General features: G+C 60.8%; 112 protein-coding genes, 1 other RNA gene and 1 riboswitch (1 of these 114 only partly in view). Of the genes, 68 read left to right on the top strand and 45 right to left on the bottom strand.

What is annotated here, in order from left to right; all coding sequences use genetic code 11:
• The 3 genes from HX855_RS20450 to tldD all read left to right on the top strand — a co-directional run.
• Positions 1-2,789, top strand: the 3' portion of a protein-coding gene (locus tag HX855_RS20450) for a YhdP family protein (RefSeq protein ID WP_177084255.1). The gene continues 1,027 nt to the left of window position 1, outside the view; only the last 2,789 of its 3,816 coding nucleotides appear in the window; its start codon lies beyond the left edge, outside the window; it ends in the stop codon at positions 2,787-2,789.
• A 63-nt stretch (positions 2,790-2,852) separates the two neighbouring features.
• The gene (locus HX855_RS20445; RefSeq protein WP_177084254.1) at positions 2,853-3,701 is read left to right on the top strand and encodes a carbon-nitrogen hydrolase family protein; all 849 of its coding nucleotides are present in this window, start codon (positions 2,853-2,855) and stop codon (positions 3,699-3,701) included.
• A gap of 16 nt (positions 3,702-3,717) precedes the next feature.
• Entirely contained in the window at positions 3,718-5,160 is a 1,443-nt protein-coding gene (gene tldD / locus HX855_RS20440) for a metalloprotease TldD (RefSeq protein WP_010170608.1), read from the top strand.
• A 45-nt stretch (positions 5,161-5,205) separates the two neighbouring features.
• Here tldD and yjgA read toward each other — a convergent pair whose 3' ends face one another.
• Positions 5,206-5,727, bottom strand: coding sequence for a ribosome biogenesis factor YjgA (gene yjgA, locus HX855_RS20435; RefSeq protein ID WP_003216092.1), 522 nt, complete (start codon positions 5,725-5,727; stop codon positions 5,206-5,208).
• 108 nt (positions 5,728-5,835) lie between these two features.
• Here yjgA and pmbA point away from each other — a divergent pair, with 108 nt between their 5' ends.
• From pmbA to HX855_RS20405, 6 genes are all read left to right on the top strand, one after another.
• Complete coding sequence (gene pmbA, locus HX855_RS20430; protein ID WP_177084253.1) at positions 5,836-7,182, top strand: metalloprotease PmbA; 1,347 nt, start codon at positions 5,836-5,838, stop codon at positions 7,180-7,182.
• A gap of 150 nt (positions 7,183-7,332) precedes the next feature.
• Complete coding sequence (locus HX855_RS20425) at positions 7,333-7,728, top strand: FagA protein (RefSeq protein WP_177084251.1); 396 nt, start codon at positions 7,333-7,335, stop codon at positions 7,726-7,728.
• Complete coding sequence (locus tag HX855_RS20420; protein ID WP_177084250.1) at positions 7,721-9,097, top strand: lyase family protein; 1,377 nt, start codon at positions 7,721-7,723, stop codon at positions 9,095-9,097. Before HX855_RS20425 ends, HX855_RS20420 begins: the two co-directional genes overlap by 8 nt.
• 27 nt (positions 9,098-9,124) lie before the next feature.
• Entirely contained in the window at positions 9,125-9,568 is a 444-nt protein-coding gene (locus HX855_RS20415; protein WP_003216099.1) for a hypothetical protein, read from the top strand.
• Position 9,569: 1 nt separating this feature from the next.
• Positions 9,570-10,181 (top strand): superoxide dismutase, encoded by a 612-nt coding sequence (locus HX855_RS20410; RefSeq protein WP_177084248.1) that lies wholly within the window; start codon positions 9,570-9,572, stop codon positions 10,179-10,181.
• Positions 10,182-10,212: 31 nt separating this feature from the next.
• Positions 10,213-11,106 (top strand): ZIP family metal transporter, encoded by an 894-nt coding sequence (locus tag HX855_RS20405; RefSeq protein ID WP_177084246.1) that lies wholly within the window; start codon positions 10,213-10,215, stop codon positions 11,104-11,106.
• 39 nt (positions 11,107-11,145) lie between these two features.
• Here HX855_RS20405 and HX855_RS20400 read toward each other — a convergent pair whose 3' ends face one another.
• The 10 genes from HX855_RS20400 to HX855_RS20355 form a co-directional block, all read right to left on the bottom strand.
• Complete coding sequence (locus HX855_RS20400) at positions 11,146-11,418, bottom strand: HPr family phosphocarrier protein (RefSeq protein ID WP_177084244.1); 273 nt, start codon at positions 11,416-11,418, stop codon at positions 11,146-11,148.
• A 16-nt stretch (positions 11,419-11,434) separates the two neighbouring features.
• Positions 11,435-12,292, bottom strand: a complete 858-nt coding sequence (rapZ, locus tag HX855_RS20395; protein WP_088422734.1) for an RNase adapter RapZ — start codon at positions 12,290-12,292, stop codon at positions 11,435-11,437.
• Positions 12,293-12,294: 2 nt separating this feature from the next.
• Positions 12,295-12,759, bottom strand: coding sequence for a PTS IIA-like nitrogen regulatory protein PtsN (ptsN, locus tag HX855_RS20390; RefSeq protein WP_177084242.1), 465 nt, complete (start codon positions 12,757-12,759; stop codon positions 12,295-12,297).
• A gap of 12 nt (positions 12,760-12,771) precedes the next feature.
• Complete coding sequence (hpf, locus tag HX855_RS20385; protein ID WP_017138237.1) at positions 12,772-13,077, bottom strand: ribosome hibernation-promoting factor, HPF/YfiA family; 306 nt, start codon at positions 13,075-13,077, stop codon at positions 12,772-12,774.
• Positions 13,078-13,152: 75 nt separating this feature from the next.
• Positions 13,153-14,646, bottom strand: a complete 1,494-nt coding sequence (locus HX855_RS20380) for an RNA polymerase factor sigma-54 (protein ID WP_177084240.1) — start codon at positions 14,644-14,646, stop codon at positions 13,153-13,155.
• Between the two features lie 184 nt (positions 14,647-14,830).
• A complete protein-coding gene (gene lptB / locus HX855_RS20375; RefSeq protein ID WP_003216119.1) occupies positions 14,831-15,556 on the bottom strand; it encodes an LPS export ABC transporter ATP-binding protein in 726 nt (241 codons plus the stop codon).
• A complete protein-coding gene (lptA, locus tag HX855_RS20370) occupies positions 15,556-16,128 on the bottom strand; it encodes a lipopolysaccharide transport periplasmic protein LptA (protein WP_010170582.1) in 573 nt (190 codons plus the stop codon). Before lptA ends, lptB begins: the two co-directional genes overlap by 1 nt.
• Positions 16,115-16,687 carry an LPS export ABC transporter periplasmic protein LptC gene (lptC, locus tag HX855_RS20365; RefSeq protein ID WP_177084238.1) on the bottom strand — a complete coding sequence of 191 codons (573 nt, stop codon included), beginning with the start codon at positions 16,685-16,687 and terminating at the stop codon, positions 16,115-16,117. Before lptC ends, lptA begins: the two co-directional genes overlap by 14 nt.
• An 8-nt stretch (positions 16,688-16,695) precedes the next feature.
• Complete coding sequence (locus HX855_RS20360; RefSeq protein ID WP_087692862.1) at positions 16,696-17,220, bottom strand: HAD family hydrolase; 525 nt, start codon at positions 17,218-17,220, stop codon at positions 16,696-16,698.
• Positions 17,221-18,195, bottom strand: coding sequence for a KpsF/GutQ family sugar-phosphate isomerase (locus tag HX855_RS20355; RefSeq protein ID WP_177084236.1), 975 nt, complete (start codon positions 18,193-18,195; stop codon positions 17,221-17,223).
• Between the two features lie 46 nt (positions 18,196-18,241).
• Between HX855_RS20355 and HX855_RS20350 the strand changes: the two genes are divergently transcribed.
• The 11 genes from HX855_RS20350 to hisC all read left to right on the top strand — a co-directional run bounded on the left by HX855_RS20350 (position 18,242) and on the right by hisC (position 26,810).
• Entirely contained in the window at positions 18,242-18,463 is a 222-nt protein-coding gene (locus HX855_RS20350; protein ID WP_177084235.1) for a hypothetical protein, read from the top strand.
• A 24-nt stretch (positions 18,464-18,487) separates the two neighbouring features.
• Positions 18,488-19,297, top strand: coding sequence for an ATP-binding cassette domain-containing protein (locus HX855_RS20345; protein WP_003216128.1), 810 nt, complete (start codon positions 18,488-18,490; stop codon positions 19,295-19,297).
• Positions 19,297-20,094, top strand: a complete 798-nt coding sequence (gene mlaE, locus HX855_RS20340) for a lipid asymmetry maintenance ABC transporter permease subunit MlaE (RefSeq protein WP_177084234.1) — start codon at positions 19,297-19,299, stop codon at positions 20,092-20,094. Before HX855_RS20345 ends, mlaE begins: the two co-directional genes overlap by 1 nt.
• The gene (gene mlaD, locus HX855_RS20335) at positions 20,094-20,561 is read left to right on the top strand and encodes an outer membrane lipid asymmetry maintenance protein MlaD (protein ID WP_177084233.1); all 468 of its coding nucleotides are present in this window, start codon (positions 20,094-20,096) and stop codon (positions 20,559-20,561) included. The genes mlaE and mlaD overlap by 1 nt, the downstream gene beginning before the upstream one ends.
• An 11-nt stretch (positions 20,562-20,572) precedes the next feature.
• Positions 20,573-21,226: a phospholipid-binding protein MlaC gene (locus HX855_RS20330; RefSeq protein ID WP_177084232.1), complete on the top strand. Its 654-nt coding sequence runs from the start codon at positions 20,573-20,575 to the stop codon at positions 21,224-21,226.
• Positions 21,223-21,528 (top strand): lipid asymmetry maintenance protein MlaB, encoded by a 306-nt coding sequence (locus HX855_RS20325; RefSeq protein ID WP_177084231.1) that lies wholly within the window; start codon positions 21,223-21,225, stop codon positions 21,526-21,528. Before HX855_RS20330 ends, HX855_RS20325 begins: the two co-directional genes overlap by 4 nt.
• 114 nt (positions 21,529-21,642) lie before the next feature.
• The gene (locus HX855_RS20320) at positions 21,643-21,882 is read left to right on the top strand and encodes a BolA family protein (protein WP_017477722.1); all 240 of its coding nucleotides are present in this window, start codon (positions 21,643-21,645) and stop codon (positions 21,880-21,882) included.
• 23 nt (positions 21,883-21,905) lie between these two features.
• Positions 21,906-23,171 (top strand): UDP-N-acetylglucosamine 1-carboxyvinyltransferase, encoded by a 1,266-nt coding sequence (gene murA, locus HX855_RS20315; protein ID WP_177084230.1) that lies wholly within the window; start codon positions 21,906-21,908, stop codon positions 23,169-23,171.
• 240 nt (positions 23,172-23,411) lie between these two features.
• Positions 23,412-24,047: an ATP phosphoribosyltransferase gene (gene hisG, locus HX855_RS20310; protein WP_003188599.1), complete on the top strand. Its 636-nt coding sequence runs from the start codon at positions 23,412-23,414 to the stop codon at positions 24,045-24,047.
• A gap of 378 nt (positions 24,048-24,425) precedes the next feature.
• Positions 24,426-25,754, top strand: coding sequence for a histidinol dehydrogenase (gene hisD, locus HX855_RS20305; RefSeq protein ID WP_177084229.1), 1,329 nt, complete (start codon positions 24,426-24,428; stop codon positions 25,752-25,754).
• A 3-nt stretch (positions 25,755-25,757) separates the two neighbouring features.
• Positions 25,758-26,810: a histidinol-phosphate transaminase gene (gene hisC, locus HX855_RS20300; protein ID WP_177084227.1), complete on the top strand. Its 1,053-nt coding sequence runs from the start codon at positions 25,758-25,760 to the stop codon at positions 26,808-26,810.
• Between the two features lie 138 nt (positions 26,811-26,948).
• On the opposite strand, the gene HX855_RS20295 is transcribed toward hisC, so the two are convergent.
• Positions 26,949-28,223: a uracil-xanthine permease family protein gene (locus tag HX855_RS20295; protein ID WP_177084225.1), complete on the bottom strand. Its 1,275-nt coding sequence runs from the start codon at positions 28,221-28,223 to the stop codon at positions 26,949-26,951.
• A 2-nt stretch (positions 28,224-28,225) separates the two neighbouring features.
• A complete protein-coding gene (upp, locus tag HX855_RS20290) occupies positions 28,226-28,864 on the bottom strand; it encodes a uracil phosphoribosyltransferase (protein WP_177084223.1) in 639 nt (212 codons plus the stop codon).
• Positions 28,865-29,029: 165 nt separating this feature from the next.
• Between upp and HX855_RS20285 the strand changes: the two genes are divergently transcribed.
• The 4 genes from HX855_RS20285 (at position 29,030) to HX855_RS20270 (ending at position 31,075) form a co-directional block, all read left to right on the top strand.
• Positions 29,030-29,587 carry a hypoxanthine-guanine phosphoribosyltransferase gene (locus HX855_RS20285; protein WP_177084221.1) on the top strand — a complete coding sequence of 186 codons (558 nt, stop codon included), beginning with the start codon at positions 29,030-29,032 and terminating at the stop codon, positions 29,585-29,587.
• Between the two features lie 3 nt (positions 29,588-29,590).
• Positions 29,591-30,058 (top strand): WbuC family cupin fold metalloprotein, encoded by a 468-nt coding sequence (locus tag HX855_RS20280; RefSeq protein WP_177084219.1) that lies wholly within the window; start codon positions 29,591-29,593, stop codon positions 30,056-30,058.
• A gap of 35 nt (positions 30,059-30,093) precedes the next feature.
• Positions 30,094-30,579: a hypothetical protein gene (locus tag HX855_RS20275; protein WP_177084217.1), complete on the top strand. Its 486-nt coding sequence runs from the start codon at positions 30,094-30,096 to the stop codon at positions 30,577-30,579.
• Between the two features lie 208 nt (positions 30,580-30,787).
• A complete protein-coding gene (locus tag HX855_RS20270) occupies positions 30,788-31,075 on the top strand; it encodes a PA4642 family protein (protein WP_177084215.1) in 288 nt (95 codons plus the stop codon).
• A gap of 103 nt (positions 31,076-31,178) precedes the next feature.
• On the opposite strand, the gene mqo is transcribed toward HX855_RS20270, so the two are convergent.
• The gene (mqo, locus tag HX855_RS20265; protein WP_177084213.1) at positions 31,179-32,714 is read right to left on the bottom strand and encodes a malate dehydrogenase (quinone); all 1,536 of its coding nucleotides are present in this window, start codon (positions 32,712-32,714) and stop codon (positions 31,179-31,181) included.
• Positions 32,715-33,111: 397 nt separating this feature from the next.
• Between mqo and HX855_RS20260 the strand changes: the two genes are divergently transcribed.
• Complete coding sequence (locus HX855_RS20260) at positions 33,112-33,432, top strand: hypothetical protein (RefSeq protein WP_177084211.1); 321 nt, start codon at positions 33,112-33,114, stop codon at positions 33,430-33,432.
• An 8-nt stretch (positions 33,433-33,440) separates the two neighbouring features.
• Here HX855_RS20260 and HX855_RS20255 read toward each other — a convergent pair whose 3' ends face one another.
• Complete coding sequence (locus HX855_RS20255; RefSeq protein WP_177084209.1) at positions 33,441-33,674, bottom strand: hypothetical protein; 234 nt, start codon at positions 33,672-33,674, stop codon at positions 33,441-33,443.
• A gap of 184 nt (positions 33,675-33,858) precedes the next feature.
• Here HX855_RS20255 and HX855_RS20250 point away from each other — a divergent pair, with 184 nt between their 5' ends.
• Positions 33,859-34,443, top strand: coding sequence for a YajG family lipoprotein (locus tag HX855_RS20250; RefSeq protein WP_177084207.1), 585 nt, complete (start codon positions 33,859-33,861; stop codon positions 34,441-34,443).
• Positions 34,444-34,586: 143 nt separating this feature from the next.
• Here the strand turns inward: HX855_RS20250 and HX855_RS20245 are convergent, their stop codons facing one another.
• A complete protein-coding gene (locus tag HX855_RS20245) occupies positions 34,587-34,796 on the bottom strand; it encodes a hypothetical protein (RefSeq protein ID WP_177084205.1) in 210 nt (69 codons plus the stop codon).
• 181 nt (positions 34,797-34,977) lie between these two features.
• On the opposite strand from HX855_RS20245, the gene HX855_RS20240 reads away from it, so the two are divergent.
• Positions 34,978-35,235, top strand: a complete 258-nt coding sequence (locus tag HX855_RS20240) for a hypothetical protein (RefSeq protein WP_177084203.1) — start codon at positions 34,978-34,980, stop codon at positions 35,233-35,235.
• Between the two features lie 135 nt (positions 35,236-35,370).
• On the opposite strand, the gene HX855_RS20235 is transcribed toward HX855_RS20240, so the two are convergent.
• Positions 35,371-36,534 carry a 1-acyl-sn-glycerol-3-phosphate acyltransferase gene (locus tag HX855_RS20235; RefSeq protein ID WP_177084201.1) on the bottom strand — a complete coding sequence of 388 codons (1,164 nt, stop codon included), beginning with the start codon at positions 36,532-36,534 and terminating at the stop codon, positions 35,371-35,373.
• Positions 36,535-36,678: 144 nt separating this feature from the next.
• Between HX855_RS20235 and HX855_RS20230 the strand changes: the two genes are divergently transcribed.
• The 4 genes from HX855_RS20230 to HX855_RS20215 all read left to right on the top strand — a co-directional run bounded on the left by HX855_RS20230 (position 36,679) and on the right by HX855_RS20215 (position 38,773).
• The gene (locus HX855_RS20230) at positions 36,679-36,858 is read left to right on the top strand and encodes a CPXCG motif-containing cysteine-rich protein (protein WP_177084199.1); all 180 of its coding nucleotides are present in this window, start codon (positions 36,679-36,681) and stop codon (positions 36,856-36,858) included.
• A gap of 10 nt (positions 36,859-36,868) precedes the next feature.
• Complete coding sequence (locus tag HX855_RS20225) at positions 36,869-37,129, top strand: putative signal transducing protein (protein WP_177084197.1); 261 nt, start codon at positions 36,869-36,871, stop codon at positions 37,127-37,129.
• 36 nt (positions 37,130-37,165) lie between these two features.
• Complete coding sequence (locus tag HX855_RS20220; RefSeq protein WP_177084194.1) at positions 37,166-37,786, top strand: SOS response-associated peptidase; 621 nt, start codon at positions 37,166-37,168, stop codon at positions 37,784-37,786.
• A 168-nt stretch (positions 37,787-37,954) separates the two neighbouring features.
• Positions 37,955-38,773: a M48 family metallopeptidase gene (locus tag HX855_RS20215; protein WP_177084192.1), complete on the top strand. Its 819-nt coding sequence runs from the start codon at positions 37,955-37,957 to the stop codon at positions 38,771-38,773.
• Positions 38,774-38,948: 175 nt separating this feature from the next.
• Here the strand turns inward: HX855_RS20215 and HX855_RS20210 are convergent, their stop codons facing one another.
• From HX855_RS20210 to HX855_RS20200, 3 genes are all read right to left on the bottom strand, one after another.
• Positions 38,949-39,533 carry a TMEM165/GDT1 family protein gene (locus HX855_RS20210; protein ID WP_003216166.1) on the bottom strand — a complete coding sequence of 195 codons (585 nt, stop codon included), beginning with the start codon at positions 39,531-39,533 and terminating at the stop codon, positions 38,949-38,951.
• A gap of 88 nt (positions 39,534-39,621) precedes the next feature.
• Positions 39,622-39,741: riboswitch (yybP-ykoY riboswitch) on the bottom strand.
• Positions 39,742-39,792: 51 nt separating this feature from the next.
• A complete protein-coding gene (locus HX855_RS20205; RefSeq protein ID WP_177084190.1) occupies positions 39,793-40,791 on the bottom strand; it encodes a class I SAM-dependent methyltransferase in 999 nt (332 codons plus the stop codon).
• A 30-nt stretch (positions 40,792-40,821) separates the two neighbouring features.
• The gene (locus HX855_RS20200) at positions 40,822-41,787 is read right to left on the bottom strand and encodes a 2-hydroxyacid dehydrogenase (protein WP_177084417.1); all 966 of its coding nucleotides are present in this window, start codon (positions 41,785-41,787) and stop codon (positions 40,822-40,824) included.
• Positions 41,788-41,871: 84 nt separating this feature from the next.
• On the opposite strand from HX855_RS20200, the gene HX855_RS20195 reads away from it, so the two are divergent.
• Complete coding sequence (locus HX855_RS20195) at positions 41,872-42,504, top strand: LysE family translocator (protein WP_010170532.1); 633 nt, start codon at positions 41,872-41,874, stop codon at positions 42,502-42,504.
• 425 nt (positions 42,505-42,929) lie between these two features.
• Here the strand turns inward: HX855_RS20195 and HX855_RS20190 are convergent, their stop codons facing one another.
• From HX855_RS20190 to HX855_RS20180, 3 genes are all read right to left on the bottom strand, one after another.
• Complete coding sequence (locus tag HX855_RS20190) at positions 42,930-43,649, bottom strand: hypothetical protein (RefSeq protein ID WP_177084188.1); 720 nt, start codon at positions 43,647-43,649, stop codon at positions 42,930-42,932.
• 132 nt (positions 43,650-43,781) lie between these two features.
• Positions 43,782-44,183, bottom strand: a complete 402-nt coding sequence (locus HX855_RS20185) for a lysozyme inhibitor LprI family protein (protein WP_177084186.1) — start codon at positions 44,181-44,183, stop codon at positions 43,782-43,784.
• 14 nt (positions 44,184-44,197) lie between these two features.
• The gene (locus tag HX855_RS20180) at positions 44,198-46,780 is read right to left on the bottom strand and encodes a pesticin C-terminus-like muramidase (protein ID WP_177084185.1); all 2,583 of its coding nucleotides are present in this window, start codon (positions 46,778-46,780) and stop codon (positions 44,198-44,200) included.
• Between the two features lie 292 nt (positions 46,781-47,072).
• Here HX855_RS20180 and HX855_RS20175 point away from each other — a divergent pair, with 292 nt between their 5' ends.
• The 4 genes from HX855_RS20175 (at position 47,073) to HX855_RS20160 (ending at position 55,396) form a co-directional block, all read left to right on the top strand.
• Complete coding sequence (locus tag HX855_RS20175) at positions 47,073-48,755, top strand: fatty acid--CoA ligase (RefSeq protein WP_177084184.1); 1,683 nt, start codon at positions 47,073-47,075, stop codon at positions 48,753-48,755.
• A gap of 330 nt (positions 48,756-49,085) precedes the next feature.
• Complete coding sequence (locus HX855_RS20170; RefSeq protein ID WP_177084183.1) at positions 49,086-50,948, top strand: DUF1302 domain-containing protein; 1,863 nt, start codon at positions 49,086-49,088, stop codon at positions 50,946-50,948.
• Between the two features lie 43 nt (positions 50,949-50,991).
• Positions 50,992-52,356, top strand: coding sequence for a DUF1329 domain-containing protein (locus HX855_RS20165; protein ID WP_177084182.1), 1,365 nt, complete (start codon positions 50,992-50,994; stop codon positions 52,354-52,356).
• Between the two features lie 310 nt (positions 52,357-52,666).
• Entirely contained in the window at positions 52,667-55,396 is a 2,730-nt protein-coding gene (locus HX855_RS20160; RefSeq protein ID WP_177084181.1) for a LuxR C-terminal-related transcriptional regulator, read from the top strand.
• Between the two features lie 6 nt (positions 55,397-55,402).
• Here HX855_RS20160 and HX855_RS20155 read toward each other — a convergent pair whose 3' ends face one another.
• Genes HX855_RS20155 through HX855_RS20135 form a run of 5 tightly spaced genes read right to left on the bottom strand, consistent with a single transcriptional unit; the run spans position 55,403 to position 59,216 of the window.
• Entirely contained in the window at positions 55,403-55,747 is a 345-nt protein-coding gene (locus tag HX855_RS20155) for a hypothetical protein (RefSeq protein ID WP_177084180.1), read from the bottom strand.
• A gap of 23 nt (positions 55,748-55,770) precedes the next feature.
• A complete protein-coding gene (locus HX855_RS20150) occupies positions 55,771-56,325 on the bottom strand; it encodes a PqiC family protein (RefSeq protein ID WP_177084179.1) in 555 nt (184 codons plus the stop codon).
• Positions 56,326-56,342: 17 nt separating this feature from the next.
• On the bottom strand, positions 56,343-57,998 hold the full coding sequence (locus tag HX855_RS20145) for an intermembrane transport protein PqiB (RefSeq protein WP_177084178.1): 1,656 nt from the start codon (positions 57,996-57,998) through the stop codon (positions 56,343-56,345).
• Positions 57,979-58,623 carry a paraquat-inducible protein A gene (locus HX855_RS20140; RefSeq protein ID WP_177084176.1) on the bottom strand — a complete coding sequence of 215 codons (645 nt, stop codon included), beginning with the start codon at positions 58,621-58,623 and terminating at the stop codon, positions 57,979-57,981. The genes HX855_RS20145 and HX855_RS20140 overlap by 20 nt, the downstream gene beginning before the upstream one ends.
• Positions 58,620-59,216 (bottom strand): paraquat-inducible protein A, encoded by a 597-nt coding sequence (locus HX855_RS20135; protein WP_177084174.1) that lies wholly within the window; start codon positions 59,214-59,216, stop codon positions 58,620-58,622. Before HX855_RS20135 ends, HX855_RS20140 begins: the two co-directional genes overlap by 4 nt.
• Before the next feature lie 164 nt (positions 59,217-59,380).
• On the opposite strand from HX855_RS20135, the gene HX855_RS20130 reads away from it, so the two are divergent.
• Positions 59,381-60,025, top strand: coding sequence for an MBL fold metallo-hydrolase (locus tag HX855_RS20130; RefSeq protein ID WP_177084172.1), 645 nt, complete (start codon positions 59,381-59,383; stop codon positions 60,023-60,025).
• Positions 60,026-60,242: 217 nt separating this feature from the next.
• Positions 60,243-61,019, top strand: coding sequence for an OmpA family protein (locus HX855_RS20125; protein WP_177084169.1), 777 nt, complete (start codon positions 60,243-60,245; stop codon positions 61,017-61,019).
• 68 nt (positions 61,020-61,087) lie between these two features.
• On the opposite strand, the gene HX855_RS20120 is transcribed toward HX855_RS20125, so the two are convergent.
• From HX855_RS20120 to HX855_RS20105, 4 genes are all read right to left on the bottom strand, one after another.
• On the bottom strand, positions 61,088-61,669 hold the full coding sequence (locus tag HX855_RS20120; RefSeq protein ID WP_177084155.1) for a BON domain-containing protein: 582 nt from the start codon (positions 61,667-61,669) through the stop codon (positions 61,088-61,090).
• Positions 61,666-62,259: a phosphoheptose isomerase gene (locus HX855_RS20115; RefSeq protein ID WP_046819003.1), complete on the bottom strand. Its 594-nt coding sequence runs from the start codon at positions 62,257-62,259 to the stop codon at positions 61,666-61,668. Before HX855_RS20115 ends, HX855_RS20120 begins: the two co-directional genes overlap by 4 nt.
• Before the next feature lie 92 nt (positions 62,260-62,351).
• Complete coding sequence (locus tag HX855_RS20110) at positions 62,352-62,723, bottom strand: YraN family protein (protein WP_177084154.1); 372 nt, start codon at positions 62,721-62,723, stop codon at positions 62,352-62,354.
• A complete protein-coding gene (locus tag HX855_RS20105; RefSeq protein ID WP_177084153.1) occupies positions 62,723-64,534 on the bottom strand; it encodes a penicillin-binding protein activator in 1,812 nt (603 codons plus the stop codon). Before HX855_RS20105 ends, HX855_RS20110 begins: the two co-directional genes overlap by 1 nt.
• 176 nt (positions 64,535-64,710) lie before the next feature.
• On the opposite strand from HX855_RS20105, the gene rsmI reads away from it, so the two are divergent.
• From rsmI to lpxC, 18 genes are all read left to right on the top strand, one after another.
• On the top strand, positions 64,711-65,616 hold the full coding sequence (rsmI, locus tag HX855_RS20100; protein WP_177084152.1) for a 16S rRNA (cytidine(1402)-2'-O)-methyltransferase: 906 nt from the start codon (positions 64,711-64,713) through the stop codon (positions 65,614-65,616).
• A gap of 95 nt (positions 65,617-65,711) precedes the next feature.
• Positions 65,712-66,065: RNase P RNA component class A (rnpB, locus tag HX855_RS20095), an RNA gene on the top strand.
• A gap of 355 nt (positions 66,066-66,420) precedes the next feature.
• Positions 66,421-66,876, top strand: coding sequence for a division/cell wall cluster transcriptional repressor MraZ (gene mraZ / locus HX855_RS20090; protein WP_003171868.1), 456 nt, complete (start codon positions 66,421-66,423; stop codon positions 66,874-66,876).
• Positions 66,873-67,820, top strand: a complete 948-nt coding sequence (rsmH, locus tag HX855_RS20085; RefSeq protein ID WP_375140088.1) for a 16S rRNA (cytosine(1402)-N(4))-methyltransferase RsmH — start codon at positions 66,873-66,875, stop codon at positions 67,818-67,820. Before mraZ ends, rsmH begins: the two co-directional genes overlap by 4 nt.
• On the top strand, positions 67,817-68,110 hold the full coding sequence (ftsL, locus tag HX855_RS20080; RefSeq protein WP_016974244.1) for a cell division protein FtsL: 294 nt from the start codon (positions 67,817-67,819) through the stop codon (positions 68,108-68,110). The genes rsmH and ftsL overlap by 4 nt, the downstream gene beginning before the upstream one ends.
• Positions 68,110-69,852, top strand: a complete 1,743-nt coding sequence (locus tag HX855_RS20075) for a penicillin-binding protein 2 (protein ID WP_177084413.1) — start codon at positions 68,110-68,112, stop codon at positions 69,850-69,852. Before ftsL ends, HX855_RS20075 begins: the two co-directional genes overlap by 1 nt.
• Positions 69,852-71,315 (top strand): UDP-N-acetylmuramoyl-L-alanyl-D-glutamate--2,6-diaminopimelate ligase, encoded by a 1,464-nt coding sequence (locus HX855_RS20070; RefSeq protein ID WP_177084150.1) that lies wholly within the window; start codon positions 69,852-69,854, stop codon positions 71,313-71,315. Before HX855_RS20075 ends, HX855_RS20070 begins: the two co-directional genes overlap by 1 nt.
• Complete coding sequence (murF, locus tag HX855_RS20065) at positions 71,308-72,678, top strand: UDP-N-acetylmuramoyl-tripeptide--D-alanyl-D-alanine ligase (RefSeq protein WP_177084148.1); 1,371 nt, start codon at positions 71,308-71,310, stop codon at positions 72,676-72,678. Before HX855_RS20070 ends, murF begins: the two co-directional genes overlap by 8 nt.
• Positions 72,678-73,760, top strand: a complete 1,083-nt coding sequence (gene mraY / locus HX855_RS20060) for a phospho-N-acetylmuramoyl-pentapeptide-transferase (protein ID WP_094951289.1) — start codon at positions 72,678-72,680, stop codon at positions 73,758-73,760. Before murF ends, mraY begins: the two co-directional genes overlap by 1 nt.
• Before the next feature lie 6 nt (positions 73,761-73,766).
• A complete protein-coding gene (gene murD / locus HX855_RS20055; protein ID WP_177084146.1) occupies positions 73,767-75,113 on the top strand; it encodes a UDP-N-acetylmuramoyl-L-alanine--D-glutamate ligase in 1,347 nt (448 codons plus the stop codon).
• Positions 75,110-76,333, top strand: coding sequence for a putative lipid II flippase FtsW (gene ftsW / locus HX855_RS20050; protein WP_177084144.1), 1,224 nt, complete (start codon positions 75,110-75,112; stop codon positions 76,331-76,333). The genes murD and ftsW overlap by 4 nt, the downstream gene beginning before the upstream one ends.
• Positions 76,323-77,393 carry an undecaprenyldiphospho-muramoylpentapeptide beta-N-acetylglucosaminyltransferase gene (gene murG / locus HX855_RS20045; protein ID WP_177084142.1) on the top strand — a complete coding sequence of 357 codons (1,071 nt, stop codon included), beginning with the start codon at positions 76,323-76,325 and terminating at the stop codon, positions 77,391-77,393. Before ftsW ends, murG begins: the two co-directional genes overlap by 11 nt.
• On the top strand, positions 77,386-78,831 hold the full coding sequence (murC, locus tag HX855_RS20040; RefSeq protein WP_003216219.1) for a UDP-N-acetylmuramate--L-alanine ligase: 1,446 nt from the start codon (positions 77,386-77,388) through the stop codon (positions 78,829-78,831). The genes murG and murC overlap by 8 nt, the downstream gene beginning before the upstream one ends.
• Entirely contained in the window at positions 78,828-79,784 is a 957-nt protein-coding gene (locus HX855_RS20035) for a D-alanine--D-alanine ligase (RefSeq protein WP_177084141.1), read from the top strand. The genes murC and HX855_RS20035 overlap by 4 nt, the downstream gene beginning before the upstream one ends.
• Before the next feature lie 4 nt (positions 79,785-79,788).
• Complete coding sequence (locus HX855_RS20030) at positions 79,789-80,655, top strand: cell division protein FtsQ/DivIB (protein WP_177084139.1); 867 nt, start codon at positions 79,789-79,791, stop codon at positions 80,653-80,655.
• 15 nt (positions 80,656-80,670) lie between these two features.
• Positions 80,671-81,933, top strand: a complete 1,263-nt coding sequence (gene ftsA, locus HX855_RS20025) for a cell division protein FtsA (RefSeq protein ID WP_088423798.1) — start codon at positions 80,671-80,673, stop codon at positions 81,931-81,933.
• 65 nt (positions 81,934-81,998) lie between these two features.
• Positions 81,999-83,195: a cell division protein FtsZ gene (ftsZ, locus tag HX855_RS20020; protein WP_003216225.1), complete on the top strand. Its 1,197-nt coding sequence runs from the start codon at positions 81,999-82,001 to the stop codon at positions 83,193-83,195.
• A gap of 112 nt (positions 83,196-83,307) precedes the next feature.
• Entirely contained in the window at positions 83,308-84,219 is a 912-nt protein-coding gene (gene lpxC / locus HX855_RS20015) for a UDP-3-O-acyl-N-acetylglucosamine deacetylase (protein WP_003216227.1), read from the top strand.
• A gap of 98 nt (positions 84,220-84,317) precedes the next feature.
• On the opposite strand, the gene HX855_RS20010 is transcribed toward lpxC, so the two are convergent.
• The 3 genes from HX855_RS20010 to HX855_RS20000 form a co-directional block, all read right to left on the bottom strand.
• Positions 84,318-85,817, bottom strand: a complete 1,500-nt coding sequence (locus HX855_RS20010; protein ID WP_177084137.1) for a diguanylate cyclase — start codon at positions 85,815-85,817, stop codon at positions 84,318-84,320.
• Positions 85,818-85,868: 51 nt separating this feature from the next.
• On the bottom strand, positions 85,869-87,362 hold the full coding sequence (locus HX855_RS20005; RefSeq protein WP_177084135.1) for a sensor domain-containing diguanylate cyclase: 1,494 nt from the start codon (positions 87,360-87,362) through the stop codon (positions 85,869-85,871).
• An 86-nt stretch (positions 87,363-87,448) separates the two neighbouring features.
• Positions 87,449-88,771, bottom strand: a complete 1,323-nt coding sequence (locus tag HX855_RS20000) for an OprD family porin (RefSeq protein ID WP_177084133.1) — start codon at positions 88,769-88,771, stop codon at positions 87,449-87,451.
• A gap of 349 nt (positions 88,772-89,120) precedes the next feature.
• Between HX855_RS20000 and HX855_RS19995 the strand changes: the two genes are divergently transcribed.
• The 4 genes from HX855_RS19995 to HX855_RS19980 all read left to right on the top strand — a co-directional run bounded on the left by HX855_RS19995 (position 89,121) and on the right by HX855_RS19980 (position 92,510).
• Entirely contained in the window at positions 89,121-90,095 is a 975-nt protein-coding gene (locus HX855_RS19995; RefSeq protein WP_177084131.1) for a D-glycerate dehydrogenase, read from the top strand.
• 174 nt (positions 90,096-90,269) lie between these two features.
• Positions 90,270-91,172 carry a chemotaxis protein CheV gene (locus HX855_RS19990; protein ID WP_177084129.1) on the top strand — a complete coding sequence of 301 codons (903 nt, stop codon included), beginning with the start codon at positions 90,270-90,272 and terminating at the stop codon, positions 91,170-91,172.
• Between the two features lie 3 nt (positions 91,173-91,175).
• Positions 91,176-91,658, top strand: coding sequence for an N-acetyltransferase (locus tag HX855_RS19985; protein ID WP_177084127.1), 483 nt, complete (start codon positions 91,176-91,178; stop codon positions 91,656-91,658).
• Positions 91,659-91,766: 108 nt separating this feature from the next.
• Positions 91,767-92,510 carry a YkgJ family cysteine cluster protein gene (locus tag HX855_RS19980; protein ID WP_177084125.1) on the top strand — a complete coding sequence of 248 codons (744 nt, stop codon included), beginning with the start codon at positions 91,767-91,769 and terminating at the stop codon, positions 92,508-92,510.
• A 27-nt stretch (positions 92,511-92,537) separates the two neighbouring features.
• Here HX855_RS19980 and HX855_RS19975 read toward each other — a convergent pair whose 3' ends face one another.
• Together HX855_RS19975 and HX855_RS19970 are read right to left on the bottom strand one after the other, a co-directional pair.
• Positions 92,538-93,329, bottom strand: a complete 792-nt coding sequence (locus HX855_RS19975) for a transporter substrate-binding domain-containing protein (RefSeq protein WP_309139794.1) — start codon at positions 93,327-93,329, stop codon at positions 92,538-92,540.
• 168 nt (positions 93,330-93,497) lie between these two features.
• Positions 93,498-93,740: a hypothetical protein gene (locus tag HX855_RS19970; RefSeq protein WP_177084123.1), complete on the bottom strand. Its 243-nt coding sequence runs from the start codon at positions 93,738-93,740 to the stop codon at positions 93,498-93,500.
• Positions 93,741-93,954: 214 nt separating this feature from the next.
• On the opposite strand from HX855_RS19970, the gene HX855_RS19965 reads away from it, so the two are divergent.
• Genes HX855_RS19965 through HX855_RS19950 form a run of 4 tightly spaced genes read left to right on the top strand, consistent with a single transcriptional unit; the run spans position 93,955 to position 100,276 of the window.
• On the top strand, positions 93,955-95,121 hold the full coding sequence (locus HX855_RS19965; RefSeq protein WP_177084121.1) for an efflux RND transporter periplasmic adaptor subunit: 1,167 nt from the start codon (positions 93,955-93,957) through the stop codon (positions 95,119-95,121).
• Positions 95,118-98,213, top strand: coding sequence for a multidrug efflux RND transporter permease subunit (locus HX855_RS19960; protein WP_177084119.1), 3,096 nt, complete (start codon positions 95,118-95,120; stop codon positions 98,211-98,213). The genes HX855_RS19965 and HX855_RS19960 overlap by 4 nt, the downstream gene beginning before the upstream one ends.
• A 31-nt stretch (positions 98,214-98,244) precedes the next feature.
• Positions 98,245-98,922, top strand: a complete 678-nt coding sequence (locus HX855_RS19955) for a heavy metal response regulator transcription factor (RefSeq protein WP_088424198.1) — start codon at positions 98,245-98,247, stop codon at positions 98,920-98,922.
• Entirely contained in the window at positions 98,912-100,276 is a 1,365-nt protein-coding gene (locus HX855_RS19950) for a heavy metal sensor histidine kinase (protein WP_177084117.1), read from the top strand. The genes HX855_RS19955 and HX855_RS19950 overlap by 11 nt, the downstream gene beginning before the upstream one ends.
• Positions 100,277-100,315: 39 nt before the next feature.
• Here the strand turns inward: HX855_RS19950 and HX855_RS19945 are convergent, their stop codons facing one another.
• Positions 100,316-101,284 (bottom strand): LysR family transcriptional regulator, encoded by a 969-nt coding sequence (locus tag HX855_RS19945; protein WP_177084115.1) that lies wholly within the window; start codon positions 101,282-101,284, stop codon positions 100,316-100,318.
• Positions 101,285-101,464: 180 nt separating this feature from the next.
• Here HX855_RS19945 and HX855_RS19940 point away from each other — a divergent pair, with 180 nt between their 5' ends.
• The 4 genes from HX855_RS19940 to HX855_RS19925 are packed head-to-tail and all read left to right on the top strand — an operon-like array spanning position 101,465 to position 106,231.
• Positions 101,465-102,976, top strand: a complete 1,512-nt coding sequence (locus HX855_RS19940; protein WP_177084113.1) for an efflux transporter outer membrane subunit — start codon at positions 101,465-101,467, stop codon at positions 102,974-102,976.
• Between the two features lie 10 nt (positions 102,977-102,986).
• On the top strand, positions 102,987-105,170 hold the full coding sequence (locus tag HX855_RS19935; RefSeq protein ID WP_177084111.1) for an FUSC family protein: 2,184 nt from the start codon (positions 102,987-102,989) through the stop codon (positions 105,168-105,170).
• Positions 105,160-105,360, top strand: a complete 201-nt coding sequence (locus HX855_RS19930; RefSeq protein ID WP_177084109.1) for a DUF1656 domain-containing protein — start codon at positions 105,160-105,162, stop codon at positions 105,358-105,360. The genes HX855_RS19935 and HX855_RS19930 overlap by 11 nt, the downstream gene beginning before the upstream one ends.
• Before the next feature lie 10 nt (positions 105,361-105,370).
• Complete coding sequence (locus HX855_RS19925) at positions 105,371-106,231, top strand: HlyD family secretion protein (protein ID WP_177084107.1); 861 nt, start codon at positions 105,371-105,373, stop codon at positions 106,229-106,231.
• Positions 106,232-106,271: 40 nt separating this feature from the next.
• On the opposite strand, the gene HX855_RS19920 is transcribed toward HX855_RS19925, so the two are convergent.
• The 7 genes from HX855_RS19920 to HX855_RS19890 all read right to left on the bottom strand — a co-directional run bounded on the left by HX855_RS19920 (position 106,272) and on the right by HX855_RS19890 (position 113,323).
• The gene (locus tag HX855_RS19920) at positions 106,272-106,664 is read right to left on the bottom strand and encodes a DUF4440 domain-containing protein (RefSeq protein ID WP_177084105.1); all 393 of its coding nucleotides are present in this window, start codon (positions 106,662-106,664) and stop codon (positions 106,272-106,274) included.
• Positions 106,661-107,473, bottom strand: a complete 813-nt coding sequence (locus tag HX855_RS19915) for an SDR family oxidoreductase (RefSeq protein ID WP_177084103.1) — start codon at positions 107,471-107,473, stop codon at positions 106,661-106,663. Before HX855_RS19915 ends, HX855_RS19920 begins: the two co-directional genes overlap by 4 nt.
• 20 nt (positions 107,474-107,493) lie before the next feature.
• Positions 107,494-107,958, bottom strand: a complete 465-nt coding sequence (locus HX855_RS19910) for a multidrug transporter (RefSeq protein WP_177084101.1) — start codon at positions 107,956-107,958, stop codon at positions 107,494-107,496.
• Positions 107,959-108,229: 271 nt separating this feature from the next.
• Positions 108,230-109,681, bottom strand: a complete 1,452-nt coding sequence (locus tag HX855_RS19905; protein WP_177044403.1) for a mannose-1-phosphate guanylyltransferase/mannose-6-phosphate isomerase — start codon at positions 109,679-109,681, stop codon at positions 108,230-108,232.
• A gap of 216 nt (positions 109,682-109,897) precedes the next feature.
• Entirely contained in the window at positions 109,898-110,545 is a 648-nt protein-coding gene (locus HX855_RS19900; RefSeq protein ID WP_177084099.1) for an alginate O-acetyltransferase AlgF, read from the bottom strand.
• Positions 110,546-110,561: 16 nt separating this feature from the next.
• Positions 110,562-111,746 carry an alginate O-acetyltransferase gene (locus HX855_RS19895; protein WP_177084097.1) on the bottom strand — a complete coding sequence of 395 codons (1,185 nt, stop codon included), beginning with the start codon at positions 111,744-111,746 and terminating at the stop codon, positions 110,562-110,564.
• An 11-nt stretch (positions 111,747-111,757) separates the two neighbouring features.
• The gene (locus HX855_RS19890; protein ID WP_177084095.1) at positions 111,758-113,323 is read right to left on the bottom strand and encodes an MBOAT family protein; all 1,566 of its coding nucleotides are present in this window, start codon (positions 113,321-113,323) and stop codon (positions 111,758-111,760) included.
• Between the last annotated feature and the right edge of the window lie 95 nt (positions 113,324-113,418).

Here is a 113,418-nt window from a genome sequence, read left to right as displayed (position 1 = left end):
ACCTGCAGGCGGATCGCCTCGACCTGACGCCGATTACGCCGTTGCTGCATGCCCTGGTTCCGTTGCCGGAAGCCCTGGCCACCACCCTGGATCATCTGAAGGCCACCGGCACGCTGCGTAATGTCTTGCTGGATTACCGTCCCCAAGACACCACTGACCAGCGCGTGAGCTTCGCAGCCAACCTCGACCGCATCGGTTTTGACGCCTACTTCGGTGCCCCGGCGGCCCGCAATGTCAGCGGCAGCATCAGCGGTGACCTGGGCAAAGGCGAGTTGCGCATGGACAGCAAGGACTTCTCCTTGCACCTGTTTCCGATTTTCGCCAAGCCCTGGCAGTACATCCAGGCCAACGCCCGCCTGACGTGGAAGCTGGATAAAGAAGGCTTCACCCTGATTGCGCCGTACATCAAGGTGCTGGGGGAAGAGGGCAAGGTGGCGGCCGACTTCCTGATTCGCCTGCACTTCGACCATAGCCAGGAAGACTACATGGACCTGCGGGTCGGTATGGTCGATGGCGATGGCCGTTTCACCCCCAAATACCTGCCGGCCGTTTTGAGCCCGGCCCTCGACGAATGGCTGCGCACTGCCATTCTCAAAGGCGCGGTGGACCAGGGTTTCTTCCAGTACCAAGGGTCGCTGAACCACGACGCACTGCCTGCCTCGCGCAATATCAGCCTGTTCTTCAAGGTCCATGACGCGGAACTGGCGTTTCAACCGGGCTGGCCGCATGTGAGCAAGGTCAAGGGTGAAGTGTTTGTCGAAGAGAGTGGCGTGCGCATCCTGGCCAGCAAAGGCCAGTTGCTCGACACCAAGGTCAATGACATCTACGTCAACATTCCCCATGCCCCCGAAGGCAAGGACAGTCACTTGCTGCTGACTGGCAACTTTGCCGGCGGTCTGGGTGATGGCCTGAAGATCCTTCAGGAAGCGCCGATCGGCACTGCCTCGACCTTCGCCGGCTGGAAAGGCGAGGGCGACCTGCAAGGCAAGCTGGACCTGGATATTCCCCTGGCCAAGGGTGCCGATCCCAAGATCGTGGTCGACTTCAAGACCGACAAGGCGCGCCTGCAGCTGGCTGAGCCGACGCTGGACCTGAGCCAGCTCAAGGGAGACTTCCGCTTCGACAGCGCCAAGGGCCTGAGTGGCCAGAACATCAGCGCCCAGGCGTTCGACCGTCCTGTCACGGCGCAGATTTTCGCCGATGGCAAGCAAGGCAACCTCAATACCCGCGTCACGGCGAAAGGGCAGGTCACCGTCAAGCGGCTGACTGACTGGCTTAAGGTCAGCCAGCCGTTGCCGGTGTCTGGCGATATCCCCTACCAATTGCAGCTCAACCTCGACGGCGCCGACAGCCAGTTGATGGTCAGTTCCAGCCTCAAGGGCGTGGCGGTGGACCTGCCGGCACCGTTCGGCATGCCGGCCAGCCAGGGCCGCGACAGCGTGTTCCGCATGACGCTGCAAGGCAATGAACGCCGCTACTGGTTCGATTATGGTGAGTTGGGCAGTTTCACCTTCGCGGCCCCGTCGGACAATTTTGCCGATGGCCGTGGTGAGTTGTTCCTGGGTGATGGCGATGCCGTGTTGCCGGCCAGCAAGGGCTTGCGTATCCGCGGCGTGTTGTCGGAACTGGATATCGACCCGTGGAAAAAACTCGTGGACCGCTACGCGGGCAATGACCCGGGTGGCAGTGCCAAGCAGCTGTTGAGCGAGGCCGACTTCAAGGTTGGCAAACTGACCGGCTTCGGCACCCAGTTTGATCAGGTCAACCTGCAACTGGATCGCAAACCCGCCGCCTGGGGCTTGCAGTTTGACAGTCAGCAAGCCAAAGGCACTGTCGGGCTGCCGGACGCCAAGGGCGCGCCGATTGCGATCAATTTGCAGTACGTGAAGTTGCCTGCGGTGGATCCGACGGTGCAGGCGGATGAAAATGCGCCGGACCCGTTGGCTGATGTTGATCCCAAGGACATCCCGGCGCTGGATATCGCGATTGACCAGTTGTTCCAGGGCCCGGACCTGATAGGTGCCTGGTCGTTGAAAGTTCGGCCGACCACCAAAGGCATGGCATTCAACAGCCTCAATCTGGGCCTCAAGGGCATGTTGCTCCAGGGCGCCGGCGGTTGGGAGGGCGTGCCGGGTTCCAGCAGCAGTTGGTACAAGGGGCGTCTGGATGGCAAGAACATTGCGGACGTGCTCAAGGGCTGGGGTTTTGCGCCGAGCGTGACTAGTGAAGAGTTTCACGTGGACGTGGACGGCCGCTGGCCGGGTTCGCCGGCCTGGGTGGGCCCAAAACGCTTCTCCGGCAGCCTGGACGCCAGCTTCCGCAAAGGCCAATTCGTCGAAGTGGACGGCGGCGCCCAGGCCCTGCGGGTGTTTGGCTTGCTGAACTTCAACTCCATCGGCCGCCGGCTGCGCCTGGACTTCTCGGACCTGCTCGGCAAAGGCTTGAGCTATGACCGGGTCAAGGGGCTGCTGGCGGCCAGCAATGGCGTGTTTGTGACCCGCGAGCCGATCACCATGACGGGCCCGTCGAGCAACCTCGAGCTCAATGGCACCCTGGATCTGGTGGCTGATCGTGTCGATGCCAAGTTGCTGGTGACACTGCCGGTGACCAACAACTTGCCGATTGCCGCGCTGATTGTCGGCGCGCCGGCCATTGGCGGTGCGTTGTTCCTGATCGACAAGCTCATTGGTGACCGTGTTTCGCGTTTCGCCAGCGTGCAGTACAAGGTCGAAGGCCCGTGGAAAGACCCGAAAATCACCTTCGACAAGCCATTTGAAAAACCAAACTGAGTGCCCGCGGAGTAGCATGGCACTATCCCTTTTTGGTGCGTGCCTTTTCTGGAGTGTGGGCCCATGTCCTTTGCGGTAATTCAAATGGTCAGCCAAAGCGACGTGCTGGCCAACCTGGCCCAGGCCCGGCGCCTGCTGGAGCAAGCAGCGGCGGGCGGTGCCAGGCTCGCCGTACTCCCGGAAAACTTCGCCGCCATGGGCCGTCGCGATGTGGCCGATATCGGTCGCGCCGAGGCCTTGGGCGAAGGTCCGATCCTGCCATGGTTGAAACAGACCGCCCGCGACCTCACCTTATGGATAGTGGCCGGCACTTTACCGTTGCCTCCCAAGGATCAACCGAACGCCAAGTCCAATGCCTGCTCGTTGTTGATCGATGATCAGGGCGAAGTCGTCGCCCGCTACGACAAGCTGCACCTGTTCGATGTGGACGTGGCGGATGCCCGGGGCCGTTATCGCGAATCCGATGACTATGCTCATGGTAGCCAGGTGGTGGTGGCGGATACGCCGGTGGGGCGCCTCGGGCTGACGGTGTGCTACGACTTGCGCTTCCCGGAGCTGTACAGCGAATTGCGCGCTGCGGGTGCTGAATTGATCACCGCGCCCTCGGCCTTTACGGCGGTGACGGGCGCCGCGCACTGGGACGTGCTGATTCGTGCCCGGGCCATCGAGACCCAGTGTTACCTGCTGGCGGCCGCCCAGGGTGGCGTGCATCCGGGCCCCCGGGAAACCTTCGGGCATGCCGCAATTATCGACCCGTGGGGGCGAGCGCTGGCACAACAGGATCAAGGCGAGGCGGTGTTGCTGGCCGAACGCGATAGCAGTGAACAGGCGTCGATACGGACGCGCATGCCGGTGGCGGGCCACCGGCGCTTTTTCTCGCAGGGCGCACAGCGACCTGCTTCAGAACGATGAATTTAAGGCCAAACCTATGAGCGAGTTGTTGTCCTCAGTCAGTGAACACCTCCTGGCGCCCGGTGGCGTGACCATCGAAAGCTTGCAAACGGTCCTCGGCGATCTGGCCGGGCCAGGCATCGACGCTGCCGACCTGTACTTTCAGGGGCAGATTTCCGAGTCCTGGGCCCTGGAAGACGGGATCGTCAAGGAAGGCAGTTTCAACCTCGACCAAGGCGTGGGCGTGCGTGCGCAGTCCGGTGAAAAAACCGGCTTTGCCTACAGCAATGCCATCACCCTTGAAGCCCTGGGCCTGGCGGCTCGCGCTGCCCGCTCGATCTCCCGTGCCGGCCAAAACGGCACGGTGCAAGCGTTCAGCACCCAGGACGTGGCCCAGTTGTACGCCCCGGATAACCCGCTGGAAGTCATCAGCCGCGCCGAAAAGGTTGAGTTGCTCAAGCGTGTCGACGCGGCCACCCGTGCCCTGGACCCGCGTATCCAGCAAGTCACCGTGAGCATGGCCGGGGTGTGGGAGCGCATTCTCGTGGCCTCCACCGATGGCGGCCTGGCGGCGGATGTGCGGCCACTGGTGCGTTTCAATGTCAGCGTGATCGTCGAGCAGAACGGCCGCCGCGAGCGCGGTGGCCATGGCGGCGGCGGGCGGACCGACTACCGTTATTTCCTCACTGAAGACCGTGCCATGGGGTATGCCCGTGAGGCGCTGCGCCAGGCTCTGGTCAACCTGGAAGCCATTCCGGCACCGGCCGGTACGTTGCCGGTGGTGCTGGGTTCGGGCTGGTCCGGCGTGCTGCTGCATGAAGCGGTGGGCCACGGCCTGGAAGGCGACTTCAACCGCAAGGGCAGTTCCGCCTACAGCGGACGCATGGGCGAGATGGTTGCGTCCAAGCTCTGCACCATCGTCGATGACGGTACCCTGGCCGGGCGTCGCGGCTCGTTGAGCGTCGATGACGAAGGCACGCCGACCGAGTGCACCACCCTGATCGAAAACGGTGTGCTCAAGGGCTACATGCAAGACAAACTTAACGCCCGCCTGATGGGCGTGGCCCGCACCGGTAACGGTCGTCGCGAATCCTACGCGCACCTGCCGATGCCGCGCATGACCAACACCTACATGCTCGGTGGCGAAAGCGACCCGGCTGAAATCATCGCCTCGGTGAAGCGCGGTATCTACTGCGCCAACCTCGGTGGTGGGCAGGTGGACATCACCAGCGGCAAGTTCGTGTTCTCCACCAGTGAGGCGTACTTGATCGAAGACGGCAAGATCACTGCGCCGGTCAAGGGTGCAACGTTGATTGGCAACGGCCCGGAAGCCATGAGCAAGGTATCGATGGTCGGTAACGACCTGTCGCTGGACAGCGGTGTAGGGACGTGTGGGAAAGACGGGCAGTCGGTGCCGGTGGGTGTCGGCCAGCCAACCTTGAAAATTGATGCGATCACCGTGGGTGGCACGGGGTCGTAAGAACGGGAGCTTCGGGTGGCGAAGGCCGCCACCCGGGGAAGAGGGTCAGCGCAGGCCGCGTTGACTATCGTCCAGCTCACGGATGTATTTGAAGATTTTTCGGCTGGAGGCCGGTGGCTTGCTTTGCGCCAGTTCGTGCTGGGCCTGACGGATCAGGGAGCGCAATTGTTGGCGATCGGCATCCGGGTATTCGATGACGAACTTCTCCAGTACCGCGTCGTCGCCTGCGATCAGGCGATCACGCCAGCGTTCCAGGTTGTGGAAGCGCTCGTTGTACTGGCGAGTGGAGGCATCGAGTTGATCGAGCAACGTCAGAATGGCGTCCGTGTCCTGGTCGCGCATCAGTTTGCCGATAAACATAAGGTGCCGTTTACGCGCGATATTCGCGGTGTGCTTGGGCGCATCGTTCAGAGCCCGGCGCAGGGCGTCGGTCAATGGCAGTTTTGCACACAAGTCAGGCTTGAGTGTTGTAAGGCGCTCGCCGAGGTCAACCAGAGCATGCAGCTCGCGTTTGACCTGAGATTTGCTTTTCTCCCCATCGAGGGAGTCGTCGTAAGAATCAACCATGGTGGCAGTCCGCAAAGAAACGCCGCCATGATAACCAGTCGGGGGCCGCTTGTCCGGCCCGGTCGCTAGAAGGCCTTAACCGAAAGCAGAATTTGAGTGGAGAAAACCATGAGTGCAGCCCAAAGCGTCGGTCCGCAAGCGTTACCGGCACTGCAGGAACAAGTCGAGCAGATCATTGCCGAGGCCAAGCGCCAGGGGGCCAGTGCCTGTGAAGTGGCGGTGTCCCTGGAGCAGGGGTTGTCGACTTCGGTGCGCCAGCGTGAAGTGGAAACCGTCGAATTCAACCGCGACCAGGGGTTTGGTATCACCTTGTACGTGGGCCAGCGCAAAGGCTCGGCCAGCACCTCCGCCAGCGGCCCGGAAGCGATTCGCGAAACCGTCGCCGCGGCGCTGGCGATTGCCAAGCACACCTCTGAAGATGAAAGCTCGGGCCTGGCCGATGCAGCCTTGATGGCTCGGGACTTGAAAGATTTTGACCTGTTTCATGCCTGGGACATTACCCCGGAGCAGGCCATTGAGCAGGCGCTGACCTGTGAAGCGGCGGCGTTTGACGCTGACAGCCGGATCAAGAACGCCGATGGCACGACCTTGAGCACCCATCAGGGTTGCCGCGTGTATGGCAACAGCCACGGCTTTATCGGTGGGTATGCCTCCACGCGTCACAGCCTGAGCTGCGTGATGATTGCCGAAGCCAACGGCCAGATGCAGCGTGATTACTGGTACGACGTGAACCGCCAGGGCGATTTGCTGATGGACCCTGTGCTCATCGGCCAGCGTGCCGCGCAACGGGCCGCCAGCCGCCTGGGCGCGCGCCCGGTGCCGACGTGCGAAGTGCCGGTGCTGTTTTCGGCGGAACTGGCCGGGGGGTTGTTCGGCAGCTTCCTCGGGGCGATTTCCGGCGGCAACCTGTATCGCAAGTCGTCGTTCCTGGAAGGGGCGATCGGCCAGAAGCTGTTTCCGGAGTGGCTGACCATCGATGAGCGTCCGCACCTGATGCGTGCCATGGGCAGTTCGTCGTTTGACGGTGATGGCCTGGCCACCTATGCCAAGCCGTTCGTCGAGAACGGTGAGTTGGTGTCCTACGTGCTGGGCACTTACGCTGGCCGCAAGCTCGGCCTGCCCAGCACCGCCAACTCCGGTGGCGTGCACAACCTGTTCGTGACCCACGGTGATGAAGACCAGGCGGCGCTGCTGCGGCGCATGGGGCGGGGCTTGTTGGTCACCGAGTTGATGGGCCATGGCCTGAACATGGTCACGGGCGACTACTCCCGTGGCGCGGCGGGTTTCTGGGTCGAGAACGGCGAGATCCAGTTCGCTGTGCAGGAAGTGACCATCGCCGGCAACATGCGCGACATGTTCAAGCAGATTGTCGCGGTGGGTAATGACCTGGAGCTGCGCAGCAACATCCGCACCGGTTCGGTGTTGATCGAGAAGATGACCGTCGCCGGCAGCTAACCCGCCAACAGTCGCTATAAAAAAGGCGCGCCACCCAATGGGGTGGCGCGCCTTTTTTTGTGCCTGGAATTCCGAGTGATTCACTCAGGCTCTTGTTTTGATTCTCAATATCATTTAATAATAAATATCATTACCGAATGAGCGTGGATCATGAGTTCTGTCCTGCATGAGGATCCTTACCTGGAAAGCTGGCGTTGGATGAGTCGTCAGATTCGTTGCGGCCTTGATCCCGACGAGCCTCGCCTGATCGAACATTACCTGGCCGAAGGCCGGTACCTCGCCTGTTGCACCGCGACCCATCCGTGGACCATTGGCGAAACCTCATTCCGCCTGCTGCTCGACACCGCCTCCGACATCGCCTTGCCCTGGCATTGGCGGTCCATGTGCCTGGGGCAGGCCTGGCGCCCATTGCGCGACCTGGAAAAACTGTCCCACTGTGCCTGCCGCCTCAAGCGCTGGCAGACCTTTGCCTGGCAATTGGCGACCTGCGAATTGCTTCCATCGATTTCTCACTCTGACCTGGTGCAAGGATCTTCCGATGAGTAACACCCGTATCGAACGCGATAGCATGGGCGAACTGCAAGTACCTGCCGAGGCTTTGTATGGTGCGCAAACCCAGCGAGCGGTGAACAACTTTCCCATCAGCCATCAACGTATGCCGGCGCAATTCATCCGCGCCCTGATCCTGGCCAAGGCAGCCGCCGCCAAGGCCAACGTTGAACTGAAACAACTGAGCGTATCCCAGGGCAAGGCCATCGTCGATGCCGCCCAAGGCTTGCTGGAAGGCGATTTCATGCAGCACTTCCCGGTGGATATCTTTCAGACCGGTTCCGGCACCAGCTCCAACATGAACGCCAACGAAGTGATTGCGACCCTCGCCAGCCGCTTGCTGGGCGAGCCGGTGAACCCCAACGATCACGTCAACTGCGGCCAGAGCAGTAACGACATCATCCCGACCACCATTCACGTTAGCGCGGCACTGGTGCTGCACGAACAAACCCTGCCGGCGTTGCTGCACCTGGTGCAAGTGATCGAGCACAAGGCCGAGGACGTGCACCGCTTCGTCAAGACCGGCCGCACGCACCTGATGGACGCCATGCCGGTGCGCATGAGCCAGGTGCTCAATGGTTGGGCCCAGCAGCTCAAGGCCAACATCGGCCACCTGCAAGACTTGCTGCCGAGCTTGCAGGCGCTGGCCCAGGGCGGCACCGCCGTCGGTACCGGGATCAATGCCCATCCGGAGTTTGCGGCGCGCTTCAGTCAGCAACTCAGCAGCCTGACCCAGGTCCAGTTCACGCCCGGCAAGAACCTGTTTGCGCTGATCGGCTCACAGGACACGGCCGTCGCGGTCTCCGGGCAGCTCAAGACCACCGCGGTGTCCTTGATGAAAATCGCCAACGACCTGCGCTGGATGAACTCCGGCCCGTTGGCCGGTCTCGGTGAAATCGAACTGGAGGGCCTGCAACCGGGCTCCTCGATCATGCCGGGCAAGGTCAACCCGGTGATCCCGGAAGCCACGGCGATGGTGGCGGCACAAGTCATCGGTAACGACTCGGTGATCACCATCGCCGGCCAGTCCGGCAATTTCGAACTCAACGTGATGCTGCCGATCATCGCCCAGAACCTGCTCAGCAGCCTGGAGTTATTGGCCAACTCCAGCCGCTTGCTGGCAGACAAGGCCATCGCCAGCTTCAAGGTCAACGACGCCAAGCTCAAGGAGGCGCTGTCGCGCAACCCGATCCTGGTGACCGCCCTCAACCCGATCATCGGTTACCAAAAGGCCGCCGAAATCGCCAAGAAAGCCTATCAGCAGGGCCGCCCGGTGATTGATGTGGCGCTCGAACACACCGACTTGCCCCGCAGCCAACTGGAAATCCTGCTGGATCCGGAAAAGCTCACGGCCGGCGGCGTGTAATCACCGACCCTGCTTTGGAGGCTCACCATGGAGCACTGGAAACGTACGATCGAACGGGCCAATCGCTGCTTTATGGCGGGCGAGCTGGTAGACGCCCGCGAGGCCTACTTGCAAGCCCTGGCCCTGGCTCAAGTGTTGTTTGAGCGCTGGGCGGATGCCGACGAAGCGGTGGCGGCTTGCGTCATCTCCCATCACAACCTGGCGGACCTGCACCTGCGGCTGAACCAGCCGGAAGAAAGCGCGGAATACCTCTGCGCCATTCATCAGCGTCTGTTGCAGACCATGCAGGACACCCGCCTGAACCCGCTATTGCGGGAGGCGGCCCTGCGCCAGAGCAGCAAGACCTACGTCGAGCTGTTGAATTTCATCAGCGATCACGGCGAGTACCCACGTACCCACCGTCTGCTGGGCAGCAACGTGGCGCCATCGGATGCGTCGACCCGCAACAGCCCTTTTTATGGAGCTCATTGATATGTCCTACACCTTGCCGGCCTTGCCTTACGCCTACGATGCCCTTGAACCGCATATCGACGCGCAAACCATGGAGATCCACTACACCAAGCACCACCAGACCTACATCAATAACCTCAACGCCGCCGTTGAGGGCACCGAGTTTGCCGTCTGGCCGGTAGAGAAACTGGTGTCCAGCGTGCAGCAACTGCCGGAAAAGCTCCGGGCGGCGGTGATCAACCAGGGCGGCGGTCATGCCAACCACTCGTTGTTCTGGGCCGTCATGTCGCCCAAGGGCGGCGGCAAGCCCGACGGCGCACTGGGCAAAGCCATCGATGAGCAATTGGGTGGTTTCGACGCCTTCAAAGAGGCTTTCACCAAGGCTGCCCTGACCCGTTTCGGCAGTGGCTGGGCGTGGCTGAGCGTGACCCCGCAAAAGACCCTGGTGGTAGAAAGCAGCGGCAACCAGGACAGCCCGCTGATGAACGGCAATACGCCGATCCTCGGCCTGGACGTCTGGGAACACGCTTACTACCTGCTGTACCAGAACCGTCGTCCGGAATACATCAATGCGTTCTACAGCGTTATCCATTGGCCGGAAGTTGCCGGGCGCTACCAGGCTGCGTTGGGCTGACACTCCTCTATAACAAGATCTAAGGCCGACTATGGGCACTGAAACACTGGCGATCAGCAGCGTGCGAATGTTTCGTTATGCGTTTGGCTCCCTGCTGCTATTGGCAGGCACGGCATTGCTGGTGGCTCAAGGGCTGGCCTGGCTGGACCTGGAGCCCCGTATCCTGCGCGCGCTGCAAGGGGGTGCCATTTGCGCACTGGGTACGGCCTTGGGCGCCGTGCCGGTGCTGGTGATCCGCCGGATGCCATTGGCGGTGAGTGACACGCTGCTTGGCTTCGGTGCCGGGGTGATGCTGGCGGCGACGGCGTTTTCGCTGATCGTGCCAGGTATTGCGGCGGCCGAAAGCCTGGGGCTGACGCCTTGGGCTGCCAGCGGTTTGATCAGTTTCGGCATCATGCTGGGCGCATTCGGACTGTATCTGGTGGATCGCAAGGTCTCCGGCGCCAGTCCGGAAATGCTGGTGGGTAGTCTGGAGCATCCGGTAATACCGCCGCGTATCTGGCTGTTTGTGTTTGCCATCATTGCCCACAACATTCCCGAAGGCATGGCGGTGGGTGTGTCGGCGGGCGGCGGCATGCCGGATGCCGACAGCCTGGCCATGGGCATTGCCTTGCAGGATGTGCCGGAGGGATTGGTGATCGCGTTGGTACTGGCCGGGGCAGGGATATCGCGGGTCAAGGCGTTCCTGATTGGCGCGGCGTCAGGGCTGGTGGAACCGGTATTTGCGGTGCTGTGCGCCTGGTTGGTGAGCCTGGCGGAGATGTTGTTGCCGCTGGGGTTGGCGCTGGCGGCCGGGGCGATGCTGTTGGTGGTGACGCACGAAGTCATTCCCGAGTCGCGGCGCAATGGCCATGACAAGCTCGCCAGCCTGGGGCTGTGCGTCGGGTTTTGTTTGATGATGGTGATGGATACGGCGTTGGGATGAAGCCGCTTGCGGGCTTCACTCCGTCACAGGTGGGCGGGTTTACTCGCCTTCGTCAAAGTAGTTGTTGATCAATGCCGCCAGGGCATCCATCGCTTCCTGCTCTTGTTCGCCTTCCGTTTTCAAATGAATCTTCGTGCCCTTGCCCGCGGCCAGCATCATCATGGCCATGATGCTTTTGCCGTCGACCATGGATTCGGGGGTGCGTCCGGCGCGAATCTGGCAAGGGAACTGCCCGGCGACGCCGACGAACTTGGCCGAGGCCCGGGCGTGCAGGCCCAGCTTGTTGATGATTTCAATTTCCAGAGCAGGCATCGCGCAGGTGTTCCTTTCAGCTGAGGTCGCGGTGGCGAACCTGGACGTTCTTGAGGGTTTGTTGCAGCACCTTGCCCAGGCGTTCGGTCAGGTAGACGGAACGGTGATGGCCGCCGGTGCAGCCAATGGCGATAGTGACATAAGCCCGGTTGCTGGCCGCAAAACGCGGCAGCCATTTGAGCAGGTAGCTGGAGATGTCCTGGAACATTTCCTCCACATCCGGTTGCGCCGCCAGGTACTCGGCCACAGGCTGGTCCAGCCCGGACTGGTCACGCAGCTCGGGCTTCCAGTACGGGTTGGGCAGGCAGCGCACATCGAACACCAGGTCGGCATCTACCGGCATGCCGCGCTTGAAGCCGAAAGACTCGACCAGGAAGGCCGTGCCCGGCTCAGGCTGATTCAGCAGGCGCAACTTGATGGCATCGCGCAGTTGATACAGGTTCAGGCTGGTGGTGTTGATCTTGAGGTCGGCCAGGTCAATGATCGGCCCCAGCAGTTTGGTCTCGTCCTCGATGGCTTCGGCCAGCGAGCGATGGGGGCTGCTCAACGGGTGGCGGCGACGGGTTTCAGAGAACCGTTTGAGCAGGGTCTCTTCGTCGGCGTCGAGGTACAGCACATCACAATGGATGTGCTTGGCCCGCACTTCTTCGAGCAGTTCCGGGAAGCGGGTGAGATGGCTGGGCAGGTTGCGGGCGTCGATCGAGACAGCGACCAGCGGTTGCGCCAGCTCGGTGTGGATCAGTGCGCGTTCCGCCAGCTCCGGCAGCAGGCCGGCGGGCAGGTTGTCGATGCAATAGAAGCCGTTGTCCTCAAGAACATTGAGAGCCGTGCTTTTACCTGAGCCGGAGCGGCCGCTGACGATGATCAAACGCATGATTACTGCCCGTTTTGTTCATCCAGAACAACCTGATAGAGCGCCTCGTTGCTGGAGGCGCTGCGCAGTTTGTCGCGTACTTCTTTGCGGTCGAGCATGCTGGCGATCTGCCGAAGCAGTTCCAGATGCGCATCGGTGGCGGCTTGCGGGACCAGCAGTACAAACAGCAGGTCGACCGGCGCACCGTCGATGGCGTCGAAATCGATGGGGGCGTCCAGGTGCAGCAGGGCGCTGACTGGAGACTCACAGCCTTGCAGGCGGCAGTGAGGGATGGCGATGCCGTTGCCAAAGCCGGTCGAACCGAGCTTTTCACGGGCGATCAGTGCTTCGTACACAGCTTGCGTATCCAGCTCAGGCACTTCACGGCCGAACAGGTTGGCAATTTGTTCGAGGGCACGCTTTTTACTGCCGCCCGGCACGTTCACGAGGGAGCGGCCGGGGGTCAGGATGGTTTCAAGTCGAATCATGGGTGGGGAGTGTTAGCGGCCTGTGCCTTGAAGAAGGCTCTGCTGCTTTTCCTTATGCTTTTTAAGTTGGCGGTCAAGCTTGTCAGTCAAGGCATCGATCGATGCATACATGTCTTCATGCTCGGCATTGGCGACCACTTCGCCACCGGGTATCTGCAAGGTCGCTTCAATTTTCTGCTGAAGCTTGTCGACCTTCATGATGACCTGCACATTGGTGATCTTGTCGAAATGACCCTCAAGTCGTTTCAGCTTCTGCTCGACGTATTCGCGCAATGGAGGGGTGACTTCTACATGGTGTCCACTGATGTTGACTTGCATACAGCTTCTCCTTCGTTGCCAGTGCATAAAGCGGCAGGCCGGGGTGCCTGCCACTGGAACGCTATGGCCCGCCCGTCACATCAAACGTTTACGCTCGCTGGAAGGCGCGATCCCAAGGGACTCGCGGTACTTGGCGACGGTTCGACGGGCGACCTGAATGCCTTGTGCCTCCAGTAAACCAGCGATCTTGCTGTCACTCAACGGCTTTTTCTGATTTTCCGCGGCAACCAGTTTTTTGATGATCGCGCGGATCGCCGTGGACGAGCATTCGCCGCCTTCGGAGGTGCTGACGTGGCTGGAGAAAAAGTATTTCAGCTCATAAATACCCCGTGGGGTATGCATGAATTTTTGCGTGGTCACCCGGGAAATCGTTGATTCGTGCATGCCCACCGCCTCGGCGATGTCGTGCAGTACCAGTGGCTTCATCGCCTCATCGCCGTATTCCAGGAAGCCACGCTGGTGCTCGACGATCTGGGTGGCGACTTTCATCAGGGTTTCGTTGCGGCTTTGCAGGCTCTTGATGAACCAGCGGGCTTCCTGCAACTGGTTGCGCATGAAGGTGTTGTCGGCGCTGGTATCGGCGCGGCGCACAAAACCGGCGTATTGCGGATTGACCCGCAGGCGTGGCACCGACTCCTGGTTCAGTTCCACCAGCCAGCGCTCGTTGTCCTTGCGTACGATGACATCGGGCACCACGTATTCGGCTTCACTGGACTCGATCTGCGAGCCAGGGCGCGGGTTAAGGCTCTGCACCAGCTCGATGATCTGGCGCAGGTCATCTTCCTTGAGCTTCATGCGGCGCATCAGCTGGCTGTAGTCGCGGCTGCCCAGCAGGTCGATGTAGTCGGTGACCAGGCGCTGGGCTTCGGTCAGCCAGGGCGTCTTGGCCGGCAATTGGCGCAGTTGCAGCAGCAGGCATTCGCTGAGGCTGCGGGCGCCGATACCGGCGGGCTCGAACTGCTGAATGCGGTGCAGGACGGCTTCGATTTCGTCCAGTTCGATATCCAGCTCCGGGTCGAACGCCTCGAGGATCTCCTCAAGGGTCTCGTCCAGGTAGCCCTGATTGTTGATGCAGTCGATCAGGGTCACGGCGATCAGGCGATCGGTGTCGGACATCGGTGCCAGGTTCAGTTGCCAGAGCAAATGGCTCTGCAGGCTCTCGCCGGCGGACGTGCGGGTGGTGAAATCCCACTCGTCATCATCATTGCTCGGCAGGCTGCTGGCGCTGGTCTGGTACACGTCTTCCCAGGCGGTGTCGACGGGAAGCTCGTTGGGGATGCGTTCGTTCCATTCACCTTCCTCGAGGTTATCCACCGTGGGGGCGGTTTCCTGGTAGGAGGGTTCCTGTACGTCGGGGTTGGGTTTTTGCTCGATGTTGTCGGCCAGCGGGTCTGCATTATCGAAGTCGTCGCCTTCTTCCTGGCGTTCGAGCATCGGATTGGACTCCAGGGCCTCCTGGATTTCCTGTTGCAGGTCCAGGGTCGACAATTGGAGCAGGCGGATGGCCTGTTGCAGCTGCGGTGTCATCGTCAGCTGCTGGCCCATTCTCAGGACTAGCGATGGTTTCATGGCAGGGGCTTAACACCTTATTCGCCGGCGCAATGCGCCATCCACGACAGGGCGCGTGAGCGCCAAACATAAGCAAATTATATGCCTGATATCGGGGGCTTTGCCTAGAGCGCGGTAACAATAAAAATAATGAGGTTTTTATTGACTCCCGCGCTCCGTGGCGAATGGCCTGATACCACCGTGTTTACAGGCGGAACTCGTGACCCAGATACACTTCCTTGACCAGTTCGTTGGCCAGGATGGTTGCGGAGTCGCCTTCGGCAATCAACTGCCCATCGTTCACGATATAGGCGGTTTCGCAGATATCGAGGGTCTCACGGACGTTGTGGTCGGTGATCAATACACCGATGCCCTTGGCCTTGAGGTGATGGATGATCTGCTTGATGTCGCCCACCGAGATCGGGTCGACACCGGCGAAAGGTTCGTCCAGCAGGATGAACTTCGGCGCTGTGGCCAGGGCGCGGGCGATTTCCACACGACGACGCTCGCCGCCGGAAAGGCTCATGCCGAGGTTGTCGCGAATGTGGTTGATGTGGAATTCCTGAAGCAGGCTTTCCAGCTCTTTCTTGCGCCCGGCGCGGTCGAGTTCCTTGCGGGTCTCGAGGATCGCCATGATGTTGTCGGAGACCGACAGTTTGCGGAAGATCGACGCTTCCTGGGGGAGATAGCCGATGCCCGCCTGTGCACGACCGTGCATGGGTTGGTGGCTCACATCCAGGTCGTCGATCAGCACGCGGCCTTGATCGGCCTGTACCAGGCCGACAATCATATAGAAGCAGGTGGTCTTGCCGGCACCGTTGGGGCCGAGCAAGCCGACGATCTGGCCGCTGTCGATCGACAGGCTGACGTCGCGCACGACCTGACGGCTTTTATAGGCCTTGGCCAGATGCTGGGCTTTCAGGGTTGCCATTAATTCGCCTTCTTTGCGTCGGTTTTCGGCGTCGGCTGGGCGGCGTCGGCTTTCTGCTTCGGCTGGATAACCATATCGATGCGTGGCTTCGGCGTGCCGATTTTCGTGCCGGTGGCACGGCCGGCCTGGGCAATCTGCTTCACCGTGTCATAGACGATTTTTTCGCCGTCAGTGGTGTTGCCGTCATTGATGACCCTGGCTTGATCGATCAGCACGATACGGTTTTGCTGGGCGTGGTACTGGATCGTCTTGCCGTAGCCTTTGACCGGCGTAGGGTCGCCCACTTTTTGCAGTTGTTCGAAATACGCCAGGTTGCCGACCGAAGTCACCACGTCGATGTCGCCTGCCGGGGTACGAGTCAGGGTCACGGTGTTACCCGTCACTTTCATCGAGCCTTGAGTGATGATGACGTCGCCGGTGTAGGTCGCAATACCTTTCTTGTCATCCAGTTGTGCATCATCGGCCTGGATGTGGATCGGTTGCTGGCTATCGTTCGGCAGAGCCCAGGCGCTCACGCTTCCCAGTGCTGCGCCCAGGCCGAGCAAAATAGGGAGGGTTTTAACGAGCCTCATACTGTCCTCTTACGTTCGATAGCAGGTGTATCCTGCTTTCTTTCAAATACGCTTTCATTCCCTTGCCAGTCGATACACCGCCAGCGCCGTCGATTCTAACGTCTTGCTCGGTCTGCGCATATTGCTTCTGTGGGAATACGGTCATGCGACTGCTGGTAATGATGGTGTCGCGGTTCTTGGCGTCGGTGCGGGCTACGCGTACCGAGTCAATCAATTCCACTTGGGTGCCGTCCGGGTTGACCTCGCCACGCTCGCTGGTGACGTGCCACGGGAACTCGGCGCCGCGGTACAGGTTCATGTCCGGCTTGGTCAGCAACGTGACCTCGGATGCCTTCAAGTGCTCGACCTTGTCAGAGGTCATTTCATACTGAACCTTGCCATCGGGCAGGAACTGGATGCTGTGGGCGTTGATGGCGTAATAGTCGATAGCGCTCTCGTCAACCTGTGCAACAGGCTTGTCGAGGAAGCGCTCCGGGCTGATATTCCAGTAACCGACCGCCAGAAAAACGGCGGCGATGACGGCGAATATCAGGAAATTGCGAATCTTTTTACTCAGCATAAAACGCTCTATAGGTAGGCGGCGTGAGCCGCTTCAAGGCTGCCTTGGGCGCGCAGAATCAACTCGCAGAACTCGCGGGCGGCGCCTTCGCCGCCACGGGCCGTGGTGACGCCATGGGCGTGTTCGCGAACGAACGCCGCCGCATTGGCCACCGCCATGCCGAGGCCGACCCGGCGAATCACCGGCAGGTCGGGTAAATCGTCGCCGAGGTAAGCAACCTGCTCATAGCTTAGGTTGAGTTGGCCAAGAAGCTCGTCCAGAACCACCAGTTTATCCTCGCGGCCCTGATACAGGTGAGGAATCCCCAGGTTTTGTGCGCGGCGTTCCACAACAGGCGTCTTGCGACCGCTGATGATGCCGGTTTGCACGCCCGCGGCCATCAGCATCTTGATGCCCTGGCCGTCGAGGGTGTTGAAGGTCTTGAATTCGCTGCCGTCTTCCAGGAAGTACAGGCGGCCATCGGTCAGCACGCCGTCGACGTCAAAGATCGCCAGTTTGATGTGCTTGCCCCGTTGCAACAGGTCGGTGGTCATTTACATCACTCCTGCACGCAGCAAGTCGTGCATGTTCAGGGCGCCAACCGGGCGGTCGTCGCCGTCGACCACCACCAGCGCCAGAATTTTATGGTCTTCCATGATCTTCAGCGCTTCGGCCGCGAGCATGTCAGGGCGGGCGGTCTTGCCGTGGGGGGTCATGACTTCGTCGATGGTGGCGGTCTGGATATCGAGGTTACGGTCCAGGGTGCGGCGCAGGTCGCCGTCGGTGAATACCCCGGCCAGGCGCCCGTCGGATTCCAGGATCACGGTCATGCCCAGGCGCTTGAGGGTCATTTCCATCAAGGCATCCTTAAGCAAGGTGCCGCGCGGCACTTGTGGCAACTCGTCGCCGGCGTGCATCACGTTTTCCACTTTCAGCAGCAGGCGACGACCCAGGGCGCCACCCGGATGGGAAAATGCGAAATCCTCGGCGGTAAACCCGCGGGCTTCCAGCAATGCCACGGCCAACGCATCGCCCATGACCAGGGCGGCGGTGGTGGAGGAGGTCGGTGCCAGGTTCAGCGGGCAGGCCTCTTCGGCCACGTGCACGTTCAAATTCACTTCAGCAGCTTTGGCCAGCGTCGAGTCCGGGTTGCCGGTCACGCTGATCAACTGGATGCCCAGGCGCTTGATCAGCGGCAGCAGGGTCACGATTTCGTTGGTGGTGCCGGAGTTGGACAGTGCCAGGATGATGTCATCCCGGGTGATCATGCCCATGTCACCGTGGCTGGCTTCGGCCGGATGCACGAAGAACGCAGTGGTCCCGGTGCTTGCCAGGGTGGCGGCGATCTTATTGCCAATGTGTCCGGATTTGCCCATGCCGACCACGACAACGCGGCCCTTGCTGGCCAGAATCATCTCGCATGCGCGTACGAAATCCGCGTCGATATGAGCCAGCAAGCCTTCTACGGCTTCAAGCTCGAGGCGGATGGTACGTTGTGCGGATTGAATAAGGTCGCTGGATTGGCTCATGTCTGAAATCGTATAGCCTGACGAAAAGTCGGCGATTATAGCGGTAATGAACAATTCCCTCACGCAAGTTCGTCAGGCTTTATTCATTCCGTCTGTGGTTGAGATTGAACCTCAGCAAGGTTTTTTTAGCTGTCCTGTTTCTGAACAAGCTCTGTTCCGGCCTTGGGGGCGCTGCATCAGCAGTGATATAGTTCGCCGCCAGTTCGGTCCGCGCAGCCTTTATGTCTATTCGATGCAAGCATTTGTCGAAAACAAAGTGTCTGAGTGAAAGGCTGCATCCCAAGGAGTTTAGATGAGTGCCGATAACGCCTACGCGGTCGAGCTGAAGGGCCTTTCCTTCAAGCGCGGTACGCGCAGCATCTTCAATAATGTGGATATTCGCATTCCCCGCGGCAAAGTCACGGGCATCATGGGGCCTTCCGGTTGCGGCAAGACGACGCTGCTGCGCCTGATGGGCATGCAATTGCGCCCCTCCGCCGGTGAAGTCTGGGTCAATGGCCAGAACCTGCCGACCCTCTCGCGCAGCGACCTGTTCGATGCCCGCAAGCACATGGGCGTGCTGTTCCAGAGCGGCGCGCTGTTTACCGACCTCGACGTTTTCGAAAACGTGGCGTTCCCGCTTCGGGTGCACACACAGCTGTCCGATGAAATGATTCGTGACATTGTGTTGCTCAAATTGCAGGCCGTAGGGCTGCGCGGCGCCATCGACTTGATGCCTGATGAACTGTCCGGTGGCATGAAGCGTCGAGTGGCCCTGGCGCGCGCCATCGCCCTCGACCCGCAGATTCTCATGTACGACGAACCTTTCGTTGGCCAGGACCCGATTGCCATGGGCGTCCTGGTACGCCTGATCCGCTTGCTCAATGATGCGCTGGGTATCACCAGTATCGTGGTCTCCCACGACCTGGCCGAGACCGCGAGCATTGCCGACTACCTCTATGTGGTGGGCGATGGCCAGGTGCTGGGGCAGGGCACGCCTGAAGAGCTGATGAACGCAGATAACCCGCGCATTCGCCAATTCATGACCGGCGATCCTGATGGCCCGGTGCCTTTTCACTTTCCGGCAGCGGACTACCGCTCAGATCTTCTGGGGAAGCGCTGATGCGCAAGACATCTTTAATCGAAAAGGTTCGCCTTTTCGGTCGGTCCGGCATCGATGTGCTCGGTGTACTGGGCCGTTCGACGATTTTCCTGTTCCATGCCTTGCTTGGCCGCGGCGGTATTGGCGGCGGCTTTGGCCTGTTGATCAAGCAACTGCACTCCGTGGGCGTGATGTCCCTGGTGATCATCGTGGTTTCCGGGGTGTTCATCGGCATGGTGCTGGCGTTGCAGGGCTTCAATATCCTGTCCAGCTACGGCTCCGAACAGGCGGTGGGGCAGATGGTTGCCCTGACCCTGTTGCGTGAGCTGGGGCCTGTGGTGACGGCACTGCTGTTTGCCGGGCGTGCCGGTTCTGCGTTGACGGCCGAAATCGGCAACATGAAGGCCACCGAGCAGCTGTCCAGCCTGGAAATGATCGGTGTCGATCCGCTCAAGTACATTGTTGCCCCGCGCCTGTGGGCCGGCTTCATCTCCCTGCCACTGCTGGCGATGGTTTTCAGCGTGGTCGGGATCTGGGGCGGTTCGTGGGTGGCGGTTGACTGGCTGGGGGTCTACGACGGCTCCTACTGGGGCAACATGCAGAACAGCGTGACCTTCAGCGGCGACGTGCTAAACGGCATCATTAAAAGCATCGTTTTCGCCTTTGTAGTGACCTGGATCGCCGTATTCCAAGGCTACGACTGTGAGCCCACCTCAGAAGGGATCAGTCGCGCCACCACCAAGACCGTTGTGTACGCCTCACTGGCGGTACTGGGCCTTGACTTCATTTTGACCGCCTTGATGTTTGGAGATTTCTGATGCAAAACCGCACTGTGGAAATCGGTGTCGGCCTTTTCTTGCTGGCTGGCATCCTGGCTTTACTGTTGCTCGCCCTGCGAGTCAGCGGCCTATCGGCCAGCCCCACCGCCGATACTTATAAACTTTACGCCTACTTCGACAATATCGCCGGTTTGACTGTCAGAGCTAAAGTGACCATGGCGGGTGTAACCATCGGCAAGGTCACGGCGATCGATCTGGATCACGACAGCTTCACCGGCCGTGTGACGATGCAAGTGAACAAGAAGGTGGATAACCTGCCGACTGACTCCACCGCGTCTATCCTCACCGCTGGGTTGCTGGGCGAGAAATACATCGGCATCAGCGTGGGCGGGGAAACAGCCCTGCTCAAGGATGGTTCGACCATTCATGACACACAGTCGTCGTTGGTGCTGGAGGACTTGATCGGTAAATTCCTGCTCAATACCGTCAATAAAGACGCCAAATGAGGAATGTGTTCATGATCTCTACTTTGCGACGTGGCCTGTGGGTACTGCTCGCGGCACTGCCGTTGATGGCTAACGCCGCTACCGGCGGTTCCGCACATGACCTGGTGCAGGACACCACCACCAAGATGTTGGCTGACCTGAGTGCCAACAAGGAAAAGTACAAGCAGGACCCGAGCGACTTCTATGAGGCGTTGAACAGCATCGTCGGCCCGGTAGTTGATGCCGAAGGTATTTCCAAAAGCATCATGACGGTCAAGTACTCGCGCAAGGCAACGCCTGAGCAAATGACCCGCTTCCAGGAAAACTTCAAGCGCGGTCTGTTCCAGTTCTACGGTAACGCGCTGCTGGAGTACAACAACCAAGGGATTACCGTCGCCCCCGCAGGGGATGAGTCGGGTGACCGCACCAGCGTTAACATGAGCGTCAAGGGCAACAACGGCGCGGTGTACCCGGTGCAGTACACGCTGGAGAAGGTCAACGGCGAGTGGAAACTGCGTAACGTGATCATCAACGGCATCAACATCGGCAAGCTGTTCCGTGACCAGTTTGCAGATGCCATGCAGCGCAATGGCAACGACCTGGACAAGACCATCAATGGTTGGGCCGGTGAAGTGGCCAAGGCCAAGGAAGAAACCGACAAAGCTGCCGGGAAGCCCGCGCAATGACTGAGTCGGCCATTCGCCTTGGCGAGTCCGGTGAGCTGCTGCTCACCGGCGTGCTGGATTACAGCACCGGGCCAGCCCTGCGCAAGCAGGGCCAGGCGCTGATCAATGCCAGTACCGCGTCTGCGCTGGTGCTCGATTGCTCGGCGGTGGTGAAGTCCAGCAGCGTCGGCTTGTCGTTGCTGCTGTGTTTCATGCGTGATGCCCAGGCCGTCAAAAAGCCGGTAAGCATCCGTGCATTGCCCGAAGACATGCGTGAAATTGCTGAAGTTTCCGGTCTGACCGAGCTGTTGGCGCATCCTTAATACACATTATTAAAGAAGCCCCCCGTCAGAGTCCTGCTATGCGGGGTTCGCAGGCGCGGGGCTTTTTTGTATGATGTGCGACCCGCGCGCACTGGGCGCCGATAGAGGTTGAGCATGCAGGCCTTAGAAGTGAAGCGCTTTCTCGAAGAAAAGCTCCCCGAAACTCAAGTAGAAGTTGAGGGCGAAGGCTGTAACTTCCAGCTGAACGTGATTAGCGATGAACTGGCGGCATTGAGCCCGGTCAAGCGTCAGCAGCAGATCTATGCCCATTTGAACCCGTGGATCACCGATGGCAGCATCCATGCGGTCACTATGAAATTTTTCAGCCGCGCGGCCTGGGCCGAGCGCACCTGAGCCCCCAAGGCGTCGAGATTCTTATGGATAAATTGATTATTACCGGCGGTGCTCGTCTTGATGGCGAGATCCGTATTTCCGGGGCGAAGAACTCCGCCCTGCCGATCCTGGCCGCTACCTTGCTGTGCGATGGCCCGGTGACCGTGGCCAACCTGCCGCACCTGCACGACATCACCACCATGATCGAACTGTTCGGTCGCATGGGTATCGAGCCGGTGATCGACGAGAAACTCAGCGTCGAAATCGACCCGCGCACCATCAAGACCCTGATCGCGCCGTACGAACTGGTGAAAACCATGCGCGCCTCGATCCTGGTACTGGGCCCGATGGTTGCCCGCTTCGGCGAAGCCGAAGTCGCATTGCCTGGCGGTTGCGCCATCGGTTCGCGTCCGGTGGACCTGCACATCCGTGGCCTGGAAGCCATGGGCGCAACCATCGACGTCGAAGGCGGCTACATCAAGGCCAAGGCGCCGGAAGGCGGCCTGCGTGGCGCGAACTTCTTCTTCGATACCGTCAGCGTGACCGGTACCGAGAACATCATGATGGCTGCTGCCCTGGCCAACGGCCGCAGCGTGCTGCAGAACGCCGCGCGCGAGCCGGAAGTCGTCGACCTGGCGAACTTCCTGATCGCCATGGGTGCCAACATTACGGGCGCCGGCACCGACACCATCACCATTGAAGGTGTTAAGCGCCTGCACTCGGCCACCTACAAAGTGATGCCGGACCGCATCGAGACCGGTACCTACCTGGTGGCTGCTGCCGTTACCGGTGGCCGCGTCAAGGTCAAGGACACCGATCCGACGATCCTTGAATCCGTCCTGGAAAAACTCAAGGAAGCCGGCGCTGAAATCACCACCGGTGAAGACTGGATCGAGCTGAACATGCACGGCAAGCGGCCAAAAGCCGTCAACGTGCGTACCGCTCCGTACCCGGCGTTCCCGACCGACATGCAAGCGCAGTTCATTTCCCTGAACGCGATTGCCGAAGGCACCGGTGCGGTGATCGAGACCATCTTCGAAAACCGCTTCATGCACGTGTATGAACTGCACCGCATGGGCGCCAAGATCCAGGTCGAAGGCAATACTGCCATCGTGACCGGCATCGAGAAGCTCAAGGGCGCGCCAGTGATGGCCACCGACCTGCGTGCCTCGGCCAGCCTGGTGATCTCGGCGCTGTGCGCTGACGGCGACACCCTGATCGACCGCATCTACCACATCGACCGTGGCTACGAGTGCATCGAAGAGAAACTGCAGATGCTCGGCGCGAAAATCCGCCGCGTACCGGGCTAATACCCGTAACTGCAAACACCGTCACTGTGGCGAGGGAGCTTGCTCCCGCTGGGGCGCGCAGCGGCCCTGCTCCTTAAGGCCGGGACTGCTGCGCAGTCCAGCGGGAGCAAGCTCCCTCGCCACAGGATGGTGTTTGTTGTTAAATGGTTTGTTTCAAATCGAGGCTGTAATGGCCTCGATCTGTGTCTGGCGCCGCTTGCGACCGGACAGCAATAGCCTGATGAAGGACTGACGTTTCCCATGTTGACCATCGCACTGTCCAAGGGCCGCATCCTTGACGACACTTTGCCGCTTCTGGCTGAAGCGGGCATCGTGCCGACCGAGAATCCGGACAAGAGCCGCAAGCTGATCATTCCCACGACCCAGGACGACGTTCGCCTGCTGATCGTGCGTGCCACCGACGTGCCAACCTATGTTGAGCATGGCGCGGCCGACCTCGGCGTCGCGGGTAAAGACGTGTTGATGGAATACGGTGGCCAGGGCCTGTACGAGCCGCTGGACCTGCGTATTGCGCTGTGCAAACTGATGACCGCCGGCCGTGTCGGTGACGTCGAGCCCAAAGGCCGCCTGCGGGTGGCCACCAAGTTCGTCAACGTTGCCAAGCGCTACTACGCCGAGCAAGGTCGCCAGGTCGACATCATCAAGCTCTACGGCTCGATGGAGCTGGCACCGCTGATCGGCCTGGCCGACAAGATCATCGACGTGGTCGACACCGGCAACACCCTGCGCGCCAACGGCCTGGAACCCCAGGACTTTATCGCTGACATCAGCTCCCGGCTGATCGTCAACAAAGCGTCGATGAAAATGCAGCACGCCCGTATCCAGGCGTTGATCGACACCCTGCGCAAGGCAGTGGAGTCTCGACACCGCGGTTGACTCACCCGCGCGGCCCTAAGCCGCGCCCGTCTATCCGCCTCATAGCCAGAATTCTCAGGTGCCCAAGCGGAAACGACTGCTGGGAAGGTGCGCTGACGTTCAATAACGAATCGCGCCTTACCCCAAAAGGCAAGTTATGTTAGTAGAAGATTCTTTTTCAATAATTAGCGACGCGTAGCAGCCTGCCTTTTGAGGTAAGGCCCTGCGGGTTGGCACTGTGGTCGCGCCATGCTGCGTTGCGGGACTGGGTAAGGAAACAACCCTTGCCAGCGTCCCGCGCCTTGCCTGGCACAACCACAGTACCAACGCGCTTCGTTATTGAACGTCAGCGCACCTTCGGGCGCCTGAGTTTTTGCCAATTCTATTGAGGCCCTCGCTATGACCACGTCCACTGCAATTGCCCGACTCAACGCTGCCGACCCGGATTTCGCCCATCATCTGGATCATCTGCTGAGCTGGGAAAGCGTGTCCGACGACTCGGTCAATCAGCGGGTGCTCGACATCATCAAGGCCGTGCGCGAGCGCGGTGATGCGGCGCTGGTGGATTTCACCCGGCAGTTCGATGGCCTGGACGTCGCCTCCATGGCCGACCTGATCCTGCCCCGCGAACGCCTGGAACTGGCCCTGACCCGCATCACCGCGCCCCAGCGTGAAGCCCTGGAAGTGGCGGCCGCGCGGGTGCGCAGCTACCACGAGAAACAGAAACAGGACTCCTGGAGCTACACCGAGGCCGACGGCACCGTGCTGGGCCAGAAGGTCACGCCGCTGGACCGCGCCGGCCTGTACGTGCCGGGTGGTAAAGCCTCGTACCCGTCCTCGGTGTTGATGAACGCGATTCCGGCCAAGGTGGCCGGCGTGACCGAAGTGGTCATGGTGGTGCCTACGCCGCGTGGCGAAATCAACGAGTTGGTGCTGGCCGCCGCCTGTATTGCCGGCGTTGACCGCGTGTTCACCATCGGCGGTGCCCAAGCGGTAGCGGCCCTGGCCTACGGCACTGAAAGCGTGCCGAAGGTCGACAAGGTGGTGGGCCCGGGCAACATCTACGTGGCCACGGCCAAGCGCCACGTGTTTGGCCAGGTCGGCATCGACATGATCGCCGGTCCTTCGGAAATCCTCGTGGTGTGTGACGGCCAGACCGACCCGGACTGGATCGCCATGGACCTGTTCTCCCAGGCCGAGCACGACGAAGACGCCCAGGCGATCCTGGTCAGCCCGGACGCCGAATTCCTGGACAAGGTGGCCGCGAGCATCGCCAAGCTGCTGCCAACCATGGAGCGCGCCGAGATCATCGAGAAGTCGATCAATGGGCGTGGCGCCCTGATCCAGGTGCGCGACATGGAACACGCCATCGAAGTGGCCAACCGCATCGCCCCTGAACACCTGGAGTTGTCCGTGGCCGACCCACAAGCCTGGCTGCCGCTGATTCGTCACGCCGGCGCGATCTTCATGGGCCGCCACACCAGCGAAGCCCTGGGCGACTACTGCGCAGGTCCCAACCACGTGTTGCCGACGTCGGGCACGGCGCGGTTCTCCTCGCCGCTGGGTGTGTATGACTTCCAGAAGCGTTCGTCGATCATCTTCTGCTCGCCCCAGGGCGCGTCGGAGTTGGGCAAGACCGCTTCCGTGCTGGCCCGTGGCGAGTCGCTGACCGCCCACGCCCGCAGTGCCGAATACCGCATCGTTGACGACAAGCCGCAGGGGAACTGAAACATGAGCAAATTCTGGAGCCCGCTCGTCAAGGATCTCGTTCCTTACGTGCCCGGTGAGCAACCGAAGCTGACCAAGCTGGTGAAGCTCAATACCAATGAAAACCCCTACGGCCCGTCGCCCAAGGCGCTGGCCGCCATGCAAGCCGAGCTGAACGACAACCTGCGTTTGTACCCGGACCCCAACAGCGACCTGCTCAAGCAAGCAGTGGCGAAGTATTACGCAATCGACGCGGGCAAAGTGTTCCTCGGCAACGGTTCCGATGAAGTCCTGGCCCACATCTTCCACGGTTTGTTCCAGCACGACCTGCCGCTGTTGTTCCCGGACATCAGCTACAGCTTCTACCCGGTGTACTGCGGCCTGTACCGCATTGCGTTTGACGCCGTGCCGCTGGACGAGCAGTTCCAGATCCGCGTGTCGGACTACGCCAGGCCCAACGGCGGGATCATTTTCCCTAACCCGAACGCGCCGACCGGTTGCCTGATGGCGCTGGATGCCGTGGAGCAGATCCTCAAGGCCAGCCCGGACTCGGTGGTGGTGGTGGATGAGGCGTATATCGACTTCGGCGGTGAAACCGCCATCAGCCTGGTGGACCGTTATCCGAACCTGCTGGTGACCCAAACCCTGTCCAAGTCGCGCTCCCTGGCCGGTTTGCGGGTAGGCCTGGCCGTGGGCCATCCGGACCTGATCGAGGCGCTGGAGCGGGTCAAGAACAGCTTCAACTCCTACCCTGTGGACCGCCTGGCGATTGCCGGCGCGGCCGCTGCATTTGAAGACCGCGAGTACTTCCAGAAGACGTGCCAGCGGGTGATCGACAGCCGCGAAACGCTGGTGGCGCAGTTGCAGGCCAAAGGTTTTGAGGTGCTGCCGTCTGCAGCCAACTTCATCTTTGCCCGTCACCCACGGCACGACGCCGCCGGGCTGGCGGCCAAGGTGCGGGAGCAAGGGGTGATTGTGCGGCACTTCAGGCAGGAGCGGATTGCCCAGTTCCTGCGGATCAGCATCGGCACGCCTGAGCAGAACCAGGCGCTGATTGATGCGTTGGGTGAGCTGTAATCTTTATTGACTGAACCGGCGCCATCGCGGGCAAGCCCGGCTCCCACAGGGGACTGCATTCTTTCTGACAATGCATTCCAATGTGGGAGCCGGGCTTGTCCGCGATGAGGCCATCAGCAACACCAAAAAGCTAAAGCCTTACAGCAACGGCTCATCCGGCTTCTTGTGCTTCCAGCCGTCATTGCCCGGCAGCAGCAGATTCAATGCAATCGCTACCACCGCACACAGGGCGATGCCCTTCAGGCCAAAGTCATTCGGGCCGGTGCCGGTGCCCACCAGCACACCGCCAATCCCGAACACCAGGGTCACCGACACAATCACCAGATTGCGCGCTTCGCCGAGGTCGATCTTGTGACGGATCAGGGTGTTCATCCCCACCGCGGCAATCGAGCCGAACAGCAGGCACAGGATCCCGCCCATCACCGGGATTGGAATGCTCTGCAGCAGCGCGCCGAACTTGCCGATAAACGCCAGGCTGATGGCAAATACGGCCGCCCAGGTCATGATCTTCGGGTTGTAGTTCTTGGTCAGCATCACCGCGCCGGTCACTTCCGCGTAGGTCGTGTTGGGCGGGCCGCCGAACAGGCCGGCAGCGGTGGTGGCGATGCCATCGCCCAGCAGGGTGCGGTGCAGGCCGGGCTTCTTCAGGTAATCGCGGCCGGTCACGCTGCCCACTGCAATCACACCACCGATATGTTCAATCGCCGGGGCCAGCGCCACCGGGAGGATAAACAGGATCGCTTGCCAGTTGAATTCCGGCGCGGTGAAGTGGGGCAGGGCGAGCCACGGTGCGGCGGCGATCTTCGCGGTATCCACCACACCGAAGTAGAACGCCATTGCAAAACCCACCAGCACGCCGGAGATGATCGGCACCAGGCGGAAAATGCCTCTGCCGAACACCGCCACGATCAACGTGGTCAGGAGCGCCGGCATCGAGATCAGCATGGCCGTCTTGTAGGGGATCAGTTCGGCACCGTCGCCCCCTTTGCCCATGGCCATGTTGGCGGCAATCGGCGCCATGGCCAGGCCGATGGAAATAATCACCGGCCCGATCACCACCGGCGGCAGCAGCCGGTCGATAAAACCAGTGCCCTTGATCTTCACCGCAGCGCCGAGGAAGGTGTAAACGAAACCGGCCGCCATCACCCCACCCATGGTTGCCGCCAGGCCGAACTGCTGCTTGGCGAGAATGATCGGGGTGATAAACGCAAAGCTCGACGCCAGGAACACCGGCACTTGGCGCCCGGTGACCACTTGGAACAACAAGGTGCCCAAGCCTGCGGTAAACAGGGCGACGTTTGGATCGAGACCGGTGATCAGCGGCATCAACACCAGCGCGCCAAATGCTACGAAGAGCATCTGTGCGCCAGACAGGATCTGGCGCCAAAGCGGGTCGTTGAATTCATCCTGCATGGTCACGCGTCCTTCTGCTTGGTACCGAAGATCTTGTCGCCGGCATCGCCCAGGCCCGGGATGATGTAGCCGTGTTCATTCAGGCGCTCATCAATGGACGCGGTGTAGATCAGCACGTCCGGGTGGGCTTTCTCGACGGCGGCGATGCCTTCGGGAGCGGCCACCAGCACCATGGCGCGAATGTCCTTGCAGCCGGCTTTTTTCAGCAGGTCGATGGTGGCAACCATGGAGCTGCCGGTGGCGAGCATGGGGTCGATGATCATCGCCAGGCGCTCGTCGATTTCCGGTACCAGTTTTTCCAGGTAGGTGTGGGCCTGCAGTGTTTCTTCATTGCGGGCCACGCCCACGGCGCTGACTTTTGCGCCCGGGATCAGGCTGAGCACGCCTTCGAGCATGCCGATACCGGCGCGCAGGATCGGCACCACGGTAATCTTCTTGCCGGCGATTTTCTCGACCTGGACGGGACCGGCCCAACCCGGGATCTCGTAGCTTTCCAGGGGCAAATCTTTGGTGGCCTCGTAAGTGAGCAGCGCTCCGACTTCCTGAGCAAGCTCACGGAAATTCTTCGTGCTAATGTCGGCACGGCGCATAAGGCCGAGTTTGTGTCGGATCAGCGGGTGGCGGATCTCGCGAGTGGGCATGGGAAAGGCTCCGGCGGCGGGCAAAAAAACCGGCCTAGATTAATCTATCCGAGGGTGTTGTCCTATAGACATCTAGTACGTTAGTCCATTAAGGCTTGAACGTTGCGCCTCACATGCGTACCTTTGCCCGCTTTTCTTGCCACAGCACCCCCCTTGGAGAGCGCCATGTCCGCTGATCTCGAGCATATCCGTCAAATCATGCGCGAGGCTGACTGCCTGTACACCGAAGCGCAAGTCGAAGAGGCCATCGCCAAGGTCGGCGCGCACATCTCCCGCGAAATGGCCGACACCAACCCGGTGGTCTTTTGCGTGATGAACGGTGGCCTGATTTTCGCCGGCAAATTGCTCACTCATCTGCAGTTCCCGTTGGAAGCGTCCTACTTGCACGCCACCCGCTATCGCAATGAAACCAGCGGCGGCGACCTGTTCTGGAAAGCCAAGCCGGAAGTCTCGTTCATCGACCGCGACGTGCTGATCATCGATGACATTCTCGACGAAGGGCACACCCTGGGCGCGATCATCGACTTCTGCAAACACGCCGGCGCGCGCAACGTGCACACCGCCGTGCTGATCGACAAGGACCACGACCGCAAGGCCCGTCCGGACCTGAAAGCCGATTACGTCGGCCTGCCGTGCATCGACCGTTACATCTTCGGTTACGGCATGGACTACAAAGGCTACTGGCGCAACGCCAACGGGATTTACGCCGTTAAAGGAATGTAATCAATGGCCAGCTTTCTTGACCAAGCGTTGTTCACCGAACTGGCCGAGAAAGCGGCTGGCAGCCCTCGCGGCCGGCACCATCACAACTTCCACCAGATGGAAGAGCCTTGCCATCGTATGGCCGTTGGCATGCAGCCAAACACGTATGTACCGCCTCATCGCCACTTGAGCGCCGACAAGGCGGAAACCCTGTTGGTGCTCAAGGGCAGCCTGGGCTTGCTGATTTTCAGCGAGACCGGCGAGGTCCTGGCCAAGCGCGTGATGCAGGCCGGCGGTGAGTGCCCCGGCGTCGACTTGCCGCCAGGCGTGTTTCACGGCCTGGTGGTGCTGGAGCCCGATACCTTGATGTTCGAATGCAAGGCCGGGCCGTATCGGCCGGTGGGCGAGAACGAGTTGGCAGCGTGGGCGCCCCGTGAAGGGGATGCCGGCGTGGCTGAGTATCAGCGCTGGATGCTTGCCCAGTTCGATTGAGCTAAAGTGCTGGGCCATCTTCCACGGAGCGGCCCATGCGCTTTTTGATCCGCAGTTGCGCCGTACTGGCGCTGACCCTCAGTTTGCCCCTGGCGGCGGCTCCGGCGCCGTTGCACAGCCAATTCCTGCCCCCCGACGACCTGACCCTGCGAGCCGAAACACCGGACCAGCAGCAGCTGCTGCAAGTCACCGAGTATTCGGTGGTGGTGGGCAACCAGCGTCAATCCACCCAGCAACCGATCCCGGTGACGTCGCCGTTGATGATTCGCCTCAAGGGCAAATCCCTGAACAAGGGGGCAACCATCGCCCAGGTGATCCTCAACTTTGATGCCGAAAGCAAAAGCCTGAAAAAGCCGGTGTTCGACGATAAAAGCAAAACCCTCACGTTGTCGTACCCGGTGACCCAGTACCGCGTCATCGTCGATTTGCTGCGCAACGACACCGTCTATGTGCAGTTCCTCAGCTATGCCAATGGCCATATCTGGGCCGATCTGCACACCGGGGCGGTGCGCGCCAAATAATCAAGCTGACGCGGATTCGGCCCTGTCAATACAGTCAATGTGGGAGCTGGCTTGCCTACGATAGCGTTGGGTCAGTCAGCCTCTCTATCACTGACAAATCGTTATCGCAGGCAAGCCGGCTCCCACATTGGTCCGTGTAGCTTTCGAAGCCGCTGTGCCGCAGGTAAACTGCTTTTCCCGTGTAAATGTCTGCAGGCTGGAGTCGGTAATGCGTAAAGATAAGAAACAGCTGATTGGTGATGAAATCGGCGACGAGCAAATCAAGCTGTTCCTGGATTTCGAACCGGTAGACGCCACTTCGCCGTCCCTGCACAAACTGATCAAGGCCTACCGTGGCCTGCGCATCGACGACTTCGAGCGCTTCCTGGTTTTTTTCAAGGAAGCCGGCCTGGACCTCGACGGCAAGGACGAGCATGGCCTGACCTTCGTTGACGTGATCAAGGACCAGCGCAACGCCGCCGAGTACATCGCGTTGATCGAACAAGCCCGCGGCTGATTGTTGCGGACAAAAAAACGCCCCGTTCTCATCATGAGAGCGGGGCGTTTTTGTTTGTTACTGTAGGAGCGAGCTTGCTCGCGAAGAACCTGAGGATGGCGCGTTAAACCAGGCGCGCTGCATCATCGTTAACGTTTTTCGCGAGCGAGCTCGCTCCTGCATCAACCAGTTCCAGGCTGATGTTGTTCTGCGTATTGATCTTGTGATACAGATCCGCATCGGTCTCCAGGACCTTTTCCCGAGCCGGGAAGATTTCGTGCAACTTGGTCGCCCACTCACCGGCGGTTTTTTCCGGGAAGCAGCGTTCGATCAGTTCCAGCATGATCGATACTGTTACCGAAGCGCCCGGGGACGCGCCCAGCAGGGCCGCCAACGAACCATCCTTGGCCGCAACCAGTTCGGTACCGAATTGCAGCACGCCGCCTTTCTTCGGGTCTTTCTTGATGATCTGCACCCGTTGGCCGGCCACTTCCAGGCGCCAGTCTTCGGCCTTCGCTTCAGGGTAGAAGCGGCGCAAGGATTCCAGGCGTTGCTCCATGGACTGGCGCACTTCGCTGACCAGGTACTTGGTCAGGTCCATGTTGTCCCGGGCGACGGCCAGCATCGGGCCGATGTTGCCGGCACGAATCGACATCGGCAGGTCAAGGAACGAGCCATGCTTGAGGAACTTGGTGGTGAAACCGGCGTATGGCCCGAACAGCAGGGACTTCTTGCCGTCGACCACACGGGTGTCGAGGTGCGGCACCGACATCGGTGGCGAACCCACGGCCGCCTGGCTGTAGACCTTGGCCTGGTGGTGCTTGACCACTTCCGGGTTGTCGCAACGCAGCCACTGGCCGCTGACCGGGAAGCCGCCGAAGCCTTTGCTTTCTTCGATGCCCGACGCTTGCAGCAGCGGCAGGGCCGCGCCACCGGCGCCGAGGAAGACGAACTTGGCGTCCACGTCACGGGAGTTACCGCTGTTGACGTCCTTGATGCTCACGGTCCAGCCGGCGCCGTTGCGCTTGAGGCCGGTGACGCGCTTGCTGTACTTGACCTGGGCATCCGGTGCGCTGGTCAGGTGTGACAGCAACTGGTTGGTCAGGGCGCCGAAGTTGACGTCGGTACCGTTCATCACGCGGGTGGCCGCGATTTTTTCGTCCAGCGGGCGGCCGGGCATCATCAGCGGCATCCACTCGGCCATCTCGCTGCGGTCTTCGGTGTAGTGCATGTCCGAGAACGCGTGGTGCTGGCTGAGGGTTTCAAAGCGCTTCTTGAGGAACGACACGCCTTTTTCGCCCTGCACGAAGCTCAGGTGCGGCACAGGGCTGATAAAGGACTTGGATGAGCCAAAGGTGCCTTTCTTGGTCAAGTAAGCCCAGAACTGCTTCGACACCTCGAATTGGGTGTTGATGTGCACGGCTTTCTTGATGTCGATGGAGCCATCGCCCGCCTGCGGTGTGTAGTTCAGCTCACACAGCCCGGCGTGGCCGGTACCGGCGTTGTTCCACGGGTTGGAACTTTCCGCGGCACCCGAATCCATCAGCTCAACGACTTCCAGCGTGAGGCCGGGGTCGAGCTCTTTGAGCAGTACGGCGAGGGTGGCACTCATGATGCCCGCACCTACCAGTACTACGTCGACTGCTTCGTTATGCGCCATTTAACGCGTCTCCAAAATCTGCAGCACCAAATTGACGGCATGGCTGCCAGGAGTGACGGGGCGGTTCACGTGATGCCCCAGGTTACCCATGGCCAGGATCGCCATGTCCGATTCTTCGCAATTTATCGCAAGCGGACGCTGCCGGCCGGGCCTGATGTGCGTATGAACGCATTTAAGGGCACCTGTGGCAATTCGACTTATGGTCAAGTTCGTCCGGTCGTGCAACCAAATCCGTAGCGGACAGGCTTCAAGCTCCGGTTCTTGAGGAGTGCTCGGTCCTGTGTGGTGGGGCTGTTCCAGACGCTGATGGTGCTTGTACAAACGCCAAACTATTCATTTGCTCGCCACACTCTTGTGAAGTTGTGAAAACCCGTTTTTTTCACGCTCTTTTGAAGACGTGAACCTCAAAAAAGGGCTGCCCCAGCCTGGCACCTGGCCCGAAATCACTGCCGGCAAGCGGCATAACGGGCAAACAACTCAAGTGGCCGAGCGCATGGCAGCTCTGGCAGATTCGGGTAAAGACGATGGTTTGCAGGGAAAACAGCAAGCTCGCCAGCTTCACTCGATCTGTGTGGGCGGCTCTCTGTGGGCGGTGCGGGGAGCTAATACCAGGGCATTAGCGATGCTGCGAGGCCCGATCAGGAGACGTCCTTATAATCGGGGGGAGATTGTAGCGAAGAAATGCGCGCAAATGGACGTGTTTAATGACTTTTATTAGCACTCTGGTCAGGAGACCAACGCGTGCCGTGGCTGTGGCTGCGAAACCCGCGGGCTGACCCGGGCGCTGGCGGGCAGTGGGCGGTGCATCCAGCTCAGGCGAGTCTCTTCGACTTCGACCCAGCCTTCGCCGACGGGTGGCAGGCTGCACTGCTTGAAGGCCTGGCAGCAGCCATGGGCATCGAGCAGGGCAAAGTGGCGATGACTGGCGTGGGAAAAGAACAACGATTTGAGAAGGCGCATGGCTTTGTACCTGGTTCGTTACATGCTGCGAAGATTGGCAGTCTGCCATGACATTGAGGTGACGGTTCTGTGTGAAAATTGTAATTTCGCCGACAGTTCAGCTGCCATTCAGGAAATCTGGTGAGTGGCGAGCGCTCGCCGTTATACTGGCGCCCTGTTTGCATCTAGTCCTGGAGAAATGAGTATGTTGCAACGCCTGTTGTTCGGTTTGATCACTGTGACCAGTTTGACCCTGGTTGGCTGCGCCAACAGCCCGCAACAACTCAGCCCGGAACCGAAAATCACCACCCAGTTGGCGCCTGTTGGCCATGGCCAGCCGGTGTCGGTGCGGGTGGTGGACGGGCGTCCGTCGCCGACCCTCGGGACCCGCGGTGGCCTGTACCCTGAAACCAGCGCCATCACCGTGACCGGTGCCGACGTGCTGCCCAAGCTGCAAGCCCAGGCCGAAGCGGCTGTGCGCCTGTTGGGCTTCACCCCGGCCAACTCGCCAGGTGCTCCCCAACTGACCATTACCCTGGCCGAGCTGAAGTATCAGTCGCCCAAGGAAGGTCTGTACGTGACTGAAGCCGCCATCGGTGCGACCTTCAAGTCCGACGTGACCGCCGGTACCCGTCGCTACAGCGGCCGTTACGGCGCGTCCCTGAACCAGCGCTTCGGCATGGCGCCGAACCAGGAAACCAACACCAAGCTGGTCAGCGATGTGTTGAGCGATGCCCTGACGCGCCTGTTCAAGGACCCGAGCATCGGTTCGCTGCTCAGCTCGCAGTAGGAGCAAGTTTGCTCGTGATGGTCGTTAGCGATAACGCGCCCATCCAGAAGTAACGCGGCGGGCTGGCGTTTTTCGCGAGCAAGCCCGCTCCCACAAAAAAGCCGGACTCAGTGATGAGCCCGGCTTTTTTACGCCTGTAGCATTCATGCAGCCGTTTCGACATAAAAGTCCAGCACACTCACACCCGTCAGCAAATCCAGCTCCGGCAGGTCGGCATGCTGATGCCCGCCGAGGGCGCAATACACCAGCCAGTGGCGGTCCTGCACATTGAACGCAAGGCCGCCGATCAGCGCCTCTTGCTCGTCGCTGGGGGCAATCAGATACAACCGATCCTGGTTCTGCGCGTGCAACATGACAAGCTCCCGGGCTTTCGAAGGGCAACAGAGTGGCTTGTTAAGGTGACGTTCAGGTGACGGTGTAAATTACTGGATACATTAGCCACCAATGGGGAAGGAGCAATGACGCGCAGGCGGCGCATATCGTTCAGGTTTGTATCTGAGCTGATACCAAGACACTGATACATCGAGGTTTGCGATGTCGCTGACCGCACTACTGCTCAATTCCCTTGCCCTGTTGTTGGCCTGTCCGGCGGCTTGGCTGCTGTTTGTCACACGGCTGCGCGAACAGCGCGCGATGGCCAGGCTTGCCGCGCAAAGCGAGGTGCGGGCTATTGATCAACCGATGCTGTTCCTTGATGTGCTGACGCAACGCACCCACCGCCTGTTTTACCGGCTGGGCTTTGTCTGTCTTGGGCTGGCGTTGCTGGTGTCGTTGTTCAGTACTCGGTTGTAAGAACACCCTAAAAACAAATGTGGGAGCGGGCTTGCTCGCGAAAGTGCGGTGTCAGTCAATACCTGACTGGCTGATCCACTGCCTTCGCGAGCAAGCCCGCTCCCACATTCGGTTTGCGCTGTGGCTGCTACCGGGTTACAGGGCGATGCCTGCTTTAACCCGGTACTGATTCCTCACCGGCGTCGCGTATTGCAGCACCAGATACGGCCGATGTTCGGCCGGGCACGCATTCAGTCGCCGCTCCCACTCTGCTTTTGCCTTGGCCAGCTCATCGGCCGGGAATACCTCGGCGGCGGTGGGCACCTGCAATTGCGGGTCGGCATCGCTCCATTGGGCGTATGCCAGGTAATGCACCGGGAATAACCGATAACCGCCCAGAATCTGCCGGTCCATCTCGATCGCCAACAGCTTGGTGTCTTCGAATGCCTCGGTGATCGGCGGCGCGAAGTTGACGTGCACCCGGCCCTTGTAGCCGGTGATGCCCAGGGCAATGCTCACGTCATCTTCACCCGGCGCCTTGCTGTAGGTGCCGGTGGTGGCGCGGATGTACAGCTCGCGGGCCTTGGCTGAGTCGCACGGGTCGTACTCGTAGCTGATGGACACGGGCGTCAGGTTCAGTGACTGGATGACCTCGGGGAACGGCTCGTCCTTGCGGCTCATGTGGAACATCTTGAGGATCGCCGACTCGGTGCGGTCATCCCCGTCCTTGGCGCGGCCTTCGGCCTGGGCGATCCAGATCGACTGGCAGTCGTTGCGAATCGAATGGTTGATGTAAGCCGACAGCAACTGATAGGCAGCCATCTTCTCTTTGCGCCCGGTGATCGAGCGGTGCACGATAAAACTCTTGTTCAGGCGCATCAGGTCGCTGACAAACGGCTTTTGCAGCAGGTTGTCACCGATGGCGATGCGCGGCGTCGGCAGGCCGGCGTGGTACACGGCGTAGTTGACGAAGGCCGGGTCCATCACGATGTCGCGGTGGTTGGCCAGGAACAGGTAGGCACTGCCGGACTTGAACTGCTCGACGCCGGTGTACGTCACGCCATCGGTCGCTCGCTCGATGGTGTGGTCGACGTAAAATTCGACTTTGTCCTGTAGCGTAGCCACGGTGGTGACGCCGGCGAACTCACGGCGCAGCTTGTGGGCGATCATCGGCTTGAGCAGCCAGCCAAAGGCGCCGGCAAAGCGCGGGAAGCGAAAGTGGGTCAGGATGTCCAGAAAGGCCTTGTCACTGAACAGTCGGGCCAGCACTGCCGGGACTTCGCTGTCGTTGTAAGGTCGGATGGTATCGAATTCGCCCATCATGCTCTCTTGTTAGAAACGGCTAGGGTAAGTAAAGGTTTGGAACAATAAATATCAGGGCGTGGTCCGGGCAATTGGCCGGGACGAAAAATAGCCCTGTAAATAGACCGGCGATTATACGCACAAGTCACTTGGGAGACCGCGATGGAAGAGGAGTCGTACGAATGTCCTTATTGTGGGGAGGCAGTGACGGCCTTACTGGATCTGTCCGGGGGCGATCAGCACTATATTGAGGATTGCCCGGTGTGCTGCCGGCCCATCACCTTCATCCTGCAGATTCACGGCGATGAATGGATGCTTGAAGTGCGCAGCGAGAACGAATAAAGGTACGCCCATGCAGCGAATCTACGAACCGGAAAACCTGATGGAAGGCGAATTGCTGCAGGGCATGCTCGAAAGCGAGGGCATCACTGCGCACCTGGTGGGGCGCGATTTGCTCGGTGGCACCGGTGAACTGCCGATCTATGGCCTGCTGGCCCTGGCGGTGGATAACGATCAGGCGGCCTATGCCCGTGAGCTGATCACCGCCTACAACGGCGCGCAACCGGTGCCGGGTGATGAACCCGACAGCTTCCCTGACGTGTTGGTCTGTTAGGCTGTCGGCCAGTTTCTCCAAGAGTCGTGTTGCCCCATGTGTGGACGTTATGCCCTGTTTCGCTGGAACCCCACGTTTGCTGCCTTGCCGGGTTTTCCGGCCGATCAGCAGGCCCAGTGGAACATCTCTCCCAATGATTCGGTGCTGATCCAGCGCCTGAGCGACGGCCAGCACACCCTGGCGCGGGCGCGCTGGGGCCTGACGCCGCCCTGGCTCACCGACCTTTCCCGCACCCCGGCCCACGCCCGGGCGGAAACCCTGGCGGAGCAACCGATGTTTCGCGAGGCCTTTCGCCAGCGCCGTTGCCTGTTGCCAGCCAACGGGTTCTACGAATGGCGCGGCACCCAGCGCAAGCGCCCGTACTGGCTGACGCCGGGGGAGGGCAGTACGTTGTTCTTTGCGGCGATCTGGGAAGCGTACCCGGTGCAGGAACAGGTGTGGTTGAGTACGGCAGTGGTCACCCAGGCTGCGCAGAGCCAGCGCCGGCCGCTCATTCTGGATGCGGCGGGCCAGGAAGCCTGGCTGAACCCCGAGACGCCGTTGCACACCTTGCAGGCATTGCTGGCCAGTGAGCCCAGCGCGTTGCGCGAGCGGGTGCTGGCCAACATGGTCAACGACCCGAAGCTCAACGGGCCGGAGTGTTTGACGCCCGGTTAACCCTTGAACGGATTGATTCAATCGCCGCTGCTGCGCCGATCCGGGGGAGGGGTGAATTTTTCGGCAGTGTGGGATGTATCTGAAAATAGACGGCTGCACGTCTGTTGTATCTGGCGTCGATACAATTGGCCGACTACGATACGCGCCATGTTTTCAGGGAGCAGGTTGATGAAAAAGACAGTGGCGGTATGGGCATTGGGCGCGGCGGTATTGCTCGCCGGTTGCCAGTCGGTCAACACCACCAGCGGCGGCGCCGTGGGGGTTGAGCGCAAGCAGTACATGTTCAGCATGTTGTCGAGCCAGGAAGTCGACCAGATGTATGCGCAGTCCTACCAGCAGACCCTGGGTGAAGCCAGCGGCAAAGGCCTGGTGGACAAGACCAGCGCCAACGCCAAGCGTGTGCAGGCGATTGCCAATCGCCTGATCGCCCAGGCGCCCACCTTCCGGCCGGATGCGGCCCAGTGGAAGTGGGAAGTGAACCTGATCAAAAGTGACGAGATGAACGCCAACTGCGGGCCTGGCGGCAAGATCTTTGTCTACAGCGCGCTGATCGACAATCTCAAGCTGACGGACGACGAACTCGCCGCGGTGATGGGGCATGAAATTGCCCACGCCTTGCGTGAACACGGCCGCGAAGCCATGTCCAAGGCCTACGGTATCGAGATGGCGAAGCAGGGGGCGGGTGCCTTGTTCGGTCTGGGCCAGGACAGCCTGGCGTTGGCCGACACCGTGGCCAACTACGGCATGACCTTGCCCAACAGCCGCAGCAATGAAAACGAAGCGGACCTGATCGGCCTGGAACTGTCGGCGCGTGCCGGTTATGACCCGAATGCAGCGATCACCCTGTGGAACAAAATGGCCAAGGCCTCGGAAGGCTCGCCACCTGAATTCATGAGCACTCACCCGGCCTCCAGCAGCCGGGTCGCCTCGTTGCAAGCGGCGATTCCGAAGGTGATGCCGTTGTATCAGCAGGCTAAAAAGTCCTGATTTATAAGGCTGAAATGCAAATCTGAATGTGGGAGCCCGGCTTGTGTGGGAGCCGGGCTTGCCCGCGATGCAGGCACCTCGGTGTGTCAGTTGCACCGAGGTGATGCTATCGCAGGCAAGCCAGCTCCCACACAAGCCAGCTCCCACACAAGCCCGCTCCCACATGGGGTCGTGTTTAGATCCAGCCGCTGCTCTGCATGGCCTTGTACACCGCAACAATGGCCAGGATGAAAAACGCCGTAGCCGCCAGTCGACGAATCAGCGTCAGCGGTAATTTATCCGCCGCAAAATTCCCCGCCAGCACCACCGGTACGTTGGCAATCAACATGCCCAGTGTGGTGCCGATAATCACCAGCCACAGTTCCGGGTATTGCGCCGCGAGCATCACGGTCGCGATCTGGGTCTTGTCGCCGATTTCCGCGAGGAAGAACGCGATCAGCGTGGTCAGGAAGGGCCCGAACTTGCGTGAAGTACTGGCTTCGTCATCGTCGAGTTTGTCGGGCACCAGGGTCCACAGGGCCGTGGCACAGAAACTCGCCGCGAGGATCCAGTGCAGCACCGCATCCGAGAAGAAACTCCCGAACCAGGCCCCCACGGCACCGGCGGCCGCATGGTTGGCCAGGGTCGCGGCGACGATGCCGGCGATGATCGGCCAGGGTTTGCGAAAGCGTGCAGCAAGAATGAGCGCGAGCAGTTGCGTCTTGTCGCCAATTTCAGCCAAGGCAACGATTGCGGTAGGGACGAGCAGAGAATCCAGCATCAGGTAAGTTCCAGGGGCGGGTCGACACGGCTATGACACGTACAGCCTTCCCGCCCCGGGTAAGGTGTTCGTGTCATAGGTCTTGTCAAACCCCGGTCCGTCTGTGCGGACTCCTGGGTCGCATACGCCATGGTCTGTTGACCAAGTATGTTGACGTATGCCGGACGAGCATGGCGCTCGTGGGAGACTACTCCCCTAGGACGGAGCGGATTCTGCCTAGGCAAAATCCATTCGGCAAGCCTTCTTTTGGAAAAAGAGTTCAGCCGCGCTTGGCACGGTAAATGCGAAAACCCTGGCCTTCTGCCTTGATTGCACACACGCCAAGATGCTCTTCGATCAGCGGTTGGTACTTCAGGAAGCTATTCGCGACGAGGCGAAGTTCGCCGCCTTTTGCCAGATGTTTGGCTGCTTTTCGCAGCAGGTTCTCCGTGGCGAAATAATCGGTGTGCACCCCGACATGGAACGGCGGGTTGCTCAAAATCGTGTTCAGATTCATCGGCGCAGCGTCGATGCCATCACCGGTCAACACCTCGGCTTCCAGACCATTGGCCGCCAATGTCAGGCGACTGCTGGCGGCAGCAAAGGCATCCACGTCGAGCAGCGTGACCGTGTTATGCGGGTAGCGACGCTTGACCGCCGCCCCAAGTACGCCCGCACCACAACCGAAATCCAGCAAGTGACCGCTGGGCAGCTTATCCAGGTGTTCCAGCAACAGCGCGGTGCCGCGGTCCAGGCGACCATGGCTGAACACGCCTGGCAGGCTCACCACCTTGAGTGGCCCTTCCGCCAGCGGCACTTCGAACACCTGGGCCAGGCTTTCCAGCGCTACCGGCTCGGGAGCGTTGGCCACCGTGACTAACCACAACTGGCAATGCCGCGCGTTATCCAGCTTGCGCGGTTTGCCGAACGGGTTCAGTTGCTTGGCCGCGCTTTCGATGCCGCCTTTCTTTTCCCCCACCAGGTACAACTCTTTGCCGGGCAAACGCGCTGCCACGGCATTGAGCAGGTAGTCGGTGAGGTCCTTGGACTTGGGCAGGAACACCACCACCGTCTCGAATGAACGCTCGGGTACGTTCACGCCGAACTGGCTGCGCTCCGGGAAACGCACATCCAGCGCGGCCTGATCGCCGGCGTGCCAGCTCCAGCCATGGGCATTGGGCAGGCGGCCCAGCAGGTCGTCGGCGGGCAAGCCCACCAGCAGCACGTCGCCTTGAAAAAGTTCGGCCTGACGAAGCAGTACTTCACTGCGCGGATCCATGGTCTGCTCCTTGAAAAGGGGCGCAGTTTATCAACTGACGACGCGCAGCGGGGCGCCGCTGAAAAAGCCCTCGGCGTTTTCGATCAATTGGCCGACGATCCGCTGCCGGGCTTCGCGACTGCCCCACGCATTGTGGGGCGTGACGATCAGGCGAGGGATATCGCCGGCCAGCAGCGGGTTGCCGTTCACCGGCGGTTCCACACTCAATACATCGGTCGCCGCGCCGCCCAGATGGCCGCTGCGCAGGGCATCGGCCAGCGCCTGTTCGTTGATCAAGCCACCGCGGGCGGTGTTGACGATAAACGCGCCCGGCTTGAGCAACGCCAGTTCGCGGGCACCGATAAAGTTGTGAGTGTGTTCGTTGAGCGGGCAGTGCAAGGTCAGCGCGTCGACCTGGGCCAGCAACGCGTCCAGCGGCACGCGATCGGCGCGGGCCGGGCGGCCTGGAATTGCGCCCAAAATCACGCGCATGCCAAAGGCTTCCGCCAGGCGCGCAACGGCACCGCCCAGTTCGCCATGGCCCAGCAGGCCGAGGGTTTTGCCTTCCAGTTCGACGATGGGGTGGTCCAGCAGGCAGAACTGCTTGGCTTTTTGCCAGAGCCCCGCCTGTACATCCCGTTGGTAGTCGTTCAGGCGCGTCACGAGGTTGAGCAGCAGCATGATCGTATGCTGCGCCACCGACGGCGTGCCGTAACCCTGGCAATTGCTCACGGTTACGCCGTGGGCGCGGGCGGCAGCCAGGTCGACGTTGTTGGTGCCGGTGGCGGTCACCAGGATCAGTTTCAGGTCGGGGCAGGCCGCCAGGGTCTCGGCGTTCAGCGCGATCTTGTTGCTGATGGCCACCTGCGCGCCTTGCAGGCGTTCCACCACGTTTTGTGGTGTGGTCTGCTCGTGCAAGCTCAGTTCGCTGAAGATGGCCCGTAACCCGCTGAGGTCCAGGTCCCCGAGGTCCAGGGAAGGGTGGTCAAGGAAGACGGCGCGACGATTGTTCATTATCAACTGTACCTTTTGCGACGAGGTTCGAAGGCGTAATCTGCCGAGCCTATCAGATGAAATAATCAGTTACTTCCTGGAGTGTGCATGTACCTCACCGAGTTCTTGACCGTGGCACTGATTCACCTGTTGGCGGTGGCCAGCCCTGGCCCGGATTTCGCCGTGGTGGTGCGTGAAAGCGTGACCCATGGCCGGCGTGCCGGCACCTGGACCGCACTGGGCGTCGGCTCGGCGATTTTCCTGCACGTGGGGTATTCGCTGCTGGGAATCGGCCTGATCGTGTCCCAGTCCATCGTGCTGTTCAACGCGCTGAAATGGGCGGCGGCGGCTTACCTGCTGTACATCGGCTTCAAGGCCCTGCGCGCCCAGCCGGCCAAACCTGCCAGTGAAGAAGACCTGCACCTTGAGGTGGGCGAGCGCACCGCGCGCGGGGCGTTTACCTCGGGATTTGTCACCAACGGCTTGAACCCCAAGGCCACGCTGTTCTTCCTGTCGCTGTTCACCGTGGTGATCAACCCCCATACGCCGCTGGCGATCCAGGCCGGTTACGGGGTTTACCTGGCCGTGGCCACCGCGATCTGGTTTTGCCTGGTGGCGATGCTGTTCAGCCAGCAACGCGTGCGCGCCGGCTTTGCGCGGATGGGGCATTGGTTCGATCGGACGATGGGCGCGGTGCTGATTGCCATTGGTGTGAAGTTGGCGTTTACCAGTATGAAATAAGAAGGAAGATAGAAGTTAAGATATAAAAATCTATACATGTGCCACCGAGCATATTTATAAAAGCCGTTTTTGTTGAGAACTGCCGAGGTTAGGAGCTAAATGCCTCTCGGTGAAGTAAGCGGGGAGGGAGATTAAAATTTTAAATGGTCATTTTTCCATATGGTCATGGGCGATAAGTCGACCAAGCGGTCGTGATGCACGAATTGTTCCCCACCAAAGCGGTTAGTCGCATGAAAGGAAGCCAAGGCTTTTTCAAAGATTGGTTTCGCAGATCTGGGCGCTAGTGTATTTTAGAATGCTACTAGGTATAAATATGTAATTGTATCCATCACGGCTGTATGTGTCCTAGTATGCATTGGCGTCACGCTCTAAACGAGGGGTAAACTCCTTGCGAAGTGAAAACTTTAACCAATGTCTTAAGCCCTTCATGTATCACATTTTCCTATCGCGATTTTTTTTAGATCCTCTTCCTTCATTCTCTGAAACACTACAGGCTCTTCAGATCGTAATATGTCAAGATACTTGAGGTTGGGGGTGTCCTTATTTACAAAAACTAGAAAGCCAACAACCTCTCCAAAATTAAAGCAACCAGAGCGGCTCCTGATGAATTTTTGAGGCGATGAGTTTTCTACGGAACTAGCTGATGGATACATATCGAAAATCTCAATATTCCCTATTCGCCCTAAAAAGAATTTCTCACTAGCCCCACTATTAAGCAGGCTCCTAGTGTCAAATGAATAAATAGATTCACTCCAGATGTTTGAATAGCGTTGCGCAATATCATCATATGTATCAACAAGAGGCACATCCACTCCGCACATACCGGCGGTCATCCTGGCGCCATTTAAGCTATTTCTCTTGTCAAAATAAGCACAATCAACCAACACTTCTCTCCCTTTTACCGCCAGTGTAAAATACAGGCTATCCCTGGATAGAACCAGTAACGCAGGTTTGCCATTAATGTCTACAAGACTCCTGTCGACCCCATGTTGAGTACCCGTAATATTGTCATAAACTACCTCTTCACCTTCAGCGCGAAGCACAATACTGCCAGGCTTATCTCCACTCATAACTTCTGCGGCAACCACGTTAAAATAAACAAAAAATAGAAGCCCAAACCCTACAAAGTTGTACTTTTTAATCATGTCTAGTAGCTCAAATAAGGGCTGGATGTACTTCCGCTATATACGTATAGTCGTCACCTTCTGTGGCCGTAGCTCTCACTGGGAGAGCCACCCTCCTATCTCAATGTCCTATCGAAACTAGGTTCTACAGCGCTAAAATTTTAGACTTTTTAAATACTCGCTTCGACTATCACTCTCCCGAGCAAGACAATAATTTTTTATCGCCTCAAATGCCTGGGACTCAGGAGAGATAATAAAGCTCTCAATTGTGCAATTCTCATCTCTTAACTTTATCCATGCTCTTTGCGATTGCTTAATATGGCCTTTAAGTTTCTCTCCAAGCAACGGGTCCGTACCGTAGTCAAAGTCTATTTGCTTATTCAGCTCTTTATATGCCTTATTTATTGCAGTGTCGGCACTCTTAACTTTTAACTTGGAGCATTCGTATACTGCTTGGCTATCCATGTTGATAGGTGAACATGGCTCATCAGGCGCAGGCTCTGCATGACAAAAACCATAGACTCCTAGCAGTAATATAAAAGAAGTTCTTTTCATTATAGACTTCCTAATCATTTGCTTCTCAAATAGTTAGCGCGACCACGGCCAGGTTCGTACATTTTGATTCCAGGAGTGCCTTCAATGTATGCAATTAAAGTTGATCGACTGTTATGCATTCCAGATCTCATAGGGTTCGGCCCAGCAGTGAACCCCTGATAGACGAAGTCTACTAATACGTCCTGTATTGCCGGATCAAGATCTACCCATGGCACCCTATCAGCTTCATCGGCGGTCCATTTCTCATAGTTTAGAATGGTACGCCTTACATAGTCCGGGTAAATTATATTAAACAGTGAGATTTGTTGGTGCATACTTATCGCTGCAATCGATGTTTTGTTTTTTCTAACAAATTCTTTTGCGGCATCGCCTTTAAGTCCGTGAGCGAGGGAGAGCTTTTTCGCTTCATTATCACTAATTCCTGCGTTTGTCATATGTGTGTGAATTTCTACTGCTGTGCGATTTCCCATGTCATATCCTCGGCCTAAAGTCACCCCGGACAAGTCATTTCCAGGCCAGTGAACAACTCTGCTGTAGTGCATTGACCCTTGCGTGTCGTTGCCTTCTGCATCAAAAGTAACTTTGCCTGCAATAATTTTCAGATCATTCTTAAAATCAAACTGACCCAACAACCCAACCGGATGCAAGTGATAAACCTGCCCATGCGCTGGTAACCCAACCCCCGGCGCCACTTCATTCCACCAACTGATCTGCTTGATCCGCTCTTTCTCCGCCAACCAGTTCAACAGTGGCGTCGAACCACTATGGCCCAGCAATTCGTCCAGCGCGTCCCACTTATGGGGTTCATGCCGCCACTCGCTTTCGTAATGAATGATCAGTTGCGACAGCGACTGCATGTGCGCTGGAAACTTCATCGCCTCATTCAACTCTTCAGCGGTTATTTTTCCATTACGGTCGCGGTCGATGATGTCGTACAGGCGACTCTTCATTGGCCCGGTATCCGAAAAGTCGGCCAAGCGGCCATGGCGTTCGAGTTGCTCTTCACTAAAACGGTTAGCCGCACGAAAAAAGGACGCCAGGGCTTGCCGAGGAGAGTCGTAGTTGAAGATGACGTCGTAGCCCTCCCACGACCAGGGATTAACCCAAGGAGTAACCCCCACTTCCTCGCGTACCCACCCACTGAGCAACGTGCCGTTCACGTCGTGGAGCAGCCCTTCAATCCGATACCAGTTGCAGGCTTTTCGGTCGGACGTCGCCGTGAGCGCGATTTTATTTTCGGCAGATAGGCCATCAATCAAGCTTTTAGGCACTAATAAGTCCGCATCACTGAGTGTGCTGGCCGCGCTCAGTGACGGTGGCTGCGTGCTGCCGAAACGCTCCTGGTGCGTCACCACCGCGGTGCCCTTGGCAAGTTTCAGCCAGGTGTTATCGGTGGCAGGTAGCCGTTTTGCCCAGGCACGGCTGGCCTCAATGAACGCTTCCATACGATCGGCGCTGAACACTTCCAGGTGCAGCTTCTTTTCCGGATATTCAGCACCACTGTCTTGATACTCACCCAGGTGACCGATCAACTCACCAGCCTTGATCGCGATGGGGTGGTCAAGCACCACGATGCGGTCCCCCACCGGTTCGCGCGCGCCTTCCAGTGCTTCGAAACGAACGTACTGATTCACCCGCTCCAGCTTTCGAAACTCTCCCTCGCCGCTGACAGTGACTTCCGTGCCGTCGGGCAATTGCATAAGACGTTGGCTATGGACGCTCGCTTCGGCGCGGACGTTGAGTGTGAAACTCACCTCCACCCGATATTCATCCCCCGCGATGGGGACCAAATGCTCAGAGGACACGTAGCCGCGCAGCGAACCATCGGCTTTTTTCAAAATGTCGGGGCCGTTGGTATTGTTTAACTTCCGAAATTCACCGCTCCCGCTGACGTTCACCTCTGTGCCCGGTGGCAAAAGAACGAGTGCATCGGCCGAGCGTTTCTGGCCGTAGACTTTCAGACCTCGCTCCCCTGGAAATCTGGAATGTACGTCTCTTGCGGTTGCCTTGACCCGTCGAGTCTCTGCGTCTGGCCAAAACGCCGGACGTGGGATAGAGACGTCATCCCGGTAAACCGCCCAATCCTGCAGGTGCATGTACAGGCTGTAAAAGATCAGGCTGGGAGGAACCTCCGTGCTGCCCGCAATCTTCGGTGCTTCGAGACGATGGCGTGCCAAGACAAAATTGCGTGAAAAGGGCTTGGGTATGCACAGTTCGTTGACGAAGTAGGTCGTGGTCGGCGAGTGCTCGTCGATGCGATACGCCACCACTTCGCCGTCGGCCAGGCAGTGCACGCTGGACTGTTGTTCCAGGGTGCCAGCGGTGCCACTGTCGAAATGCACCCCGCCGTGCCAGAGGCCATTGCGGCCCAATGGGTAGTAACCGGCGGTAGCCTTGGACAATTGGGTTAATTGCAGCAGTGGGTTGTTTTTGTCCTTGAAGGGGTGGCTCCAGTTTTTTAGCGGTTGAGGTGTGTTGTCGTTTGTTTGCAACAACGGTGTCTTCGGCGTTGGCAATGGCAGCGCATCCGGCACATAAATCGGTGCCGGCCGGTCTGGGCTGAAGAGGTTAAATAGCTGAGAGAACAAGTTGGCCATGGTGCGCTTCGCTCGTGGCTTGCAAGGAGGCAACCCAGAGAAATCCATAAGTCCCTAGATTGACGAAGCCACCGAGAGTAAAGAGTTGATATCCACGCCGAATGTCAGAAGGTTCGCCTTTAAGCGAAGGCAGCTTCTTGTTCGTAATTGCTCGGGCTATCAGCGGATGCTGGCGCAAAGCTAGCATTCATTGGCCTCTGCAAATCATTCCTTTGGCTGATTTGGCTGAAACATAAGCGCTCTACAGTGCAGATGTTTCAGCCAAGACCGTGCAGTCAGATAAGGGATTCGTATGTTGCAGACTCGTGTTATCCCGCCCGCCGAAGGCGCCTACCAATACCCGCTGTTGATCAAACGCCTGTTGATGTCCGGGACACGCTACGAGAAGACCCGGGAAATCGTCTACCGCGACCAGTTGCGTTACACCTATCCAACCCTGATCGAGCGCGTCGCCCGCCTGGCCAATGTGTTGACCGAGGCCGGGGTCAAGGCCGGTGACACCGTGGCCGTGATGGACTGGGACAGCCATCGCTACCTGGAGTGTATGTTTGCCATCCCGATGATTGGCGCGGTGATTCACACCATCAACGTGCGCCTGTCGCCGGAACAGATTCTTTACACCATGAACCACGCCGAGGACCGCTTTGTGCTGGTCAACAGCGAGTTTGTGGGGCTCTACCAGGCCATCGCCGGCCACCTCACCACGGTCGAGAAGACCCTGCTGATCACCGACGGCGCGGAAAAAAACGCCGAGCTGCCCAACCTTGTGGGTGAGTACGAAACCTTACTGGCGGCGGCGAGCCCCCGGTATGACTTTCAGGATTTCGACGAAAATTCCGTCGCCACCACCTTCTACACCACCGGCACCACGGGCAATCCCAAAGGCGTGTACTTCACCCACCGCCAGCTGGTGCTGCACACCATGGGCGTGGCGACCATCATGGGCAGCGTCGACAGCGTGCGCCTGTTGGGCACCAATGACGTCTACATGCCGATCACCCCGATGTTCCACGTACACGCCTGGGGCCTGCCGTACGTGGCGACCATGCTCGGATTGAAGCAGGTGTATCCCGGCCGCTATGACCCCGAATACCTCGTGGAGCTGTGGCGCAAAGAGAAGGTCACCTTCTCCCATTGCGTGCCGACGATCCTGCAAATGGTGCTCAACGCCAAGGCTGGCCAAGGCGTGGATTTCAAGGGCTGGAAAATCGTGATCGGCGGCAGTGCCCTCAATCGTTCGCTGTATGAAGCGTCCAAGGCCCGCGGCATTCAGTTGACGGCGGCGTACGGCATGTCCGAGACCGGGCCGCTGGTGTCCTGTGCCCACCTCAATGAAGAGCTGATGGCCGGCACCGAAGACGAACGCACCACTTACCGCATCAAGGCCGGCGTGCCCGGGCCGCTGGTGGAGGCGGCGATCATCGACGGTGACGGCAACTTCCTGCCCGCCGACGGTGAGTCCCAGGGCGAGTTGGTATTGCGCGCACCGTGGCTCAGCGAAGGCTATTTCAACGAGCCGCAAAAGGGGGCCGAGTTGTGGGCCGGCGGCTGGATGCACACCGGCGACGTGGCCACCCTCGACGCGTTTGGCGTGATCGATATTCGTGACCGCATCAAGGACGTGATCAAGACCGGCGGTGAGTGGATCTCCTCCCTGGCGCTGGAAGACCTGGTGAGCCGGCACCCGGCGGTACGCGAAGTAGCGGTGGTGGGGATTGCCGACCCGCAGTGGGGCGAGCGCCCGTTTGCGCTGTTGGTGGTGCGTGATGGCCATGTGATAGGGGCCAAGGAGCTCAAGGAACATCTCAAGCCGTTCGTGGAGTTGGGCCACTTGAGCAAGTGGGCGATCCCAAGCCAGATTGCCGTTGTTACGGAAATTCCCAAGACCAGTGTCGGCAAGCTCGACAAAAAACGTATCCGTGTCGACATCATCGAATGGCAGGCCAACAACAGCACCTTCCTCTCTACCCTCTGACGCTGCCTGCCGTGCCCTCGCGGGCACGGCAGCGCTCTATTCCAAGCCTTCACTTGTGATTTGCCAATTTTCAGCCATCCTTGCCGCGCTGGCCTTCGTCAGTATGGCGAAAGGACTGTGGCAGACGGGTTGGTGATGCAAATCACACTTTAGAGGGATCAAGCGGTACCCCCTGCTGGCTATAGTCCATCCCAGAGTTTTTCAAGGTGCGGTGCTGTGAACCTGGCGGGTTCATGTGTTCGCCCGGCATTGGAATCGTTGTATTCCGGCCGTTACAAGCCCTTAGAAACGACTCACTGCCATAACAATAATGCACATGGAGTAGCGTCGATGATCTCAGCACACCAGTTCTGGCGCCGGGCGAAACTGCCTCTGGCCGTCAGCCTCGCCTCTACGCTCGCCGGGCCCGCATTCGGCGTCAGTTTCAACATCGGTGAAATCGAAGGCAGCTTTGACTCGTCCCTGTCGGTGGGAGCGAGTTGGTCGACTGCTGGTCGCAACAAAGACCTGATTGGCGTCAACAACGGCGGCAGGGGCTTGTCGCAAACCTCGGACGACGGTCACCTGAACTTCGACAAGGGTGATGCCTTCTCGAAGATCTTCAAGGGTATCCATGACCTCGAGTTGAAATACGGCGACACCGGCGTGTTTGTCCGGGGCAAGTACTGGTATGACTTCGCGCTGCAAAACGAAGACCTGGATTTCAAGAACGTCAGTAACGACCATCGCCCAACCGGCGCGCGGTCTTCGGGCGGGCAGATTCTCGATGCCTTCGTCTACCACAACTACTCGATTGCCGATGAGCCGGGTTCCGTGCGGTTGGGCAAGCAGGTAGTGAGCTGGGGCGAAAGCACCTTTATTGGTGGCGGCATCAACGCCATCAACCCGATTGACGTGTCCGCGTTCCGTCGTCCGGGGGCCGAGATCAAGGAAGGCCTGATTCCGGTCAACATGTTCTACCTGTCGCAAACCCTGACCGATAACTTGTCGGCTGAGGGCTTCTATCAGATTGGTTGGGACAAGACCGTTACCGATAACTGCGGCACGTTCTTCTCGCAGCCAGACATCGTTACGACGGGCTGTAACGACAACTTGCGGGTACTGAACAAGCGCTCGACGATCAACCCGGCCGCTATACCGACCTTGAATGGCTTGGGCGTGGACATCAACGACGAAGGGGTTTTGGTGCGCCGCGGTCCGAACCGTAACGCCCGCGACGGCGGGCAGTACGGTTTCGCGATGCATTACAACTTTGAGCCGCTGGACACCGAGTTCGGTGCCTACTACATGAACTATCACAGCCGTGCGCCGATTTTCAGTGCCACCGGCGCGTCTCAGTCGGTCTACAACAGGGCGCCCTTTTTGGGGACGGCTGCTCCCTTGGTCGTGGCGGGTAACTCGCAATACTTCATGGAGTATCCGGAAGACATCCATCTCTTTGGTTTGAGCTTCTCTACCACATTGCCTACGGGGACGGCTTGGAGCGGCGAGGTCAGCTATCGGCCGAACGCGCCTGTGCAGTTGAACTCTACAGACATCCTGTATGCCGGCGTGGTGCCTTTGGGCGGCCCGGTGTTGGGCAACGCCTCGCTGTTGAAAGGGGTGCCGGGGCAGGACCTGCATGGTTACAACCGCAAGGAGATCACCCAACTCCAAACCACCTTCACCCACTTCTTTGACCAGGTAATGGGCGCCAGCCGCCTCACGCTGGTGGGCGAAGTCGGCATGACCTATGTCGGTGGCTTGGAGAGCAAATCCAAAGTGCGTTACGGACGTGATCCGGTGTTTGGCCCGGGTACCTTGCCGAATGGCGCCTGCCCTGCGCTCAACAACTCCACGGCCCAGGGCGCCGGTCTGCCTAACGCCAATGGCCTGAATACCAACTGCAACAACGATGGTTTCACCACTGCGACTTCCTGGGGTTACCGCGGCCGGGCCATCTGGGAATACCCGGACGTGTTTGCCGGTGTCAACCTCAAGCCTAACGTCGCCTGGTCCCACGACGTCAAAGGTTACTCGCCTGGCCCTGGCGGCAACTTCGAAGAAGGCCGCAAAGCGGTCAGCCTCGGCCTGGATGCCGAATACCAGAACACCTACACCGCGAGCCTGAACTACACCAACTTCTTTGGTGGCGATTTCAGCACTGTGGATGACCGAGACTTTGTCGCCTTAAGCGTCGGCGTGAACTTCTAAGCACACTCTCTTTAAGCAGTATGTTTTAAGGAAGAACCAGAACATGAAAATAACTAAAAATCTGTTGCAGGTGGGTGTGCTTGGGCTGTCGATCATGGCGAGCAGCGTCATGGCGGCAGTCTCGGCGGATGAAGCCGCCAAGCTGGGTACGACGCTGACCCCGATGGGCGCTGAAATGGCCGGCAACGCGGCCGGCACCATCCCTAAATGGTCGCCGCTGCCCACCAATGCCGGTGCCGTGGATGCCCGTGGCTTCCTGGCCAACCCATACGCCAGCGAACAACCGCTGTTTACCATCACCGCGCAGAACGTGGAGCAGTACAAGGACAAGCTGGCGCCGGGGCAGTACGCGATGTTCAAGCGCTACCCCGACACCTTCAAGATGCCGGTCTACACGACCCATCGCGGCGCCACGGTGCCGGCTGATGTGTTCGCCGCCATCAAGAAAAACGCCACCAGCACCAACCTGGTGTCCGGCGGCAACGGCCTGGAAAACTTCGAAACCGCCGTGCCGTTCCCGATTCCGAAAAGCGGTGTGGAAGTGATCTGGAACCACATCACCCGCTATCGCGGCGGCAGCGTGACCCGCCTGGTGACCCAGGCCACGCCGCAGACCAACGGCTCGTTCAGCCTGGTGTACTTCCGTGACCAGTTCGTGTTCCGCGACAAGATGAAGGACTACGACCCGAAAAACCCGGGCAACGTCCTGTTCTACTTCAAGCAGCAAGTGACCGCGCCGGCACGCCTGGCCGGTGGTGTGCTGCTGGTGCACGAAACCCTCGACCAAGTGAAAGAACCACGTTCGGCGTGGGTCTACAACGCCGGCCAACGCCGTGTGCGCCGGGCGCCGCAAGTGTCCTATGACGGCCCGGGTACCGCCGCCGACGGCCTGCGTACCTCCGACAACCTCGACATGTTCAACGGTGCACCGGATCGCTACGACTGGAAACTGGAAGGCAAGAAGGAACTGTACATCGCCGAGAACAGCTACAAACTCGACGATCCGAAGCTCAAGTACGTCGACATCATCAAGGCCGGGCACATCAACCAGGACCTGGCTCGCTACGAGCTGCGTCGTGTGTGGCATGTGGTTGCAACCCTGAAGGAAGGCCAGCGCCACATCTACGCCAAGCGTGACTTCTTTATCGACGAAGACACCTGGCAAGCCGCGGTCATCGACCACTACGACGGTCGTGGCCAACTGTGGCGCGTGGCGGAAGCCCATGCCGAGAACTACTACGACAAGCAAGTGCCGTGGTACGCCCTCGAAACCCTCTACGACCTGCAGTCCGGCCGCTACCTGGCACTGGGCATGAAGAACGAAGAGAAACAGGCCTATGACTTCGGCTTCACGGCCACCACCAGCGACTTCACCCCGGCGGCCCTGCGCCAGGATGGTGTTCGCTAACGTGCTGTAAACGAGGCCGCATCCTCGAAAGAAGCCCCGACTGGTTCGGGGCTTTTTTTTGCGCGACCACTGTGGCGAGGGAGCTTGCTCCCGCTGGGCTGCGTAGCAGCCCCAAAAACGGGAGCGCTGCGCACTCCAGCGGGAGCAAGCTCCCTCGCCACAGAGTGTCGGTCGTTCCAGAAGAAGTCCGGATATTTTTTGTTGTAGTCTTTTTCAGACAAATGTTGCAAAGATCTACAAAGCTGCCGCTTTTACCGCTAGTCTGCGGACATCTGCAATGCCGACAACAGCCTTCTACAAGAGCCCGGCGATGACTGATCTGTCCCGAATCCAAGGGCCTGCCAGCGCGGTAATTCCGACCCTGGAAGGTCGCTTCTATCGACCCCCACTGCCTGATGGCTACGTGTTGCGACCGCGCCTGTGCGAACGCCTGAGTGAAGGGTTGGCCGGGCGATTGTTGCTGGTCAGCGCGCCGGCCGGGTTCGGCAAGAGTTCGCTGGCGGTGGAGTTCTGCCAGAGCCTGCCGCCTCATTGGCAAAGCCTGTGGCTGGGGCTTAGCCCGCGGGACAACGACCCGGGACGTTTCCTTGAGCGCCTGCTCGACGGCTTGCAGCAATACTTCCCACAGTTGGGCGCCCAGTCCCTGGGTTTGCTGAAAATGCGCCAGCGTCATCAACCCTTCGCATTTGAAGAGTGGCTTGACGGCCTGCTGGATGAACTGACGGTGCACCTGTCGACCCAGGCACCGCTGTTGCTGGTGCTGGATGACTACCATCTGGCCCAGGGCCCGGTGCTCGATCGCTGCCTGCAATTTTTCCTCAATCACCTGCCCGACGGCTTGTTGGTGCTGGTTACCAGCCGCCAGCGTCCCGACTGGCATCTGGCGCGCCTGCGCCTGTCCCGGCATTTGCTGGAGCTGCACGAGCAGGACCTGCGCCTGACTCACGCCGAATCCCTGGCCCTGCTGGACCGCCACAGCAGTTCATTGCGTGGCGAAGCCCTGGATAACCTGATCCGGCGCAGTGAAGGCTGGGTGGCCGGCCTGCGTTTCTGGCTGCTGGCAGCTTCCGAAGCCGGCAGCGAAGGCGCCTTGCCCCAAGGCTTGCACGGCGGGGAAGGGCTGATCCGCGATTACCTGCTCGAAGAAGTCATCGACTGCCTGCCCTCGGAAGTCCAGGCGTTTCTCTACGACACCGCGTCCCAGGAGCGCTTTTGCAGCGAACTGTGCGACGCCGTGCGCGAAGCCCACGACAGCACGGAGATCCTGCGTTACCTGCAGGCCCATCAGGTATTCCTGGTGCCGCTGGACGAGCAAGGCCACTGGTACCGTTATCACCACCTGTTTTCCGACCTGCTGCGCACCCGGCGTGCCAGCAGTGCCGTGTTGCCGGCTGCCAGCCTGCACCTGCGGGCCTGTCGCTGGTTCAACGCCCAGGGTTTGATCGATGAGGCGGTGGAGCAGGCGCTGCGTGCGGGCCACCTGGATGTGGCGGCAAATCTGGTGCAGAACCTGTCCGAAGAGCAACTGCTGGCGGAGCAAAACGTCGGCATGCTGCTGCGCTGGAAAATGGACTTGCCCGACAGTCTGTTGATGAGCACGCCGCGCCTGATCGTGCTCTACAGCTGGGCCCTGGGCCTGGCCTGCCAACTGGACGCGGCGCAAGAGCTCGCCAGCCACCTCAGCCGTTTTTTACCGGCGCCGTCGGCCACCGCCCAGAAGTCGATGCTGGCCCAATGGCTGGCCCTCAGCGGGATCATTGCCCGGGGCCGCGGCGACCGCGAGCTGACCCAGCTGTATTGCAGTGAGGCCCTGGAAAGCCTGCCGCACAAACGCTATGGCCAGCGGTTGATGTGCCTGTCGGCCCTGTCCAACCTGGCCATCGTTGACGCCGACCTGTGGCGCGCCCGTGGCCTGAACCGTGAATCCCTGGAGCTGGCGCAACGCGTCGGCAATCCGTTGTTCGAGGCGTTGGCCCATTACGACCGCGCCCGGGTGTTGCAGGCCCGCGGCGAGATCCTGCGGTCCTTGGATGAAGTGCGCCAGGGCCTGCAACGCTTGCAAGGCCTGGCGCCGCAGCGGCTGTACGCCGTGCGTGCCCGCCTGGCGCTGTACGAGGGTTTTCTGCTGCTGATGCGCTGCCAGCCCGAAGCCGGGCTCGCGCGGCTGCGTGCCGGGTTGACCGAGGCGCGTGCCTGTCGGGATATCAGCGTGTTGATTGGCCATTGTGTGATCGCCAGCTTCGAAGGTCGCCGCGGTGACTTCCCTGTGGCTTTTGCGGAACTGGCCGAGGCCGAGCGCTTGATGCACATCTGGGACGTGCCGCCGATTTTCTACCTGGCGATGATCACCCTGGTGAAATGCGAACTGTGGTTGGCCCAGGGGCGTACCGACCTGGCCGAGGCCTGGCTGATGCGACTGGGCCAAACCTATAACGGCGAACAGGCCGCCGCCGCGCCGGAGTTTCACCCGCACCTGCCGCAACATATCGAGCTGCAACAGGCGGCGCTCGACGCCATCCGCCATCAACCGGCGGCTTCGCTGCAACGGCTTGACGAGCTGGCGCTCCAGGCCCATAACAGCGGCCGACAGATGATCAGCCTGATGGCGTTGACCCAGCAGGTGTTGTTATTGCTGGACGGTGGTCAGGAAGCGCTGGCCCGCCCAGTGTTTGGCCGTGCGCTTGAGGCCGCTGCCGGCGGCGCGATGCAGCCTTTCCAGCGCTTGCTGGAACGCTATCCCGACTGGACGCGGGAGCAGCTTGCGCGGGATCCTCATGGCCTGCTGAACCAGAGCCTGCTGGCACTCTTGCCGGAGGTTGCGATGGTTGAAACCCCGCACACCCTTGAAACCCTGAGCACCCGCGAACTGGCGGTGTTGCACCTGATTGCCCAAGGGTGTTCGAACCAGGAAATCAGCAACCAGCTGTTTATCTCCCTGCACACCGTGAAAACCCATGCCAGTCATATCAACAGCAAGCTGGGGGTGGAGCGGCGTACTCAGGCCGTAGCACGGGCCCAAGAGATGGGATTGTTGAGTTAGGCACCATCAATGGGATCGAAAACCCCAGACGATTTCCACCACGCGTTCTGCCACCAGCACATAGACCAGGATAAGCAGCAGCTGCAGCACCAAGTGATAACGAAGCTTGGCGAGCCGGCGGATGCCATCGCTGATATTCAGCACCATCAGCAAGGTTGAAACCACGATCAAACCCCACCCGGCCACGCTTGAGGCCAATATGCCGAGGAACAGTTCATGTTGCCCGGCCAGTGCATTAGTGCCTGCGGCAAACAGCAGCGCGCACACCAGCAGGTTCTTCACGTTATCGAAGACTTGGGTGCTGAAATCATGTTCCAGCAGTTGCAAATACCACTTCCAGAATGTGCGCATGGCTCAATCCCTTGGATCAATATTTACTGCACAGCAGGGCATCCACTCGGTGATTTGTCGGCAACCTGACTCAGCAGCGCGGCCAACCGTTTCACGTTGTTTTGCTGGGCGCTCACCAGGTCATCAATGGTCGGCCCAGCGGGCGACTGCACGACGGTGCGGCAGGTCAGCGGCGTACGTTCGTCTGTGCCCGCCTGGCGCAGCCGCCATTTGACGTCGAGCAGGGCGTACTGCCCGGGGATCGAGTCAAAGCGCTGCACGTCAATGCGCACCGACAGGTTTTTGCGGTTGCTGGCGAGTTGATCCACCAGCGCGCTGCGCAACTCATCCACCAGGCTGGCGGCCCACCATTGGGTCTCGAGAATGGCCACGCCGCTGTCGCCCTGGCGGATGACAATCTGTGGCCGGTCGACCTGGGGCGGGACGGTGATGCTTTCTATGCGGATCTCACCGCCTGCAGCCAGTGACGCCGTGCTGCGGTGCACCGGCGTCAGGGTGTGAAATTGAATCGGCTCACTGCGGCACGCTGCAAGCAGCAGCAACCCGGTGATCAGCGTGATCTTCAGCGGGAAAGCCATGGTGGTTGCTCCTGTGGTCATTTGCGCGGTGGCCCTTGCAGGTCCGAGGGCGCAGCGTTGTCGGGGCGACCGCGAATCAGCGATTCGGGATGGCGTGCCAGGTAATCCGAGAGCTCTCGCAGGGAGCGCGACATGCGGCCCAGTTCATCCAGGGTCTGGGTCAACTGTTCCCGTTGCGGGGAGTCTTCGGCCAGGGTCGAACTGGCGGACTGCAAGGTTTTGCTCACGTCGGCCAGGGTGCTCTGCACGCCGGGCAGTGTCTTGGCGTTGAACTGGCCGAGGCCCTTGCGCAGTTCAACGAGGCTGCCGTCAAGGTTGCCGGCAATCCGCTCGATGGGCAGTTGATTGATCTTGTTGACGATGCCTTCGAGTTTTTCCTGCAGTTGTTCCAGGTTGCCGGGGATGGTTGGAATGCTGACGGGGCGCAGGTTCGGGTCGAACACGACTTTGTCGGCCTTGGGGAAGAAGTCCAGGGCGATGTACAACTGGCCGGTCAGCAGGTTGCCGCTGCGGGCCTGGGCGCGCAGACCGTGTTCGATGAAACTGCCGATCAGGCGCACACCGCCGGCCTCATCGTTAGGGTCATGCTTCAACACCGTGAGCATTTTGGTGTTGGCTTCGCCGAGGCGCTGCGGGTAGATCACGATGCCCACGTTGACCGGGAAACTGCGCTTTTTCTCGTCGAAATCCAGGTTGATCGACACCACTTTGCCAAACTCGATCCCCAGGAACTCCACCGGCGCACCCACCGTGAGTCCGCGCAGAGCCTGATCGAAACGCAGGTTCAGGTACTGCGCCTTGCCATTGGGCGGGGCCAGGGCGGTTTGCTGGTCGGCGAACAGTTCATAGGAATGTTCTTCGTCAGCCGGCTTGTCGTTGGGGTTGTAGGCCGGGGCCAGGAAGGCGATGCCGCCCACCAGCATGGACGACAGGGATTCGGTTTTCAGCGCAAACCCGTTGGCCCCCACACTCACATCAATCCCGCTGGCGTTCCAGAATCGGGTGTTTTCGGTGACGTAGGCATCATTCGGCGCATGCACGAACACGTCGATATTCACGCCCTTGCCGTCTGCGTCCAGGGCATAGGCCACCACCTGGCCGACGGGGATTTTGCGGTAGTAGACGGGTGAGCCGATATCCAGCGAACCCAAATCCTGGGTGTGCAGGGTGAAGCGTTTGCCGGGCTCGCCATAGGTAATGGGCGGCGGGTTTTCCAGGCCTTTGAACTGGCTGGCACGTGTATCCGACTGGCCGATGTCGGCGCCGATGTAATCCCCGGAGAGCAGGGTGTCGATACCGGAAACACCCCCGGCACCGATGCGCGGGCGTACCACCCAGAACTGCGAGTCTTCACGGGTGAAGCTTTCGGCCTGCTTGGCCAGCTTGATCGTGGCGTTGACGCTCTTCTGGTCGTCGCTCAACTCCACGTCAGTCACCTGGCCGATCACCACGTTGCGGTATTTGACGTCGGTCTTGTTGGCGGTCAGGCCGCTGCCGGTCTTGAAGGTAATGGTAATGCTCGGCCCTTGCTGAAGGATGCTGTGCACCACCAGCGAAATGCCCACCAGCACCGCGACGATTGGCACGATCCACACCAGCGACACGCTGAAGCGCCGCGTCTTGATCGCGGCTTGGCCGGGGGGCAGCAGTGTGTCAGGGGTTTGCGACGCCATCCGGCATCTCCTCGTTGTGTGGGTTTTCCCAGATCAGGCGCGGGTCAAAACTCATGGCCGACAGCATGGTGAATACGACCACCAGGCCAAAGAACAAAATCCCCAGGCGCGGCTCGATGGTGCCCAGGGCCTGGAACCGCACCAGGGCGGCCACCAGCGCCACCACGATCACATCCAGCATCGACCAATAGCCAATGACCTCGACGAAGCGGAACAGCTTCGAGCGCTCCTTGCGCGCCCACTGGTTATTGCGTTGCACGGTGACCAGCAGCAGCGTGAGTGCGACGAACTTGATGCCTGGCACCGCGATGCTCGCGATGAAGATGATCAGGGCAATGTCCCAGGCGCCGTGCTGCCAGAACTCCAGCACGCCACTCATGATGGTGCTGTCGGCGCCCGATCCGAGCATCGAGGTGTTCATCACGGGCAGTAAATTGGCCGGCACGTAAAACGCCAGTGCGGTCAGCATATAGGCCCAGGTCCGGGTCAGCGAATGGGTCTTGCGCCGATGCAGGGGCGCGCCGCAACGTTCGCATTCGTCCAGCTGGGTGCTGACGTCGCATGACATGCCGCAGCTGTGGCAAAGGCACAGGTTCAGCTCGCTGGCGGTCGGTGGTCGGCTCATAAAATGTCCCAGAGGTCGCGAATATCACGCCCGGCAATGCGGATCAGCAACAGGCTGAGGGCGGCCAGGGCAAACAGGCCGGTACCGGGCAACACATCCAGCATGCCCGCCAGTTTGAACACCGCCACCATGGCGCTCAGCAGGCAGACTTCCAGCATGCTCCAGGGGCGGAGGGCTTCCAGCCAGCGCATGCACACTTTGAACGCCGGTGAGCGGCGGCCTTTCATCGCAAAGCTCAACACCCAGATCAGCAGCAATAACTGGAAGACCGGCGCGATGATGATGGAAATGGCCGCCACCAGTGCGATGAAGGTAATCGGGCCCTGGGCCAGTGCCACCACCGAATCCCATAAGGTGGCGCTGCTTTTGAGGCCTTGCAGGCTGATGCTCATCACCGGGTAGAAGTTGGCGAATACCCACAGCATCGCGGCGGTCAGGGTCAGGGCCAGGCGTTGTTCCACCGACAGCCCGTTGTAGCGCTGAAGCACGCCCGCGCAGCGGGTGCAGAGGGTCTTCTGATGCCTGGCGAGCGTGACTTTTTCATACACACAGTCGCAGTGTTCGCAGATGATCAACGGGCTGAGGGTCGCCATGGGTCCCGCTCCAAGCGCTATAGGTCGCGTGTTGTATGAATGGCGCCAGAGTAGCTTAGCAGTTGCCCGGTTTGACAGCCGTGCGCATGGAGGCGCTTTCGGATCGGGTGCACGGTCGAACATACTGTGCACAAGAGTGTGCCTTTGAACTTGCAGGAATGCCCATGAATATTCAGTCCCCCGCGCTGATCCGCGAAACGTTCCCGGTCGGCCCGTTGCAGTGTAATTGCACCATCATCGGCGACCCCGTCACCCGGAAAGCCATCGTCGTCGACCCAGGCGGCAACCATGAGTTGATCCTGGCGCGGCTCGATGCGCTGGGCTTGAAGGTGGTCAGCATCATCCACACTCACGCGCACCTCGATCACTTCCTGGCCTCCGGGCAGTTGAAGGAAAAGACCGGCGCCACGTTGCACCTGCACAAGGAAGACCAGTTTCTGTGGGATAACCTGGAAATGCAGTGCCAGATGTTCCGTGTGCCTTACACGCCAGTGCCGTCGCCGGATCGCTGGCTGGAGGATGAAGAGGAGCTGGCCTGTGGCTGTGGCGTGGCTTTGCACACACCTGGACACACACCCGGTTCGATGAGTTTCTGGTTCGCCGATGCGAAGTTGCTGATCGCCGGCGATACCCTGTTTCGCAGGGGCGTCGGGCGTACGGATTTGTGGGGCGGTGACCAGGCGACCATCGTGCGCTCGATCAAGCAACGGCTCTACACCCTGGATGAGGCGGCAGTTGTGGTGACGGGGCACGGTCCGGACACGCGTCTGGGGGATGAAATGCGTGAGAATCCGTTTGTGCGGGCGTGAGGCAAAACCGGGTAGTTTTTCGGATACCAAGTGGCGACTATCGGACGTAACTTATAGAAGGAATGACAATTACCGTTCAGGAAGTCTCTGCTAGGGTTTCTGTGTGCACACCGTCTGGCGAGCATGGAATTTTTACCGTTTGTCGTGTTCCAAGCTCGGCACAGGTCCATTGCCAATGTCCTCTGCATCACAGAATGCAAAAGTAGGAGCTTCCTTCATGTTCACTTCTCGTCGTCTGCTTGTTGTCGCTACCGCCGTAGCCCTGTTGTCCGGCTGCGCTTCACCTAATCCTTATGACGGCAGCCAGGGGCAGGCGAATAATGGTTCAGAGGGCGGCATCAGCAAAACCGCCAAGTACGGTGGCCTGGGTGCCCTGGCCGGTGCATTGGCGGGTGCCGCCATTGACCACAACAACCGCGGCAAAGGTGCGCTGATCGGCGCTGCCGTCGCCGGTATCGGCGGTGCGGGCTACGGCTACTACGCTGACCAGCAGGAAAAGAAACTGCGCGCCAGCATGGCTAACACCGGGGTGGAGGTGCAGCGCCAGGGCGACCAGATCAAGCTGATCATGCCGGGTAACATCACCTTCGCCACCAACTCGGACGCGATCTCCAGCAGCTTCTATACGCCGCTGAACAACCTGGCCAACTCTCTCAAGCAGTTCAACCAGAACACCATCCAGATCGTGGGCTACACCGACAGCACCGGTACCCGCCAGCTGAACATGGACCTGTCCCAGCGTCGTGCACAAAGCGTGGCCAACTACCTGACGTCCCAAGGTGTCAGCCCGACCAACCTGACGGCCCGCGGTGCCGGCCCGGATAACCCGATCGCCAGCAACGCCGACGTCAATGGCCGTGCCCAGAACCGTCGCGTAGAGGTCAACCTGGGGCCGATCCCTGGCCAGCAGTACGGTCAGCCCGCTGCCCAGCAGCAACAGGCGCCGCAACAGAACAACCAGTTCCAGGGCAACCCGTACTCGCAATACCAGTAACAGGCCGCCAATAAAAAGGGCGCCGTGCAGTCAATGCACAGCGCCCTTTTTTGTGGCTGTTGATTACATCAGTCGATGTATTCGAACACCTTCACGATTTTCTGTACGCCCGACACGCTTTGTACCAGGTTGGCGGCGCGGGTGGCTTCTGCCTGGGTCAGCAGGCCCATCATGTAGACGATGCCATTATCGGTGACGATCTTGATCCGGGAGCCGGGAATTCCGCTGTCGGTCAGCATCTGCGTCTTGATCTTGGTGGTCAGCAGGGCATCGTTACTGATTGCCAGCAGCGTGATCGGGTCCATCACCTGCAATTCGTTGTGCACTTTCTTGACCCGTTGAACGGCGGCGGCGGCTTGTTCAGCCTGGGCCTTCAGGTCGGCGCGCGGGGTTTGCCCGGCGAGCAATACCACGCCGTTGAAGCTGACAACGACGATGCGCGAAGCACCGTTGCCCAGGTCTGTCGCGGCCTTGGCGACGTTGACTTCGACCTTGGTTTCGATCAGCGAGTCATCAATTTTGCTGCCGAATGTGCGGGTGCCTCTATCGTCCTGGATGGGCGTATCGCGGCTCGCTTCAATTACCGAGCTGCAGCCGCTGATGCCTAGGCACAGCGTGATTGCCAATAGGCTAAGGCGTTTAACGGTCATTCTTCACTCCCGAACAGTTGGCTGTCGATCAGATCGCACAGGCAGTGGATCGCCAGCAGGTGGACTTCCTGAATACGTGCGGTGACATTGGCCGGGACGCGAATTTCCACGTCTTCGGGCAACAGCAGCGAGGCCATGCCGCCGCCATCACGTCCGGTCAATGCTACGACAATCATTTCGCGGTCATGTGCGGCCTGGATCGCTTGAATAATGTTCGCCGAGTTGCCGCTGGTGGAGATCGCCAGCAGTACGTCGCCTGGCTGGCCGAGGGCACGAATCTGTTTGGAGAAGATTTCGTTGTAGCTGTAGTCGTTGGCGATCGAGGTGATCGTCGAGGTGTCAGTGGTCAGGGCGATGGCCGGCAGGCTCGGGCGCTCACGCTCAAAGCGGTTGAGCAGCTCGGAGGAGAAATGCTGGGCATCGCCGGCCGAACCGCCGTTGCCGCACGAAAGCATTTTGCCTTCGTTGAGCAGGGCGTTGACCATGACCTGACTGGCTTGCTCGATGTGCGGTGCAAGAACTTCCATCGCCTGTTGCTTGGTATCGATGCTGGCCTGGAAAAGCTGGCGAATTCGGGATTGCATGTCCATCTGTGTGACCTTAAGTAGCGCGGCTGTTTGGCACAGGAATGTGCAGCCCGCAAAGCAAAGAGCAAAAGTGTGCGGTGTAGATGTCCGGCGAGTCAGCTGTCAAAGGCATCTTGCAGCCAGTTCAGATCGGCTGTTCCCCGGGGAGTGCTTTCTATGGCAACCACATCGAAACGGCAGGGGTGATCGGCCCAGCGATGCTCCTTGAGCAGGAAAAACTGCGCAGCGAGTATCAGCTTCTGGCGCTTGCGCCCATCGATACTGGCGAGCGCTCCACCCCATTGTGCGTGTTTTCTGTAGCGGACTTCGACAAATACTACTGTATCGCCGTCAAGCATGACCAGATCAAGCTCGCCGCGTTTGCACAACCAGTTCTGCGCCAGGAGGCGCAGACCCTGTTGTTGCAGGTACTCGAGAGCGTGAAGTTCGGCGTCCTTGCCGATTTGTGCGCTTGACCGCTCGGGCATCAGCGCGGGGTGTCAGGCAGGCGCTGGACTTCGCCGCTGACGAACTTCGCCCATGGCATCTGGCGGTCAATGCGCTGGTTGGCACTCACGCCCAGGCTGCCGGAGAGGCCGTCCATGCGTGTGTCCGGCAGCGCCTTGAGTTGCCCCAGGCGCGGCGCCAGGCGATAGGCGTCAACACCCATGGCGTACAGACGACCGAGGCTGCCGTTGGCTTGCGGCCATTGGGCGGCGACCTGGTTGCGCAGCGGGTCGGTGGTGTTGAGCAGCCAAGGGGTTTCGCAGAACATGACGTTGGTCAGGTCCAGGTACTGGTTCTTGTCACCGCTGGCGCTGAACACGTGGGACGTTGCATACACCGGCACATCACCGGCGTACTGGAAGTTCAGGGTCGGCTTGATCTGCTGGGCCAGTTGCGGGGTCACGGCCAGGAAGATGAACTCGATGTCCTGACGGCGCGACGGCTGGGCGGAAACATCCGAACCTACAGTGTTTTGCAGGCTCTTGGCGCGGCCTTCGCTTTTACGCAGCTGGAACAGGTCGGCAATCTGTTGGGCCAGGGCTACCGGCTGGTCAACGTACTCGACGCCTACCACGGTGCCGCCATTGGCTTCCCAATCCTGACGGAAGGCTTTGTAGACGCGTTCGCCCCATTCGCCTTTCGGCACCATGGCAGCGGCGCGGTGCAGGCCGTCGGCGCGGGCGCGTCGGGACACCTCGCGGGCCTCGTCTTCTGCCGCCAGGCCGAACTGGAACAGTTGCGCCGGGTTCTGGTCGGCTTCGCTGTAGTTCAGGGCCAGGGTGGTGATCGGCAACTGCGGGCGCGCGCTGAGCTGCTTGACCAGCGGTTTTTCCAGCGGGCCGACCACCAGTTGCACGCCGGCGGCCTGGGCCTTGGCGTAGAAGTCGTCGATGGAGGTCAGGCGCGAGCTGTCGTAGAACTCGATGACTGGCGGCTTCTGCCCGGCTTGTTCAGCCTGGTAGTGCGCGGCCATGAAACCTTCGCGCAGCGCTTTGGCAACGCCGGCCAGAGGGCCTTCCTGCGGCAGCAGCAGGGCAATTTTGTTCAGCGGCTGGCTGGCCAGTTGCTTGAGCTTGGTCAGCGGCTGTGGCAGTTGCGAGGCGGCAGGGTGGCCAGGGTTCTGGGCGCGCCAGGTGTCGATGGCTGCCTGTTGTTGCTCCAGGGTGCCGGCGCTCTTGACCGCTTGGGCCAGGCTGATCCAGCCGTCCAGCGTCGGGTTGCCGCTGGCTTGCAGCTGTTCGGCGGGCAGGGCGGCAATCAATGCCCAGATGGCTTCGTGGTTGCTGTTGTAAGCGTCACCACTGAGCAGCGGAGCCATGGCCACACGCTCGCGGGCGGCGGCCAGGGTCTGGCCGTCGGCCTCATAAGCGCGGGCATGCACGGTGCCGGTACGGATCTGCTGTTCAGGCGGCAGTTCCTTCAGGCTTTGCAGGCTCGGGTGGTTCAGGGCCGTCAGCGCCGCCTTGGGCTGGTTACGGGCCATCGCCAGTTCAGCCGACAGGGTGCTGGCAAAAACCTGCGCCGCAGGCTTCAGGGCATCCAGTGGCACTTGGGCAAGGATCTGCGCCGAGCGTGCCGCGTTGTTTTGGTGGAACGCCAGGTCAGCCGCACTCAAGCGCAGCAGCGCGGCTTTTTCCGGAGTACTGGCCGAAGTCGCCTGTTCGAGCAGTTGCTCGATGCTGGCATCCGGGGTCCGTGGGAGGTCGCCAAGGCTGGACGAGGGCGAGCTGGCGCAAGCCGCCAACAGGGCAGCGAGGCAGAGGGCAGAGAACAGCCGCAGGCAAGCGATCATGTAAGTGTTCCTGATACCGATCAAATTAGCGTGGAATTGTACCCAAGCACTGGCCGGGGCGCGATGTTACTGGCGTGAAACCGTCTATTTAGGTCGTGTAAATGTTGCAGGACCCTATGGATGGCTGAAATGGAGCCTGCCCGGAGGGCATATTTTCAAGGCGTCTACGCGCTACAATGTGGCTTTTGCCAATCATCGAGGTGTGCGCTTTGACTGCTCCAGGTCCTTTGAATTCCACTGCAGGCTCGCTTTTTGTCGTGGCGACGCCCATTGGCAACCTGGACGACATCAGTGCGCGGGCGCTGAAAGTGTTGCGCGACGTAAAATTGATCGCCGCCGAAGACACTCGGCACTCCCAGCGGTTGATGCAACATTTTGGCATTCCAACGCCGCTGGCGGCTTGCCATGAACATAACGAGCGTGAAGAAGGCAGTCGTTTTATAACCCGTCTGTTGGCGGGCGATGATGTGGCGTTGATCTCGGATGCGGGTACGCCGCTGATTTCCGACCCCGGCTACCACCTGGTTCGCCAGGCGCGGGCCGCAGGTATCAATGTAGTGCCTGTTCCGGGAGCGTGCGCGCTGATTGCTGCATTGTCGGCTGCCGGCTTGCCATCGGACCGTTTTATCTTCGAAGGTTTCCTGCCGGCCAAGGCTGTCGGGCGCCGGGCTCGCCTGGAGTTGGTGAAGGAAGAGCCGCGCACGCTGATCTTCTACGAGGCCCCCCACCGCATTCTTGAGTGCCTGCAAGACATGGAGTTGGTGTTCGGTGGTGACCGTCTGGCCCTGCTGGCCCGCGAAATCACCAAGACCTTCGAAACCCTCAAGGGCCTGCCGCTGGAAGAATTGCGCGCGTTTGTCGAAGGTGACAGTAATCAGCAGCGCGGCGAGTGCGTAGTGCTGGTAGCCGGCTGGTCGGCGCCGGAAAGTGAAGAGGCTGTGGGCAGCGAGGCGATGCGCATTCTTGATCTGCTGCTCAAGGAGATGCCATTAAAGCGCGCCGCCGCCCTGGCCGCTGAAATTACCGGGGTGCGCAAGAACGTCCTGTATCAAGTCGCGCTAGATAAGCAAAAGAGCGAATAGTTCCAGGTTCCAGCCTGCACGCCGTCTGAACATGATGGCATTAGTGTCTTTTAATACTTGTTCTAACGCCGCCGTGCCGTTAACCTGCGCGGCGGAGAGTCGATTGGACAGTCGCTGCCTTCTATGAAAATTAGAGGGGGGAGGAAAGTCCGGGCTCCATAGGGCGAAGTGCCAGGTAATGCCTGGGAGGCGTGAGCCTACGGAAAGTGCCACAGAAAATAACCGCCTAAGTACTTCGGTACCGGTAAGGGTGAAAAGGTGCGGTAAGAGCGCACCGCACGACTGGCAACAGTTCGTGGCTAGGTAAACCCCACTTGGAGCAAGACCAAATAGGGTCCCAAGGCGTGGCCCGCGCTGGGACCGGGTAGGTTGCTAAAGATGTCCAGTGATGGCCATCGTAGACGAATGACTGTTCAAGACAGAACCCGGCTTACAGATCGACTCTCCACCTTTTTTCCTTCTGTCCGAATCACGGGCAGGAACCTGGTAGTAACGCGAGAATCCCTCCCTGCTGAATCATCAGCAGATGCGTCTTCGTAATACCGAAAAAATCTTACTCTTAATAAATTACTTTAACTTTAAGCCCTAGCTCTTTGAGCTATTTGGCGTTATTGAGTCAAAATCGCCGTCGAACTCTCGTTTCTCCTCCCTTTACCTTCCTAAATCTCCGTTCTGTAAGGCTTTTCCTTGAATCCGCGCCTTGACGGTGTGGTGGGCGCATTCCTATAGTGTGCGCAAGTGGCGGAAAGTGGCACAAAGTGGGTTTTTTGGACGTAAAACGCTAAAATTTGGAGAAACGCATCTGTGTTTCGCGGAGCTAACGCTATCAGTCTCGATGCAAAAGGCCGTCTCGCCATGCCGAGCCGGTATCGTGACGAGCTCATTTCGCGAAGTTCCGGACAGTTAATCATCACCATCGATGCCGTTGACCCTTGTTTGTGTGTTTACCCGCTCGATGAGTGGGAGCTGATTGAAACCAAGTTGCGTGCACTGCCTTCGCTGCGTGAAGAGAACCGCCGCCTGCAACGTTTGCTGATTGGTAATGCCGTCGACCTCGAACTCGATGGCAGTGGTCGTTTTCTGGTTCCGCCGCGTCTGCGCGAATACGCCAAGCTGGACAAGCGCGCAATGCTGGTAGGCCAACTGAACAAGTTCCAATTGTGGGACGAAGATGCCTGGGATGCTGTTTCTGCAGCTGACCTGGCTGCTATTCAACAACCGGGCGCCATGCCTGATGAACTGCGTGATTTGATCCTGTGACTATTGATAGCGGCTTTAACCACATCACCGTACTGCTTGACGAAGCCGTTGAGGCTCTCGCCGTACGCGCGGATGGCTGCTATTTGGATGGCACCTTCGGCAGGGGCGGGCACAGTCGGCTGATCCTCAGCCAGCTGGGTTCGGACGGGAAGCTCCTCGGGTTCGACAAAGACCCTCAAGCGATTGCCACCGGGCAAGCGCTAGCGGCCGAAGACGGCCGCTTTGTCGTTGTGCAGCGCAGCTTTGCCGAGCTCGGCGCGGAAGTCGCCGAACGTGGCATGGCAGGCAAGGTGGCCGGGGTTTTGCTGGACCTGGGCGTCTCTTCGCCGCAGCTGGACGACCCGGAGCGCGGTTTCAGTTTCATGAACGACGGCCCGCTCGACATGCGCATGGACCCCAGCCGTGGCGTCAGTGCTGCGCAGTTCATCGCCACCGCACCCCATGAAGAAATTACCCGTGTGTTCAAGGAATACGGCGAAGAGCGCTTTGCCGGCCGCATGGCGCGCGCCGTTGTCGAACGCCGGGAAATCCAGCCGTTCGAACGCACCGCTGATCTGGCTGAAGTGCTGAAAGTCGCCAACCCGGCGTGGGAAAAGGGCAAGAACCCGGCTACCCGTGCGTTCCAGGGCCTGCGCATTCACGTCAATAACGAATTGGGTGATCTGGAGGCCGGCCTCGAAGCCGCTCTGGACGCGCTGGAAGTGGGCGGTCGCCTGGTGGTGATCAGCTTCCACTCCCTGGAAGACCGCATCGTCAAATTGTTCATGCGACGTCTGGTCAAGGGCGAATCCGACAACCTGCCGCGCAACCTGCCGGTACGTTACGAAGCCTTTGTGCCGAAAATCAAAATCCATGGCAAAGCGCAGTTCGCTTCCGAAGCCGAACTCAAGGCCAACCCACGTGCCCGTAGCGCTGTCATGCGCGTTGCGGAGAAGTTGCGGTGAGCAAGCTTTTCGCCAAGCCCCTTCCGGGCGGCAGCTTCTTTATGTTGCTGTTGTTTATTGGCGTGCTGGTGTCCGCGATCGCGGTGTCCTACAGCGCCCACTACAACCGTCAATTGCTCAATACCCTGTACGGGGAATTGAGCGTGCGCGACAAGGCGCAGGCGGAGTGGGGTCGGTTGATCCTTGAGCAAAGCACCTGGACCGCCCACAGCCGCATCGAAGTGCTGGCCACTGAACAGTTGAAGATGCACATCCCGGGCGCTGCAGAAGTTCGCATGGTGGCGCCATGATGAAACTCGAGGGCGCACTTTACCCGTGGCGGTTCCGTTTGGTGCTGGGGTTGCTGGCACTGATGGTGGGCGCGATTGCCTGGCGGATTATCGACCTGCAAGTGGTGGACCGTGACTTCCTGATCGGCGAGGGCAATGCCCGAAGCCTGCGTCATATCCCGATTCCTGCACACCGCGGCCTGATCACCGACCGTAACGGCGAGCCCCTGGCCGTCAGTACCCCGGTGACCACCCTGTGGGCCAACGCCAAGGAAATGCAGACCGCCAAGGACAAGTGGCCGGAGCTGGCTGCCGCCCTGGGCCAGGACCCGAAAGCCCTGAGCGAGCGTCTCGAGGCCCAGGCCAATAAAGAATTCATCTACCTGGTTCGCGGCCTGACCCCCGAACAAGGTCAGCAAGTGCTCGATCTTAAAGTCCCCGGTGTCTACGGCATCGAGGAATTTCGGCGTTTCTACCCTGCCGGCGAAACCACCGCCCATATGGTGGGTTTCACCGACATTGATGATCACGGTCGCGAAGGTGTGGAACTCGCCTACGACGAATGGCTGGCCGGGGTTCCCGGCAAACGACAGGTCATCAAGGATCGGCGCGGCAGACTGATCAAGGATGTCCAGGTCACCAAAAACGCCAAGGCCGGTAAGCCCTTGGCGTTGTCGATTGACCTGCGCCTGCAATACCTGGCCAACCGTGAGCTGCGTAACGCCATCATCGAGAACGGCGCGAAAGCCGGCAGCCTGGTGATCATGGACGTGAAGACCGGCGAGATTCTGGCCATGGTCAACCAGCCGACCTACAACCCCAACAACCGTCGCAACCTGCAACCGGCGATGATGCGCAACCGCGCGATGATCGACGTGTTCGAGCCGGGTTCGACCATGAAAGCCATCTCCATGAGTGCCGCCCTGGAAACCGGTCGCTGGAAGCCCAGCGACAAGGTCGAGGTGTACCCGGGCACCCTGCAGTTGGGCAAATACACCATTCGTGACGTGTCTCGCTCCGAAGGTCCGGTGCTGGATCTGACAGGTATCCTGATCAACTCCAGTAACGTGGGCATGAGTAAAGTCGCGTTCGATATCGGCGGCGAAGCCATCTATCACCTCGCGCAAAAAGTCGGCCTGGGCCAACCCACCGGCCTGGACTTCCCGGGCGAGCGTGTGGGCAACCTGCCGAACTACCGTGACTGGAAAAAGGCCGAGACCGCAACGCTTTCCTACGGTTATGGCCTGTCGGTGACCGCCATCCAGCTGGCCCATGCCTTCTCGGTATTGGCCAACAACGGCCGCATGGTGCCGCTGAGCCTGATCCACCTCGACGAGGCACCGCCATCGACCCAGGTGATCCCGGAAAACGTCGCCAAGACCATGCAGGGCATGTTGGAACAAGTGATCGAAGCGCCGCGCGGTGTATTCCGTGCCAAGGTGCCGGCGTATCACGTGGCAGGCAAGTCCGGTACCGCACGTAAAACCGCCGTGGGCACCAAGGGCTACGCCGAAAACTCCTACCGTTCGCTGTTCGCAGGCTTCGGCCCGATGAGCGATCCGCGTTACGCCATCGTTGTGGTTATTGATGAGCCGAGCAAAGCCGGCTACTTCGGCGGCCTGGTATCGGCACCGGTGTTCAGCAAGGTGATGTCCGGGACGTTGCGCCTGATGAACATCACGCCGGACAACCTGCCGGATACCCAACAAGCGAACGCCGGACCGCCGGCCGCTGCTGCAAAAGCCAATGGAGGGCGCGGCTGATGTCTCTTAGCCTGAACAAGATTTTTGCCCACGCTGGCCGCGATCTGCTGATTCGCGAGTTGACCCTGGACAGCCGTAACGTGCGAGCCGGCGACCTGTTCCTGGCCGTGCCGGGCGGCAAGTTCGACGGCCGTGACCATATCGCCGATGCATTGAAGCGCGGCGCCGCGGCAGTGGCCTATGAAGTGGAAGGCGCCACCGTGTTGCCGATCACCGACGTGCCCCTGATTCCGGTCAAGGGCCTGGCGGCGCAACTGTCGGACATCGCCGGGCGCTTTTATGGCGACCCGAGCCGCACCCTGAACCTCGTAGGCGTGACCGGCACCAACGGGAAGACCAGCGTGACCCAACTGGTCGCCCAGGCGCTTGACCTGCTGGGCCAGCACTGCGGCATCGTCGGCACCCTGGGCACCGGCTTCTATGGTGCGCTGGAAAGCGGCCTGCACACCACGCCTAACCCGATTGCCGTGCAAGCGACCCTGGCCGACCTGAAAAAGGCTGGCGCCAAGGCGGTTGCCATGGAAGTCTCCTCCCACGGCCTGGACCAAGGCCGCGTGACCGCCCTGGCGTTCGACGTGGCAGTGATGACCAACCTGTCCCGCGATCACCTGGATTACCACGGCACCATGGAGGCGTACGCTGCCACCAAGGCCCGGCTGTTTGCCTGGAATGACCTGAAGTGTCGCGTGGTCAACCTGGACGACGAATTCGGTCGCCAGCTGGCCGCCGCCAAGGGTGATGGCCGCCTGATCAGCTACAGCCTGGAAGATTCCAGCGCCTACCTGTATTGCCGTGAAGCCACCTTCGATGACGAAGGCGTGCGCGCCACCCTGGTTACGCCCCAGGGCGAGCACCATTTGCGCAGCACCTTGCTCGGGCGTTTCAACCTGAGCAATGTATTGGCGGCCGTCGGCGCCTTGCTCGGCCTGGATTACGCCCTGGATGAAATCCTGCGCGTGCTGCCGAAGCTGGAAGGCCCGGCCGGTCGCATGCAGCGCCTTGGCGGCGGTACTCAGCCGCTGGTGGTGGTCGATTACGCTCACACGCCAGACGCTCTGGAAAAAATCCTGCAAGCCCTGCGTCCCCACGCCAAGGGCAAGCTGCTGTGCCTGTTCGGCTGTGGCGGTGACCGCGATCGCGGCAAGCGCCCGCTGATGGCTGAAATCGTCGAACGCCTGGCCGACGGTGTGCTCGTCACCGACGACAACCCGCGCAGCGAAGAGCCAAGCCGGATTTTCGACGATATCCGTGCAGGGTTTACCGACGTCTCCAGCGTGACCTTCGTTGCCGGCCGCGGTGCAGCCATCGCCCAATTGATCGCCAGCGCCAGCGCTGACGACGTGGTGGTGCTGGCCGGTAAAGGCCACGAGGACTACCAGGAAATCAACGGCGAACGCCATGCCTTCTCCGATCTGGTCGAGGCCGATCACGCCCTGACCGCATGGGAGGTGGCCCATGCTTAAGGCGCTTAAGTTCAGCGAACTGACTCAAGCGCTGTCGGCCCGCGTTTTGTCGGCGGATTGCAGCTTTGACGGCGTAAGCATCGACAGCCGGACGATCAAGCCCGGGCAACTGTTTGTTGCCTTGGCCGGCCCGAGTTTTGATGGCCATAACTACCTGAACGACGTTGCTGCCAAAGGCGCTGTCGGTGCCTTGGTGCAGCGCAAAGTCGCTGACTCGACGCTGCCGCAGTTGCTGGTAGCCGATACCCGCCTGGCCCTCGGCCAGCTGGGTGCCTTGAATCGCGCGGCGTTCACCCAGCCTTTGGCAGCGATCACCGGCTCCAGCGGCAAAACCACCGTGAAAGAATTGCTGGCCGGCATCCTGCGCACGCGCGGCCCGGTCCTGGCCACTCGCGGTAACCTGAACAATGACTTCGGCGCTCCGCTGACCCTGCTTGAACTGGCTCCGGAACACACGGCCGCCGTGATCGAGTTGGGGGCTTCGCGTATCGGCGAAATCGCCTACACCGTGGCCATGACCAAGCCTCACGTTGCGGTGATCAACAACGCTGGCACCGCCCACGTGGGCGAGTTCGGTGGCCCTGAAAAGATCGTTGAAGCCAAGGGCGAAATCCTTGAGGGTCTCGATGCATCCGGCACGGCCGTGCTCAACCTCGACGACAAGGCCTTTGAAACCTGGCGTGTACGCGCCGCCGGTCGCCACGTCCTGAGCTTCGCGGTACACAACGCCGCTGCCGATTTCCACGCGTCGAATATTACGGTCGACGCCCGTGGCTGCCCGGCCTTCACCCTGCACACTCCGCAAGGTGATGAGCACGTACAACTGAACCTGCTGGGCAACCATAACGTCGCCAACGCCCTGGCCGCCGCCGCCGCCGCCCATGTGCTGGGGGTGTCGTTGTTCGGCATTGCCACCGGCCTTGGCGCCGTGCAACCGGTCAAGGGGCGCACCGTCGCGCAACTGGCCAGCAACGGCATGCGCGTGATCGATGACACCTACAACGCCAACCAGTCTTCCATCTGCGCCGCCATCGACCTGCTGACCGGTTTCGACGGTCGCAAGGTGCTGGTGCTGGGGGACATCGCCGAATTGGGCGAGTGGGCCGAACAGTCTCACCGTGAAGTCGGCACGTATGCCGCCGGCAAGGTCGATGCCCTGTACGCCGTTGGGCCGAACATGCTTCACGCCGTGGATACCTTCGGGCCGGGCGCCAGGCATTTCGCCAGCCAGGCCGAACTGATCCAGGCGCTGAGCGCGACCGAACAAGACAAACACACCACTATTTTGATCAAGGGATCGCGCAGCGCGGTGATGGAAAACGTCGTCGCCGCCTTGTGTGGCTCAAGTACGGAGAAACATTAATGCTGCTGCTGCTGGCTGAGTATCTGCAACAGTTCCACAAAGGCTTCGCGGTCTTTCAGTACCTGACCCTGCGCGGGATTCTGGGTGTGCTGACCGCGTTGTCGTTGTCGCTGTTCCTGGGGCCATGGATGATCCGCACCCTGCAAAGCCTGCAGATCGGCCAGTCCGTGCGCAACGACGGCCCGCAGTCGCACCTGTCCAAATCCGGCACACCCACCATGGGCGGCGCGCTGATCCTGTCGTCCATCGGCATCAGTACGCTGCTGTGGGCCGACCTGCATAACCGCTATGTCTGGACCGTGTTGCTGGTGACTCTGTTGTTCGGCGCCATCGGCTGGGTCGATGACTACCGCAAGGTGATCGAGAAGAACTCCAAGGGGCTGCCAAGCCGCTGGAAGTATTTCTGGCAATCGGTGTTCGGTCTCGGCGCGGCGATCTTCCTCTATACGACGGCGCCAAGCGCGGTGGAAACCACCCTGATCATCCCGATGCTCAAGGACGCCAGCATTCCACTGGGTATTGGTTTCGTGGTGCTGACCTACTTTGTGATCGTTGGCTCCAGCAATGCGGTCAACCTGACAGATGGCCTCGACGGCCTGGCGATCATGCCGACGGTGATGGTGGGCGGCGCGCTCGGCATCTTCTGCTACCTGTCGGGTAACGTGAAATTCGCGGAATACCTGCTGATCCCGTATGTCCCGGGCGCGGGTGAATTGATTGTGTTCTGCGGCGCGTTGATCGGTGCTGGCCTCGGTTTCCTGTGGTTCAACACCTATCCGGCACAAGTCTTCATGGGCGACGTCGGCGCGCTGGCGCTGGGCGCGGCCCTGGGCACCATCGCGGTGATCGTCCGCCAGGAAATCGTCCTGTTCATCATGGGCGGCGTGTTCGTGATGGAAACCCTGTCGGTGGTGATCCAGGTTGCCTCCTTCAAATTGACCGGGCGCCGCGTGTTCCGCATGGCGCCGATTCACCACCACTTTGAACTCAAGGGCTGGCCCGAGCCGCGGGTGATTGTCCGTTTCTGGATCATCACCGTGATTCTGGTCCTGGTCGGCCTTGCCACCCTGAAACTGAGGTAGAAACGAGTGTCCCTGATCGCTTCAGACCACTTCCGCATCGTTGTCGGCCTCGGCAAGAGCGGCATGTCCCTGGTTCGCTTCCTGGCGAACCGGGGCACGTCGTTCGCCGTGGCCGATACGCGGGAAAATCCACCGGAGCTGGTCACGCTGCGCCGTGACTACCCGCACGTGGAAGTGCGTTGTGGCGACTTGGATGTCGAGTTTCTGTGCCGTGCCGACGAGCTTTACGTGAGCCCCGGCCTGGCCCTGGCGACCCCGGCTTTGCAAGCGGCTGCGGCCCGTGGCGTGAAGTTGTCCGGCGATATCGAGCTGTTTGCGCGTAACGCGAAGGCGCCGATCGTGGCCATCAGCGGTTCCAATGCAAAAAGCACCGTCACCACCCTGGTGGGCGAGATGGCGGCTGCGGCCGGCAAGCGTGTGGCGGTGGGCGGCAACCTTGGTACGCCGGCGCTGGACCTGCTCAGCGACGACGTCGAGCTGTACGTGATGGAACTGTCGAGCTTCCAGCTGGAAACCACCGACCAGCTCAACGCTGAAGTGGCCACCGTGCTGAATGTCAGCGAAGACCACATGGACCGCTACAGCGGCCTGCCGGCGTATCACCTGGCCAAGCACCGGATCTTCCGTGGCGCACGGCAAGTGGTGGTCAACCGCCAGGATGCCCTGAGCCGTCCGCTGATCGGCGAAGGCTTGCCGTGCTGGACCTTCGGCCTGAACAAACCTGACTTCAAGGCGTTCGGCCTTCGGGAGGAGAACGGCGAGAAATACCTGGCCTTCGAATTCCAGAACCTGATGCCCGTTCGCGAACTGAAAATCCGTGGTGCCCACAACCAGGCCAATGCCCTGGCGGCGCTGGCCCTCGGTCATGCGGTGGGTTTGCCGTTCGACGCCATGCTGTCGGCCCTGCGCACCTTCGCCGGGCTTGAGCATCGCTGCCAGTGGGTGCGTGACCTGGATGGCGTCGGCTATTACAACGATTCCAAGGCCACCAACGTCGGTGCGGCGCTTGCTGCCATCGAAGGTTTGGGGGCTGATATTCAAGGCAAGGTCGTGCTGATCGCCGGTGGCGACGGCAAGGGCGCCGACTTCAAGGACCTTAAAGGCCCGGTCGCTGCCAATTGCCGCGCCGTGGTGTTGATGGGCCGTGATTCCGGTTTGATCGCCGATGCCTTGGGCGATGCCGTGCCCCAGGTGCGCGCGCAATCCTTGGACGACGCCATCGCCCACTCCAAAGCCCTGGCCCAGCCGGGTGATGTGGTGCTGCTGTCGCCTGCCTGCGCCAGTTTCGACATGTTCAAGAACTACGAAGAGCGTGGCCAGCTGTTCGCCCGCGCCGTGGAGGCCTTGGCATGAGTATCAATTTCCGCAACATCATCAAGCCGTACCCATCGCCGATCATCACCGGGCGCGGGGTCGACCTGGATTTCCCGATGCTCGCCGGTTGCCTCGCGCTGCTGGGCCTGGGGCTGGTGATGATCACCTCGGCGTCCTCGGAAGTGGCTGCGGTGCAGTCGGGCAACACCCTTTACATGATGATCCGCCACCTGGTGTACCTGGTGATTGGCCTGGGTGCGTGCATCGTCACCATGATGATCCCGATTGCCACCTGGCAGCGCCTGGGTTGGCTGATGCTGGTGGGCGCGTTCGGTCTGCTGATCATGGTGATCCTGCCCGGCATCGGGCGTGAGGTGAACGGCTCGATGCGCTGGATCGGCTTCGGTGCGTTCAACGTGCAGCCGTCGGAAATCGCCAAGGTGTTCGTGGTGATCTACCTCGCCGGTTACCTGGTGCGACGTCAGAAAGAAGTACGCGAAAGCTGGATGGGCTTCTTCAAGCCGTTCATCGTGCTGCTGCCCATGGCCGGCCTGTTGCTGATGGAGCCGGACTTCGGTGCCACCGTCGTGATGATGGGGGCGGCGGCAGCGATGCTGTTCCTCGGTGGCGTGGGCCTGTTCCGCTTCACCTTGATGGTGGTGCTGGCGGTGGCCGCGGTGACGATTCTGGTGCAGGCGCAACCCTACCGGATGGCCCGTCTGATTACCTTTACCGACCCGTGGTCCGATCAGTTCGGTTCCGGCTACCAGTTGACCCAGGCGCTGATCGCCTTCGGTCGCGGCGAGTGGCTGGGCGTGGGCCTGGGCAACAGCGTGCAGAAGCAGTTCTACCTGCCGGAAGCCCACACTGACTTCGTGTTCTCGGTACTCGCTGAAGAGCTGGGCGTGGTCGGTTCGCTGTGCACCGTCGCGCTGTTTGTGTTCGTGTGTGTACGCGGCATGTACATCGGCTTGTGGGCCGAAAAGGCCAAGCAATATTTTGCCGCGTACGTGGCGTACGGCTTGTCGTTCCTGTGGATCGGCCAGTTCCTGATCAACATCGGGGTGAACGTCGGCTTGCTGCCGACCAAGGGCCTGACCTTGCCGTTCCTCAGTTACGGCGGCAGTTCGTTGGTGATTTGCTGCGCCTGTCTCGGGTTATTGCTGCGCATCGAGTGGGAGAGTCGAACCCACCTGGGCAGCGAAGAGATGGAGTTCAGCGAAAGCGACTTCGCCGAGGAGCCGAACCATGGGCGCTAACGTGCTGATCATGGCAGGCGGCACCGGTGGCCACGTGTTCCCGGCGCTGGCCTGCGCCCGTGAGTTCCAGAGCCGTGGCTACACCGTGCATTGGCTTGGCACGCCCCGTGGCATTGAAAATGATTTGGTCCCGAATGCCGGCTTGCCCCTGCATTTGATCAACGTCACCGGCTTGCGTGGCAAGGGCAAGTTGTCCCTGCTCAAGGCGCCGTTCGTGTTGCTCAAGGCCGTATGGCAGGCGCGCAAGGTGATCCGTGAAGTGAAGCCAGTGTGTGCGCTGGGCTTTGGTGGTTACGTGACCGGCCCTGGTGGTGTCGCGGCAAAGCTCGCCGGCGTGCCGGTGATCGTGCACGAGCAGAACGCCGTGGCCGGCACCGCCAACCGTCTGCTGGTGCCGTTGGCTGCCCGGGTGTGCGAGGCCTTCCCGAAGACCTTTGGTGCTGCGGACAAACTGCGCACCACCGGCAACCCGGTGCGTACCGAACTGTTCATGGACATTGCCCGCCAGCCATTGGCCGGTCGCAAGGCTCACCTGTTGATCCTGGGCGGAAGCCTGGGCGCCGAGCCCTTGAACAAATTGCTGCCTGAAGCGGTGGCGCAACTCCCCGAGGAGCTGCGCCCCGAGATCTTCCATCAGGCCGGCAAGAACCACGATGAAGTGACCGCCACGCGCTATCGCGATGCTGGCGTCGAGGCGAATGTACAGCCCTTCATCAAAGACATGGCCCAAGCCTATGGCTGGGCCGACCTGGTGGTCTGTCGCGCAGGTGCGCTGACCGTCAGTGAACTGGCCGCCGCCGGTCTGCCGTCCTTGCTGGTGCCTCTGCCCCACGCCATCGACGATCACCAGACCCGCAACGCCGAATATTTGGCCGGGGAGGGCGCTGCCTTCCTGCTGCCGCAAAGAACGACTGGCGCCGCCGATTTGGCTGCACGCCTGACCGAGGTTTTGATGCAACCGGAACGACTGAACAGCATGGCGAGCACCGCAAGCCGCCTGGCCAAACCTGACGCAACTCGCACCGTGGTCGATATCTGCCTGGAGGTGGCCCATGGTTGAGAATCAGAAAGCCATGCCACAACCGGAAATGCGCCGCATCCGTCGCATCCACTTCGTCGGTATCGGCGGCGTGGGCATGTGCGGCATCGCTGAAGTGTTGCTGAACCTGGGTTACCAGGTGTCCGGCTCCGACCTGAAAATGTCGCCGGTCACCGAGCGCCTGGAATCGTTTGGCGCCAAAATCTTTATCGGCCACCGCGCCGAGAACGCTGCCGAAGCCGACGTGCTGGTGGTCTCCAGTGCCGTGAACACCTCCAACCCGGAAGTGGCCACGGCCCTTGAACGCCGTATTCCGGTGGTGCCGCGCGCCGAGATGCTGGCAGAGCTGATGCGCTACCGCCACGGCATCGCCGTCGCCGGTACCCACGGCAAAACCACCACCACCAGCCTGATCGCCTCGGTGTTCGCGGCCGGTGGCCTGGACCCGACGTTCGTCATCGGAGGCCGCCTGAATGCAGCCGGCACCAATGCACAACTGGGCACCAGCCGTTACCTGATCGCCGAAGCCGATGAAAGCGACGCCAGCTTCCTGCACCTGCAACCGCTGGTGGCCGTGGTGACCAACATCGACGCCGACCACATGGCGACCTACGACGGTGACTTCAACAAACTGAAGAAAACCTTCGTCGAGTTCCTGCACAACCTGCCGTTCTACGGTTTGGCCGTGGTGTGCCTGGACGATCCGGTGGTGCGTGAAATCCTGCCGCTGGTCAAGCGTCCGACCGTGACCTACGGCTTCAGCGAAGACTGCGACGTGCGTGCGATCAATGTGCGCCAGCAGGGCATGCAGACCTTCTTCACCGTGTTGCGCCCTGACCGCGAGCCGCTGGATGTTTCGGTGAACATGCCGGGCAACCACAACGTACTCAACTCCCTGGCAACCATCTGCATCGCCTCCGACGAAGGCGTCAGCGATGAAGCCATCGTTGAAGGCCTGTCGGGTTTTGCCGGTGTGGGGCGTCGCTTCCAGGTCTACGGCGAACTGCCGGTGGACGGCGGCAACGTAATGCTGGTGGACGACTACGGTCATCACCCGACCGAAGTCGCAGCGGTGATCAAGGCCGTACGCGGTGGCTGGCCGGAGCGTCGCCTGGTGATGGTGTACCAGCCGCATCGCTACAGCCGTACCCGCGACCTGTACGACGATTTCGTCAATGTACTGGCTGACGCCAACGTGCTGTTGCTGATGGAGGTCTACCCCGCCGGTGAAGAACCGATCCCGGGGGCCGACAGCCGCAAGCTGTGCAACAGCATCCGTCAACGTGGCCAGTTGGACCCGATCTACATCGAGCGCGGTGTGGACCTCGCACCGATCGTCAAGCCGCTGCTGCGTGCCGGCGACATTCTGCTGTGCCAGGGTGCCGGTGATATCGGTGGTCTCGCGCCTAAATTGCTGGCAAGCCCGCTGTTTGCCGCTGCGCAGGGGAAGTCCAAATGACCACTGACTACGGCTCCCTGTTCTCCACGATCCAACCCGCCGACTTCGGCCGCGTGGCGGTGCTGTTCGGTGGCAAGAGCGCTGAGCGTGAAGTGTCGCTGAAGTCCGGCAACGCCGTGCTGGAAGCGTTGCAGAGCGCGGGCGTGAATGCGTTCGGTATCGACGTGGGCGATGACTTCCTGTCGCGCCTGCAGGCCGAGAAGATCGACCGCGCCTTCATCATTCTTCATGGCCGTGGCGGTGAAGACGGCAGCATGCAAGGCCTGCTGGAGTGCCTGGGCATTCCGTACACCGGCAGCGGCATCCTGGCTTCGGCACTGGCCATGGACAAGTTGCGCACCAAACAGGTGTGGCACAGCCTGGGTATTCCGACCCCGCGTCACAGCGTGCTGTGCAGCGAAGACGATTGTATTTCTGCAGCCAAGGAACTGGGCCTCCCTTTGATCGTCAAACCAGCCCATGAAGGCTCCAGTATCGGCATGGCTAAAGTGAACTCAGCCGCCGAATTGATTGACGCATGGAAAGCGGCCAGTACCTACGATTCGCAAGTGTTGGTGGAACAGTGGATTCAAGGTCCCGAGTTCACCATCGCTACGCTGCGTGGCCAGGTATTGCCGCCTATCGCATTGGGCACGCCCCACACCTTTTACGACTACGACGCCAAGTATGTGGCTTCCGATACCCAGTACCGGATCCCGTGCGGCCTCGACGCAACCAAGGAACAGGAATTGATGGACCTCACGGCGAAAGCCTGTGAGGCGCTGGGTATCGCCGGTTGGGCGCGGGCAGACGTGATGCAGGATGACCAAGGGCATTTCTGGTTCCTTGAAGTCAACACCGCACCCGGGATGACCGACCATAGCCTGGTACCCATGGCCGCTCGTGCCGCCGGTCTGGATTTCCAGCAGTTGGTGCTGGCGATCCTGGCAGCAAGCATTGAGCCTAGAGGCTAAGACCATGAACGGCGCATCGCTTCGTCATCAGCAACCCGCTCCCGGCCGCAAGCCGGTGCCGCGGGGTGCCAGCCGAATGGTGGCTAAAGAGCCGATGTCGGCGCGCATGCCGAAAGCCAACTTTGGTTTTCTCAAGGCCCTGTTCTGGCCGGTGATTCTGGTGGCATTGGGTTTTGGTACGTATGAAGGCGCCCAGCGCCTGCTGCCGTATGCCGACCGGCCGATCACCAAGATCAGCGTGCAAGGCGACCTGAGCTACATCAGCCAGCAAGCCGTGCAGCAGCGAATCGCGCCTTTTGTGGCGTCGAGCTTCTTCACCGTCGACCTGGCCGGCATGCGGTCCGAACTGGAGCAGATGCCCTGGATTGCCCACGCTGAAGTCCGTCGTGTGTGGCCGGATCAAGTGACGATCCGCCTGGAAGAACAACTGCCGGTCGCCCGCTGGGGGGATGGCCAGTTGTTGAACAACCAGGGCCAGGCGTTTGCCCCGCGTGAAGTGGCGAATTACGAGCACCTGCCGCAGCTGTTCGGGCCGCAGCGGGCGCAACAGCAAGTGATGCAGCAGTACCAGGCGTTGAGCCAGATGCTGCGGCCATTGGGTTTCTCGATTGCGCGACTGGAATTGCGCGAGCGGGGCAGCTGGTTTTTGACCACGGGCGCAGGCAGTTCCGGCCCGGGCATCGAGTTGTTGCTGGGACGCGGCAACCTGGTGGAAAAGATGCGCCGTTTTATCGCCATCTATGAAAAGACCTTGAAAGAACAGATTACGAACATTGCGAGCATCGACCTGCGTTACGCCAACGGCCTTGCCGTTGGCTGGCGGGCCCCTGCGGCGCCCACGGCAGCGCAACCTGCTGTCGCGAAGAATTAAGAAGAGGCAGGACCCATGGCAAACGTGCAAAGCGGCAAAATGATCGTCGGTCTGGATATCGGCACCTCCAAGGTGGTGGCGCTGGTAGGCGAGGTCGCGGACGACGGCACGCTGGAAATCGTCGGAATCGGCACGCATCCGTCCCGGGGCCTGAAGAAGGGCGTGGTGGTGAATATTGAATCCACCGTGCAATCGATCCAGCGCGCCATTGAAGAAGCGCAGCTGATGGCCGGTTGCCGGATTCACTCGGCCTTTGTCGGCGTGGCCGGCAACCACATTCGCAGCCTGAACTCCCACGGCATCGTGGCGATTCGTGACCGTGAAGTCAGCGCCGCTGACCTGGAACGGGTGCTCGACGCGGCGCAAGCCGTGGCGATCCCGGCTGACCAGCGCGTGCTGCACACCCTGCCGCAGGACTACGTGATCGATAACCAGGAAGGCGTTCGTGAGCCCCTGGGCATGTCGGGCGTACGTCTGGAAGCCAAGGTTCACGTGGTGACCTGCGCCGTCAACGCTGCACAGAACATTGAAAAATGCGTGCGCCGCTGTGGCCTGGAAATCGACGACATCATTCTCGAGCAACTGGCGTCGGCCTACTCGGTACTGACCGACGACGAAAAAGAACTGGGCGTGTGCCTGGTGGACATCGGCGGCGGCACCACGGACATCGCAATCTTCACCGAGGGTGCGATCCGTCACACCGCCGTGATCCCGATTGCCGGTGACCAGGTGACCAACGACATCGCCATGGCGTTGCGCACACCGACCCAGTACGCCGAGGAAATCAAGATCCGTTACGCCTGCGCCCTGGCCAAGCTGGCCGGTGCCGGCGAAACCATCAAGGTGCCGAGCGTGGGCGACCGTCCACCGCGCGAACTGTCGCGCCAGGCCTTGGCCGAAGTGGTCGAGCCACGCTACGACGAGCTGTTCACCCTGATCCAGGCTGAACTGCGTCGCAGCGGCTACGAAGATTTGATCCCGGCCGGCATCGTGCTGACCGGTGGCACCTCGAAGATGGAAGGCGCGGTCGAACTGGCCGAGGAAATCTTCCACATGCCGGTCCGCCTGGGCGTGCCCCATGGCGTGAAAGGCCTGGGCGACGTGGTGCGCAACCCGATTTATTCCACCGGTGTGGGCTTGCTGTTGTACGGGCTGCAAAAGCAGACCGACGGCATTTCCCTGTCGGGCCCGAGCAACCGTGACAGCTACAGAAGCGACGACGAAGCGAAAGCGCCGTTGTTCGAGCGGTTGCAGGCTTGGGTGAAAGGCAATTTCTAAAGATTTACCGCAACACCGTTTCAAGCAGTAGGCGAAAAAACTAGAGAAATGAAAGGAGAGGGAAAATGTTCGAACTCGTAGACAACATCCCCGCAAGCCCGGTCATCAAAGTGATCGGCGTCGGCGGTGGCGGCGGCAACGCTGTCAACCACATGGTCAAAAGCAACATTGAAGGCGTTGAATTCATCTGCGCCAACACTGACGCCCAGGCCCTGAAAAGCATCGGTGCACGCACCATCCTGCAATTGGGCACAGCCGTGACCAAGGGCTTGGGTGCCGGCGCGAATCCGGAAGTCGGCCGTCAAGCCGCTCTGGAAGACCGCGAGCGCATTGCTGAAGTGCTGCAAGGCACCAACATGGTGTTCATCACCACGGGCATGGGCGGTGGTACCGGTACCGGTGCTGCGCCGATCATTGCCGAAGTGGCCAAGGAAATGGGGATCCTGACGGTTGCCGTCGTGACCCGTCCGTTCCCGTTCGAAGGTCGCAAGCGCATGCAGATCGCCGATGAAGGCATCCGTCTGCTGTCCGAAAGCGTCGACTCGTTGATCACCATTCCCAACGAGAAGCTGCTGACCATCCTCGGTAAGGACGCCAGCCTGCTGTCGGCTTTCGCCAAGGCTGACGATGTATTGGCCGGTGCCGTTCGCGGTATCTCCGACATCATCAAGCGTCCGGGCATGATCAACGTCGACTTTGCCGACGTACGTACCGTGATGAGCGAAATGGGCATGGCGATGATGGGCACTGGCTGCGCCAGCGGTCCGAACCGTGCACGTGAAGCCACTGAAGCGGCCATCCGCAACCCGTTGCTGGAAGACGTGAACCTGCAAGGTGCACGCGGCATCCTGGTGAACATCACCGCCGGTCCTGACCTGTCCCTGGGTGAGTACTCCGACGTGGGTAGCATCATTGAAGCCTTCGCTTCCGAGCACGCCATGGTCAAGGTCGGTACCGTAATCGATCCAGACATGCGCGACGAACTGCACGTGACCGTTGTTGCGACCGGCCTGGGTGCAAAAATCGAGAAGCCTGTGAAGGTGATCGACAATACCGTCCATACCAGCCACGCCAGCCAGCAAGCTGCCGCTCCAGCGCCTTCGCGCCAGGAACTGCCGTCTGTGAACTACCGTGACCTGGATCGTCCGACCGTGATGCGCAACCAGGCTCAGGCCGGTGCTGCTGCGTCCCGTAGCCCGAATCCGCAAGATGACCTGGACTACCTGGACATCCCGGCTTTCCTGCGTCGTCAGGCCGATTAATGGAATGTATCAGGGCTATGAAGGTGATTGGTGTTCAGCAAAGGTCTGGTCTGCTATTATCGCCAGCCTTTGTTGATACCAGTTCGCAATTTGCGCTGAAGCGGTCCAAGCCATGATTAAACAACGCACCCTGAAGAATATTATCCGTGCCACAGGTGTAGGTCTGCACTCCGGGGAGAAGGTATACCTGACCCTCAAGCCCGCACCTGTCGACACCGGCATCGTGTTTGTTCGTGCCGACCTGGACCCTGTGGTGCAGATTCCTGCTCGCGCGGAAAATGTTGGCGAGACCACGATGTCGACCACGTTGGTCAACGGTGACGTCAAAGTGGACACGGTGGAGCACTTGCTCTCGGCCATGGCCGGTCTGGGCATCGATAACGCCTACGTCGAGCTCTCCGCGTCCGAAGTCCCAATCATGGATGGCAGCGCCGGACCCTTCGTATTCTTGATTCAATCTGCCGGCCTGGAAGAACAGGACGCAGCCAAGAAGTTCATTCGCATTCTGCGGGAAGTGACAGTAGAAGACGGCGACAAGCGCGCCACCTTCGTCCCGTTCGAAGGCTTTAAAGTGAGCTTTGAGATCGATTTCGATCACCCGGTATTCCGTGACCGCACCCAAAGTGCAAGCGTGGATTTTTCCAGCACTTCGTTCGTAAAAGAAGTCAGCCGCGCCCGTACCTTTGGTTTCATGAGTGACATCGAGTACCTGCGCAAGCACAACCTCGCACTCGGCGGCAGCGTTGAAAACGCCATTGTGGTCGACGCGGATGGTGTATTGAACGAAGACGGCCTTCGCTATGAAGACGAATTCGTGAAGCACAAGATCCTCGATGCAATCGGTGACCTCTACCTGCTGGGCAATAGCCTGATAGGCGAGTTCAAAGGCTTCAAGTCGGGCCATGCACTGAACAACCAACTGCTGCGCAAGCTGATTGCACAGACAGATGCGTGGGAAGTCGTGACCTTCGAAGATGCCAGCACCGCACCGATCTCTTACATGCGTCCCGTCGCGGCGGTGTAAGTAACAACTCTCTTTCCTTTTGTTTTTAAAGGCTGCCTTCGGGTGGCCTTTTTTTATGCCTCCAAGTCAGGTGAACACCTGTGGCTCGCTTGCCACAATCACAGCGTGGCAGCATCAACGATCCGGTTACGCCCGCTGTGCTTGGCCTCATACAACGCCTGATCCGCGCTGAGCAGCAACGCTTCCAGCGTGGCGCGGCTTTTTTTGGTCCAGGTGCTCAGGCCAATGCTGACGGTAATCGGCATCGTATCCTCGCCTACCCGTGGCAGGTGCTCGACGCTGCTGCGGATATGTTCGGCAATCAACAACGCACCCTGGCTGTCGGTATGCGGCAGCACCACCGCAAATTCCTCGCCGCCATAGCGGGCCGCGAGGTCGGCAGGGCGGCGGATATTGCCCTCGACCACCTGCGCCACCGTGCGCAATGCCTCGTCGCCCCCTTGATGGCCATGCCGGTCGTTGAAGGCCTTGAAGTGGTCCACATCGATCATCAGCACGGTCAACGGGTCGCCTGAGCGCTGGGCACGGTCCCATTCAAGGCGCAGGCGATGGTCCAGGGTACGGCGGTTGGCCAGGCCGGTAAGGGCGTCGGTGGCTGCCAGTTCTGACAGCACCTGTTCAGCACGGTGGCGCCGGCGCAGCTCCATGCAGAGCATCCAGGTCAGCCACAGCAGGCCGATGCACAAAATCCCGGTGGCACCGCTGATCACCAGCGCCGCACGCTTCCAGGGCGCAAATATTTCATTCGTGGACAGGGCTACGACCACCACCAGCGGCAAATTCCCCACCTTGGAGAAGGTGTAGAGACGGTCTTCTTCGTCCACACTGGAGGTGCCCTGGAAGCTGCCGTCGCGCTCCTGCAGGATGCGCGCGACGTTTGGGCGCTGGCTGAGGTCCTTGTCGATCATGTCCCGTTCCAGCAAGGGCTGTTGGGCCAAAAGGATGCCTTGCTGGTTGATCAGGTTGATGGTGCTGTCGTTGCCGATATTCAGGCTGCGGAACAGTTGCTGGAAATACGAAAGACGCATGGAGGCCACTGCAACCCCGAGGAACCGCCCGTCGGGCCCGGAAACCCGACGGCTGAATGCGATGCGCCATTGGTCGTCGCACACACAGCGCGCCGCGAAAGGCCGGCTGATGAACAGCCCCAGGTCGGGGTTTTGTCGGTGAGCCTGAAAGTAGTCGCGGTCGGCGAAGTTGGCCGCAACGGGGGTCAGCAGCGAAGAGTCGGCAATCACCTGGCCGTCCTTGTCCAGCAGCAGGATATCGCCCTTGTACGGCGCGGCTTCCGAGCGGTCGAACAGCACCAGGTGGCGGATGCTGGCCGATACCCCGGCCAAATCGCTGCGCTCGGTGGCGGCGATCAGGCCTTTGATCGACAAGTCATACAGCTCGACATTGCGCAGCACATCGGCGTCGATCAGTTGGGTGATGTTATTGGCCGTGCGCTGGGCCGCCTGCAAGGTGCTGGCGTGCTCGCGAATCAGTAGCGCCGCCACCACCGTCATGATCAGCAGTACCGTGACGCAACTGCCGATAACCAGCAGCAATTCCGGACGGCGGGAAGGGCGGGGCGGACGGGTGGTGCCTGGGCTCATCGGGCGTACTTCTGCGTCGAGGACGCCTTTAGCGTAGTTCCTGATCGCCGCTTATGTGGGCTGGCTGTGAACGATACGGTTGCGCCCGGAGTGCTTGGCTTCATACAGCGCCCGGTCGGCGTTCAGCAGCAGTGCTTCCCGTGAGCTACGGCTGTGTTTGTCCCAGGTACTGACGCCGATGCTGACGGTGACTGACAGTGCGTCCCCGTCCGCGGGTGGCAAGTGCTCCACGGCACTGCGGATATGCTCGGCGATAATGCTCGCGCCATCGTCGTCGGTATCCGGGAGGATCACCGCGAATTCCTCACCGCCGTAACGGGCGGCGAGGTCGGCAGGGCGGCGGATATTGCCGCCGATGACCCGGGCCACATTGCGCAAGGCCTCGTCACCGCCCTGATGACCATGCCGGTCGTTGAAGGCCTTGAAGTGGTCGACGTCGATCATCAGCAGAGCCAGGGGCTCACCGGAGCGCTGGGCACGCTCCCATTCCAGGCGCAGGCGCTGGTCGAGGGTGCGGCGGTTGGCCAGGCCGGTAAGGGCGTCGGTGGATGCCAGTTCCGACAAGACCTTTTCGGCGCGGTAGCGGCGGCGCAGTTCCAGGCGCAGCATCCAGGTCAGCCATAACAGGCCGACACACAGCACACCGGTGGCGCCACTGATCAACAGCGTGGCGCGTTTCCAGGCGGCAAACACGTCATCGCTGGACAGTGCCACCACCACAATCAGCGGCAGCGCACCTACGCTTGTGAAGGTGTAAAGCCGTCGCGAACCGTTGATGGCGGAGACGCCGCTGAAACTGCCACTGCCTTCGCGCAGCATTCTTTTGAAGTTCGGCCGCGCGCTCAGGTCCTTGTTGATCAGGTTGCTTTCGAGCAAGGGTTGCTGGGCCAGCAGAATGCCGTCGTTGTTCAGCAGGTTGATGGTGCTGCCGCTGCCGATGGTGAGGCTGTTGAACAGTTGGTCAAAGTACGCCAGGCGCATGGTTGCCACCGCCACACCGGCAAACTCGCCGCCCGGCCCGGGTACCCGGCGGCTGAACGCAATGCGCCAGACTTGATCGCAGTCGCAACGAATCTTGAACGGACGGCTGATGAACAGCCCGGCATCGGGGTTCTGCTGGTGCACCTTGAAATAGTCGCGGTTGGCGAAGTTGCGCGGCGTGGGTGTCAGCGTGGAGGAATCGGCGGTGACGTCGCCAGCCTTATCCAGCAGCAGCACCTCGCCTTTGAAAGGCGCCGCCGTGGACTGGTCGAACTGCACCATATGCAGCACTTCGGCCGAAACCCGGGGCAAGTCACCGCGGGTGGTCGCGGTGATCAGGCCGTTCAAGGCCAGGTCGTAGAGTTCGACGTTGCGCAGCACATCGGCGTTGATCAGTTGGGTGATGTTGCTGGTGGAGCGCTTGGCTGCCTGCAGGGCGCTGGCGTGTTCACGAATCAGCAGGACGGCGACGATGATCACGATCAGTGTGACGGTCAGGCCACTGCCCAGAATCAGCAAAAGCTCCGGGCGTGCAGGCAGGGTGAAGGCGCGGCGTTGACTCATGGGACTGGCTTCGGCACTCAAGATGCTGGCAGTTTAGTTCCATGCTGTGAAAAATAAGTCGTCGCCGCAAAAAGAAAGCCTGAACGTTAAAAAACGTCAATCGGGTAGTCGACGATCACCCGGTATTCATCCACGTCCCGGTCCACCGCCGCGTAGCCATTGCCGCCGCGATTGGTCGCCCATTGCAGGCGCACGGCCAAGTCCTTGGCCTTGCCGCCCTGCACCACGTACTTGAGGTCGATGTCCCGCTCCCAGTGCTTGGCGTTCTTGCCGTCGGCGCTGTACCAGGAGGAATAGCCACGGCTGTCCGGGTCGACCGTGGTCAGGTCGGTCTTGCCGCTGATGTACGACACGGCCGAGGTCAGGCCCGGCAGGCCCAGCCCGACAAAGTCATAGGCGTACTTGAGTTTCCACGAGCGTTCGTTGGGGCCGTTGAAGTCCGAGTATTGCTGGGAGTTGTCCAGGTAGATGCTGTCGCCCTGGCTGATGTAGTCGAACGGGGTGTTGCCGTTGACCCGCTGGTAGGCGGCGGTGACGCTGTGATGGCCCACGCCCACGGTGAAATGCAGGCTGTAGGTGTTGTTGTCGATATTGCCCAGCAGGGCCTTGCCGGTTTCCTGGGTGTGGTAGTAGTGCAGGCCCGGGTTGAGGCTGACCAGTTCATTGAGCTGCCAAGTGTAGTCCAGGTCATAGTAGTACTGGTTCCAGATGTCCTTCAGTTCAGACGCATACAGGTTGCTGGTCAGCCCCGGCATGCCGCTGAAGGACACGCCGGCCCAGTCCAGGTGCTGGCTGTCTTCGCCACTGGGCAGCGCGCCGTAGCTGGTGCCGATACGCCGATGGCCACTTTGGTTGTAGAGCTTGGTGAAACTGGCCTGGCCGCCTTCGAACAGCCAGCCGTCGACGCTGTGGTTGGCCAGGCTCACGCCGCGGAAGCTCTGGGGCAGCATGCGGGTCATGCCGCCGGCGATCACCGGGTTGTTGAGGAACAGGTCGCCGGCTTTTAACTCCGTGTCGAAGGCGCGCATTTTCAAGGTGGCGCCGGCGGTGGAGAACGAGCCGGGGGCTTTGCCGTTGCCGGAGCTCACCGGCAGGATGCTGGAACCGTCGGTGCCGCCACCGCCGTCAAGCTTGAGGCCGAGCATGGCGTTGGCGTCCAGGCCGAAGCCGACGGTGCCCGGGGTGTAGCCGGACTCGAAGATCCCGATGAAGCCCTGGCCCCACTCCTTGCTGTCATCGGTGTGAATGTCGCGCCGGTTGCGGTTCATGTAGTAGTTGCGGGTGTTGATCTTGAAGCTGGAACCTTCGACGAAACCGTCGGCGGTTGGGGTGTCTGCCCCGTGGGCAAGGGGAGCGATCGTTGCAGCAATCGCGAGGAATAACGGGGTGAACGTCAGCGAGGTCTTCACCGGTGGAGCTCCTTTGGGTCAATCGAAACTGGCCAGTGTTGTTGGGGTTCCTGGCCTTTTTTCAGGGCAAAAAAAAGCCGCTTAACTCAGCGGCTTTAAGACAGATTCCCAGTGTAGAGCCCTGGAAATAAGTCGAGGGGAATCGGGGGAGAGCAGGTCAGTCTTAACCGCCACGCTCATCGATGCGACAAATTAGCGCAGGTGAGCGGTGCGGTACAGAGTGTAACAAGATAATGACTGTTACCCAAATCGCAACAGTCCAGGCCTGTGGATAAGGGGCGTCCTGACAACCCCATCCAAGAATGTTAGCGTGCTTGCCATTCCCACGTCGTCGATGAGCCCGCCTTCCATGAAAAAGACTGTCCTCGCCTTCAGCCGCGTCACCCCGGAAATGATCGAACGCCTGCAACAAGATTTCGACGTCATATCCCCCAACCCCAAGCTGGGGGACATCAACGCCCAGTTCAACGAAGCCTTGCCCCATGCCCACGGCCTGATCGGCGTAGGCCGCAAATTGGGCCGTGCGCAACTGGAAGGCGCGAGCAAGCTGGAAGTGGTCTCCAGCGTGTCGGTGGGTTACGACAACTACGACGTGGCGTATTTCAACGAGCGCGGGATCATGCTCACCAACACCCCCGATGTGCTCACCGAAAGCACCGCCGACCTGGCCTTCGCCCTGCTGATGAGCAGCGCGCGCCGTGTCGCCGAACTGGATGCCTGGACCAAGGCCGGCCAGTGGAAAGCCAGCGTCGGCGCGCCGTTGTTTGGCTGCGACGTACACGGCAAGACCCTGGGCATCGTGGGCATGGGCAACATCGGCGCGGCCGTCGCCCGCCGTGGTCGCCTGGGCTTCAATATGCCCATTCTGTACAGCGGCAACAGCCGCAAGACCGGACTGGAGCAGGAACTCGGTGCGCAGTTCCGCAGCCTGGATCAGTTGCTGGCCGAGGCAGATTTCGTCTGTCTGGTGGTACCGCTGAGCGAGAAAACCCGTCACCTGATCAGCCATCGCGAGTTGGGGCTGATGAAATCCAGCGCGATCCTGGTGAACATCTCCCGTGGCCCGGTGGTGGATGAGCCGGCACTGATCGAAGCCCTGCAAAACCAGACCATCCGTGGCGCGGGCCTGGATGTGTACGAGCAGGAGCCGCTGGCCGAGTCGCCACTGTTCCAGCTGAGCAACGCCGTGACGTTGCCGCACATTGGCTCGGCCACGAATGAAACCCGTGAAGCCATGGCCAACCGTGCCCTGGACAACCTGCGCAGTGCACTGCTGGGCCAACGCCCGCAGGATCTGGTCAATCCGCAGGTGTGGAAGGGCTGATCACTGCTCTTTGCAGGAGCGAGCTTGCTCGCGAAGAACCTGAGTGCGCTGGGTTTATTCAGGCTGTCCGCGTTATCGTTGACGTTTTTCGCGGGCAAGCCCGCTCCTACAGTTTTCAGCGTGCAAGTCGATAACGGTCTATAGATCGTCATCCCTGATCCACAGAAGGTTTTTATGTCCACCACCAAAGCCCGCGCAGACTCACTCTCGCTTCTGCTCTTTACCTTGCGCAGCGGCAAGCTGATGGCGATTAACCTGCTGAAAGTCAGTGAAATCATTCCCTGCCCGCCGCTGACCAAGCTGCCGGAGTCGCACCCCCACGTCAAAGGCATCGCCACCTTGCGCGGTGCTGCCCTGTCGGTGATCGACCTGAGCCGGGCGCTGGGGGAAATGCCCCTGCAAGACCCGGACGGTGGCTGCCTGATCGTCACCGATGTGAGCCGTTCCAAGCAGGGCTTGCATGTGCAGGCGGTGAGCAAGATCGTGCACTGCCTGACCACCGACATTCGGCCGCCGCCGTTTGGCTCCGGTGGCTCGCGTTCGTTTATCACCGGCGTGACCCAGGTCGAAGGCGTGCTGGTGCAGGTGCTGGACATCGAAAAAGTCATTCATGGCATCGCCCCGGCACAGATCGAAGCGGCGCCCACCGACCTGAGCATGGAAGAAGCCGAAGTGCTGGGCCACGCCCGAATCCTGGTGGTGGACGACAGCCAGGTGGCCCTGCAGCAGTCGGTGCACACCTTGCGCAATCTTGGTCTCACCTGCCACACCGCCCGCAGCGCCAAGGAAGCGATTGACCGTTTGCTGGAGCTGCAAGGCACCGTCGAGCAAATCAACGTGGTGGTCTCGGACATCGAAATGTCCGAAATGGACGGCTATGCCTTCACCCGTACCCTGCGGGAAACTCCGGACTTCCAGGACCTCTATGTGCTGCTGCACACCTCTCTGGACAGTGCGATGAACAGCGAAAAAGCCCGCCTGGCCGGGGCCAATGCGGTGCTGACCAAGTTTTCTTCCCCGGAACTGACCAAGTGCCTGGTGGTGGCCGCCCAGACCGTGGCGCAACAGGGCATCTGACCGGTGGGTGAATACTTCCAACTGCTGCGCCGGGACCTCACCGGCAGCCTGCCCGCCCCGCAATGGCCGGCGGATATTCAGCTGGATCATTACCACGACGCACTGGCCCCGGCGATCCACGCCGTATTGAGCCTGGCCCAGGAACAAGGCGGCGGACGTGTCGGCCCTCTTGAGCAGTGGCGTCAGCAGTTCGTCACCGACGCCGAGTTCGACCCCACGCTGTGCCTGGTGGCCAGTAATGCCAGTGGCATCCTCGGGGTGTCGCAATGCTGGACCAGCGCCTACATCAAGAACCTGGCCATTCATCCCTGCGCCCAAGGCATGGGGCTGGGCAGGGCGTTGCTGCTGCACACGTTCCAGGTGTTCAAGCAGCGCGGCGAAGCGTTTGTCGACCTCAAGGTGCTGGAGTCCAACCTGCGGGCCCGGCACCTGTATGAGCGTGCGGGCATGGTGTTTGTGCTGCGGGACATTGTCCCCGAGGACTGAACGCACTGGCGCATAACTTGCTTCGCTCAGAACCTGAACGGTGAACAGAGGCAAAAACCCGCCACCGTTCTTGAGTGCCTTCTGACCTTGCCTGGTGACAGATCCTCCATGAATACCCACTTTTCCTGCGTTGGTTGCGGCAAATGCTGCACCGACCACCATGTGCCCCTGACCCTTGAAGAAGCCCGGAGTTGGGCGGCTGACGGCGGTAACGTCATCGTGTTGGTAGAAGGGTTCCTGGGCAGTGGCCTGGGGCTGCCCGAATTGCAGCGCGAGCACGCACAACGCCGTTCTGCCGTGGTGCCCAGCGGCAATACCGAGGCGTATGTGGCAATCACCTTTGCCGCCTACAACGCCGGGCGCTGCCGGAATCTTGACGAAGACAACCGCTGCGGCATCTATGAACGGCGACCGTTGGTGTGCCGCATCTACCCGATGGAGATCAACCCCCATATCCCGTTGAACCCCGGCGCCAAAGACTGCCCGCCGGAATCCTGGGGGCAGGGCCCGGCGCTGATCGTGGGGGGCGAATTGATGGACCAGGAACTGGCGGAGTTGATCCGCCGCTCACGCCAGGCTGATCGCGACGATATCCAGGCCAAGGAAGCGGTGTGTGGGTTGTTGGGCATTCACACCACGGCCCTCAAGGGTGACGGGTTTACCGCGTACCTGCCGGACATGGGGCTGTTTGCCCAGGCGATCGAGTTGGCGACACAAGAGGCCGTGCAGGCCAATGAATGGGTGTTCCATGTGTCCGGGATGGACATTGCCGAGCAGTTGCTGGATGCCGGTGCCCGGATTGCCACTGAGGTGCCGGCCAACTATGCGTTTATCTCATTGCGGGCGGCCTGAGGCATAAGACGGACCCGGTTCGGGCCATTATGGCCGGGAGGGCAGTGCGTCCAGGCGGTAGGGGCGGATGATGCGCTGGTATTCGCCACTCTGCTTCAGTTGCTCAAGGGCGCCATTGAGGGCGTTGCGCAAGGCGGTGTCGGGCTTGCGCAGCGCAATTGCCACGCCGCTGCCCAGCAGTTCGATGGAGACGGCGGAGCCGAGGAAGCCGAAATCCTGGCCGTCGGCGGTGTCGAGCAGCGCCTCGCGGATTTCCACCTTGCCTTGCAGGGTTGCATCAATGTCGCCAGCCAACAGGCTGCGGATCAGTTCGTCATTGCGCCAGAACCCCTTGACGATGACGCCCTTCGGCGCCCATTTCTTCAGGGCAAAGGCCTCGCGGTTGCTGCCCACCAACACGCCTACGCGCTTGCCCTTCAGCGATCGTGCGTTGGGCTTCAAACCGGATGTCTTACGGGCCACCAGGCACGTGCTGATCGGATAGAGGTCATCGGTAAAGCTCACCCACTGTCTGCGCTTCGATGTCGGGGCCATGCCCATGATTGCGTCGAATTGCCGGGCTTCGAGGGCGGGGAAGTCTTCTACAAGGATCTGGTCGACCCAGGTACAGCGCACATTGAGCTGTATGCACAAGGCATCGCCCAGTTCGATGTTCAGCCCGACAAGTTGGCCTTGTTCATTGCGGCTCTGGAAGGGGGGGAATTGTGCCGCGACGGCGAAACGAATTTCGCGCCGTGGTTGATCACCGGCCAAAACGAGGGAGGCCACGCCGGCCATCAGCGACAAGAACAGCGCAACACAGGTGCGTATCAGAAGCACGGGAACGTCCTTTTCCGGAAAACCAGCTTCACCGCGCCCAGCCCCGTGAGAAAGAATCGGGGCCAGAGGGTGTCGTGCAAGCTTTCAAGAATTGGACGCAGACCTGCAAGGCGAAACGTCAGTAAACGTTGTAGGCACTCATCGCGATTGCGAGGGATTTGTTACCGGTCAGCGCTTGCCCATCGAACGACGGGTGCCGGGAGGCGCCATGCCCGGGCTCTTGGTGTGGCCGTTCTTGGCGCCGTTTTTGTACCACGGCTGGCTGGAGTTTTTCGCCCCGGCCAGTTCGCCCGGCTTGAACGGAAACTTGAATGCCGGGATCTCGGCCTTGGTTTCGCCTTCGACGCTGTCAGGGTTGGCCTGTGGGTCGATGTCGGCCGCTTCAACAGCGGGTTGTGTCGGGGAATTCATGGAAGCTCCGGGGAGTACTGAAAATGACGCGGGCCCGACTTGCGGGCCACACCGCCGCGCAGTATACCTGCGCGCCTCGGATCTTTAACCACTGCTCGTACGAATGGTCGGACTTTACTGACGGCGCTGTCAGTTAGCAGTCACGTTGCTGACCCGGTTGGCGGGCTATAAAGCACCTTCATTCTCCAACCCCTTTGCCCTGGCGCCTCACCCCATGCACATTCAACGAAAACCTGCCTTGATCGTGGGCGTCCTCGTGGTACTGGCTGTTGTGGCCTGGGCGGTGACCCGCCCCGCCAAGACCAAATTGACCGCACCCACCGCGATTCCGGTGCGTGTGGTCAGCGTCAAAGAGCAGGACATCCCGCGTTTTGTCAGTGGCATTGGTTCGGTGCTGTCGTTGCACAGTGTGGTGATTCGCCCGCAGATCGACGGCATTCTCACCAAATTGCTGGTCAAGGAAGGTCAGTTGGTGAAGACCGGCGACCTGCTGGCGACCATTGATGACCGCTCGATCCGTGCCAGCCTGGACCAGGCCAAGGCGCAACTGGGGGAAAGCCAGGCACAACTGCAGGTCGCGCTGGTCAACCTCAAGCGTTACAAAGAGCTGAGCATCGACGACGGCGTTTCCAAGCAGACCTATGACCAGCAACAAGCCCTGGTCAACCAGCTCAAGGCCACGGCACAAGGCAACCAGGCCGCCATCGACTCGGCCCAGGTGCAGCTGTCGTACACCCAAATTCGTTCGCCGGTCACCGGTCGCGTCGGGATTCGTACAGTGGATGAGGGCAACTTCCTGCGCATGAGCGACACCCAGGGGCTGTTCTCCGTTACCCAGATCGACCCGATTGCCGTCGAGTTCTCCCTGCCGCAACAAATGCTGCCGACCCTGCAACGCCTGATCGCCGCGCAGCTGCCCGCCGACGTCAACGCCTACATGGGCGCCGACACCGATGGTCAGACGGGCGACCTGCTGGGGGAAGGCCGCCTGAGCCTGATCGACAACCAGATCAGCGGCACCACCGGCACCATCCGCGCCAAAGCCGAGTTCAGCAACGGTGCACAAAAGCTGTGGCCGGGGCAGTTGGTGACGATCCGGATCCAGACCGCCCTGCACAAGAACGCTCTGGTCGTGCCGCCCACCGTGGTGCAGCGCGGCCTGGATTCGCACTTCGTGTACCGGGTCAACGGTGACAAGGTCGACATCGTGCCGGTGCAGGTGGTGTACCAGGACAGCGACATGAACATCCTCGAGGGCGTGCAGGCCGGCGATGTACTGGTCAGCGACGGCCAGTCGCGGCTCAAGGCAGGCGCCCATGTAGACGTGCTCAAGGAACCGCCGCAAGTGATCCAGACCGTTGATGCCAAGGTGCAGCCATGAGTGGCACTCGTTCGCCGTCGGCCTGGTGCGTCGATCACCCGGTCGCCACCTTGCTGCTGACCTTCGCCCTGGTATTGCTTGGGATGATTGCGTTCCCGCGCCTGGCCATCGCACCACTGCCGGAAGCGGAGTTTCCGACGATCCAGGTCAGCGCCACGCTGCCCGGCGCCAGCCCGGACACCATGGCTTCGTCGGTGGCCACCCCGCTGGAGGTGCAATTCAGTGCCATCCCCGGCATGACTCAGATGACCTCCAGTAGTGCCTTGGGCTCCAGCCTCCTGACCCTGCAGTTCACCCTCACCAAGAGCATCGACACCGCCGCGCAAGAAGTGCAGGCGGCGATCAACACCGCCTCCGGCAAACTGCCCAGCGACATGCCGAGCCTGCCGACCTGGAAGAAGGTCAACCCGGCGGACAGCCCGGTGCTGATCCTCAGCGTCAGCTCCGACAGCATGCCCAGCACCGAGCTGAGCGACTACGTGGAAACCCTGCTGGCCCGTCAGATCAGCCAGATCGACGGTGTCGGCCAGATCAACATCACCGGCCAGCAACGCCCGGCCATCCGGGTGCAGGCGTCGGCCGATAAGCTCGCGGCCATCGGCCTGACCCTGGCGGACGTGCGCCTGGCGATCCAGCAATCGAGCCTGAACCTGGCCAAGGGCGCGATCTACGGCGAGAACAGCGTGTCGACCCTGTCGACCAACGACCAGTTGTTCCACCCCGAGGACTACGCCCAGCTGATCGTGTCCTACAAGGATGGAGCCCCCGTACAACTGCGGGATATCGCCAAAGTCGTCAATGGTTCGGAAAACGCCTACGTGCAGGCCTGGTCCGGCGACACGCCGGGGGTCAACCTGGTGATCTCCCGCCAGCCCGGCGCGAATATCGTCGAGACCGTAGACCGCATTCAAGCCGAGTTGCCACGCCTGCAAGCCATGTTGCCGGCTTCGGTGCAGGTCAGCGTGTTGACCGACCGCACCAAGACCATCCGTGCGTCCCTGCATGAAGTGGAAGTGACCCTGCTGATCGCCATCCTGCTGGTGGTGGCGGTGATGGCGCTGTTCCTGCGTCAGTTGTCCGCCACCTTGATTGTGTCCAGCGTGCTGGGCGTGTCGCTGGTGGCCAGTTTTGCGCTGATGTACTTGATGGGCTTCAGCCTGAACAACCTGACCCTGGTGGCGATCGTGATTGCCGTGGGGTTTGTGGTGGACGATGCCATCGTGGTGGTGGAGAACATTCACCGCCACCTGGAGGCGGGCCTCGACAAGCGCGAGGCCGCGATCAAAGGCGCGGGTGAAATCGGCTTTACCGTGGTGTCCATCAGCTTCTCGCTGGTGGCGGCGTTTATTCCGCTGCTGTTCATGGGCGGTGTGGTGGGGCGGTTGTTCAAGGAGTTTGCGCTGACGGCCACGTCGACCATCCTGATTTCGGTGGTGGTCTCACTGACCCTGGCGCCGACCCTGGCCGCGTTGTTCATGCGCGCGCCGACCCATCACGCCCATGACAAACCCGGTTTCAGCGAGCGTCTGCTCGCCGGTTACGCGCGCAATTTGCGCCGCGCCCTGGCCCACCAGCGCACCATGGCCGCGATTTTCCTGGTGACCCTGGCCCTGGCGGTGGTGGGCTACGTGTACATCCCCAAGGGTTTCTTCCCTGTACAAGACACCGGCTTTGTCCTCGGCACCAGCGAAGCGGCCGCCGACGTGTCGTTCCCGGACATGGTCGCCAAACACAAGGCGATTGCCGAGATCGTCAAGGATGACCCGGCGGTGGAAGCGTTCTCCCATTCGGTGGGCGTGACCGGCAGCAACCAGACCATCGCCAACGGCCGGTTCTGGATCGCCTTGAAGGACCGCGGGGATCGTGATGTGTCTGCCAGCCAGTTTATCGACCGGATCCGGCCGAAACTGGCGAAAGTACCGGGTATCGTGTTGTACCTGCGCGCCGGCCAGGACATCAACCTCAGCTCCGGCCCAAGCCGTGCCCAGTACCAGTACGTGCTCAAGAGCAATGACGGCCCGACCCTGAATACCTGGACCCAGCGCCTCACCGAAAAACTGCGGGCCAACCCGGCGTTCCGTGACCTGTCCAACGACTTGCAACTGGGGGGCAGCATCACCCACATCAGCATCGATCGTCAGGCTGCCGCGCGCTTTGGCCTCACCGCCACCGATGTGGACCAGGCGCTGTACGATGCCTTCGGCCAGCGCCAGATCAACGAATTCCAGACCGAGATCAACCAGTACCAGGTGGTACTGGAGCTGGACACCCAGCAACGCGGCAAGGCTGAAAGCCTGAATTACTTCTACCTGCGCTCGCCGCTGACCAACGAGATGGTGCCGCTGTCGGCGGTGGCCAAGGTCGACCCGCCGACCATCGGGCCCTTGTCCATCAGCCATGACGGCATGTTCCCGGCGGCCAACCTGTCGTTCAACCTGGCGCCGGGCATCGCGTTGGGCGATGCGGTGATCATGCTCAACCAGGCCAAGAATGAAATCGGCATGCCGAGCACCATCATCGGCAACTTCCAGGGCGCGGCCCAGGCGTTCCAGAGTTCGTTGGCCAGCCAGCCCTGGCTGATTCTCGCGGCGCTGGTGGCGGTCTACATTATCCTGGGCGTGCTGTACGAGAGCTTCGTGCACCCGCTGACGATCATCTCCACCTTGCCGTCGGCGGGGTTGGGTGCGCTGATCATGTTGTCGCTGATGGGCCAGGACTTTTCGATCATGGCGCTGATCGGCCTGGTGCTGCTGATCGGGATCGTGAAGAAGAACGGCATCCTGATGATCGACTTCGCCCTGGACGCCCAGCGCGTGCGCGGCCTGCCGCCTGAAGAGGCGATTTACGAAGCCTGCGTCACGCGGTTCCGGCCGATCATCATGACCACCCTGGCCGCGCTGCTGGGTGCGGTGCCGCTGATGCTGGGCTCCGGCCCCGGCGCGGAAATGCGCCAGCCGTTGGGCATCGCGGTGGTGGGCGGGTTGCTGGTGAGCCAGGCGCTGACACTGTTCACCACGCCGGTCATATACTTGTACCTCGAGAAGTTTTTCCATAGACCCAAACCAGCTCCCCAGCTGGCAACCACACACTGAGGCTGAGGCCCCGTCCTGGAACAAAAGGCTCATGCGTGTACTGATTATTGAAGACGAAGAAAAAACCGCCGACTACCTGCACCGCGGGCTGACGGAACAGGGCTATACCGTCGACGTCGCCCGTGAAGGCGTCGAAGGGTTGCACCTGGCCCTGGAGAACGATTACGCGGTGATCGTGCTCGACGTGATGCTGCCCGGCCTGGACGGCTTTGGTGTGTTGCGCGCGCTGCGCGCCCGCAAGCAGACGCCGGTGATCATGCTCACCGCCCGCGAGCGGGTGGAAGACCGTATCCGTGGCCTGCGCGAAGGCGCAGACGATTACCTCGGCAAGCCGTTCTCGTTCCTCGAACTGGTGGCGCGCCTGCAGGCCCTTACCCGGCGCAGCGGTGGGCATGAGCCGGTGCAGGTGACCATCGCCGACCTGTGGATCGACCTGATCAGCCGCAAGGCCAGTCGCAACGGCATTCGCCTGGACCTGACCGCCAAGGAGTTCTCGCTGCTCAGCGTCTTGGCCCGGCGCCAGGGTGAAATCCTGTCCAAGACCTCGATTGCGGAAATGGTCTGGGACATCAATTTCGACAGTGACGCCAACGTGGTGGAAGTGGCGATCAAGCGCCTGCGGGCCAAGCTCGACGGCCCGTTCGAACAGAAGCTGCTGCACACCATCCGTGGCATGGGTTACGTGCTGGAGAACCGCAGTGTCGGCTAACTCCATCGCCCTGCGCCTGAGCGGCATGTTCACCCTGGTGGCGCTGCTGATCTTCCTGTTGATCGGCGGCGCGCTGTACCAGCAGGTGGACAAAGGCCTGGGCTTGCTGCCCGGCGCCGAGCTGGATGCGCGTTACAGCGTGCTGGAGTCCTCGGTAAATCGCTTTGGTACGCCGGACCATTGGGCCAAGATCACCGCCAAGCTCAAGCTGTTGGGTGAGGAAGACAAGCGCATCCGTTTCTGGGTGGTGAGCAGCGACCCTGCCTACGAATATGGCAACCCGGACGCGCAGATTCGCGCCTTCGCCGAGGGCCCGACCGGCAAGCGTGATTTGCACCTGCCGGGCCATCATCATCCGTTCAAAGTGCTGGTCAGCCAGTTCCCGGCCAAGGACCAGCGCCCGCCGCTGCGCTTTATGATCGCGGTCGACACCGAGAACTTCCGCGCCACCCAACATCAACTGCTGGTGGCGCTGATCGGCCTGGCGTTTGTCGGGGTGCTGCTGGCGTCGTTGCTGGGGTTCTGGGTGGCGCGTATCGGCCTCAAGCCGCTGATCAAACTGTCGGACGAGGCGCAGAAACTCGCGCCGCCGAAACTTTCCGGGCGCCTGCAATTGTCGCCATTGCCGCCGGAGCTGAAGCAGTTCGTCAATTCCTTCAACTCGACCCTGGACCGGGTGGAGCAAGCCTATTCACGCCTGGAGTCGTTCAACGCCGACGTGGCCCATGAACTGCGCTCGCCGCTGACCAATCTGATTGGCCAGACCCAGGTGGCACTGACCCGTGGGCGTTCGGCCGAGCATTATTTCGAGGTGCTGCAATCGAACCTCGAAGAGCTGGAACGGTTGCGTTCGATCATCAATGACATGCTGTTTCTGGCCAGCGCCGACCAGGGCAGCAAGGCCACTAAACTGATCATCAGTTCACTGGCCGATGAAGTGGCGACCACCCTGGATTACCTGGACTTCATCCTCGAAGACGCCCAGGTGCAGGTGCGGGTGAGCGGCGATGCCCAGGTGCAGATCGAGAAGGCGCATCTGCGCCGGGCGTTGATCAATCTGTTGAGCAATGCGGTGCAGCACACGGCGCCTGGCCAGGTGATCGAGGTGAAGATCGAAGCGCTGGAGGATCACGTGGCGATTGGCGTGACCAACCCGGGCGATGAGATTGCCAGCGAGCATTTGCCCCGGTTGTTTGAGCGGTTTTATCGGGTGGATGCGTCCCGCAGCAATAGCGGGGCCAATCACGGGTTGGGGCTGGCGATCGTCAAGGCGATCGCGCTGATGCACGGCGGGGATGTATTTGTGCGCAGCGAGGGCGGCGGCAATACCTTTGGCATTACACTGCCGGTGTAGCGGGTGGCGTCCCTGTCCCTGTGCACGCTTCAATCAGCATCAGTTACTCAGCCGGGCTCCGGCCAAACTGCCGCTCAGCTCATAGGCCGCCAATTCCGCCTGATGCGCCGCCATGATCTCCGGCAACGAACCGCGCAGGTATTCCACCCACGTCTTGATCTTCGCGTCCAGGTATTGGCGCGAGGGGTAGATGGCGTACAGGTTCAGCTCCTGGGAGCGATAGTTGGGCATCACCCGTACCAGTGTGCCGTTGCGCAGCCCTTCAATCGCCGCATACACCGGCAACAGGCCAACGCCCATGCCGCTGGTGATCGCGGTCTTCATCGCATCCGCCGAGTTCACCAGGAACGGTGAGCTGTTGATGGCGACACTTTCCTGGCCTTCCGGCCCGTTGAACGACCATTTATCCAATTGAATCACCGGGCTGACCAGGCGCAGGCACGCGTGGTTGAGCAGGTCGCTGGGCCGGTGCGCGCAACCGTTGGCCTTGACGTAGGCCGGCGAGGCACAGGCGATGCTGTAGGTGATCCCCAGCCGTTGCGAGACAAAACCCGAATCCGGCAGCTCGCTGGCCAGCACGATGGACACGTCGTAGCCCTCGTCCAGCAGGTCCGGCACGCGGTTGGCCAGGGTCAGGTCAAAGGTCACGTCCGGGTGCGTGCGGCGGTAGCGGGCGATGGCGTCGATCACAAAGTGCTGGCCGATGCCGGTCATGGTGTGCACTTTCAGTTGCCCGGCGGGGCGTGCGTGGGCGTCGCTCGCCTCGGCTTCCGCCTCTTCGACATAGGCCAGGATCTGCTCACAGCGCAGCAAATAGCGCTTGCCGGCCTCGGTCAGGGCGATGCGGCGGGTGGTGCGGTTGAGCAAACGGGTTTGCAGATGGGCCTCAAGGTTGGAGACCGCGCGCGAGACGTTGGCGGTGGTGGTGTCCAGTTGCACGGCGGCGGCGGTGAAGCTGCCGGCTTCGGCCACGCAACTGAAGGCGCGCATGTTTTGCAAAGTGTCCATGGGGTGCTCTCTGGGAGATGGCAAATTGTGACACGAAGTTGCAGGGTCCAGTGATCCCTACCAAAAGATTATCGCCTGAACGGTAACAAAGATTCACAAGAATCCCACCTTATCGCCATCCAGCCCGCCCCATAGAATTGCGCCACCTTTCCCGCAACACCCTTTCAGGAATTCGCAGCAGTGCCGCGTCGCATCAGCAGAGAGCTGAAGACTCTCAGTGTTTGGGCCTTATCGTTAGCCATCAGCGGCTGCATCGGAACCGCAGGCATTGCCCCCAAAGGGCAGTCACTCGCCGCCAATACATTGGCCACCGACGAAGCGATCAAAACCGCTGCCCAGGACGCCCACTGGCCCACCGCGCAATGGTGGCAAGCCTACGGCGACCCGCAACTCAACCACTGGATTGACCTCGCCGTGCAAGGCAGCCCGAGCATGGCCATGGCCGCCGCCCGCGTGCGTGAGGCCCGGGCCATGGCCGGGGTCGCCGAGTCGGCCGAGTCGTTGCAGGTCACCGGCGACGCCACCCTCAAGCGCCACAACTGGCCGAGCGATCAATTCTACGGCCCGGGCAACCTGGACAATGCCACCACCTGGGACAACAACGCATCCCTGGGCTTCAGCTACGCCCTTGACCTCTGGGGCCGCGAAAGCAATGCCACCGAGCGTGCCGTGGACATGGCCCACATGAGCGTCGCCGAAGCGCGCCAGGCCCGGCTCGAATTGCAGAGCAACGTGGTGCGCGCCTATATCCAGCTGTCGCTGCACTTTGCCCAACGGGACATCGTGGCCGCTACCCTGGCCCAGCAACAACAGATCCTGGACCTTGCACAAAAGCGCTTGAATGGCGGGATCGGCACCCACTTCGAAGTCAGCCAGGCCGAGACGCCGTTGCCGGAAACCCATCGGCAACTGGACGCCCTGGATGAAGCCATTGCCCTGAGCCGCAACCAACTGGCTGCGCTGGCGGGCAAAGGGCCGGGGGAGGGCGCGCAGTTGCAGCGGCCTGCGTTGTCCCTCGCCGCGCCGTTGAAACTGCCCTCGAGCTTGCCCGCCGAACTGCTTGGCCAGCGCCCGGACGTGGTTGCCAGCCGCTGGCAAGTGGCGGCCCAGGCCCGTGGCATTGATGTGGCCCACGCCGGTTTCTACCCCAACGTCGACCTGGTGGGCAGCCTCGGCTACGTCGCCACCGGCGGCGGCATGCTGGAGTTCCTGACCGGCAAGAAACTCAATTACACCGCCGGCCCGGCCATCAGCCTGCCGATCTTTGATGGCGGCCGCCTGCGTTCGCAACTGGGTGAGGCCAGCGCCGGCTACGACATCGCCGTGGCGCACTACAACCAGACCCTGGTCAACGCGCTCAAGGGTATCAGCGACCAATTGATCCGCCGCGCGTCGATGGACAAGCAACAGGCCTTCGCCGCGCAATCCGTGGCCTCGGCGCAGAAAACCTATGACATCGCGATGATCGCCTACCAGCGCGGCCTCACCGATTACCTCAATGTGCTGAATGCCCAGAGCCTGTTGTTCCGCCAGCAGCAAGTGCAGCAACAGGTCCAGGCCGCACGCCTGAGTGCCCACGCCGAACTGGTGACCGCATTGGGCGGCGGCCTGGGCGCCGGCAGCGACGTGCCCCAGGACAGCAAGACCTTGCCGAGCAAGACCCCGGCGGCCCTCGCCGTGTTTGATCACTGAGTAGGATGCGATGACTCCCTTGCCTGCACCGCTGCGCTGGTTGCACTCGCTTGAGTGGCGCCGTGGTTTCTTCGATTGGGCACGCAGTGACGGCGTGACCTGGGTCTATATCTTCAAGGTGCTGATCGCGGCCTTCCTGACCTTGTGGCTCGCCATGCGCCTGGAGTTGCCGCAACCGCGCACCGCGATGATCACCGTATTTATCGTGATGCAGCCGCAAAGCGGCCAGGTGTTCGCCAAGAGTTTTTACCGCTTCCTTGGCACCCTGGCGGGGTCGGCGGTGATGGTGTTTCTGATCGCGTTGTTTGCGCAGAACACTGAGCTGTTCCTCGGTTCGCTGGCGATCTGGGTCGGCATCTGCACCGCTGGCGCGACCCGCAACCGCAACTTCCGCGCCTACGGGTTTGTGCTGGCCGGCTACACCGCGGCGATGGTCGGCTTGCCGGCCCTGGCCCATCCCGACGGCGCGTTTATGGCGGCGGTGTGGCGGGTGCTGGAAATCTCGTTGGGGATTGTTTGCTCGACGGTGGTCAGCGCCGCGATCCTGCCGCAAACCGCCAGCGCCGCGATGCGCAATGCCCTGTACCAGCGCTTCGGTGTGTTCGCGCTGTTTGTCACTGATGGCTTGCGGGGCCGCAGCGAGCGTGAGGATTTTGAACGCAGCAACGTGCGCTTTATCGCCGAAGCCGTGGGCCTGGAAGGGCTGCGCAGCATCACCGTGTTCGAAGACCCGCACATGCGTCGGCGCAATGGCCGGCTGACGCGCCTGAACAGCGAGTTCATGGGCATCACCACCCGTTTCAACGCCCTGCACCAATTGCTGGAACGCCTACGCAGCAACCAGGCGGACCACGTGGTGGCGGCCATCAAACCGGGCCTGCAAGACCTGGCGGAATTGCTCGACGGCTTCTCCGGCCGCGCCCTCACCAGCCCTGATGCCGGGCGCCTGGTCAGCCAACTGACGGCTTACAAAGAGGGCCTGCCCGCCAAGGTCCGCAGCCTGCGGGCGAGCTTTCAGGAGAGTGTGCCCAGCGATGCCGAGCAGCTGGATTTTCACACCGCCTACGAGCTGCTGTACCGCTTCGTCGACGAGCTGCACAGCTACGCGCAAACCCACGCCTCCCTGGCCGAGCACAGCCACGCGCGCGAACACTGGGACGAGCCCTACACCCCGAAAACCAACTGGCTGGCCTGCGCCGCTTCGGGGATTCGTGCCTCGTTCATTCTGGTCGTGCTGGGCAGCTACTGGGTGGCCACCGCCTGGCCCAGCGGCGCCACCATGACCCTGATCGCCGCCGCGACGGTGGGCTTGTCCGCCGCCACGCCGAACCCCAAGCGCATGGCATTTCAAATGGCTTGCGGCACGTTGATCGGGGCGCTGGTGGGCTTTGTCGAGATGTTCTTCGTGTTCCCCTGGATCGACGGGTTCCCGCTGCTGTGCGTGATGCTCGCCCCGGTGATCATCTTCGGTTCGTTCCTGGCTTCGCGCCCGCAGTACGCCGGGGTGGGCGTGGGGTTGCTGATCTTCTTCAGCACCGGCTCGGTGCCGGACAACCTGACGGTCTACAACCCTTACGCCTTCATCAACGACTACATCGCCATGGTCATCGGCATGCTGGTGTGTGCGGCGGCAGGCGCGATCATCCTGCCGCCCAACAGCCGCTGGTTGTGGCGCCGGCTGGAGCAGGATCTGCGCGAGCAAGTGGTGTTCGCCATCAGCGGCAAGCTCAAGGGCCTGGCGTCGGGTTTCGAAAGCCGCACCCGCGACCTGCTGCACCAGGCCTACGGCTTCGCCGCCGGGCAGCCGCAGGTGCAACGCAACCTGCTGCGCTGGATGTTCGTGGTGCTGGAAGTGGGCCACGCGATTATCGAGTTGCGCAAGGAACAGGCGATCTTGCCGGTGCACCCGGCGTATGCCGAATCCCAGCCGTGGCGCCAGGCGATCCGGGTGATGGGCCGTTCGCTGGTGCGGCTGTTCCTGCGACCCAGCGCCAGCAACCTGGAGCGCAGCCTGATCGCCGTGGACCACGCCATCAGCCGGGTGCAGGCCACCGACGAACCTTTCGCCCCGCACTTCGACACCTCGGCCCTGCGCCGGGTGAAAAGTTACCTGCACTTTATCCGCACCTCATTGCTGGACCCGCAATCACCCCTGGCTGCCCTTACGCCCGAAGGACCCGCTCATGCCTCGTGAAATCGCCTTCCACGGCGTGTACATGCCCACCATGACCCTGATGTTTTTGATCGCGGCGGGCCTGGCCTGGGCCCTCGACCGGTTCCTGGCCGGCTTTGATGTGTACCGTTTTTTCTGGCACCCGGCGCTGCTGCGCCTGAGCCTGTTCGCTTGCTTGTTCGGCGCCCTGGCGCTGACCGTCTACCGTTGAGAATGCCCCGATGAAAAAGTTTTTCAGCCTGCTCGCGACCTTGCTGGTACTGGCCCTGGCGATCTGGATTGGCCGCACGTTGTGGGTGCAGTACATGGAAACCCCGTGGACCCGCGATGGCCGCGTGCGTGCCGACATCATCAACGTCGCCGCCGACGTGACGGGCGAGGTGGTCAACGTCCCGGTGCGTGATAACCAATTGGTGAAAAAGGGCGACCTGCTGATGCAGATTGACCCCGAGCACTACCAGATTGCCGTCAAGCAGGCGCAGTCGCTGGTGGCGTCCCGCAAGGCCACCTGGGAAATGCGCAAGGTCAACGCCCACCGCCGCGCCGACCTCGACGCCCTGGTGATCTCCAAGGAAAACCGCGACGACGCCAGCAACATCGCCGACTCGGCCCTGGCGGATTACCAGCATGCGCTGGCGCAACTGGAAGCGGCCGAACTCAACCTCAAGCGCACCCAGGTGGTGGCGGCGGTGGACGGCTACGTCACCAACCTCAACGTGCACCGTGGCGACTACGCGCGTATCGGCGAGGCGAAGATGGCGGTGGTGGATATGAACTCGTTCTGGGTGTACGGCTTCTTTGAAGAAACCAAGCTGCCCCACGTCAAAGTCGGGGATAAAGCCGACATGCAACTGATGAGCGGCGAAACCCTCAAGGGCCACGTGGAAAGCATCTCGCGCGGGATCTACGACCGGGACAACCCGGAGAGCCGCGAACTGATCGCCGATGTGAACCCGACGTTCAACTGGGTGCGTCTGGCCCAGCGGGTGCCGGTGCGGATTCACATCGATGAAGTGCCGGAGGGTGTGCTGTTGGCGGCAGGCATCACCTGCACGGTGATCGTGAACCCAACACAGAACTGATTTTCTGTGTTGATGAGGGGCTTGTCCCCCTCACCACAGGTCAGCAAAACGTCTCGTGCAAGTGACGCCACAGCAGGGCGCCGCTGGCCTGCTTTTCAAACACCACGGTCGAACGCCGGTCGGTGTGTGCACCGCTGCCATCCACCTGCTGCTCTCGATAGCTCACCGTTGCCCCACGGGCATGTCGGTCAATCCCGGCAAACTCGCTGAGGCTGATCTTGAACCCGGGCCGCTTGCCACCGGCCTGGCTGAACAGTTGGTTGAGCATCGCAAAATCCAGTGGCTTGCCCGCCGGGGTGATCATGGAAAAGTTCGGTGAGAAACGGCCCAGCAAACTCTCCAGCGTTCCCTCGGGCGCGGTCCCGGCAAACCATTGCTCGATCTCGACATGGGCCTGGATCACTTCATCAAAAAAATCGCGGTAATCAATCACAACGCACCACCCAATCCAAAGCGTTTTTTCAACACGGTTTCCAGCAACCCCTTGGGCATCAACGCCGCCATCCACGGCAGCGCCCGGCAGCCATTGCCCGAGCGCAACAGGCGAGGCGGTGTGGTTTGCTGCACGGCCTTGAGTACGTCAGCGGCGAACCGGATGGCAGGCGTAGGTCGATCCTGAGACGCCTTGGCCCGCGCGCGGATGCTTTCGCGCAGCGGCCACCAGGGCGACTGTTCATTGATCAACAGTTCGGCCTGGGTACCGGCGTTTTTTGCAAAGCGGGTATCGATGGCGCCCGGCTGCACCTCCATCACGCGCACGCCAAACGGCGCCAGCTCCATGCGCAATGCATCACTCAAGGCATGCACCGCCGCTTTTGAAGCGCAGTACGCGCCGGCAAACGGGGTGACCAGCACCCCCGAGACACTGCCGATATTCACCACCAGGCCTTTGCGCTGGCGCAGGGCCGGGAACAGCGCCTGGGTCACTCCGACCACAGAGAATACGTTGGTCTCGAACTGCTGCTGCATCGCCTGGGTGCCGCCGTCGAGCAACGGGCCCATGGCGCCGTAGCCGGCGTTGTTGATCAGTATGTCCAGCTCGCCGATCTGCCCGGCCAGTTGCGCCAGTGCAGCGCTGTCGTTGACGTCCAGTTGCACGGCGGTGAAACCGGCGGCGCTCAGGGCGGCCACATCGTCGGGGCGTCGGGCGCTGGCCCACACGTCAAAGCCGGCGTGCTTGAAGGCGTCCGCCAGGGCACGGCCGATGCCACTGGAACACCCGGTGATGAGTACGTTGGGCATGGATCAGTCCTTTGTCAGGGTTAGTCGGAGAAGCTGCCTTGCAGGTGCTCGGCGCGAAACTCCAGGGTTTGCGGGCGGTAGCCGGGGCGCAGGGGCGGTACCGGCAGGCAGTCTTCCCAGGTGGCGCCGGCCTGCAATTCGCCGGGGCCGCGATAGCGCGGGGCAGCGTACACGTTGTCGGCCAGGTTGACCGTGTCGCCCGGCGCATAGGCCGCGATGCGCCAGCGCAGTTCGGTCAGCGGCACGTTGTTGCCGTTGCTCAAGGTGAGTTTGAGCGGACGGTCCGCCGGGCATTCTTTCGGGGCGTACACGGTGCGCAACTCCAGGCGCGCCAATTGCTGGGCCTCACGGTTGTCCAGCCACACCACCCAGACCGCCACCAGGCCCAGGCCGACGGCGGCTGCGAGCGACACTGGCAAGGCCTTGGCCGGGTAGCGCAGCAGGAGGATCAGCCAGGTGATAATCAGTAAAACGCCGAAAAACATGATGGCAACCTCGCAGACAGATCAACCATCGTACCTGTGGGCGGGCGGGGTTGACTATCCGGGGACCGGTGGTGGTCGCTCGGGCGCCATCGCAGGCAAGCCAGCTCCCACAGTTGACCGTGTGCATTCTTTGGAATGCGGCCAACTGTGGGAGCTGGCTTGCCTGCGCTGAGGCCTTGCATTCACTGCACGACCCATGAAAAAGCCCCCGCCCAACCGGCTGCGGATAGGGGACGCAGTCGGCTGGACGGGGGCTTCTTGTACGACGCTTTTACTGCGCGATGGTTTTCACCGACACGCCCCGCTCGATCGGCGTAGACCGGCCGTAGATATCTTCAAAACGCTCGATATCGTCTTCGCCCAGGTAGCTGCCCGACTGCACCTCGATAATCTCCAAGGGGATCTTGCCCGGGTTACGCAAACGGTGCACCGAGGCTATCGGGATGTAGGTGGACTGGTTTTCGGTGAGCAGGAACACGTTCTCGTCACAGGTGACTTCGGCGGTGCCGCTGACCACGATCCAGTGTTCGGCGCGGTGGTGGTGCATCTGCAGCGACAGGCACGCGCCCGGCTTGACCGAGATGTGCTTGACCTGGAAGCGGCCGCCCATGTCCACCGAGTCATACGAGCCCCACGGACGGTACACCTCGCAGTGGTTCTGGGTTTCGCTGCGGCCCTGTTCGTTGAGGGTGTTGACCATCTGCTTGACGCCCTGGACCTTGTCCTTGTGGGCAATCATCATCGCGTCCTTGGTTTCCACCACCACGATGTTTTCCAGGCCGATCACCGACACCAGTTTGCCGTTGCCGTGGATCATGCAGTTCTTGCTGTCCTGGATCACCACGTCGCCCTTGCTGACGTTGCCGTTGGCGTCTTTTTCATTCACGTCCCACAGCGATGCCCAGCAACCCACGTCGCTCCAGCCGGCGGTCAATGGCACCACGCAGGCCAGTTGGGTTTTTTCCATCACGGCGTAGTCGATGGAATTGTCCGGGCAGCAGGCGAAGGTGGCTTCGTCGATGTCGATGGTGTCGGCGGTGTGGTTGCTGCGCTCCAGGGTCAGCAGGCAGGTGTCGTAGATGTCCGGGTCGTGCTTTTTCAGCTCTTCCAGGAAGCGGCTGGCGCGGAACAGGAACATGCCGCTGTTCCAGAAATAACCACCGCTTTTGACGAACTCGGTGGCGCGTTTTTCATCGGGTTTTTCAACGAACTGCTGTACGCGGCTGACGCCTTCGGGCAGCAGCGAATCGTTGGTCGACTTGATGTAGCCGTAGCCGGTTTCCGGACGGGTGGCCGGTACGCCGAACAGCACCATCTCGCCACGCTCGGCGGCCACGGTGGCCAGGGCCAGGGCACGTTGCAGGGCTTTCTGGTCGTCCAGCACGTGGTCGGCCGGCAGCACCAGCATCAGCTCGTCGCGGCCTTCGTTGACCAGCATCATTGCGGTCAGGGCCACGGCTGGCGCGGTGTTGCGCCCGAAGGGTTCCATCAGGATGCGCTGGGTTTCCAGTTTGCGGGCGGCCAGTTGCTCGTTGACGATAAAGCGGTGGTCCTTGTTGCAGACCACGATGGGCGCGTCCATGCCGTCGAAGACCAGGCGCTCCAGGGTTTGCTGGAACAAGGTGTGCTCGCCGGTCAGGGCCAGGAACTGCTTGGGAAACTGTTTGCGGGAAAGCGGCCAAAGACGTGAGCCGCTACCACCGGAAAGGATTACTGGGATCATGTGTTTCTCCTTGAATCGATATGGGTCAGAGCTACGAAGGTTTGTCGTTTCACTCTTGTTTTTGTCTCGTTCCGGGCTGGCCCCGCCCCCTGTAGGAGCGAGCTTGCTCGCGAAAAACCCGAGAGCGCCGCGATAAACCTGGGGCGCTGCGTCATCGTTGACGTTCTTCGCGAGCGAGCTCGCTCCTACAGGGGTTGCGGTCAGCCCGGGAAATAGTTAACGGGTCGACACGGGGCGCTTGACCCACACTGGCGACAGGTTGGCGCCGGTACCGGTGACGTACAGCACGGCGGCCTCACCGCGCTCCAGGGCCACGGGCTTCACATCACCGACTTTCTTGTCACCTTCATACAGCGCCAGGCTGACCTTCACCGGGTTGATCTCGCGCTCGCCACGGCCCTTGGCGGCCACGGCCTGGACCACGTCGGTCTTGCCGTCGGCGGTTTTCAGGGTCAGCGACTTGTCACTGAGGTTCTGCACACGCACCAGGGATTTCTGCTTGTTCTTGAACGGCGGTTCTTCGATCAGTTGCGGCTGGCCGCTGCCACTGCTGACCAGGGTGTAGTAGTGGTCGGCGGCGAGCTTGACCGGCACGGTCTGGCTGCCGACCTTGGCGCTGTAGTCGCCGCCCGGCATAAAGCTGAAGTCACTGCTGGCCAGCGGTGCTACCTCGTTGAGGTTGGTGCTGCCGACGGTGGCGCTGACTTCCTGGTTACTGGCGTTGTACACCCGCACAAAGCTGGAACCTTTTGGTGCGACAGGGCCGTAGAGGGCGGCGTCGCCACCGGCGAAGGCAGACATCGAAACAACGCTCATGCCGGCGACGAGGGCAAAAGTTTTTGCGAGGTTAGTAGTGAAAGTCATGTGAGTTACCTCTCTTTCAGTTTTGCGCCCGGTCGGGCGTCTCGGATTTTTGGGTTTTAACTGGGGTGTTCAGGGCCATGTTCTGTTGGCGCGTACCGGCTTGTTTGAGCTGCGCAACCCACTGCGGGTCGGCGTCGCCGATTTCGTTGTTCACGGGCAGATAACGTTCAGGAAACTCCCAGATCAGCACCTGGGGCGGGCTGTTCTTGAAGTCGTCGCTTTTCAGGTAGCTGAGCATCGGCAGGATCGGGCCGTGGCCGTCTTCGGAGTAGTTGATGACGTCGCTGCCCAGGGCTTGCTTCAGCGCGCCGACAAAGTTCCAGTTCGGGTTGGCGCTGTAGCTGGTACCCACCAGGGCCACCGGGGTTTCGCTGTCGGTGAACAGCGCGTCGTCGCCCTTGGTTTCAGCCAAGTGAGTCACGCGTTTTTGCAGCGGCTCCTTGGGCGGCATCAGGTTTTCGAACAGCGGGTCCAGGGGCAGGAACAGGCGCAGGTCGCCCTTGTGCGGTTCGGTCTTCTCGGCTTCGGTGACAAAGCGTTGAGGCTCGCCGCTCAGTGGGGTTTTATCTTTAATCGTCTTCGCCAGTTGCTTGGCCGCGACTTCAGCGCCGTCCGGGGTCCAGTGGGTGTCGGTGCGCAGGAACACTTGCTGGCCGTGCAGCTTGGCCTGTTGCAGCGGGCCCATCAGGTCGGGAGCGATGATCTTGTCGGCAGCCATGCGGGCATGGAAGTCCTGGTAGAGCCCGGCGTGGATGCTGGCAGGCTGCACTTCACCCAGGTGTTCCGGGTACAGGCGCACCTTGGCCGGCACGATCGCCATCACCAACTGGATGCCTTGGGCCTTGAGCTTCTGGCGCACGCCTTCCACCAGGGCGTAGTTGCCCTGCAGGTTCTGGTCTTCGTTGACGATGGGGTTGAATTCCTCGTCGCTGTACAACCAGTGGTCGCGGCCAATCACTACGCCAGGGCGGCCTTCATTGAACAGCTTGTAGTCCAGCGCTGCCCAGAGGTTGGTGCCCAGGCGCTTGATCGGGAACTGGTCGTCGTAATGGGTCTCGACGGCCTTGGTCCAGCGACCGTTGAGCACGGTGGCGTCGGCGTTGGTGCTGAAGCCCAGGAAACTGCGCATCGACCAGGCGCCCAAGGCCAGCAGCACGGCGAGGAACAAGGCGATATAGAGGACGCGTAATGAACGGGTCATGGTCGGCTCCCTCAGAACTGGAAGTAAAGGAACGGCGAGAAGCTCTGCGCCGAAAGTTTGAGAATCGACGCCACGAACAGCAGCAGCACAGCGGCGCGCATGGCGTAGCGTGGCCAGGTGGCGCTCCAGTAGGCCGGTTGCACGGTGGCCTCGGTGCCCACGGTGTAGCCGGGCTCATGGATGCTGCCCGGCGTGTCGCCCGGTACGGCCTTGATCAAACCCGGTTGGGCGGTGGCCGGGCCGTCGGCCTGGGTGTTGACCGCAGGCTTGGTTTTTTCCGGCGGGCGGTTGCTGTAGAAGTCCCGCAAACCGAAGAACGCCAGAGTGGCGTACGCCACCACCAGGGTTGCCACTTGCAGCCCGGTGAGGCTGGCGCGGTTGAGTTCCGACAGCGACCACTCGCCGAAGCTGAACATGGCGCCGTACATGCGACCGGCGACGTGCAGGTTTTCCGAGCGGAAGATCACCCAGCCCATCACCACCAGCAGGAACGTGAAGGCCCAGCGCACGACGTTGAAACTGCGCGGTGCGGTGTTGAGGCCGATGGCTTTTTCAATCGCCAGCCACATGCCGTGCCAGGCACCCCACACGATGTAGGTGATGTTTGCACCGTGCCACAGGCCACCGAGCAGCATGGTCAGGAACAGGTTGCGGTAGGTGGTCAGCGTGCCTTTACGGTTGCCGCCCAGGGTGATGTACAGGTAGTCACGCAGCCAGGTGGACAGGCTGATGTGCCAGCGCCGCCAGAACTCGGTAATCGACTGGCTGATGTACGGCTGCTTGAAGTTTTCCATGAAGCGGAAACCCATCATCAAGCCCAAACCGATGGCCATGTCGCTGTAGCCGGAGAAGTCGAAGTACAGCTGCGCGGTATAAGCCAGCGCGCCGAGCCAGGCATCGCCCGTGGTCGGGTGTTGCAGGGCAAAGCAATGGTCGGCGACCACCGCCAGGGTGTCGGCGATGAACACCTTTTTGATGAAACCCTGCATGAACCGCGTGCAGCCCTCGGAGAATTTATCGAGGGTGTGGGTGCGGTTGTTGAACTGGTCGGCCAGGTCGCGAAAGCGCAACACCGGGCCGGCAATCAGGTGCGGGAAGATCGCCACAAACGCCGCGAAGTCGATCAGGTTGCGGGTGGCCGGGGTGTCGCCGCGGTACACGTCGATGATGTAGCTGATGGACTCGAAGATGTAGAACGAGATCCCGATCGGCAACAGCACGTGGGTGAGGATGAAGGGTTCAAGCCCTGCCGACTTCATCATCAGGTTGATGCTGTCGACGCCGAAGTTGGCGTACTTGAAGTAGCCGAGGATGCACAGGTCGACCGCCACGCCCAATAGCAGCCAGCGCTGGGCCGGCTTGGTGCGAACGCCGGCCGCACCGACCTTGAGGCCGATCCAGTAGTTCCACAGGGTCACGGCGGCGAACAGCGCCAGGAAGTCCACTCGCCACCAGGCGTAGAACACATAGCTGGCAATCAGCAGCAGCAGATTGCGATAGCGTTGCCCGCTCAAGTAGTACAAGCCGAGGAAGATCGGCAAGAACAAAAACAGGAACACATTGGACGAGAAAACCATCCCGATCTCTCCATGTTTAACCAACAGTCAAGGGCCAACGGCCCCCCCAAACCCCCCACGAATCTGGGAGGGTGTACGCGTTCAGTGTGGGAGCT

The sequence above is a fragment of the Pseudomonas sp. IPO3778 genome (assembly GCF_013386825.1).
Taxonomy (GTDB): Bacteria; Pseudomonadota; Gammaproteobacteria; order Pseudomonadales; family Pseudomonadaceae; genus Aquipseudomonas.
Note: the sequence above shows the minus strand (reverse complement) of the source record. Positions and strands in the feature narration are given on the sequence as shown.

Coding starts and splice junctions, on each gene's coding strand:
- mlaE (WP_177084234.1), top strand. CDS start 19,297: ATGCGCAAGACATCTTTAATCGAAAAGGTTCGCCTTTTCGGTCGGTCC.
- HX855_RS20215 (WP_177084192.1), top strand. CDS start 37,955: ATGAAAAAGACAGTGGCGGTATGGGCATTGGGCGCGGCGGTATTGCTC.
- HX855_RS20445 (WP_177084254.1), top strand. CDS start 2,853: ATGTCCTTTGCGGTAATTCAAATGGTCAGCCAAAGCGACGTGCTGGCC.
- upp (WP_177084223.1), bottom strand. CDS start 28,864: ATGCCCACTCGCGAGATCCGCCACCCGCTGATCCGACACAAACTCGGC.
- HX855_RS19955 (WP_088424198.1), top strand. CDS start 98,245: ATGCGTGTACTGATTATTGAAGACGAAGAAAAAACCGCCGACTACCTG.
- HX855_RS19990 (WP_177084129.1), top strand. CDS start 90,270: ATGTCCACCACCAAAGCCCGCGCAGACTCACTCTCGCTTCTGCTCTTT.
- HX855_RS19890 (WP_177084095.1), bottom strand. CDS start 113,323: ATGGTTTTCTCGTCCAATGTGTTCCTGTTTTTGTTCTTGCCGATCTTC.
- HX855_RS20030 (WP_177084139.1), top strand. CDS start 79,789: ATGAACGGCGCATCGCTTCGTCATCAGCAACCCGCTCCCGGCCGCAAG.
- HX855_RS20035 (WP_177084141.1), top strand. CDS start 78,828: ATGACCACTGACTACGGCTCCCTGTTCTCCACGATCCAACCCGCCGAC.
- HX855_RS20330 (WP_177084232.1), top strand. CDS start 20,573: ATGATCTCTACTTTGCGACGTGGCCTGTGGGTACTGCTCGCGGCACTG.
- mqo (WP_177084213.1), bottom strand. CDS start 32,714: ATGGCGCATAACGAAGCAGTCGACGTAGTACTGGTAGGTGCGGGCATC.
- HX855_RS19970 (WP_177084123.1), bottom strand. CDS start 93,740: ATGAATTCCCCGACACAACCCGCTGTTGAAGCGGCCGACATCGACCCA.
- yjgA (WP_003216092.1), bottom strand. CDS start 5,727: ATGGTTGATTCTTACGACGACTCCCTCGATGGGGAGAAAAGCAAATCT.
- HX855_RS19895 (WP_177084097.1), bottom strand. CDS start 111,746: ATGACCCGTTCATTACGCGTCCTCTATATCGCCTTGTTCCTCGCCGTG.
- tldD (WP_010170608.1), top strand. CDS start 3,718: ATGAGCGAGTTGTTGTCCTCAGTCAGTGAACACCTCCTGGCGCCCGGT.
- HX855_RS20140 (WP_177084176.1), bottom strand. CDS start 58,623: ATGAGCCGACCACCGACCGCCAGCGAGCTGAACCTGTGCCTTTGCCAC.
- HX855_RS19905 (WP_177044403.1), bottom strand. CDS start 109,681: ATGATCCCAGTAATCCTTTCCGGTGGTAGCGGCTCACGTCTTTGGCCG.
- HX855_RS20195 (WP_010170532.1), top strand. CDS start 41,872: ATGTACCTCACCGAGTTCTTGACCGTGGCACTGATTCACCTGTTGGCG.
- HX855_RS19980 (WP_177084125.1), top strand. CDS start 91,767: ATGAATACCCACTTTTCCTGCGTTGGTTGCGGCAAATGCTGCACCGAC.
- HX855_RS20410 (WP_177084248.1), top strand. CDS start 9,570: ATGTCCTACACCTTGCCGGCCTTGCCTTACGCCTACGATGCCCTTGAA.
- HX855_RS19910 (WP_177084101.1), bottom strand. CDS start 107,958: ATGTTTTTCGGCGTTTTACTGATTATCACCTGGCTGATCCTCCTGCTG.
- HX855_RS20345 (WP_003216128.1), top strand. CDS start 18,488: ATGAGTGCCGATAACGCCTACGCGGTCGAGCTGAAGGGCCTTTCCTTC.
- hisD (WP_177084229.1), top strand. CDS start 24,426: ATGACCACGTCCACTGCAATTGCCCGACTCAACGCTGCCGACCCGGAT.
- HX855_RS19925 (WP_177084107.1), top strand. CDS start 105,371: ATGAAAAAGTTTTTCAGCCTGCTCGCGACCTTGCTGGTACTGGCCCTG.
- HX855_RS20205 (WP_177084190.1), bottom strand. CDS start 40,791: ATGGATCCGCGCAGTGAAGTACTGCTTCGTCAGGCCGAACTTTTTCAA.
- HX855_RS20075 (WP_177084413.1), top strand. CDS start 68,110: ATGAAACTCGAGGGCGCACTTTACCCGTGGCGGTTCCGTTTGGTGCTG.
- HX855_RS20190 (WP_177084188.1), bottom strand. CDS start 43,649: ATGATTAAAAAGTACAACTTTGTAGGGTTTGGGCTTCTATTTTTTGTT.
- HX855_RS20220 (WP_177084194.1), top strand. CDS start 37,166: ATGTGTGGACGTTATGCCCTGTTTCGCTGGAACCCCACGTTTGCTGCC.
- HX855_RS20420 (WP_177084250.1), top strand. CDS start 7,721: ATGAGTAACACCCGTATCGAACGCGATAGCATGGGCGAACTGCAAGTA.
- HX855_RS20150 (WP_177084179.1), bottom strand. CDS start 56,325: ATGGCTTTCCCGCTGAAGATCACGCTGATCACCGGGTTGCTGCTGCTT.
- HX855_RS19945 (WP_177084115.1), bottom strand. CDS start 101,284: ATGGACACTTTGCAAAACATGCGCGCCTTCAGTTGCGTGGCCGAAGCC.
- HX855_RS20005 (WP_177084135.1), bottom strand. CDS start 87,362: ATGAGTCAACGCCGCGCCTTCACCCTGCCTGCACGCCCGGAGCTTTTG.
- HX855_RS19995 (WP_177084131.1), top strand. CDS start 89,121: ATGAAAAAGACTGTCCTCGCCTTCAGCCGCGTCACCCCGGAAATGATC.
- lpxC (WP_003216227.1), top strand. CDS start 83,308: ATGATTAAACAACGCACCCTGAAGAATATTATCCGTGCCACAGGTGTA.
- mlaD (WP_177084233.1), top strand. CDS start 20,094: ATGCAAAACCGCACTGTGGAAATCGGTGTCGGCCTTTTCTTGCTGGCT.
- HX855_RS20325 (WP_177084231.1), top strand. CDS start 21,223: ATGACTGAGTCGGCCATTCGCCTTGGCGAGTCCGGTGAGCTGCTGCTC.
- HX855_RS20180 (WP_177084185.1), bottom strand. CDS start 46,780: ATGGCCAACTTGTTCTCTCAGCTATTTAACCTCTTCAGCCCAGACCGG.
- murG (WP_177084142.1), top strand. CDS start 76,323: ATGGGCGCTAACGTGCTGATCATGGCAGGCGGCACCGGTGGCCACGTG.
- ftsZ (WP_003216225.1), top strand. CDS start 81,999: ATGTTCGAACTCGTAGACAACATCCCCGCAAGCCCGGTCATCAAAGTG.
- HX855_RS20240 (WP_177084203.1), top strand. CDS start 34,978: ATGTCGCTGACCGCACTACTGCTCAATTCCCTTGCCCTGTTGTTGGCC.
- HX855_RS19900 (WP_177084099.1), bottom strand. CDS start 110,545: ATGACTTTCACTACTAACCTCGCAAAAACTTTTGCCCTCGTCGCCGGC.
- HX855_RS20185 (WP_177084186.1), bottom strand. CDS start 44,183: ATGAAAAGAACTTCTTTTATATTACTGCTAGGAGTCTATGGTTTTTGT.
- HX855_RS19935 (WP_177084111.1), top strand. CDS start 102,987: ATGACTCCCTTGCCTGCACCGCTGCGCTGGTTGCACTCGCTTGAGTGG.
- HX855_RS20105 (WP_177084153.1), bottom strand. CDS start 64,534: ATGATCGCTTGCCTGCGGCTGTTCTCTGCCCTCTGCCTCGCTGCCCTG.
- HX855_RS19915 (WP_177084103.1), bottom strand. CDS start 107,473: ATGCCCAACGTACTCATCACCGGGTGTTCCAGTGGCATCGGCCGTGCC.
- HX855_RS19960 (WP_177084119.1), top strand. CDS start 95,118: ATGAGTGGCACTCGTTCGCCGTCGGCCTGGTGCGTCGATCACCCGGTC.
- murF (WP_177084148.1), top strand. CDS start 71,308: ATGCTTAAGGCGCTTAAGTTCAGCGAACTGACTCAAGCGCTGTCGGCC.
- ftsA (WP_088423798.1), top strand. CDS start 80,671: ATGGCAAACGTGCAAAGCGGCAAAATGATCGTCGGTCTGGATATCGGC.
- HX855_RS20170 (WP_177084183.1), top strand. CDS start 49,086: ATGATCTCAGCACACCAGTTCTGGCGCCGGGCGAAACTGCCTCTGGCC.
- mraY (WP_094951289.1), top strand. CDS start 72,678: ATGCTGCTGCTGCTGGCTGAGTATCTGCAACAGTTCCACAAAGGCTTC.
- HX855_RS20235 (WP_177084201.1), bottom strand. CDS start 36,534: ATGGGCGAATTCGATACCATCCGACCTTACAACGACAGCGAAGTCCCG.
- HX855_RS20380 (WP_177084240.1), bottom strand. CDS start 14,646: ATGAAACCATCGCTAGTCCTGAGAATGGGCCAGCAGCTGACGATGACA.
- HX855_RS20350 (WP_177084235.1), top strand. CDS start 18,242: ATGAACAATTCCCTCACGCAAGTTCGTCAGGCTTTATTCATTCCGTCT.
- rapZ (WP_088422734.1), bottom strand. CDS start 12,292: ATGCGTTTGATCATCGTCAGCGGCCGCTCCGGCTCAGGTAAAAGCACG.
- HX855_RS20155 (WP_177084180.1), bottom strand. CDS start 55,747: ATGCGCACATTCTGGAAGTGGTATTTGCAACTGCTGGAACATGATTTC.
- HX855_RS19930 (WP_177084109.1), top strand. CDS start 105,160: ATGCCTCGTGAAATCGCCTTCCACGGCGTGTACATGCCCACCATGACC.
- HX855_RS20230 (WP_177084199.1), top strand. CDS start 36,679: ATGGAAGAGGAGTCGTACGAATGTCCTTATTGTGGGGAGGCAGTGACG.
- HX855_RS20405 (WP_177084246.1), top strand. CDS start 10,213: ATGGGCACTGAAACACTGGCGATCAGCAGCGTGCGAATGTTTCGTTAT.
- HX855_RS20255 (WP_177084209.1), bottom strand. CDS start 33,674: ATGCGCCTTCTCAAATCGTTGTTCTTTTCCCACGCCAGTCATCGCCAC.
- HX855_RS20250 (WP_177084207.1), top strand. CDS start 33,859: ATGTTGCAACGCCTGTTGTTCGGTTTGATCACTGTGACCAGTTTGACC.
- HX855_RS20400 (WP_177084244.1), bottom strand. CDS start 11,418: ATGCCTGCTCTGGAAATTGAAATCATCAACAAGCTGGGCCTGCACGCC.
- HX855_RS20355 (WP_177084236.1), bottom strand. CDS start 18,195: ATGAGCCAATCCAGCGACCTTATTCAATCCGCACAACGTACCATCCGC.
- HX855_RS20270 (WP_177084215.1), top strand. CDS start 30,788: ATGCGTAAAGATAAGAAACAGCTGATTGGTGATGAAATCGGCGACGAG.
- lptB (WP_003216119.1), bottom strand. CDS start 15,556: ATGGCAACCCTGAAAGCCCAGCATCTGGCCAAGGCCTATAAAAGCCGT.
- HX855_RS20245 (WP_177084205.1), bottom strand. CDS start 34,796: ATGTTGCACGCGCAGAACCAGGATCGGTTGTATCTGATTGCCCCCAGC.
- murC (WP_003216219.1), top strand. CDS start 77,386: ATGGTTGAGAATCAGAAAGCCATGCCACAACCGGAAATGCGCCGCATC.
- HX855_RS20175 (WP_177084184.1), top strand. CDS start 47,073: ATGTTGCAGACTCGTGTTATCCCGCCCGCCGAAGGCGCCTACCAATAC.
- ptsN (WP_177084242.1), bottom strand. CDS start 12,759: ATGATTCGACTTGAAACCATCCTGACCCCCGGCCGCTCCCTCGTGAAC.
- ftsW (WP_177084144.1), top strand. CDS start 75,110: ATGAGTATCAATTTCCGCAACATCATCAAGCCGTACCCATCGCCGATC.
- HX855_RS20160 (WP_177084181.1), top strand. CDS start 52,667: ATGACTGATCTGTCCCGAATCCAAGGGCCTGCCAGCGCGGTAATTCCG.
- rsmI (WP_177084152.1), top strand. CDS start 64,711: ATGTGGCTTTTGCCAATCATCGAGGTGTGCGCTTTGACTGCTCCAGGT.
- HX855_RS20135 (WP_177084174.1), bottom strand. CDS start 59,216: ATGGCGACCCTCAGCCCGTTGATCATCTGCGAACACTGCGACTGTGTG.
- lptA (WP_010170582.1), bottom strand. CDS start 16,128: ATGAGGCTCGTTAAAACCCTCCCTATTTTGCTCGGCCTGGGCGCAGCA.
- HX855_RS20425 (WP_177084251.1), top strand. CDS start 7,333: ATGAGTTCTGTCCTGCATGAGGATCCTTACCTGGAAAGCTGGCGTTGG.
- hisC (WP_177084227.1), top strand. CDS start 25,758: ATGAGCAAATTCTGGAGCCCGCTCGTCAAGGATCTCGTTCCTTACGTG.
- HX855_RS20125 (WP_177084169.1), top strand. CDS start 60,243: ATGTTCACTTCTCGTCGTCTGCTTGTTGTCGCTACCGCCGTAGCCCTG.
- HX855_RS20130 (WP_177084172.1), top strand. CDS start 59,381: ATGAATATTCAGTCCCCCGCGCTGATCCGCGAAACGTTCCCGGTCGGC.
- HX855_RS20295 (WP_177084225.1), bottom strand. CDS start 28,223: ATGCAGGATGAATTCAACGACCCGCTTTGGCGCCAGATCCTGTCTGGC.
- hpf (WP_017138237.1), bottom strand. CDS start 13,077: ATGCAAGTCAACATCAGTGGACACCATGTAGAAGTCACCCCTCCATTG.
- HX855_RS20275 (WP_177084217.1), top strand. CDS start 30,094: ATGCGCTTTTTGATCCGCAGTTGCGCCGTACTGGCGCTGACCCTCAGT.
- HX855_RS20285 (WP_177084221.1), top strand. CDS start 29,030: ATGTCCGCTGATCTCGAGCATATCCGTCAAATCATGCGCGAGGCTGAC.
- lptC (WP_177084238.1), bottom strand. CDS start 16,687: ATGCTGAGTAAAAAGATTCGCAATTTCCTGATATTCGCCGTCATCGCC.
- HX855_RS20120 (WP_177084155.1), bottom strand. CDS start 61,669: ATGACCGTTAAACGCCTTAGCCTATTGGCAATCACGCTGTGCCTAGGC.
- HX855_RS20010 (WP_177084137.1), bottom strand. CDS start 85,817: ATGAGCCCAGGCACCACCCGTCCGCCCCGCCCTTCCCGCCGTCCGGAA.
- HX855_RS19965 (WP_177084121.1), top strand. CDS start 93,955: ATGCACATTCAACGAAAACCTGCCTTGATCGTGGGCGTCCTCGTGGTA.
- HX855_RS20165 (WP_177084182.1), top strand. CDS start 50,992: ATGAAAATAACTAAAAATCTGTTGCAGGTGGGTGTGCTTGGGCTGTCG.
- HX855_RS20280 (WP_177084219.1), top strand. CDS start 29,591: ATGGCCAGCTTTCTTGACCAAGCGTTGTTCACCGAACTGGCCGAGAAA.
- HX855_RS20320 (WP_017477722.1), top strand. CDS start 21,643: ATGCAGGCCTTAGAAGTGAAGCGCTTTCTCGAAGAAAAGCTCCCCGAA.
- hisG (WP_003188599.1), top strand. CDS start 23,412: ATGTTGACCATCGCACTGTCCAAGGGCCGCATCCTTGACGACACTTTG.
- HX855_RS20360 (WP_087692862.1), bottom strand. CDS start 17,220: ATGACCACCGACCTGTTGCAACGGGGCAAGCACATCAAACTGGCGATC.
- HX855_RS20110 (WP_177084154.1), bottom strand. CDS start 62,723: ATGCCCGAGCGGTCAAGCGCACAAATCGGCAAGGACGCCGAACTTCAC.
- pmbA (WP_177084253.1), top strand. CDS start 5,836: ATGAGTGCAGCCCAAAGCGTCGGTCCGCAAGCGTTACCGGCACTGCAG.
- HX855_RS20115 (WP_046819003.1), bottom strand. CDS start 62,259: ATGGACATGCAATCCCGAATTCGCCAGCTTTTCCAGGCCAGCATCGAT.
- HX855_RS20415 (WP_003216099.1), top strand. CDS start 9,125: ATGGAGCACTGGAAACGTACGATCGAACGGGCCAATCGCTGCTTTATG.
- HX855_RS20070 (WP_177084150.1), top strand. CDS start 69,852: ATGTCTCTTAGCCTGAACAAGATTTTTGCCCACGCTGGCCGCGATCTG.
- HX855_RS20210 (WP_003216166.1), bottom strand. CDS start 39,533: ATGCTGGATTCTCTGCTCGTCCCTACCGCAATCGTTGCCTTGGCTGAA.
- murA (WP_177084230.1), top strand. CDS start 21,906: ATGGATAAATTGATTATTACCGGCGGTGCTCGTCTTGATGGCGAGATC.
- HX855_RS20225 (WP_177084197.1), top strand. CDS start 36,869: ATGCAGCGAATCTACGAACCGGAAAACCTGATGGAAGGCGAATTGCTG.
- HX855_RS20145 (WP_177084178.1), bottom strand. CDS start 57,998: ATGGCGTCGCAAACCCCTGACACACTGCTGCCCCCCGGCCAAGCCGCG.